Origin of the sequence: Pseudomonas sp. DCA-1, from assembly GCF_046523955.1 — a bacterium.
In the GTDB taxonomy this organism is placed as follows: domain Bacteria; phylum Pseudomonadota; class Gammaproteobacteria; order Pseudomonadales; family Pseudomonadaceae; genus Aquipseudomonas; species Aquipseudomonas putida_Y.
Genome location: NZ_CP169881.1, coordinates 744,943 through 860,285, shown reverse-complemented (window position 1 = coordinate 860,285; position 115,343 = coordinate 744,943). Strand labels below are relative to the sequence as shown.

Annotated in this window: 94 protein-coding genes, 1 tRNA gene and 2 pseudogenes (2 of these 97 only partly in view); 51 read left to right on the top strand and 46 right to left on the bottom strand. The window is 62.1% G+C overall.

Annotated elements, in window-relative coordinates:
- The 10 genes from surA to ACE4QZ_RS04125 all read left to right on the top strand — a co-directional run.
- A protein-coding gene (gene surA / locus ACE4QZ_RS04170; RefSeq protein WP_021782713.1) for a peptidylprolyl isomerase SurA crosses the window boundary here: on the top strand, window positions 1-1,275 show its 3' portion. 51 nt of this gene lie to the left of the window's left edge; only the last 1,275 of its 1,326 coding nucleotides appear in the window; its start codon lies off the left edge, out of view; the stop codon is at window positions 1,273-1,275.
- Complete coding sequence (gene pdxA / locus ACE4QZ_RS04165; RefSeq protein WP_003255557.1) at window positions 1,272-2,261, top strand: 4-hydroxythreonine-4-phosphate dehydrogenase PdxA; 990 nt, start codon at window positions 1,272-1,274, stop codon at window positions 2,259-2,261. The genes surA and pdxA overlap by 4 nt, the downstream gene beginning before the upstream one ends.
- Window positions 2,258-3,061 carry a 16S rRNA (adenine(1518)-N(6)/adenine(1519)-N(6))-dimethyltransferase RsmA gene (gene rsmA, locus ACE4QZ_RS04160; RefSeq protein ID WP_003255558.1) on the top strand — a complete coding sequence of 268 codons (804 nt, stop codon included), beginning with the start codon at window positions 2,258-2,260 and terminating at the stop codon, window positions 3,059-3,061. The genes pdxA and rsmA overlap by 4 nt, the downstream gene beginning before the upstream one ends.
- Before the next feature lie 140 nt (window positions 3,062-3,201).
- Complete coding sequence (apaG, locus tag ACE4QZ_RS04155; RefSeq protein WP_021782712.1) at window positions 3,202-3,582, top strand: Co2+/Mg2+ efflux protein ApaG; 381 nt, start codon at window positions 3,202-3,204, stop codon at window positions 3,580-3,582.
- A complete protein-coding gene (locus ACE4QZ_RS04150; protein WP_021782711.1) occupies window positions 3,582-4,448 on the top strand; it encodes a symmetrical bis(5'-nucleosyl)-tetraphosphatase in 867 nt (288 codons plus the stop codon). The genes apaG and ACE4QZ_RS04150 overlap by 1 nt, the downstream gene beginning before the upstream one ends.
- A 14-nt stretch (window positions 4,449-4,462) precedes the next feature.
- Window positions 4,463-4,795 (top strand): thiosulfate sulfurtransferase GlpE, encoded by a 333-nt coding sequence (glpE, locus tag ACE4QZ_RS04145; protein ID WP_010951742.1) that lies wholly within the window; start codon window positions 4,463-4,465, stop codon window positions 4,793-4,795.
- A gap of 282 nt (window positions 4,796-5,077) precedes the next feature.
- Window positions 5,078-7,000, top strand: coding sequence for a PrkA family serine protein kinase (locus ACE4QZ_RS04140; protein WP_021782710.1), 1,923 nt, complete (start codon window positions 5,078-5,080; stop codon window positions 6,998-7,000).
- Window positions 7,001-7,155: 155 nt separating this feature from the next.
- Entirely contained in the window at window positions 7,156-8,427 is a 1,272-nt protein-coding gene (locus tag ACE4QZ_RS04135) for a YeaH/YhbH family protein (RefSeq protein ID WP_021782709.1), read from the top strand.
- Window positions 8,424-9,992: a SpoVR family protein gene (locus ACE4QZ_RS04130; protein ID WP_010951740.1), complete on the top strand. Its 1,569-nt coding sequence runs from the start codon at window positions 8,424-8,426 to the stop codon at window positions 9,990-9,992. The genes ACE4QZ_RS04135 and ACE4QZ_RS04130 overlap by 4 nt, the downstream gene beginning before the upstream one ends.
- A gap of 55 nt (window positions 9,993-10,047) precedes the next feature.
- A complete protein-coding gene (locus ACE4QZ_RS04125) occupies window positions 10,048-11,154 on the top strand; it encodes a multifunctional CCA addition/repair protein (RefSeq protein ID WP_021782708.1) in 1,107 nt (368 codons plus the stop codon).
- Between the two features lie 208 nt (window positions 11,155-11,362).
- Here ACE4QZ_RS04125 and folK read toward each other — a convergent pair whose 3' ends face one another.
- Window positions 11,363-11,872 carry a 2-amino-4-hydroxy-6-hydroxymethyldihydropteridine diphosphokinase gene (gene folK, locus ACE4QZ_RS04120; RefSeq protein ID WP_021782707.1) on the bottom strand — a complete coding sequence of 170 codons (510 nt, stop codon included), beginning with the start codon at window positions 11,870-11,872 and terminating at the stop codon, window positions 11,363-11,365.
- A complete protein-coding gene (gene folB / locus ACE4QZ_RS04115; RefSeq protein WP_004576188.1) occupies window positions 11,863-12,219 on the bottom strand; it encodes a dihydroneopterin aldolase in 357 nt (118 codons plus the stop codon). Before folB ends, folK begins: the two co-directional genes overlap by 10 nt.
- Window positions 12,220-12,293: 74 nt before the next feature.
- Here folB and plsY point away from each other — a divergent pair, with 74 nt between their 5' ends.
- Window positions 12,294-12,863 carry a glycerol-3-phosphate 1-O-acyltransferase PlsY gene (gene plsY / locus ACE4QZ_RS04110; protein ID WP_021782706.1) on the top strand — a complete coding sequence of 190 codons (570 nt, stop codon included), beginning with the start codon at window positions 12,294-12,296 and terminating at the stop codon, window positions 12,861-12,863.
- Window positions 12,864-12,880: 17 nt separating this feature from the next.
- On the opposite strand, the gene tsaD is transcribed toward plsY, so the two are convergent.
- Window positions 12,881-13,906, bottom strand: coding sequence for a tRNA (adenosine(37)-N6)-threonylcarbamoyltransferase complex transferase subunit TsaD (tsaD, locus tag ACE4QZ_RS04105; RefSeq protein WP_021782705.1), 1,026 nt, complete (start codon window positions 13,904-13,906; stop codon window positions 12,881-12,883).
- A gap of 204 nt (window positions 13,907-14,110) precedes the next feature.
- Here tsaD and rpsU point away from each other — a divergent pair, with 204 nt between their 5' ends.
- From rpsU to ACE4QZ_RS04075, 6 genes and pseudogenes are all read left to right on the top strand, one after another.
- Window positions 14,111-14,326, top strand: a complete 216-nt coding sequence (gene rpsU / locus ACE4QZ_RS04100; protein WP_003255575.1) for a 30S ribosomal protein S21 — start codon at window positions 14,111-14,113, stop codon at window positions 14,324-14,326.
- Between the two features lie 301 nt (window positions 14,327-14,627).
- Complete coding sequence (dnaG, locus tag ACE4QZ_RS04095) at window positions 14,628-16,610, top strand: DNA primase (protein WP_021782704.1); 1,983 nt, start codon at window positions 14,628-14,630, stop codon at window positions 16,608-16,610.
- 67 nt (window positions 16,611-16,677) lie between these two features.
- Window positions 16,678-18,528 carry an RNA polymerase sigma factor RpoD gene (rpoD, locus tag ACE4QZ_RS04090; protein WP_021782703.1) on the top strand — a complete coding sequence of 617 codons (1,851 nt, stop codon included), beginning with the start codon at window positions 16,678-16,680 and terminating at the stop codon, window positions 18,526-18,528.
- Window positions 18,529-18,655: 127 nt separating this feature from the next.
- Entirely contained in the window at window positions 18,656-22,399 is a 3,744-nt protein-coding gene (locus ACE4QZ_RS04085) for a bifunctional diguanylate cyclase/phosphodiesterase (RefSeq protein ID WP_021782702.1), read from the top strand.
- A gap of 16 nt (window positions 22,400-22,415) precedes the next feature.
- Window positions 22,416-22,492, top strand: a tRNA-Ile gene (locus ACE4QZ_RS04080).
- A 48-nt stretch (window positions 22,493-22,540) separates the two neighbouring features.
- Window positions 22,541-22,659: pseudogene (locus tag ACE4QZ_RS04075) on the top strand (site-specific integrase); the annotation flags it as partial.
- Between the two features lie 396 nt (window positions 22,660-23,055).
- On the opposite strand, the gene ACE4QZ_RS04070 reads toward ACE4QZ_RS04075, so the two are convergent.
- Window positions 23,056-23,610, bottom strand: a complete 555-nt coding sequence (locus ACE4QZ_RS04070) for a serine acetyltransferase (RefSeq protein ID WP_021782701.1) — start codon at window positions 23,608-23,610, stop codon at window positions 23,056-23,058.
- Window positions 23,611-23,797: 187 nt separating this feature from the next.
- Here ACE4QZ_RS04070 and ACE4QZ_RS04065 point away from each other — a divergent pair, with 187 nt between their 5' ends.
- From ACE4QZ_RS04065 to ACE4QZ_RS04020, 10 genes are all read left to right on the top strand, one after another.
- Window positions 23,798-24,259: an Lrp/AsnC family transcriptional regulator gene (locus tag ACE4QZ_RS04065; protein WP_021782700.1), complete on the top strand. Its 462-nt coding sequence runs from the start codon at window positions 23,798-23,800 to the stop codon at window positions 24,257-24,259.
- Between the two features lie 842 nt (window positions 24,260-25,101).
- Window positions 25,102-26,784, top strand: a complete 1,683-nt coding sequence (locus ACE4QZ_RS04060) for a flavin monoamine oxidase family protein (RefSeq protein ID WP_003255585.1) — start codon at window positions 25,102-25,104, stop codon at window positions 26,782-26,784.
- Window positions 26,785-26,798: 14 nt separating this feature from the next.
- The gene (locus tag ACE4QZ_RS04055; protein WP_021782699.1) at window positions 26,799-27,593 is read left to right on the top strand and encodes a carbon-nitrogen hydrolase family protein; all 795 of its coding nucleotides are present in this window, start codon (window positions 26,799-26,801) and stop codon (window positions 27,591-27,593) included.
- Between the two features lie 141 nt (window positions 27,594-27,734).
- The gene (pqqF, locus tag ACE4QZ_RS04050) at window positions 27,735-30,035 is read left to right on the top strand and encodes a pyrroloquinoline quinone biosynthesis protein PqqF (protein ID WP_279934885.1); all 2,301 of its coding nucleotides are present in this window, start codon (window positions 27,735-27,737) and stop codon (window positions 30,033-30,035) included.
- Between the two features lie 159 nt (window positions 30,036-30,194).
- Window positions 30,195-30,266: a pyrroloquinoline quinone precursor peptide PqqA gene (gene pqqA / locus ACE4QZ_RS04045; RefSeq protein ID WP_003243383.1), complete on the top strand. Its 72-nt coding sequence runs from the start codon at window positions 30,195-30,197 to the stop codon at window positions 30,264-30,266.
- Between the two features lie 79 nt (window positions 30,267-30,345).
- The gene (gene pqqB / locus ACE4QZ_RS04040; RefSeq protein ID WP_021782697.1) at window positions 30,346-31,257 is read left to right on the top strand and encodes a pyrroloquinoline quinone biosynthesis protein PqqB; all 912 of its coding nucleotides are present in this window, start codon (window positions 30,346-30,348) and stop codon (window positions 31,255-31,257) included.
- 162 nt (window positions 31,258-31,419) lie between these two features.
- Window positions 31,420-32,175 (top strand): pyrroloquinoline-quinone synthase PqqC, encoded by a 756-nt coding sequence (gene pqqC / locus ACE4QZ_RS04035; protein ID WP_021782696.1) that lies wholly within the window; start codon window positions 31,420-31,422, stop codon window positions 32,173-32,175.
- Window positions 32,172-32,447: a pyrroloquinoline quinone biosynthesis peptide chaperone PqqD gene (gene pqqD / locus ACE4QZ_RS04030; protein WP_021782695.1), complete on the top strand. Its 276-nt coding sequence runs from the start codon at window positions 32,172-32,174 to the stop codon at window positions 32,445-32,447. Before pqqC ends, pqqD begins: the two co-directional genes overlap by 4 nt.
- Complete coding sequence (pqqE, locus tag ACE4QZ_RS04025) at window positions 32,419-33,579, top strand: pyrroloquinoline quinone biosynthesis protein PqqE (RefSeq protein ID WP_021782694.1); 1,161 nt, start codon at window positions 32,419-32,421, stop codon at window positions 33,577-33,579. The genes pqqD and pqqE overlap by 29 nt, the downstream gene beginning before the upstream one ends.
- The gene (locus ACE4QZ_RS04020; protein WP_021782693.1) at window positions 33,545-35,368 is read left to right on the top strand and encodes an alpha/beta hydrolase family protein; all 1,824 of its coding nucleotides are present in this window, start codon (window positions 33,545-33,547) and stop codon (window positions 35,366-35,368) included. Before pqqE ends, ACE4QZ_RS04020 begins: the two co-directional genes overlap by 35 nt.
- 61 nt (window positions 35,369-35,429) lie before the next feature.
- Here the strand turns inward: ACE4QZ_RS04020 and ACE4QZ_RS04015 are convergent, their stop codons facing one another.
- Together ACE4QZ_RS04015 and ACE4QZ_RS04010 are read right to left on the bottom strand one after the other, a co-directional pair.
- Window positions 35,430-35,588 (bottom strand): YqaE/Pmp3 family membrane protein, encoded by a 159-nt coding sequence (locus tag ACE4QZ_RS04015; RefSeq protein WP_009681539.1) that lies wholly within the window; start codon window positions 35,586-35,588, stop codon window positions 35,430-35,432.
- A gap of 146 nt (window positions 35,589-35,734) precedes the next feature.
- Window positions 35,735-37,015: an aspartate aminotransferase family protein gene (locus ACE4QZ_RS04010; protein ID WP_021782692.1), complete on the bottom strand. Its 1,281-nt coding sequence runs from the start codon at window positions 37,013-37,015 to the stop codon at window positions 35,735-35,737.
- Window positions 37,016-37,225: 210 nt separating this feature from the next.
- Here ACE4QZ_RS04010 and ACE4QZ_RS04005 point away from each other — a divergent pair, with 210 nt between their 5' ends.
- Window positions 37,226-38,149 carry a LysR family transcriptional regulator gene (locus tag ACE4QZ_RS04005; RefSeq protein ID WP_021782691.1) on the top strand — a complete coding sequence of 308 codons (924 nt, stop codon included), beginning with the start codon at window positions 37,226-37,228 and terminating at the stop codon, window positions 38,147-38,149.
- Window positions 38,150-38,424: 275 nt separating this feature from the next.
- Here ACE4QZ_RS04005 and ACE4QZ_RS04000 read toward each other — a convergent pair whose 3' ends face one another.
- From ACE4QZ_RS04000 to bioB, 9 genes are all read right to left on the bottom strand, one after another.
- Window positions 38,425-40,203, bottom strand: a complete 1,779-nt coding sequence (locus ACE4QZ_RS04000; protein ID WP_021782690.1) for an acyl-CoA dehydrogenase C-terminal domain-containing protein — start codon at window positions 40,201-40,203, stop codon at window positions 38,425-38,427.
- Between the two features lie 124 nt (window positions 40,204-40,327).
- A complete protein-coding gene (locus tag ACE4QZ_RS03995; RefSeq protein WP_279934884.1) occupies window positions 40,328-41,611 on the bottom strand; it encodes a sensor domain-containing diguanylate cyclase in 1,284 nt (427 codons plus the stop codon).
- Window positions 41,612-41,800: 189 nt separating this feature from the next.
- Window positions 41,801-43,606 carry a phenylacyl-CoA dehydrogenase gene (locus ACE4QZ_RS03990; RefSeq protein WP_010951720.1) on the bottom strand — a complete coding sequence of 602 codons (1,806 nt, stop codon included), beginning with the start codon at window positions 43,604-43,606 and terminating at the stop codon, window positions 41,801-41,803.
- A gap of 287 nt (window positions 43,607-43,893) precedes the next feature.
- Entirely contained in the window at window positions 43,894-44,190 is a 297-nt protein-coding gene (locus ACE4QZ_RS03985) for a pyrroloquinoline quinone biosynthesis protein PqqE (protein WP_103443372.1), read from the bottom strand.
- Between the two features lie 169 nt (window positions 44,191-44,359).
- Entirely contained in the window at window positions 44,360-45,040 is a 681-nt protein-coding gene (gene bioD / locus ACE4QZ_RS03980) for a dethiobiotin synthase (protein WP_003255605.1), read from the bottom strand.
- Window positions 45,041-45,050: 10 nt separating this feature from the next.
- Window positions 45,051-45,869: a malonyl-ACP O-methyltransferase BioC gene (gene bioC / locus ACE4QZ_RS03975; protein ID WP_021782687.1), complete on the bottom strand. Its 819-nt coding sequence runs from the start codon at window positions 45,867-45,869 to the stop codon at window positions 45,051-45,053.
- Window positions 45,862-46,593: an alpha/beta fold hydrolase gene (locus ACE4QZ_RS03970; RefSeq protein ID WP_021782686.1), complete on the bottom strand. Its 732-nt coding sequence runs from the start codon at window positions 46,591-46,593 to the stop codon at window positions 45,862-45,864. Before ACE4QZ_RS03970 ends, bioC begins: the two co-directional genes overlap by 8 nt.
- Complete coding sequence (gene bioF, locus ACE4QZ_RS03965; protein ID WP_021782685.1) at window positions 46,586-47,758, bottom strand: 8-amino-7-oxononanoate synthase; 1,173 nt, start codon at window positions 47,756-47,758, stop codon at window positions 46,586-46,588. The genes ACE4QZ_RS03970 and bioF overlap by 8 nt, the downstream gene beginning before the upstream one ends.
- A gap of 1 nt (window position 47,759) precedes the next feature.
- Window positions 47,760-48,818 (bottom strand): biotin synthase BioB, encoded by a 1,059-nt coding sequence (bioB, locus tag ACE4QZ_RS03960; protein WP_014589423.1) that lies wholly within the window; start codon window positions 48,816-48,818, stop codon window positions 47,760-47,762.
- A gap of 89 nt (window positions 48,819-48,907) precedes the next feature.
- Between bioB and ACE4QZ_RS03955 the strand changes: the two genes are divergently transcribed.
- The 4 genes from ACE4QZ_RS03955 (at window position 48,908) to rarD (ending at window position 52,481) form a co-directional block, all read left to right on the top strand.
- A complete protein-coding gene (locus ACE4QZ_RS03955; protein WP_021782684.1) occupies window positions 48,908-49,639 on the top strand; it encodes a ComF family protein in 732 nt (243 codons plus the stop codon).
- Window positions 49,640-49,688: 49 nt separating this feature from the next.
- On the top strand, window positions 49,689-50,453 hold the full coding sequence (locus ACE4QZ_RS03950; RefSeq protein ID WP_021782683.1) for a TOBE domain-containing protein: 765 nt from the start codon (window positions 49,689-49,691) through the stop codon (window positions 50,451-50,453).
- Between the two features lie 101 nt (window positions 50,454-50,554).
- The gene (locus tag ACE4QZ_RS03945; protein ID WP_021782682.1) at window positions 50,555-51,529 is read left to right on the top strand and encodes a serine/threonine protein kinase; all 975 of its coding nucleotides are present in this window, start codon (window positions 50,555-50,557) and stop codon (window positions 51,527-51,529) included.
- 64 nt (window positions 51,530-51,593) lie between these two features.
- Window positions 51,594-52,481 carry an EamA family transporter RarD gene (gene rarD, locus ACE4QZ_RS03940; RefSeq protein ID WP_021782681.1) on the top strand — a complete coding sequence of 296 codons (888 nt, stop codon included), beginning with the start codon at window positions 51,594-51,596 and terminating at the stop codon, window positions 52,479-52,481.
- A 224-nt stretch (window positions 52,482-52,705) separates the two neighbouring features.
- Here rarD and ACE4QZ_RS03935 read toward each other — a convergent pair whose 3' ends face one another.
- A complete protein-coding gene (locus ACE4QZ_RS03935) occupies window positions 52,706-53,224 on the bottom strand; it encodes a glycine cleavage system protein R (protein ID WP_021782680.1) in 519 nt (172 codons plus the stop codon).
- Window positions 53,225-53,664: 440 nt separating this feature from the next.
- Here ACE4QZ_RS03935 and ACE4QZ_RS03930 point away from each other — a divergent pair, with 440 nt between their 5' ends.
- Window positions 53,665-55,842, top strand: coding sequence for a malate synthase G (locus ACE4QZ_RS03930; RefSeq protein WP_021782679.1), 2,178 nt, complete (start codon window positions 53,665-53,667; stop codon window positions 55,840-55,842).
- A 45-nt stretch (window positions 55,843-55,887) separates the two neighbouring features.
- On the opposite strand, the gene ACE4QZ_RS03925 is transcribed toward ACE4QZ_RS03930, so the two are convergent.
- Window positions 55,888-56,433: a response regulator gene (locus ACE4QZ_RS03925; RefSeq protein WP_021782678.1), complete on the bottom strand. Its 546-nt coding sequence runs from the start codon at window positions 56,431-56,433 to the stop codon at window positions 55,888-55,890.
- A gap of 116 nt (window positions 56,434-56,549) precedes the next feature.
- On the opposite strand from ACE4QZ_RS03925, the gene ACE4QZ_RS03920 reads away from it, so the two are divergent.
- The 8 genes from ACE4QZ_RS03920 to ACE4QZ_RS03885 all read left to right on the top strand — a co-directional run bounded on the left by ACE4QZ_RS03920 (window position 56,550) and on the right by ACE4QZ_RS03885 (window position 67,923).
- Window positions 56,550-58,487: a putative nucleotidyltransferase substrate binding domain-containing protein gene (locus ACE4QZ_RS03920; RefSeq protein ID WP_021782677.1), complete on the top strand. Its 1,938-nt coding sequence runs from the start codon at window positions 56,550-56,552 to the stop codon at window positions 58,485-58,487.
- Window positions 58,484-59,194, top strand: coding sequence for a PolC-type DNA polymerase III (locus ACE4QZ_RS03915; RefSeq protein ID WP_021782676.1), 711 nt, complete (start codon window positions 58,484-58,486; stop codon window positions 59,192-59,194). Before ACE4QZ_RS03920 ends, ACE4QZ_RS03915 begins: the two co-directional genes overlap by 4 nt.
- Window positions 59,195-59,563: 369 nt before the next feature.
- Window positions 59,564-60,082 carry an RNA polymerase sigma factor gene (locus ACE4QZ_RS03910; RefSeq protein ID WP_010951704.1) on the top strand — a complete coding sequence of 173 codons (519 nt, stop codon included), beginning with the start codon at window positions 59,564-59,566 and terminating at the stop codon, window positions 60,080-60,082.
- Window positions 60,079-61,035 carry a FecR family protein gene (locus tag ACE4QZ_RS03905; protein ID WP_279934883.1) on the top strand — a complete coding sequence of 319 codons (957 nt, stop codon included), beginning with the start codon at window positions 60,079-60,081 and terminating at the stop codon, window positions 61,033-61,035. The genes ACE4QZ_RS03910 and ACE4QZ_RS03905 overlap by 4 nt, the downstream gene beginning before the upstream one ends.
- 251 nt (window positions 61,036-61,286) lie before the next feature.
- Complete coding sequence (locus ACE4QZ_RS03900; protein WP_103463391.1) at window positions 61,287-63,719, top strand: TonB-dependent siderophore receptor; 2,433 nt, start codon at window positions 61,287-61,289, stop codon at window positions 63,717-63,719.
- Window positions 63,720-63,775: 56 nt separating this feature from the next.
- A complete protein-coding gene (locus tag ACE4QZ_RS03895) occupies window positions 63,776-64,888 on the top strand; it encodes a PepSY-associated TM helix domain-containing protein (protein ID WP_103463392.1) in 1,113 nt (370 codons plus the stop codon).
- Window positions 64,885-65,070, top strand: a complete 186-nt coding sequence (locus ACE4QZ_RS03890; protein ID WP_011953272.1) for a hypothetical protein — start codon at window positions 64,885-64,887, stop codon at window positions 65,068-65,070. Before ACE4QZ_RS03895 ends, ACE4QZ_RS03890 begins: the two co-directional genes overlap by 4 nt.
- Window positions 65,071-65,136: 66 nt before the next feature.
- On the top strand, window positions 65,137-67,923 hold the full coding sequence (locus tag ACE4QZ_RS03885) for a dermonecrotic toxin domain-containing protein (protein WP_103443365.1): 2,787 nt from the start codon (window positions 65,137-65,139) through the stop codon (window positions 67,921-67,923).
- A gap of 18 nt (window positions 67,924-67,941) precedes the next feature.
- Here ACE4QZ_RS03885 and ACE4QZ_RS03880 read toward each other — a convergent pair whose 3' ends face one another.
- From ACE4QZ_RS03880 to glnE, 8 genes are all read right to left on the bottom strand, one after another.
- Window positions 67,942-69,384 (bottom strand): lipopolysaccharide kinase InaA family protein, encoded by a 1,443-nt coding sequence (locus ACE4QZ_RS03880; RefSeq protein ID WP_279934882.1) that lies wholly within the window; start codon window positions 69,382-69,384, stop codon window positions 67,942-67,944.
- Window positions 69,384-70,136, bottom strand: a complete 753-nt coding sequence (locus tag ACE4QZ_RS03875) for a lipopolysaccharide kinase InaA family protein (RefSeq protein ID WP_021782670.1) — start codon at window positions 70,134-70,136, stop codon at window positions 69,384-69,386. The genes ACE4QZ_RS03880 and ACE4QZ_RS03875 overlap by 1 nt, the downstream gene beginning before the upstream one ends.
- Entirely contained in the window at window positions 70,133-70,867 is a 735-nt protein-coding gene (locus ACE4QZ_RS03870; protein WP_021782669.1) for a lipopolysaccharide kinase InaA family protein, read from the bottom strand. The genes ACE4QZ_RS03875 and ACE4QZ_RS03870 overlap by 4 nt, the downstream gene beginning before the upstream one ends.
- The gene (gene rfaP / locus ACE4QZ_RS03865; RefSeq protein ID WP_279934881.1) at window positions 70,867-71,673 is read right to left on the bottom strand and encodes a lipopolysaccharide core heptose(I) kinase RfaP; all 807 of its coding nucleotides are present in this window, start codon (window positions 71,671-71,673) and stop codon (window positions 70,867-70,869) included. Before rfaP ends, ACE4QZ_RS03870 begins: the two co-directional genes overlap by 1 nt.
- Entirely contained in the window at window positions 71,670-72,794 is a 1,125-nt protein-coding gene (locus tag ACE4QZ_RS03860; protein ID WP_003255647.1) for a glycosyltransferase family 4 protein, read from the bottom strand. Before ACE4QZ_RS03860 ends, rfaP begins: the two co-directional genes overlap by 4 nt.
- Window positions 72,794-73,852, bottom strand: coding sequence for a lipopolysaccharide heptosyltransferase I (gene waaC / locus ACE4QZ_RS03855; protein WP_003255648.1), 1,059 nt, complete (start codon window positions 73,850-73,852; stop codon window positions 72,794-72,796). The genes ACE4QZ_RS03860 and waaC overlap by 1 nt, the downstream gene beginning before the upstream one ends.
- Entirely contained in the window at window positions 73,853-74,902 is a 1,050-nt protein-coding gene (gene waaF / locus ACE4QZ_RS03850; protein WP_410480399.1) for a lipopolysaccharide heptosyltransferase II, read from the bottom strand.
- Window positions 74,903-75,104: 202 nt separating this feature from the next.
- Entirely contained in the window at window positions 75,105-78,038 is a 2,934-nt protein-coding gene (gene glnE, locus ACE4QZ_RS03845) for a bifunctional [glutamate--ammonia ligase]-adenylyl-L-tyrosine phosphorylase/[glutamate--ammonia-ligase] adenylyltransferase (RefSeq protein ID WP_410480398.1), read from the bottom strand.
- 383 nt (window positions 78,039-78,421) lie between these two features.
- On the opposite strand from glnE, the gene aceE reads away from it, so the two are divergent.
- Window positions 78,422-81,067: a pyruvate dehydrogenase (acetyl-transferring), homodimeric type gene (aceE, locus tag ACE4QZ_RS03840; protein WP_003255651.1), complete on the top strand. Its 2,646-nt coding sequence runs from the start codon at window positions 78,422-78,424 to the stop codon at window positions 81,065-81,067.
- A 13-nt stretch (window positions 81,068-81,080) separates the two neighbouring features.
- A complete protein-coding gene (gene aceF / locus ACE4QZ_RS03835) occupies window positions 81,081-82,742 on the top strand; it encodes a dihydrolipoyllysine-residue acetyltransferase (protein WP_053870404.1) in 1,662 nt (553 codons plus the stop codon).
- Between the two features lie 170 nt (window positions 82,743-82,912).
- Here aceF and ACE4QZ_RS03830 read toward each other — a convergent pair whose 3' ends face one another.
- Window positions 82,913-83,350, bottom strand: a complete 438-nt coding sequence (locus ACE4QZ_RS03830) for a hypothetical protein (RefSeq protein ID WP_279934906.1) — start codon at window positions 83,348-83,350, stop codon at window positions 82,913-82,915.
- On the opposite strand from ACE4QZ_RS03830, the gene ACE4QZ_RS03825 reads away from it, so the two are divergent.
- The 3 genes from ACE4QZ_RS03825 (at window position 83,250) to ACE4QZ_RS03815 (ending at window position 87,404) form a co-directional block, all read left to right on the top strand.
- The gene (locus ACE4QZ_RS03825; RefSeq protein ID WP_021782664.1) at window positions 83,250-85,940 is read left to right on the top strand and encodes a putative bifunctional diguanylate cyclase/phosphodiesterase; all 2,691 of its coding nucleotides are present in this window, start codon (window positions 83,250-83,252) and stop codon (window positions 85,938-85,940) included. The two genes, ACE4QZ_RS03830 and ACE4QZ_RS03825, sit on opposite strands and share 101 nt — an antisense overlap.
- A 168-nt stretch (window positions 85,941-86,108) precedes the next feature.
- On the top strand, window positions 86,109-86,777 hold the full coding sequence (msrA, locus tag ACE4QZ_RS03820) for a peptide-methionine (S)-S-oxide reductase MsrA (protein WP_010951691.1): 669 nt from the start codon (window positions 86,109-86,111) through the stop codon (window positions 86,775-86,777).
- A gap of 3 nt (window positions 86,778-86,780) precedes the next feature.
- Window positions 86,781-87,404, top strand: a complete 624-nt coding sequence (locus ACE4QZ_RS03815; protein ID WP_279934878.1) for a glutathione S-transferase — start codon at window positions 86,781-86,783, stop codon at window positions 87,402-87,404.
- A 149-nt stretch (window positions 87,405-87,553) separates the two neighbouring features.
- Here ACE4QZ_RS03815 and creD read toward each other — a convergent pair whose 3' ends face one another.
- The 4 genes from creD to ACE4QZ_RS03795 all read right to left on the bottom strand — a co-directional run bounded on the left by creD (window position 87,554) and on the right by ACE4QZ_RS03795 (window position 91,754).
- A complete protein-coding gene (creD, locus tag ACE4QZ_RS03810) occupies window positions 87,554-88,882 on the bottom strand; it encodes a cell envelope integrity protein CreD (protein ID WP_084850412.1) in 1,329 nt (442 codons plus the stop codon).
- 107 nt (window positions 88,883-88,989) lie between these two features.
- Window positions 88,990-90,426, bottom strand: coding sequence for a two-component system sensor histidine kinase CreC (gene creC / locus ACE4QZ_RS03805; protein WP_028697314.1), 1,437 nt, complete (start codon window positions 90,424-90,426; stop codon window positions 88,990-88,992).
- On the bottom strand, window positions 90,426-91,106 hold the full coding sequence (gene creB / locus ACE4QZ_RS03800; RefSeq protein ID WP_011953261.1) for a two-component system response regulator CreB: 681 nt from the start codon (window positions 91,104-91,106) through the stop codon (window positions 90,426-90,428). The genes creC and creB overlap by 1 nt, the downstream gene beginning before the upstream one ends.
- Window positions 91,107-91,253: 147 nt before the next feature.
- Window positions 91,254-91,754: an ATP-dependent zinc protease gene (locus tag ACE4QZ_RS03795; protein ID WP_021782660.1), complete on the bottom strand. Its 501-nt coding sequence runs from the start codon at window positions 91,752-91,754 to the stop codon at window positions 91,254-91,256.
- A gap of 181 nt (window positions 91,755-91,935) precedes the next feature.
- Between ACE4QZ_RS03795 and ACE4QZ_RS03790 the strand changes: the two genes are divergently transcribed.
- Complete coding sequence (locus tag ACE4QZ_RS03790) at window positions 91,936-92,823, top strand: acyltransferase (RefSeq protein ID WP_028697315.1); 888 nt, start codon at window positions 91,936-91,938, stop codon at window positions 92,821-92,823.
- Window positions 92,824-92,908: 85 nt separating this feature from the next.
- Here the strand turns inward: ACE4QZ_RS03790 and ACE4QZ_RS03785 are convergent, their stop codons facing one another.
- Window positions 92,909-93,484: a DUF2780 domain-containing protein gene (locus ACE4QZ_RS03785; RefSeq protein WP_021782658.1), complete on the bottom strand. Its 576-nt coding sequence runs from the start codon at window positions 93,482-93,484 to the stop codon at window positions 92,909-92,911.
- A 343-nt stretch (window positions 93,485-93,827) separates the two neighbouring features.
- On the opposite strand from ACE4QZ_RS03785, the gene ACE4QZ_RS03780 reads away from it, so the two are divergent.
- Together ACE4QZ_RS03780 and ACE4QZ_RS03775 are read left to right on the top strand one after the other, a co-directional pair.
- Window positions 93,828-94,526 (top strand): RHS repeat-associated core domain-containing protein, encoded by a 699-nt coding sequence (locus ACE4QZ_RS03780; protein WP_084850413.1) that lies wholly within the window; start codon window positions 93,828-93,830, stop codon window positions 94,524-94,526.
- 156 nt (window positions 94,527-94,682) lie between these two features.
- Window positions 94,683-95,612 (top strand): RHS repeat-associated core domain-containing protein, encoded by a 930-nt coding sequence (locus ACE4QZ_RS03775; protein ID WP_080671095.1) that lies wholly within the window; start codon window positions 94,683-94,685, stop codon window positions 95,610-95,612.
- Between the two features lie 224 nt (window positions 95,613-95,836).
- On the opposite strand, the gene fdhA is transcribed toward ACE4QZ_RS03775, so the two are convergent.
- The 7 genes from fdhA to ACE4QZ_RS03740 form a co-directional block, all read right to left on the bottom strand.
- A complete protein-coding gene (gene fdhA / locus ACE4QZ_RS03770; RefSeq protein WP_011953256.1) occupies window positions 95,837-97,036 on the bottom strand; it encodes a formaldehyde dehydrogenase, glutathione-independent in 1,200 nt (399 codons plus the stop codon).
- Window positions 97,037-97,341: 305 nt separating this feature from the next.
- Complete coding sequence (gene purU / locus ACE4QZ_RS03765; RefSeq protein ID WP_003255675.1) at window positions 97,342-98,199, bottom strand: formyltetrahydrofolate deformylase; 858 nt, start codon at window positions 98,197-98,199, stop codon at window positions 97,342-97,344.
- Window positions 98,200-98,210: 11 nt separating this feature from the next.
- Window positions 98,211-98,843: a sarcosine oxidase subunit gamma gene (locus ACE4QZ_RS03760; protein ID WP_014589391.1), complete on the bottom strand. Its 633-nt coding sequence runs from the start codon at window positions 98,841-98,843 to the stop codon at window positions 98,211-98,213.
- Between the two features lie 170 nt (window positions 98,844-99,013).
- Window positions 99,014-102,028, bottom strand: a complete 3,015-nt coding sequence (locus ACE4QZ_RS03755; protein WP_021782656.1) for a sarcosine oxidase subunit alpha — start codon at window positions 102,026-102,028, stop codon at window positions 99,014-99,016.
- Window positions 102,025-102,360, bottom strand: a complete 336-nt coding sequence (locus ACE4QZ_RS03750) for a sarcosine oxidase subunit delta (protein WP_003255679.1) — start codon at window positions 102,358-102,360, stop codon at window positions 102,025-102,027. The genes ACE4QZ_RS03755 and ACE4QZ_RS03750 overlap by 4 nt, the downstream gene beginning before the upstream one ends.
- 14 nt (window positions 102,361-102,374) lie before the next feature.
- The gene (locus ACE4QZ_RS03745) at window positions 102,375-103,625 is read right to left on the bottom strand and encodes a sarcosine oxidase subunit beta family protein (protein ID WP_003255680.1); all 1,251 of its coding nucleotides are present in this window, start codon (window positions 103,623-103,625) and stop codon (window positions 102,375-102,377) included.
- Between the two features lie 15 nt (window positions 103,626-103,640).
- Window positions 103,641-104,894: a serine hydroxymethyltransferase gene (locus ACE4QZ_RS03740; protein WP_021782655.1), complete on the bottom strand. Its 1,254-nt coding sequence runs from the start codon at window positions 104,892-104,894 to the stop codon at window positions 103,641-103,643.
- Between the two features lie 338 nt (window positions 104,895-105,232).
- On the opposite strand from ACE4QZ_RS03740, the gene ACE4QZ_RS03735 reads away from it, so the two are divergent.
- Window positions 105,233-106,273, top strand: coding sequence for a low specificity L-threonine aldolase (locus ACE4QZ_RS03735; protein WP_021782654.1), 1,041 nt, complete (start codon window positions 105,233-105,235; stop codon window positions 106,271-106,273).
- 34 nt (window positions 106,274-106,307) lie between these two features.
- Here the strand turns inward: ACE4QZ_RS03735 and ACE4QZ_RS03730 are convergent, their stop codons facing one another.
- The 6 genes and pseudogenes from ACE4QZ_RS03730 to gbcB form a co-directional block, all read right to left on the bottom strand.
- Window positions 106,308-107,012, bottom strand: a complete 705-nt coding sequence (locus ACE4QZ_RS03730; RefSeq protein WP_370688745.1) for a methyl-accepting chemotaxis protein — start codon at window positions 107,010-107,012, stop codon at window positions 106,308-106,310.
- A 207-nt stretch (window positions 107,013-107,219) separates the two neighbouring features.
- Window positions 107,220-108,062 (bottom strand): annotated as a pseudogene (mcpH, locus tag ACE4QZ_RS03725) (methyl-accepting chemotaxis protein McpH); the annotation flags it as partial.
- A gap of 363 nt (window positions 108,063-108,425) precedes the next feature.
- Window positions 108,426-108,728 carry a cell division protein ZapA gene (locus tag ACE4QZ_RS03720; protein ID WP_003255684.1) on the bottom strand — a complete coding sequence of 101 codons (303 nt, stop codon included), beginning with the start codon at window positions 108,726-108,728 and terminating at the stop codon, window positions 108,426-108,428.
- The gene (locus tag ACE4QZ_RS03715) at window positions 108,725-108,955 is read right to left on the bottom strand and encodes a hypothetical protein (protein ID WP_003255686.1); all 231 of its coding nucleotides are present in this window, start codon (window positions 108,953-108,955) and stop codon (window positions 108,725-108,727) included. The genes ACE4QZ_RS03720 and ACE4QZ_RS03715 overlap by 4 nt, the downstream gene beginning before the upstream one ends.
- 143 nt (window positions 108,956-109,098) lie before the next feature.
- On the bottom strand, window positions 109,099-109,839 hold the full coding sequence (locus ACE4QZ_RS03710; protein WP_080671094.1) for an RHS repeat-associated core domain-containing protein: 741 nt from the start codon (window positions 109,837-109,839) through the stop codon (window positions 109,099-109,101).
- 116 nt (window positions 109,840-109,955) lie between these two features.
- On the bottom strand, window positions 109,956-111,056 hold the full coding sequence (gbcB, locus tag ACE4QZ_RS03705) for a glycine-betaine demethylase subunit GbcB (protein WP_021782652.1): 1,101 nt from the start codon (window positions 111,054-111,056) through the stop codon (window positions 109,956-109,958).
- Window positions 111,057-111,351: 295 nt separating this feature from the next.
- On the opposite strand from gbcB, the gene gbcA reads away from it, so the two are divergent.
- Window positions 111,352-112,644 (top strand): glycine-betaine demethylase subunit GbcA, encoded by a 1,293-nt coding sequence (gene gbcA / locus ACE4QZ_RS03700; protein ID WP_021782651.1) that lies wholly within the window; start codon window positions 111,352-111,354, stop codon window positions 112,642-112,644.
- Between the two features lie 1,241 nt (window positions 112,645-113,885).
- Here gbcA and ACE4QZ_RS03695 read toward each other — a convergent pair.
- Window positions 113,886-114,656: an electron transfer flavoprotein subunit beta gene (locus tag ACE4QZ_RS03695; protein ID WP_003255694.1), complete on the bottom strand. Its 771-nt coding sequence runs from the start codon at window positions 114,654-114,656 to the stop codon at window positions 113,886-113,888.
- A 10-nt stretch (window positions 114,657-114,666) separates the two neighbouring features.
- Window positions 114,667-115,343 carry the 3' portion of an electron transfer flavoprotein subunit alpha/FixB family protein gene (locus tag ACE4QZ_RS03690; protein WP_021782650.1) on the bottom strand. Its footprint extends 556 nt past the window's final position, so only the last 677 of its 1,233 coding nucleotides appear in the window; the start codon falls outside the window, past its right edge — the gene reads right to left on this strand; the stop codon is at window positions 114,667-114,669.

The following is a 115,343-nucleotide window of genomic DNA, read 5'->3' as shown; positions in this document are numbered from 1 at the left end:
GCCGCTTTGCTGAGTGGCGCGGTGCATGCCGCGGTGCAACCTCTTGATCGCGTGGTGGCTATCGTCGACAACGACGTGGTCATGCAAAGCCAGCTGGAACAGCGTGTCCATGAAGTCCAGCGAACAATAGCCAAGCGCGGCGGCGGCGTACCGCCGACCAGCGCCCTGGAACCGCAGGTACTGGAACGCCTGATCGTCGAGAACCTGCAGTTGCAGATCGGCGAGCGCTCCGGCATCCGCATCACCGACGAAGAGCTGAACCAGGCCATTGGTACCATTGCCCAGCGCAATGGTATGTCGCTGGACCAGTTCCGCGCGGCGCTGGCCCATGACGGCCTGTCGTTCGACGACGCTCGCGAGCAGGTCAAGCGCGAGATGATCATCAGCCGCGTGCGCCAACGCCGCGTTGCCGAACGCATTCAGGTGTCCGAGCAGGAAGTGAAGAACTTCCTGGCCTCGGATCTGGGCAAGATGCAGATGTCGGAAGAGTACCGCCTGGCCAACATCCTCATCCCGACCCCGGAAGCCGCCAACTCGGACGATATCCAGAAAGCGGCCCGCAAGGTCGGTGACGTGTACCAGCAACTGCGCCAGGGCGCGGACTTCGGCCAGATGGCGATTGCCAATTCCGCCAGCGAAAACGCACTGGAAGGCGGCGAGATGGGCTGGCGTAAAGCCGGTCAGCTGCCACCTGACTTCGCCAAGATGCTCAGCAGCATGCCAGTGGGCGAAATTACCCAGCCTATTCGCATCCCCAACGGCTTCATCATCCTCAAGCTCGAGGAGAAGCGCGGTGGCAGCGAGAACGTGCTGCGTGACGAAGTGCATGTACGCCACATCCTGATCAAGCCAAGCGAGATCCGCAGCGAGGCGGCCACCAAGCAGCTGGCCGAGCGCCTGTACGAGAGGATCAAGAGCGGCGAAGACTTCGGCGAACTGGCCAAGAGCTTCTCGGAAGACCCGGGTTCGGCACTCAACGGTGGCGACCTCAACTGGGTCGACCCGAACAGCCTGGTACCGGAGTTCCGTGAACAGATGGCCAATGCCCAGCAAGGCGTAGTGACCAAACCGTTCAAGACCCAGTACGGCTGGCACGTTCTGGAAGTGCTGGGCCGCCGCGCCACCGACAGCACCGAGCAGGCTCGCGAACAGCAGGCACTGAGCGTACTGCGCAATCGCAAGTACGACGAAGAGCTGCAAACCTGGCTGCGCCAGATCCGCGACGAAGCCTACGTTGAAATCAAGCTGCCTGGCGCTGACCAGGCCGCCCAGTGAAGCCCCTGCGCTTCGCCGTCACCCCCGGCGAGCCGGCCGGCATAGGTCCCGACCTGTGCCTGCTGCTCGCCGCAGACGCCCAGCCTCACCCCCTGATCGCCATCACCAGCCGTGACCTGCTCGCCGAGCGGGCCACGCAGCTGGGGCTGGCCGTCAGCCTGCTGCCGGTAGCCCCGGGCCAATGGCCTGACCTCCCGGCACCCGCAGGTAGCCTGTACGTCTGGGATACCCCCTTGGCGGCCCCGGTGGTGCCAGGCCAGCTCGACAAGGCCAACGCAGCGTTCGTGCTGGAAACCCTGACCCGCGCCGGGCAAGGCTGCCTGGACGGGCACTTCGCCGGGATGATCACGGCCCCGGTGCACAAGGGTGTGATCAACGAAAGCGGTATCGCCTTTTCCGGGCATACCGAATTCCTTGCCGAACTGACCCGCACCGCACAAGTGGTAATGATGCTGGCCACCCGCGGCCTGCGCGTGGCCCTGGTGACCACGCACCTGCCACTGCGTGATGTTGCCGACGCTATCACTGCAGAGCGCGTCGAACGTGTAACCCGTATCCTGCATGCCGACATGCGCGACAAGTTTGGCATTGCCAACCCGCGTATCCTCGTGTGCGGCCTCAACCCGCACGCGGGCGAGGGCGGCCACCTGGGCCGCGAAGAAATCGACATCATCGAGCCGACCCTGGCCCGCCTGCGCACCGAAGGCATGGACCTGCGCGGGCCGCTGCCGGCCGATACCCTGTTTACCCCCAAATATCTGGAGCACTGCGATGCGGTGCTGGCGATGTACCACGACCAGGGCCTTCCCGTACTCAAGTACAAAGGCTTCGGCGCTGCAGTGAACGTGACCCTGGGCCTGCCGATCATCCGCACGTCGGTTGACCACGGCACCGCCCTGGACCTGGCCGGCACAGGCAAAGTCGACACCGGCAGCCTGCGCGTCGCACTGGAAACCGCCTACCAGATGGCCGAGAACCGACCATGAACGAGCAATACCAACACCGGGCGCGCAAGCGCTTCGGCCAGAACTTCCTGCACGACGCCGGTATCATCGACCGCATCCTGCGCGCCATCAACGCCAAGGCCGGCGAACACCTGCTGGAAATCGGCCCGGGCCAGGGCGCCCTGACCGAAGGCCTGCTGGGCAGTGGCGCACAGCTGGACGTGGTGGAGCTGGACAAAGACCTGGTGCCGATCCTGCAGCACAAGTTCGCCGATCGCAGCAACTTCCGCCTGCATCAGGGCGACGCCCTGAAGTTCGACTTCAACCAACTGGGCGTGCCGCCGCGCAGCCTCAAGGTGGTTGGCAACCTGCCCTACAACATCTCCACCCCGCTGATCTTCCACCTGCTCAGCCATGCTGGGTTGATCCGCGACATGCACTTCATGCTGCAGAAGGAAGTGGTCGAGCGCATGGCCGCCGGCCCTGGCGGTGGTGACTGGGGGCGCCTGTCGATCATGGTGCAGTACCACTGCCGCGTGGAGCACCTGTTCAATGTCGGCCCTGGTGCCTTCAACCCGCCGCCGAAAGTGGATTCGGCGATCGTCCGCCTGGTGCCGCACGAAGTGCTGCCGTTCCCGGCCAAGGACCACCTGCTGCTGGAGCGCGTCGTTCGCGAAGCGTTCAACCAGCGCCGCAAGACCCTGCGCAACACCATGAAAGGCCTGCTGGACAGCGCCGCCATCGAGGCTGCCGGCGTTGATGGCAGCCTGCGCCCTGAACAGCTCGACCTGGCAGCCTTCGTGCGCCTGGCTGACCAACTGGCTGATCAGCAACAAGCCTGATTTAGCCTGTACCGGCCTTATCGCGGTTAAACCCGCGAAGGGGCCGGCATAGTCAACACCCCAAGCCCGATCACCGCTGGCCCTCCCCCCTCCCAATGGCCTAGACTGCATTATTGCGTCAGTTCGCCCAAGGCCCTTGCATGTCCGACCCCCGCTATCAAATCGACGTCAGCGTCGTGACCCGCTACCTGAAAGAACAATCCGACCCCGAAAACAGTCGTTTCGCTTTCGCCTACACCATTACCGTGCAGAACAATGGCTCGCTCACGGCCAAGCTGCTATCGCGCCACTGGCTGATCACCAACGGTGACGGCGAGGTTGAGGAAGTACGCGGTGCCGGTGTGGTTGGCCAGCAACCCAACATCGACCCTGGCCAGAGCCATACTTACAGCAGTGGTGCCGTCATCAGCACCCGCGTTGGCACCATGCAGGGCAGCTACCAGATGTTCGCCGAAGACGGTAAGCGCTTCGACGCCGAGATTGCCCCCTTCCGCCTGGCAGTGCCCGGGGCGCTGCACTGATGGCTACCTACGCCGTCGGTGACCTGCAGGGCTGCCTGCAGCCACTCAAATGCCTGCTCGATCGCGTCAGTTTCAACCCCGCCGTCGACCGCCTGTGGCTGGTGGGCGACCTGGTCAACCGCGGCCCCGAGTCACTGGAAACCCTGCGCTTCCTGTACTCGATCCGTCATTCACTGGTCTGCGTGCTGGGCAACCATGACCTGCACCTGCTGGCCGCCTGGCACAACGTCGAGCGCCTCAAGAAAAGCGACACACTGCGCGAGATCATTGAAGCGCCGGACGCCGACCAGCTGCTCGACTGGCTACGCCAGCAAAAGCTGCTGCATTACGACGAGCCCCGCGGCATCGCCCTGGTTCACGCCGGCATACCGCCACAATGGACCCTTGGCAAAGCCCTGGAACTCGCCGCCGAGGTCGAGGAAGTGCTGCGTGACGACACCCGCCTGCAGCTGTACCTCGAAGGCATGTATGGCAACGAGCCGAACAAGTGGCGCAAGAACCTCGCCGGCGTCGAACGCCTACGGGTCATCACCAACTACTTCACCCGCATGCGCTTTTGCACTGCCGATGGCAAACTCGACCTCAAGAGCAAGGAAGGCCTGGGTAGCGCGCCCAAAGGCTACAAAGCCTGGTACGCGCACAAAGACCGCCGCTCACGCCACGTGAAGATCATCTTTGGCCATTGGGCCGCTCTGCAGGGTGAGGTCACCCAGCCCGACGTCATCGCCCTGGACACTGGCTGTGTATGGGGTGGCGCCATGACCCTGTACAACGTTGACAGCGGTGAATACCACCGCTGCGACTGCGCCGACGACGGCACCCTGCGCCAACCGGCACAACCCACTACACTCAACGACCACACCTGAAGGAAGTAGTACCCATGAGCGAATTCAAGCGCATCCCTCCTGAGCAGGCCTTGGAGCTTCGCAAGAAAGAAGGTGCGGTCGTGGTCGACATTCGCGACCCGCAGGCCTTTGCCGCCGGCCACATCACCGGCGCCCGGCACCTGGACAACCACTCGGTCGCCGATTTCATCCGCAACGCCGACCTCGACGCGCCAACCCTGGTGGTCTGCTATCACGGCAATTCCAGCCAAAGCGCTGCCGCCTACCTGGTAGGCCAAGGTTTCTCCGACGTTTACAGCGTGGACGGCGGCTTCGAACTGTGGCGCGCGACCTACCCGGCCGAGACCGCTCAGGGCAACGCTGAATAATTTTTTATTTTCCCCTGCAGCCCGTGCCCCGCGCGGGCTTGCGGCTTATCTGACGAACGGTCGTTCGTAACTTCTGCCTTCCTCGCCCCTTGATCTTGCAGATAACCAACTACGCTTAAGCTCAGGCCATCCAAAAAGGGGAGAGCCGGTACACCGGCGTGCGGGTCATCGGTAGCGTTACAGGGTGTTCTGGGGGGTATACAGCAATCGGCCAACCCGGTTGCATGCCAGCATCAGCTGACTGATCCGGCGTCGTCTCCACGTATCGAGCGAGGTGACGTCATGAGTATTTTTAGCCACTTCCAACAACGTTTCGAGTCTACGCGCCAGGAAGAACTCTCGCTGCAGGAGTACCTCGAGCTGTGCAAAGAGGATCGCAGTGCCTACGCATCGGCGGCCGAACGGCTGTTGCTGGCCATCGGTGAGCCAGAGCTGATCGACACCTCTACCAACTCCAGGCTGTCGCGCATCTTCTCCAACAAGGTTATCCGCCGCTATCCGGCCTTTGCCGACTTCCATGGCATGGAAGAGTGCATCGACCAGATCGTGTCGTACTTCCGCCACGCCGCCCAAGGCCTGGAAGAGAAGAAACAGATCCTCTATCTGCTGGGCCCGGTGGGCGGCGGCAAGTCCTCGCTGGCGGAAAAACTCAAGCAGCTGATGGAAAAGGTGCCGTTCTACGCGATCAAGGGCTCGCCGGTCTTCGAGTCACCTCTGGGCTTGTTCAATGCCACTGAAGATGGGGCCATTCTCGAGGAAGAGTTCGGTATCCCACGGCGCTACCTCAACACCATCATGTCGCCTTGGGCCACCAAGCGCCTGCAGGAATTTGGCGGTGACATCTCCAAGTTCAAGGTGGTGAAGCTGTACCCGTCGATTCTTAACCAGATCGCCATTGCCAAGACCGAACCCGGCGATGAAAACAACCAGGACATTTCTGCCCTGGTCGGCAAGGTCGATATCCGCAAACTTGAGGAATACCCACAGAACGACGCCGATGCTTATAGCTACTCGGGCGCGCTGTGCCGGGCCAACCAGGGCCTGATGGAATTCGTCGAAATGTTCAAGGCGCCGATCAAGGTCCTGCACCCCTTGCTCACCGCCACTCAGGAAGGCAACTACAACAGTACCGAAGGCCTTGGGGCGATCCCCTATACCGGTATTCTGTTGGCGCACTCCAACGAATCGGAGTGGCACACCTTCCGCAACAACAAGAACAACGAAGCGTTCATCGACAGGATCTATATCGTCAAGGTGCCGTACTGCCTGCGGGTCAGCGATGAAATCAAGATCTACGACAAGTTGCTGATCAACAGCTCACTGTCCAAGGCCCACTGTGCGCCAGACACGCTCAAGATGTTGGCTCAGTTCACTGTGCTTTCGCGCCTGAAGGAGCCAGAGAACTCCAATATCTATTCCAAGATGCGCGTTTACGACGGGGAAAACCTCAAGGACACCGATCCAAAGGCCAAGTCGATTCAGGAATACCGGGACGCCGCGGGTGTCGACGAAGGCATGAACGGCCTATCGACTCGCTTCGCCTTCAAGATCCTGTCCAAGGTGTTCAACTTCGACCCACACGAAATTGCCGCCAACCCGGTGCACCTGCTGTATGTGCTCGAACAGCAGATCGAACAGGAACAGTTCCCGGCTGAAGTGCGCGAACGCTATCTGCGCTACCTGAAGGAATACCTGGCGCCGCGCTACATCGAGTTTATCGGCAAGGAAATCCAGACCGCCTACCTCGAGTCCTACAGCGAATACGGCCAGAACATCTTCGACCGCTACGTGCTGTACGCAGACTTCTGGATCCAGGATCAGGAATACCGCGACCCGGAAACCGGCGAAATTCTTAACCGCATTGCGCTCAACGAAGAACTGGAGAAGATCGAGAAACCGGCAGGTATCAGCAACCCGAAAGACTTCCGCAACGAGATCGTCAACTTCGTACTGCGCGCACGCGCCAACAACAATGGCAAGAATCCAAGCTGGCTGAGTTATGAAAAGCTGCGGGTCGTGATCGAGAAGAAAATGTTCTCCAACACCGAAGACCTGCTGCCCGTCATCAGCTTCAACGCCAAGGCCAGCAAAGAGGACCAGAAGAAACACAACGACTTCGTCACCCGGATGGTGGAGCGTGGCTATACCGACAAACAGGTGCGCCTGCTGTCGGAATGGTACCTGCGGGTCAGGAAATCGCAATAAAGCGGCAAGCTACGAGCCGCAAGCTGCAAGCTGCCTGGCGTTGGCATTGCCGCCCGCGTCACAGCTTGCAGCGGCGGTGGCTGCTCTTTCTTGCAGCTTGAAGCTTGTGGCTTGCAGCTTGTGGGTTGCAGCTGCATCCAGTCACCGGAGGGACCATGAGCTACGTTATAGACCGACGCCTGAACGGCAAGAACAAGAGCACGGTCAACCGCCAGCGCTTCCTGCGGCGGTACCGCGAACATATCAAGAAGGCCGTCGAAGAGGCGGTGAGCCGCCGCTCCATCATGGATATGGAACACGGCGAGCAGATCAGTATTCCCGGACGCGACATCGACGAACCGGTCTTGCATCATGGTCGTGGGGGCAAACAGACCATCGTGCACCCTGGCAACAAAGAATTCACGGCAGGTGAACACATCCCACGGCCGCAAGGCGGTGGAGGTGGTGGCGGTCGCGGCAAGGCCGGCAATTCCGGCGAGGGCATGGACGAGTTCGTCTTCCAGATCACCCAGGAAGAATTTCTCGAATTCATGTTCGAGGACCTTGAGCTACCCAACCTGGTCAAACGTCACCTGACTGGCGCCGACACCTTCAAGACCGTTCGGGCCGGCATCGCCAACGAAGGCAACCCGTCACGCATCAACATCGTGCGCACCCTGCGCTCGGCCCATGCCCGGCGTATCGCCCTGACCGGCAGCAGCCGCGCCCTGCTGCGCGAAGCACAAAAGGAACTCGACCGCCTGCGGGTCGAAGAGCCGGACAATTTCACCGATATCCAGGAAATCGAACAGGAAATCGAGCGCCTGAAAGCGCGTATCAACCGCCTGCCCTTCCTCGACACCTTCGACCTCAAGTACAACCTGCTGGTCAAGCAACCCAACCCAAGCTCGAAGGCGGTGATGTTCTGCCTGATGGACGTATCCGGCTCGATGACCCAGGCCACCAAGGACATCGCAAAGCGCTTCTTCATCCTGCTGTACCTGTTCCTCAAGCGTAACTATGAGCGCATCGAAGTCGTTTTCATTCGCCACCACACCAGCGCCCGGGAAGTCGATGAAGAAGAGTTCTTCTACTCGCGGGAAACCGGCGGCACCATCGTTTCCAGTGCCCTCAAGCTGATGCAGGAGATCATGGCCGAGCGCTACCCGGCCAGCGACTGGAATATTTATGCCGCGCAAGCTTCCGATGGCGACAACTGGAACGACGACTCGCCGATCTGCCGCGACATCCTCTCCAAACAGATCATGCCGCATGTGCAGTACTACACTTACGTTGAGATCACCCCCCGTGAACACCAGGCGCTGTGGTATGAGTACGAGCGTATCGGCGATGCTTTCCCCGACACGTTCGCCCAACAGCAGCTGGTATCGGCCGGCGACATCTACCCGGTCTTCCGTGAACTCTTCCAGCGCAGGTTAGCCACATGACCGCCAGAGCACAGAGACGCCAACCCATTTCCACTGGGTCCGAGTGGACGTTCGAGCTGATCCAGACCTACGACCGGGAAATCAGCCGTCTGGCCGAGCGTTACGCCCTGGACACCTACCCCAACCAGATCGAGGTAATCACTGCCGAACAGATGATGGACGCCTACGCATCTGTCGGCATGCCGCTGGGCTACCACCACTGGTCCTACGGCAAGCAGTTCCTCAGCACGGAAAAGTCCTACAGCCGGGGCCAGATGGGCCTGGCCTACGAGATCGTGATCAACTCCGACCCTTGTATCGCTTACCTGATGGAAGAAAACACCATGTGCATGCAGGCACTGGTGATTGCCCACGCTTGCTACGGCCATAACAGCTTTTTCAAGGGCAATTACCTGTTCCGCACCTGGACTGACGCCAGTTCGATCATCGACTACCTGGTGTTCGCCAAGCAGTACATCGCCCAGTGCGAAGAGCGCCACGGTATTGATGCAGTGGAGGACCTGATCGACTCCTGCCATGCCCTGATGAACTACGGTGTCGACCGCTACAAGCGGCCCTATCCTATTTCTGCCGAAGAAGAGCGGCGCCGGCAACAGGAGCGCGAAGAGCATCTTCAGCGTCAGATCAACGACCTTTGGCGGACAATTCCGAAGAACGCCGAAAAGGGCAACGACCGCGATGAGGGGCGCTTCCCCGCCGAACCGCAGGAAAACATCCTGTATTTCATCGAAAAAAACGCCCCGCTGCTTGAACCCTGGCAACGTGAGGTAGTGCGCATCGTGCGCAAGATCGCCCAGTACTTCTACCCCCAGCGCCAGACCCAGGTGATGAACGAAGGTTGGGCAACCTTCTGGCACTACACCCTGATGAACGACCTGTACGACGAGGGGCTGATTACCGAAGGCTTCATGATGGAGTTCTTGCAGTCGCACACCAGCGTGGTGTTCCAGCCCGGCTTCGACAGCCCGTACTACAGCGGCATCAACCCCTACGCGCTGGGCTTTGCGATGTACACCGACATCCGCCGCATGTGCGAAAACCCCACCGAAGAAGATCGCCACTGGTTCCCCGAAATTGCCGGCAGCGACTGGCTTTCTACCATCAAGTTCGCCATGAGCAGCTTCAAGGACGAGAGCTTCATCCTGCAGTACCTGTCGCCCAAGGTGATGCGCGACCTCAAGTTGTTCAGCATCCTCGATGACGACCAGCGCGACGACCTGCTGGTGCCTGCCATCCATGATGAGGCCGGCTACCGGGTGATTCGGGAGCAACTGGCAGCGCAGTACAACCTGGGCAACCGTGAACCGAACGTACAGATCTGGAGCGTCGACCGCCGCGGAGACCGCTCACTGACCCTGCGACACCAGCAACACAACCGCAAACCGCTGGGGGACTCGACCGACGAAGTGCTCAAGCACCTGCATCGCCTGTGGGGCTTCGATATCCACCTGGAGACCGTGCAAGGCGAGCAAGTGATGAGTACTCACCACATGCCGCCGCGCGGCGAGCATAGCGAAAGCGCCGACTACGGCCGCATGGACCTGGCCGTTATCCACCACCTCTGATGCAACTCCATGACCGCCGACGGGTTATCCTGTCGGCAGTTATGGAGAGCTGCACATGCACATCTACAAAGTTGGCGGCGCCGTGCGCGACCGCCTGCTCGGCCGCCCTGTCAGCGATATCGACTGGCTGGTGGTGGGCGCCACAGTCGAAGAAATGCTCGCCAAGGGCTATCGGCCGGTGGGCGCCGATTTCCCGGTGTTCCTGCACCCGAAAACCGGCGAGGAATACGCCCTGGCGCGCACCGAGCGCAAGAGTGGGCGAGGCTACGGCGGGTTCACTTTTCACGCCAGCCCCGACGTAACCCTGGAAGAGGACCTGATCCGTCGCGACCTGACCATAAATGCGATGGCCGAGGATGAAGCCGGCACGCTATACGACCCCTACCAAGGCAAGAAAGATCTGGATCAACGCCTGCTACGCCATGTTTCCCCGGCATTCGCCGAAGATCCTCTACGCGTGCTGCGTGTTGCCCGCTTTGCTGCCCGCTATGCGCCACTGGGTTTCCGGGTTGCCGATGAAACCTTGACGCTGATGCGCCAGATCAGCGCCTCGGGCGAACTGCAGGCACTCACTGCTGAGCGCAGCTGGAAGGAAATCGAGCGCGCGCTGATGGAAGTGCAACCACAGGTATTCTTCAAGGTGCTGAGCGCGTGCGGGGCCCTGCAGGAGCTGCTGCCTGAGCTCGATGACGGCTCCCGGACACTGTCGGCGCTGGAGCAGGCGGCGGCGCACGAACAACCGCTGCTCGTGCGCTGGGCCTGCCTGTTGCGCGGGCTGGCACCGACATCGATCAAAACCGTCAACCAGCGCCTGAAGGCACCGCGTGAATGCCAGGAACTGGCCATGCTGACAGGGGAGTGCCTGGCGCAGGGCAATCAGGCGCTCGAACTGCCGGCCACGGCACTGCTGGAGCTGTTGCAGAAGTTCGATGTCTACCGACGGCCGCAGCGGTTCGAGGATTTTGTGGTCGTTTGCGAGATGGCGGCGTTGGGCGATGGCGAGCGGGGTTACCCACAGGCCGATTACCTGCGAGGCGCAGCAGCGGCGGCGCGAGCGGTGGATGTGAAGCCGTTGGTGCAAGCCGGGCTGACGGGTCAGGCGCTGGGCGAAGCACTCAAAGGTGAACGGCTGAAAGCGCTCGAGGCTTACCAGCGCGGTTAGACCTCCCGGCCTCTTCGCGGCTGAAGCCGCTGTAGGAGCGGGTTCACCCGCGAAAGGGCCGGGCCTGCTGGCCAATTTCCGACCGCTGTTCACCGTCGCAGTCACCACCGTATTCGCGGGTAAACCCGCTCCTACAGGGGGCACACATCAGAGGTTGGGCACAGGCCGTTGTAGGGGCGGGTTTACCCGCGAAGAGGCCGATGCAGGCTTAAGCGGGCGTCAACTGCAACCCGCGCCACTCAAAGGCGACCGGAGCCAGCACCTGATCGATCTGCGCTTCCTGCCACAGCTGCGCCATGCGCTTGCCCACCCCCGGATGCACCAGGTCGGGCGCCAGCAACGAAAGCGGCCACAGCACAAAGGCGTTCTTCAGGATCTCGGCCCGGGGCAGTACCAGCCCATCGAAGGTACCGTGCAAATCGCCATACATCAGCACGTCGATATCCAGCGGCAACCCTTTGCGGTCCGGTGCATAGCGGCCATTGTCGGCCTCGATGAACTTCAGCCGGCGGTCCAGCTCGATCAACGGCAATGCGGTTTGCCCGGTCACCACGAAGTTGATGAACGGCCCGCTCTTGATACCCACCGCCTGGCTTTCGAAAGCCGGCGAACAGCGCATGTCGGTCAGGATGCCAGCCAACGCATCGAGCCCGGCGCACAAATGCGCCTCACGGTCGATATTGCTGCCCAGGCCCAGGTAAACCGTGTTCAAAGACATCCGCGCTCGATCTCCACGCCTACACCACCACGGGCCGCCGGCACCGCGCCCGGCTTGGTCAGCTTCAACCGCACCCAGGGGATGTGGAACTCGTCCATCAAGGTGGCCACCAGGCGCTCGGCAAATGTTTCAACCAGCTCGAAACGGGCCTGTTCGGCAAACGCCTGGATGCGCGCCGACACACTGGCATAGTCCAGCGCCAGGTTCAGGTCGTCTCCGGCGGCAGCCGGGCGGTTGTCCCAGGCAAAGCTCAGGTCCAGGCGCAAGCACTGGCGAATATCCCGCTCCCAGTCATAGGCACCGATGACGGTATCGACTTCCAGGCCTTCGATGAACACTCTGTCCAAGCACTTCTCTCCACAGCACGACAAGGGCGACTGGCGCCGTTAGAATCAGGGCGTCCTCGCCCGGAATAGTTAGCATGTTTTGGTTACTGGCGTTGCTCGCCTACCTGCTCGGCTCGCTGTCCTTCGCCATTGTTCTCAGCCGCCTTTCGGGCAGCCCGGACCCGCGTTCCAGCGGTTCAGGCAATGCCGGCGCCACCAACATGCTACGCCTGGCAGGCCGTAAACTGGCGATCCTGACCCTGCTTGGCGACCTGTGCAAGGGCCTTTTGCCGGTATTGCTCGCCCGCGCTGCCGGGCTGGACCTGCACGCGCAGGCCTGGGTGGGCATATGCGCGGTGCTGGGTCACCTGTTCCCCCTGTACTTCCGCTTCAAGGGCGGCAAGGGCGTGGCGACGGCTGCCGGCATGCTCATGGGCCTGTATTTCCCGGCCGCGCTGCTGGCCATCGGCGCCTGGCTGCTGACCTTCTACCTCACGCGCACCAGCTCACTGGCGGCACTGATTGCCACGCCACTCACCCTGCCATTGCTGGCCTGGCGCGAGCCCGAGGCCCTGCTGCCGATCAGCGTACTGACTTTGATGATCGTGTGGCGCCACCGCAACAACCTGCGCGACTTGTTTGCAGGGCGCGAACGGCACTTCTGAACCTTCGACGCCCTACCTTACAGCGGCGGCAACTGCTCCATCGGCCAGCGAGCCTGCACGCTGATCGCCAGGTCTTGCTGCTGCCCGGCCAACAGGCGCTGGCAACCGGCGTAGGCGATCATCGCACCATTGTCGGTACAGAATTGCGGGCGCGCGTAGTACACGTTGCCCTTGATGCTACCGAGCATGTCCTCCAGGGACGCGCGCAGGGCCTTGTTGGCACTCACGCCACCCGCGATGACCAGGCGCTTGAGGCCGGTCTGCTTGAGCGCCCGCTTGCACTTGATGGTCAAAGTCTCCACCACCGCCTGCTGGAATGCCAGAGACAGGTCGCAACGGGTTTGCTCACTGTCGTCGCCAGCATTCTTGCATTGCTGCCAGGTGTTCAGGGCGAAGGTCTTGAGACCACTGAAGCTGAATTCCAGGCCTGGCCGATCGGTCATTGGCCGCGGGAACACGAAGCGCCCGGCCACACCTTGTTCGGCCAGACGCGCAATTTCCGGACCGCCTGGGTAATTGAGGCCGATCAGCTTGGCGGTCTTGTCGAACGCTTCACCGGCAGCATCGTCCAGGCTCTCGCCCAACAGTTCGTACTGACCGATGCCATCGACCCGAACCAGCTGGGTATGGCCACCGGAAACCAACAAAGCGACGAACGGAAACTCGGGCGGGTTTTCTTCCAGCATGGGCGCCAGCAGGTGGCCTTCCATGTGGTGCACGCCGATCGCCGGGATGTCCCAGGCAAAGGCCAGCGCCTGGGCGCAGGAAGCGCCCACCAGCAAGGCGCCGACCAGGCCGGGGCCCGCGGTGTAGGCGATGGCGTCGATTTCGGTGGCAACGCAGCCTGCCTCGTCCAGCACCTGGCGGATGAGCGGCAGCATGCGCTTGACGTGATCACGCGAGGCAAGCTCGGGCACCACGCCACCGAAGACGCGGTGCAGGTCGATCTGGCTGAACAGTGCGTCGGCCAACAAACCCCGTTCACTGTCGTATAATGCGACGCCAGTTTCGTCGCAGGATGTTTCCAATCCCAGTACTAGCATGGGCTCGTCCCTTGTGGGGGCTGAATTCGAAGCCGCGCATGATAGTCCCCGTGTCGGGTGCCGACCAGCGGTTTTCGATCAGAGGCTTTGCATTCCGGCTTGCTAAGGGTTAACATCCGCAACCCTTGAAAACCGACGTTCTCCAGCACACCTTTGTTTTGCCAGGAGCACGTCTACCCCGGTAATGAATTAAGGTAGCCCTGGATGCCAGCCGTCAAAGTTAAAGAGAACGAACCCTTCGACGTAGCTCTGCGTCGTTTCAAGCGCTCCTGCGAAAAAGCCGGTGTACTGGCTGAAGTTCGTAGCCGCGAGTTTTACGAGAAGCCGACCGCAGAGCGTAAGCGCAAAGCAGCTGCTGCTGTTAAGCGTCACGCCAAGAAAGTTCAGCGCGAACAGCGCCGCGCCGTTCGTCTGTACTAATACAGGCGTTCAACGCAAAGCTTCTGCCCTGCCCGGCTAACCCCCGGGCGATGGCAGTGGTCGCTTCAAACTTGAGCAGCTAGCTCAAGGCCCTGCACAAGCTTCATGCGGACTGCACATGGGCAACCTGCCTGAAACGTCAGAGCTGGTCCTCCTTGCTGTATGACCAGACGTGCACGTCCGACTGACGAGCCCTTAGGGGCTGGCGACGAGCACATTCCCTCGCACTTCCCCAAGCAGCACTCGCCCCATTCGGCGCGTGAGCGATTAGACTTGCCAGTTGCCAGATTACGAGACTGCCATGGCCGGGCTGATTCCCCAGAGTTTCATTGACGACCTGATCAACCGCCTCGACATCGTCGACGTGGTGAGTTCGCGCGTCCAGCTGAAAAAAACCGGCAAGAACTACTCCGCCTGCTGCCCGTTCCACAAAGAAAAAACACCGTCCTTCACGGTCAGCCCCGACAAGCAGTTCTACTACTGCTTCGGCTGTGGCGCCGGTGGCAACGCCTTGGGCTTTGTCATGGACCACGACAACCTGGACTTCCCCCAGGCCGTCGAGGAACTGGCCCGCGCCGCCGGCATGGAAGTGCCCCGCGAGCAAGGCCGCCGCGACCAGAAGCCGCGCCAGCCAACTGACTCGCCACTGTACCCGCTACTGGACGCCGCCTCGGAGTTTTACCGCCAGGCTCTGCGCAGCCACCCGTCACGCAAGGCAGCGGTGGACTACCTCAAGGGCCGCGGCCTGTCCGGGGAAATTGCCCGCGACTTCGGCCTGGGCTTTGCCCCACCCGGCTGGGACAACCTGCTCAAGCACCTGGGTGCCGACACCCTGCAGCAGAAGGTGATGATCGATGCCGGCCTGCTGATCGAGAACGCCGAGAGCGGCAAGCGCTACGACCGCTTCCGCGACCGGGTAATGTTCCCGATACGTGACAGCCGCGGGCGCATCATCGCCTTCGGTGGCCGGGTGCTCGGCGACGACAAGCCCAAGTACCTGAACTCCCCGGAAACACCTGTGTTCCACAAGGGGCAGGAACTGTACGGGCTGTACGAGGCGCGCAAGCACAACCGCAACCTTGACGAGATCATCGTCGTCGAGGGCTACATGGACGTCATTGCCCTGGCCCAGCAAGGCCTGCGCAATGCCGTGGCCACCCTTGGCACCGCCACCAGCGAAGAGCACCTCAAGCGCCTGTTCCGCGTGGTGCCCAGCGTGCTGTTCTGTTTTGACGGCGACCAGGCCGGGCGCAAGGCGGCCTGGCGCGCACTGGAATCGACATTGTCGAACCTGCAGGACGGCCGTCGCGCGCGCTTCCTGTTCCTGCCCGAAGGCGAAGACCCGGACAGCCTGGTGCGCGCCGAAGGTACCGACGCTTTCATGGCCCGTATCAACCAGCACGCCCAACCGCTGGCCGACTACTTCTTCGAGCAACTTGGCGTCGAGGCCGACCCGCGCTCGCTGGAAGGCAAGGCGCATATGGCGACCTTGGCCGCACCGTTGATCGAAAAGATCCCCGGCGCCAACCTGCGTCAGCTGATGCGCAACCGCCTGAAGGAAATCACCGGCCTCGACCCTCAGCAGGTCGAGCAGCTGGCGCAACAAGCCCCGGCGGCCAGCAGCATGCCGGACTATGACCCTGGCTACGACTACGACGCCATGGCCAGCTACACCCCCGACTACGGCGACATGCCGCAGCACGATTTTGCCCCCGTTCATCAGGAGCAGGCGTGGAAACCCAGCAAGGGTGGCAGCAAGAAGCCGTGGAGCGACAAACCCTGGGACAAGAACCGCAAGGGCGGCAAGCCCTGGCAACAACGCGACGAAGCACCTCCGCGCGTGCCAGCACCGGTCGAGCCACCGACCCTGGCCGCCCTGCGCACCTTGCTGCACCACCCGCTGCTGGCCGGCAAGGTGGAAGATGCCAGCCACTTCGCCGACGAAGAGCACCTGTACAGCCAACTGCTGGTGGCGTTGATCGAAGCCGCGCAGAAAAATCCTGGGCTAAGCTCAATGCAGTTGATCGCACGTTGGCACGGCACCGAACAAGGCCGCCTGCTGCGGGCCCTGGCGGAAAAGGAATGGCTTATCGTAGCCGACAACCTTGAACAACAGTTTTTCGACACTATAACTAGCTTGTCCGCCCGCCAACGCGAGCGCAGCCTGGAACAACTGCTCAGGAAATCACGTCAAAGCGAATTGACCAGCGAGGAAAAAAACCAGCTCCTCGCCCTGCTGAGCCGAAATGTTCCCGCACAAACGCCGACCTCATCTGGCGCGTGAGGCCCATGCTCGGGTATAATCCTCGGCTTGTTTTTTGCCCGCCAAGACCTTCAGTGGATAGGGTGTTATGTCCGGAAAAGCGCAACAGCAGTCTCGTATCAAAGAGTTGATCACCCGCGGTCGTGAGCAGGGCTACCTGACTTACGCGGAGGTCAACGACCACCTGCCTGAGGATATTTCAGATCCGGAACAGGTGGAAGACATCATCCGCATGATCAACGACATGGGGATCAACGTATTCGAGAGTGCTCCGGATGCGGATGCCCTTCTGTTGGCGGAAGCCGACACCGATGAAGCCGCGGCCGAAGAAGCCGCTGCTGCGTTGGCGGCAGTTGAAACCGATATCGGCCGCACGACCGACCCGGTGCGCATGTATATGCGCGAAATGGGTACTGTCGAGCTGCTGACCCGCGAAGGCGAGATCGAAATCGCCAAGCGTATCGAGGAAGGCATTCGCGAAGTCATGGGCGCTATCGCCCACTTCCCGGGCACTGTCGACTACATTCTCGGCGAATATGACCGCGTCACCACCGAGGGTGGCCGCCTGTCGGACGTTCTCAGCGGTTACATCGACCCTGACGACAACATTGCCGCGCCAACCGAAGAAGTGCCGATCCCGGGCGCCAAGGCCGCTGCGGCGAAGGAAGAGTCCGACGACGACGAAGAAGAATCCGAAAGCGGTGACGACGAGGAAGAGGCCGAAAGCGGCCCGGACCCGGTAGTCGCGGCCCAGCGCTTCGGTGCGGTATCCGATCAGCTTCAGGTAACCTCCAAGGTCCTGAAGAAGAATGGTCGTAGCCACAAGGAAAGCATCGAGGCCCTGCAGGCCCTGGCCGACCTGTTCATGCCGATCAAGCTGGTACCGAAGCAGTTCGAGGTACTGGTCGAGCGTGTACGTGACGCCCTGAGCCGTCTGCGACAGCAAGAACGCGCCATCATGCAGTTGTGCGTACGTGACGCCCGCATGCCGCGAGCCGACTTCCTGCGCATGTTCCCAAGCAACGAAACCGACCAGACCTGGAGCGGTGACCTGGCCAAGCGCAACACCAAGTGGGCTGCCGCCCTGGGTGAAAAGAACGCTGCCATCGTCGCTTGCCAGCAGAAGCTGATCGACCTTGAGACCGAAACCGGCCTGACCGTTGCCGAGATCAAGGAAATCAACCGTCGCATGTCGATCGGTGAAGCCAAGGCCCGCCGCGCCAAGAAAGAAATGGTCGAGGCGAACCTGCGTCTGGTGATTTCCATCGCCAAGAAGTACACCAACCGTGGCCTGCAGTTCCTCGATCTGATCCAGGAAGGCAACATCGGCTTGATGAAAGCGGTGGACAAGTTCGAATACCGTCGCGGCTACAAGTTCTCGACCTATGCCACCTGGTGGATCCGTCAGGCGATCACCCGTTCGATCGCCGACCAGGCACGCACCATCCGGATTCCGGTGCACATGATCGAGACGATCAACAAGCTCAACCGTATTTCCCGCCAGATGCTGCAGGAAATGGGTCGTGAACCGACGCCGGAAGAGCTGGGCGAGCGCATGGAAATGCCTGAGGACAAGATCCGCAAGGTACTGAAGATCGCCAAAGAGCCGATCTCCATGGAAACCCCGATCGGTGACGACGAAGATTCGCACCTGGGCGACTTCATCGAGGACTCGACCATGCAGTCCCCGATCGACGTGGCCACAGTCGAAAGCCTCAAGGAAGCCACCCGTGACGTGCTCTCGGGCCTGACTGCACGCGAAGCCAAGGTGCTGCGCATGCGTTTCGGTATCGACATGAACACCGACCACACCCTCGAAGAGGTGGGCAAGCAGTTTGACGTAACGCGTGAGCGGATCCGTCAGATCGAAGCGAAGGCGTTGCGCAAACTGCGCCACCCGACCCGCAGCGAGCACCTGCGCTCCTTCCTCGACGAGTGATGACAAAACCCCGGCCCAGGCCGGGGTTTTTCTTTAGTGGCCCGCCACATAAAGCCCCCCTTCCGTTGCACGCCTGCAGCAATGCCCGTCTACACTCGACTTCAGACCACCTGAGTGCGAGGCTGCCATGTCCTTGAAGCCGGCCATTCTGTTGCTGATCCTGATTCTGTGGAACACAACGGCCGGCGCCCTGACCCTGACAGACGAGGAGAAAACCTGGCTGGCTGCCCACCCGCAGCTCAACCTGGGCGTAGACGCCTCTTGGCCACCGTTCGAGTTTCGCGACCAGGAGGGCCGTTACCAGGGATTGGCCGCCGACTACATTGCCATGATCCAGCAGCGCCTGGGTGTGACGTTCAAACCGGTCGAGCCCAGCAGTTGGACCGAGGTGCTGGCGCAGGCGCGGGAAAGCCGTATCGACCTGCTGCCCGGCATCATGTCCACTCCGGAACGCCAGGGCTTTCTGGCCTTCACTCGCCCGTACCTCGACTTCCCCATTGTCATCCTCGCGCACAAAGGCGGCGCACAACCGCGAAAGCTGGCTGACCTGTACGGCTTGAAAATCGCCGTAGTAGAAAACTACGCCCCGCACGAGTTGCTGCGTACCCACCACCCGGACCTCAACCTGGTTGCCCTGCCAAACGTCAGCTCCACGCTGCAAGCACTGGCCACCGACCAGGTGGATGCCGTGGTCGGTGACCTCGCTTCCAGTATCTGGAGCCTGCGCCAACTCAAGCTCGAAGGCCTCTACGTCAGCGGCGAAACGCCCTACCGTTATCAGCTGGCGATGGCCGTCCCCCGCGACAAGAGCGTGCTGGTCGGCATTCTCGATAAAGTGATGGCCGACATGAGCAGCAGCGAAATCAGCCAGATCCAGCAGCACTGGGTGGGCAATGTAGTCGACCAGCGGATGTTCTGGTCCGACCTGCTGGTGTATGGCCTGCCAGCGGTGCTGTTGCTGATGGCTGTGCTGGCAGTGGTCATTCGCATCAACCGCCGACTCAGCTCGGAAATATCCCGGCGCATCGCCCTGGAGCAAGAGCTGCGCAGCAGCGAATACCACTATCGCGGCCTGGTCGAGAGCCTGTCAGCCATCGCCTGGGAAGCCGATGCCAACGACTTCACCTACAGCTACGTTTCACCCCATGCCGAAGACCTGCTCGGCTACCCATTGAGTGACTGGCTCAGGCCCGGTTTCTGGCGCAGCATCCTGCATCCGGAGGACGCGCTCTGGGCACAGGCCTACTGCGACAGCGAGACCGCAGCGGGGCGCGACCACAGCCTGGACTACCGAGTGATCCGGGCTGATGGCCAGCCCCTCTGGGTACGCAACATCGTCAGCATGATCGAACACGGCCACCAGCCCGTGATGCGCGGGCTGATGATCGACATCAGCGAAACCAAGCGCACTGAGGACGCCCTGCGCCTGTCCGAACAGAAGTTCGCCTCGGTATTCCAGCAGTGTCCCGATATATTGCTGATCGCGCGCCACAGCGATGGCTGCCTGCTGGAGGTGAACGAGGCTTTCGAAGAGCAGATCGGCCTGCCGCCAGACCAGGTCATTGGCCGCACCGCCACCGACCTTGGCCTTTGGGGCGTAGAAGGCAGTGGCCCGCTCCTGCTTGAAAGGTTGCACCAAGGTGGTATCCGCAACCTGGAAATGAGCTTCCGCCGCAGCAACGGCCAACTGTTCACCGGCCTGACTTCGGCCGAAACCTTCGAACTGGACGGCACACCCGCGCTAGTTGTGGCAGTACGCGACATCAGCCAGCTGAAGGAGACCCAGCAGCAGCTGCAAACTTCAGAAGAAAAGTTCGCAAAGGCCTTCCACGCCTCGCCCGACGGCCTGCTGCTATCGCGCCAGAGCGACGGGTTGCTGCTGGAGGTGAACGAGGGCTTCTGTCGCCTCACCGGCTACGCCCTCAACCCAACCATCGACCAGACCTCGCTAGACCTGGGTATCTGGGTCGACCTCAACGAGCGCAAACACCTGGTTGACCAGCTCAACCGCGACGGCTTCGTGCGCGACTTCACCTGCCATATCCGTCGCAGCGACGGGCAGATCCGCCTTTGCGAGCTGTCCGCCCGCCCCCTGCCGATTACCGGCGTCGACTGCATGCTGACCATCGCCCGCGACATCACCGAGCGTCACCTGATGCAAGAAAAACTGCAGCTGGCCGCCACCGTGTTCGAGAACACCGCCGAAGGCGTGCTGATCACCGACATTGACCAGCGCATCAGTGCCGTCAACCGCGCCTTCAGCGAGATCACCGGCTACAGCGAGATCGAGGCCCTCGGCCAGACTCCGCGCCTGCTCGCCTCGGGCCAGCACGACAGCGCTTTCTATCTGGCCATGTGGCACCAGCTTACAGACGAGGGCCACTGGCAGGGCGAAATCTACAACAAGCGCAAGAACGGCGAGCTTTACCCAAGCTGGCTGACCATCAGCGCCGTGCGCAACAGCGACCGCGAGGTCACTCACTTCGTGGCGGTTTTTGCTGACATCTCCAGCATCAAGCACGCCCAGGCCAAACTCGACTATCAGGCCCACCACGACCCGCTGACCGGCCTGCCCAATCGCACCCTGTTCGAAAACCGGCTACAGGGTGTGCTCACCTGCGCGCAGGTGTCCAACCGCCAGGGCGCAGTGCTGTTCCTGGACCTCGACCGCTTCAAGCATATCAACGACAGCCTTGGCCACCCGGTCGGCGACCTGCTGCTCAAGGGCATCGCCCAGCGCCTGAAAGAACAGGTACGCGACGTTGACACCGTAGCCCGCCTGGGTGGCGACGAATTCATCATTCTGCTGCCCGGCCTGCACAAGCCCAGTGACGCCAGCACTATCGCCAACAAGCTATTGGCCTGCTTCAACGCACCGTTCCAGGCCGGCGAGCACGAGTTTTTCACCAGCGCCAGCATCGGCATCAGTCTTTACCCACAGGATGGCACTGACGTCTCCACACTGATCCGCAACGCCGACGCTGCCATGTACCGCTCCAAAGCCAAAGGCCGCAACCGCGTCGAAGCCTACACCCGCGACCTCACCGCCCAGGCCAGCGAGCGCATCGCCCTGGAGCATGAGCTGCGCCGGGCCGTCGAACGCAACGAAATGAGCCTGTGCTTCCAGCCCAAGCTCAGCCTGAAGACCCAGAGCCTGGTGGGTGCCGAAGCGCTGATCCGCTGGAGCCACCCGACCTTTGGTGAGGTACCGCCGGAACACTTCATCCACCTGGCGGAAGAGAACGGCACCATCCTGCAGCTCGGCGACTGGGTACTGGAGCAAGCCTGCCGGCAGATGCAGGCCTGGAAGCAGCACTATGAACCCTTCGGCCCGCTGTCGATCAACCTTGCCGGCGCCCAGCTGCGCCACCCACACCTGGCACGGCGCATCGAACAACTGCTCAAGCACTACCAGCTGAGGGCCGGTGACCTGCAGCTGGAAATCACCGAGAACTTCATCATGAGCCAGGCAGAAGAGGCCCTGGCCGTGCTGTACCAGTTGAAGAAACTCGGCGTACAGCTAGCCATCGACGATTTTGGCACCGGCTATTCGTCGCTGAGCTACCTGAAGCGCCTGCCGCTGGACATCCTCAAGATCGACAAGTCGTTCATCCGCGGCCTGCCCGACGACCCACACGACGCCGCCATCGCCCGGGCGATCATTGCCCTGGGCCGCAGCATGCAGTTGACCATCATTGCCGAAGGCGTGGAGAACCAGGCCCAGCAGCGTTTTCTGGCGGCCGAGGGCTGCGAGCAGATCCAGGGCTACATCGTCAGCCTCCCTCTACCGCCAGAGGAATTCGCGGCCGCGTTTCTTCGCATAGCACTATCGGATCTTTCAGATGGCACAGGTGCGAAACCCTCGTTATAATCCGCCCACTTACTGAGGGCCTATAGCTCAGTTGGTTAGAGCAGAGGACTCATAATCCTTTGGTCCACGGTTCGAGTCCGTGTGGGCCCACCAGCTTACAAGCCGCGCATTGCGCGGCTTTTTCATGCCCGCAAGAAATAAATGTTCGGGGGCGTGTACATCCAGCGCAGCGGCGCCGGCCGCATGACCTTGGAAGTAGCGCTGAAACGGTATCTCAGCGAAATCAGCCCACCAAGAAGCCGATCACCCAGCACGCCGATAATCGCGGAAAGGTGCCCTATCGATACTTCAAGCCAAACACCCTAGCTTGAGGATCAGACAATGAGCCGAATAGGCGCCATTATCAGCTCACAAAATGAGCCGAATATGCTCGCTAATCGGCTCACAGATGAGCAAGCCCATGAATGAACCTGGGCCTGCCCCGTGACAACGGACGCCAGGAAGCTGGCTACAGAGCCAACTGCCTCAAGCCTTTGCGTATTCGTTCGGTGCGCTCATCACTAGCGCGGCGCCTGGGCTAAACGAAGGAGGCCGCACCACTGCACGTTCCAGTCCATCGGGCGATGATGGCCATCAACCATGGGCAACCCCATAAGAACCCTCCCAGTCTGCTCCACCACCCCCTCTGCCAACGTCCGCAAATGTACCGCTGTCAGTTAACCCCCTCCAGGACGCATCTCGACCTGCCGTGGGTTGTAGAAGGTCATGCCAGGCGGAATATCCCGCGTAACCAACGACATCGCGCCAATCACCACGTCATCGCCAATGTCGATGCGATCAGCAACGATGCAACTGTTGGCCCCCATGCTCACGTTGTCGCCAATGCGCAGTGCGTACTCCTGCAACCCCAGGGTCTTGATGCCGATCGAGCAGTTCTGCCGGATGAAGAAGTTGCGCCCGATGCTTACATGCCGGGTAACCACCACCCCCGGCAGGTGCGCGATGCGCAGGCCGGGGGCGATCTGGGCGCCGATGTCGATGTCCACCCCATACTTGAGGTTGAGCCGCTGCTGCATGCGCCTGGCGTGGCGCCGGGCCAGGCCGCCGCGGGCGTCGAGGTACTGGGCCAAGCGATAGGCGAAAAGGAAACGCAGTTTGTTGTCCTTGCGTGCGCGGCGCAGCACGTTGAACAGCAGGCTGATAGGGCGTCCGGGTCTTTTCTTGTTGGAGACTTCCAGTCGCCAGCATTCGAGCAGGTGGTCGAGGTTCACGCTGAGATTTCCGTTGGACTAGCGCTTCATCATGCCGAATTAGTGCCGAAGACGCAGCCTTCGGACATGCACGGCCCTTCTCACCCAAAGTGCCAAGCCGACGCCGTCAACGGTGATCGACTGCACCTGGCCTTGCCCTGATTGGCACAGGCTGGCTAGGCTAGCGGGCCAACCGTAGAGACTCGCCATGTCGGATTCCCGCTCCATCACGCTGGATGAAATCGATCGCCAGCTGATCGCCCTGCTGCAGATCAACGCCCGCGAAAGCGTCGCCACCCTCGCCCGCCAGTTGGGTATCGCCCGCACCACCGTCAATTCGCGCCTGGAGCGGCTGGAGAAAAACAAGGTTATCTCCGGCTATGGCGTACGCCTGGGCCAGGGTGTGATAGGCGGTGGGCTGCAAGCGTACGTGGGGATCAAGGTGCAGCCACGCTCCGGCAAGGACGTGGTGCGGCGCCTGAGTGCCATGGGCCAGGTGCAGCAGTTGTGTGCGGTAAGCGGCGAGTTCGACTATGTGGCCTGGTTGCGTACGGACTCGCCTGAACAACTGGACCAATTACTCGACCAGATCGGCAGTGTCGACGGGGTGGAGAAGACCACCACGTCGATCATTCTCAGCAGCAAGGTGGACCGCGGTCAGCCGCTCTGATAATCAGGCCTCCTGCTCGTCGAAGGGCTTGTCTTGAGCTTTGGGGGGGCTGTGAGATCGAGCGCCGCCCGCGCGGCGCATCGCGAGCTGCGCTCGCTCCTACGTTTGTTTCGGGCCAGTGACGCCTGTGACAGCCGCGCGCGACCGCCTTGTTTGTACGACGCGATATCGCGCCATGCGCCAAGGGGATCGCGCGCAATTCCCCCAGGAATAACTGGCCCGAAACAAACGTAGGAGCGAGCGCAGCTCGCGATGCGCCGCGCGGGCGGCGCTCGATCTCACAGGCGACGCACCTCTACCGCCATACAGGCGGCGCTCGGTCTCCCAGGCGGCGCACCTCTACCGCCATACCCTTAAGGCTACACCGCCTGGCATGACGTTGCGCAATGGCCGGGTGTGTTTGCCTTGGGTTTTATGGTGTTGCAGAAATCGAGCGCCGCCCGCGCGGCGCATCGCGAGCTGCGCTCGCTCCTACGTTTGTTTCGGGCCAATTATTCCTGAGGGAATTGCGCGCGATCCCCTCGGTGCATGGCGCGATATCGCGTCGTACAAACAAGGCGGTCGCGCGCGCCTGTCACAGGCGTACCTGGCCCGAAACAAACGTAGGAGCGAGCGCAGCTCGCGATGCGCCGCGCGGGCGGCGCTCGATCTCACAGCCCCCCAAAGCCCAAGACAAGCACGTCGTCATAAACAACCTCACTATTATAATTTCGACGAAATAAACTACATTAAGACAACACTCTAAACCTTAATAACGAACACCCCACGCCCTAAAATGACCTCCAGGCATCTCCTATACTCAGGCTCCGCTCCTCGCGCAGCCTCTCTGGCAAGGTCATTTCATGAACAAGAAGAACCGCCACCCCGCCGACGGCAAGAAGCCGATCACCATTTTCGGCCCGGACTTCCCTTTTGCTTTCGACGACTGGCTGGAACACCCGGCAGGCCTGGGCAGCATTCCAGCTGAGCGCCATGGGGAAGAGGTAGCCATTGTCGGTGCCGGTATCGCCGGCCTGGTAGCGGCCTACGAGCTAATGAAGCTGGGCCTCAAGCCGGTGGTGTACGAGGCGTCCAAGCTAGGCGGCCGGCTGCGCTCGCAAGCCTTCAATGGCACTGACGGGATCGTTGCCGAGCTGGGTGGCATGCGCTTCCCGGTGTCGTCCACCGCCTTCTACCACTACGTCGACAAGCTGGGCCTGGAAACCAAGCCCTTCCCCAACCCGCTGACCCCGGCCTCGGGCAGCACAGTTATCGACCTGGAAGGCCAGACCTACTACGCCGAGAAACCCACCGACCTGCCACAACTGTTTCATGAGGTAGCCGACGCCTGGGCCGATGCGCTGGAGAGCGGCGCCCAGTTCGCCGATATCCAGCAGGCCATCCGCGACCGTGATGTACCGCGCCTGAAGGAACTCTGGAACAAGCTGGTGCCGCTGTGGGACGACCGCACCTTCTACGACTTCGTCGCCACCTCGCGCTCGTTCGCCAAGCTGAGCTTCCAGCACCGCGAAGTGTTCGGTCAGGTCGGTTTCGGCACCGGCGGTTGGGACTCGGACTTCCCCAACTCGATGCTGGAAATCTTCCGCGTGGTGATGACCAACTGCGACGACCATCAGCACCTGGTGGTCGGGGGCGTGGAACAAGTGCCACAAGGCATCTGGCGCCACGTACCGGAACGCTGCGTGCATTGGCCGGAGGGCACCAGCCTGAGCACGCTGCATGGCGGCGCACCACGTACCGGGGTCAAGCGCATTGCCCGCGCCGCCGATGGCCGCCTGGCGGTCACCGACAACTGGGGCGATACCCGCCACTACAGCGCAGTACTCGCCACCTGCCAGACCTGGTTGCTGACCACCCAGATCGACTGCGAGGAATCGCTGTTCTCGCAAAAGATGTGGATGGCCTTGGACCGTACCCGCTACATGCAGTCGTCGAAAACCTTCGTCATGGTCGACCGCCCGTTCTGGAAGGACAAGGACCCGGAAACCGGCCGTGACCTGTTGAGCATGACCCTCACCGACCGCCTCACCCGCGGCACTTACCTGTTCGACAACGGCAACGACAAGCCCGGGGTGATCTGCCTGTCGTACTCGTGGATGAGCGACGCGCTGAAGATGCTGCCGCACCCGGTGGAGAAGCGTGTACAACTGGCCCTGGATGCGCTGAAGAAGATCTACCCAAAGACCGATATCGCCGGCCATATCATCGGCGACCCGATCACGGTTTCCTGGGAGGCCGACCCGTACTTCCTCGGTGCCTTCAAAGGCGCGCTGCCGGGCCATTACCGCTACAACCAGCGCATGTATGCGCACTTCATGCAGCAGGACATGCCGGCGGAGCAGCGCGGTATCTTCATTGCCGGTGACGACGTGTCATGGACCCCCGCCTGGGTTGAAGGCGCGGTGCAGACGTCGCTGAATGCGGTGTGGGGTATCATGAACCACTTTGGTGGCCACACCCACCCCGACAACCCCGGCCCAGGCGATGTGTTCAACGAAATTGGCCCGATCGCCCTGGCGGATTGAGACAAGGAGGCACCATGCGCATCGCTCTGTACCAAGGTGCACCCAAGCCACTGGATGTGCCCGGCAACCTGCAACGGCTGCGTCACCAGGCGCAGTTGGCAGCCGAACGCGGCGCGCAGTTGCTGGTTTGCCCGGAGATGTTCCTGACCGGCTACAACATCGGCCTGGCCCAGGTCGAGCGCCTGGCCGAGGCCGCCGATGGCCCGGCAGCCATAACCGTGGTGGAGATCGCCCAGGCGCACCGCATCGCCATTGTCTATGGCTACCCTGAGCGCGGCGATGACGGGGCGATCTACAACAGCGTGCAGTTGATCGATGCGCATGGCCGCAGCCTGAGCAATTACCGCAAGACCCACCTGTTCGGTGAACTGGACCGTTCGATGTTCAGCCCAGGCGCCGACTATTTCCCGGTGGTGGAACTGGAAGGCTGGAAGGTTGGCCTGCTGATCTGCTACGACATCGAGTTCCCGGAGAACGCCCGGCGCCTGGCGCTGGATGGCGCCGAGCTGATCCTGGTGCCGACGGCGAACATGACACCGTACGACTTTACCTGCCAGGTGACTGTGAGAGCCCGGGCGCAGGAAAACCAGTGCTATCTGGTGTATGCCAACTACTGCGGTGCGGAAGACGAGATCCAGTATTGCGGGCAGAGCAGCATCATCGGCCCGGATGGCAGCTTGCTGGCCATGGCCGGGCGGGATGAGTGCCAGTTGTTGGCAGAGCTGGAACATGAGCGGGTGGTGCTGGGACGCACGGCGTTTCCCTACCTGACCGATTTGCGCCAGGAGCTGCACCTGCGTAAAGGCTGACAGGGGCCGCTATGCGGCCCATTCGCGGGCACGCCCGCTCCCACGGGATCTGCGCTGCCTTTCATACCGGCGCCATACCCCGCGAATAGGCCGAGCCTGCAAACAAATCGGTTAGCATGGAAAGCCGCCACCGGAGCCCCCATGTCTGACACCACTCGCCAACTCACCCTCGCCAACGGCCTGCAGTTGACCCTGCGCAACGCCCCGCGCCTCAAACGCTCGGCCGCCGCACTGCGGGTGCATGCGGGCAGCCACGACGCAGCTGCCAGATGGCCCGGTCTGGCGCACTTCCTCGAACACCTGTTCTTCCTCGGTACACCACGCTTCCCGCTGGAAGACGGCCTGATGCGCTACGTACAAGCCGTGGGCGGACAGGTCAACGCCAGCACCCGCGAACGCGCCACCGACTTTTTCTTCGAGGTGCCACCCAACGCGCTCGATGGCGGTCTCGAGCGCCTGTGCCAAATGCTGGCAGAACCGGATCTGGGTATCGAACGCCAACGCCGTGAACGCGAAGTGATCCACGCCGAATTCATCGCCTGGTCGCGCAATCCATCGGCCCAACAGCAGTTCGCCCTGCTGCAGTCAGTCTCAGACAAGCATCCACTGGGCGCTTTTCATGCTGGCAATCGATACACCCTGGCCTTGCACGACGCAGCTTTCCAGCAAGCGCTTGCGGGCTTTCATCAGCGCTTCTACCAAGGCGGCCAGATCTGCTTGAGCCTTTGCGGGCCACAGCCGCTGGATGAACTTGAACGCCTTGCCCGGCAGCACGCCGAACTGTTCGCCGCAGGTGAGCGCGTGCCGCGAGCGCTGCCGCCGCCACTGCCCGCACTGGCTAACGCTCTGACCTTCACTCACCAAGGCCTCCCCAGCGGGGCCGAGCACGCCTTGGAACTGCTGATTGCTTACCTGGAGGACAGCCGCCCAGGTACCTGGCTGGGCGCGCTTCGCGAGCGTGGCTGGCTACAAAGCTTCACGGCCGAAAAGCTGTACGCGTTTGCCGGTCAGCTGCTGTGGCACCTTGACCTGAAGCTAAGTGCCGACGCTTGCCCGGACGAAACCTGCGCCCTGCTGCAAGGTTGGTTCAGGTTCATCCGCCAGGCCGACCGAGACCAGTTGAACCACCAATTCGGCTTGCTGCAGTGCAGCCGTGCGCAAAGTGCCAGCGCACTCGAACTGGCCCGCCGGGACAGCACAGGCCAGCCGTTCGCCAAGCTGGATGCCCAGGGGTTGCAGGCGCTTGGCGCCCTGCTGGAAAGCCTGCCAGGTAGCGACCATGGCAATTGGCAGCGCTTGCCAGTCGACCCATTGCTGAAGGCTGACCTGCGCCATGCCAAGGCGCAGCCGCTGCCGGCAGCGCTGAAGATCAGTGACCAGCTCCCGCCGGCGCGCCAATACGCTGCGCTGTACCTGCGCTGGCATGTACCTTCGCCTTTGCGCCAGCAGCTACAGCGTGTGCTGGAACTGGCCCTGGTACCACTGCAGGAACGCTGTGACCGCGCCTCCGTGCAACTGCAGTACAGCAGCGCCGGAGAATACTGGCAGTTGCGCTGCGCCGGCCTGCCAGCAGCAGTGCTGCGGGCAGTGGAACAAGCCTTGGCATTGATGCTCAAGCCACCTGCCAGTTGCTGGCTGCCCTGCACGGCGCAGCCCCCTGCCCTGATCCCCATCAGGGCCCTGCTCAAGCAACTGCCAGACGCGGTACAGGGTAGCCTGCCCGCAGCGGTGCCCGCCGACACGCTGAACCAGCAGCAACTCGACAGCCTGTGGCTGCACACCGAGTGGCATGGCATGGCTACCGGCTTCGAGGATACCGCGCTAAACGCCTTGGGCACTGCGCTGCAGCAGTGCCCTGGGCAAGGCTCGCGGCCTGCCCCCCTGCCTACATGGGCAAACCACCGCTGGCAGCATGCCCAAGTGCCAGGCAGCGAACATGCCCTGCTGCTGTTCTACCCGTTGCCTGCGGCCAAAGAAGCCGCAGGCCGTCTGTTAGCCCAGTTGCTGCAAGGACCGGTGTACCAACGCCTGCGGGTAGAATTGCAACTCGGCTATGCGGTGTTCAGCGCCTTTCGTCAGGTCGAGGGTGTTGCTGGGCTGCTGTTCGGCGTGCAGTCTCCCCACACCGGTCCGGCACAGGTGCTTAACCACCTGCTCGGCCTGCTGCGCCATGGCGTCACCCTTGACCCGGCCGCTCGCCAGGCATTGGCTGGGCAATTCGACGAGCCCGCCATGGCCAATGCCGATGTCGCCGAATGGGCGTGGCAGACACACTTGGCCACACAACCCGATAAGCTGGATGTGCTGCGCAGGTCTATCCTGACTACGCGGCAGACGGATCTGGACCACCTGCTGAGCGACCTGCTCGACCCAGGTTTCGCTTGGCTATGTTTGGCCAACGCTGCCGCGCCAGACACTTCCTGGCAGGGTGAAAAACGATGATTATTACGCGAACTGCAACGGCGCTTCTCGAATAATTAACCTTCCGGTTCAAATTTTTCTTGTAAGATAGCGCAATCTCGGTTTCAGGGAACTGCCAGCGCATGGCGGTACCCAAGTAGTAGCTGAACAACCCAACCCTCATTCGGAAGGAGTAATTCCATGTGGACCAAACCTGCATACACTGACCTGCGTATCGGCTTCGAAGTTACCATGTACTTCGCTAACCGCTAAGCCAGGTTTAGGGTTTCACGCCTCGGCCTGCCGGGGCGTTTTCGTTTTTTCCGATCCGGTTTCTGCATAGAGAGTGGCCATGTACATCCAGGTTCTCGGCTCCGCCGCCGGTGGCGGGTTCCCGCAGTGGAACTGCAACTGCGTCAACTGCAAGGGCTACCGTGATGGCACCCTGCAAGCCACGGCGCGCACCCAGTCATCCATCGCCCTGTCCGACGACGGTGTGCACTGGATACTGTGCAATGCCTCGCCCGACATCCGCGCCCAACTGCAGGCCTTTGCGCCGATGCAGCCGGCCCGGGCCCTGCGCGACACCGGCATCAACGCCATCGTCCTGCTGGACAGCCAGATCGACCACACCACCGGCCTGCTCAGCCTGCGCGAAGGCTGCCCGCATCAGGTGTGGTGCACGGACATGGTCCACCAGGACCTGACCACCGGTTTCCCGCTGTTCAACATGCTCAGCCACTGGAACGGTGGCCTGCAGTGGAACCGTATCGAGCTGGAAGGCAGCTTCGTGATCGACGCCTGCCCCAACCTCAAGTTCACCCCCTTCCCCCTGCGCAGCGCCGCGCCGCCTTATTCGCCACACCGCTTCGACCCGCACCCGGGCGATAACCTTGGTTTGATGGTCGAAGACACCCGCACCGGCGGCAAGCTGTTCTACGCCCCGGGCCTGGGCCAGGTAGACGAAAAGCTGCTGGCGATGATGCACGGTGCCGACTGCCTGCTGGTCGACGGCACCCTGTGGGAAGACGACGAAATGCAGCGCCGCGGTGTCGGCACCCGCACCGGCCGCGAGATGGGCCACTTGGCGCAGAACGGCCCGGGCGGCATGCTCGAAGTGCTGGACGGTTTCCCGCGCCAGCGCAAAGTGCTTATCCACATCAACAACACCAACCCGATTCTCGATGAAAACTCCCCCGAGCGCGCCGAAGTCCTGCGCCGGGGCGTCGAAGTTGCCTTCGATGGCATGAGCATCGAGTTGTAAAACAGTCTGTGAGGCGAGACCAGACCCTGTGGGAGCGGGCACGCCCGCGAAAATGCCAACACGGTCTATGGCACCGGCTTCGCCGGTGTTCGCGGGCACGCCCGCTCCCACAAGGGAGAGAGATGTGCCAGGCCAGATAATCGTTCTACAGGAGCCAGCCGAATGAGCGACGCACTGCCAATGTCCCCTGCCGAGTTCGAGCAGGCCTTGCGCGCCAAGGGCGCCTATTATCACATCCATCACCCGTACCACGTGGCGATGTACCAAGGTCGCGCCACCCGCAAGCAGATCCAGGGCTGGGTGGCCAACCGCTTCTACTACCAGGTCAACATCCCGATGAAGGATGCTGCGATCCTGGCCAACTGCCCGGACCGCGAAGTGCGCCGCGAGTGGATCCAGCGCCTGCTCGACCACGATGGTGCGCCCGGCGAGGATGGCGGTATCGAAGCCTGGCTGCGCCTGGGCCAGGCTGTCGGGCTGGACCCGGACCAATTGCGCTCGCAAGAACTGGTATTGCCTGGCGTGCGCTTTGCCGTGGACGCCTACGTCAACTTCGCCCGCCGCGCCAGCTGGCAGGAAGCCGCCAGCAGCTCGCTGACCGAGCTGTTCGCCCCGCAAATCCACCAGTCACGTCTGGACAGCTGGCCACAGCACTACCCGTGGATCGACCCCGCCGGCTACGAGTATTTCCGTACCCGCCTGGGCCAGGCTCGACGCGATGTGGAACACGGCCTGGCGATTACCCTGCAGCACTACACCACCCGTGCGGGCCAGGAGCGTATGCTGGAGATACTGCAGTTCAAACTGGATATCCTGTGGAGCATGCTCGATGCCATGAGCATGGCCTACGAACTGAACCGCCCACCCTATCATTCCGTCACCCAGGAACGGGTGTGGCACAAGGGAATCACCCTATGAGTTTCGACCGTAACCAGGTACCGAACTGGCGCCCCGGCTATCGTTTCCAGTACGAGCCGGCGCAAAAGGGCCATGTGTTGCTGTACCCCGAAGGCATGATCAAGCTCAACGACAGCGCGAGCCTGATCGGTGGCCTGATCGACGGCCAGCGCGACGTGGCAGCAATTATCAGCGAACTCGAACAGCAATTCCCCGGTGTCCCGCAAGTGGCGGACGACATCGAGCAGTTCATGGAGGTGGCCCGTGCCGAACACTGGATCGTCCTCGCCTGAGTTGCCGCCTACCCCCGAGGTCGGCCTGCCGCTGTGGCTGCTGGCCGAACTCACCTACCGCTGCCCGCTGCAGTGCCCTTACTGCTCCAACCCGCTGGACTTCGCCGCCCAGGGCCAGGAGCTGAGCACCGAACAGTGGTTCAAGGTCATGGCTGAAGCGCGGGAAATGGGTGCCGCACAAATCGGCTTTTCCGGCGGTGAACCACTGGTACGCCAGGACCTTGCCCAGCTGATAGCAGAGGCCCGCCGCCTGGGTTACTACACCAACCTGATCACCTCGGGCATAGGCCTGACCGAGGCACGCATCGCCGAATTCAAGAAGGCTGGCCTGGACCATATCCAGATCAGCTTCCAGGCCAGCGACGAGCAGGTGAACAACCTGCTGGCTGGCTCGAAGAAGGCCTTTGCACAGAAGCTGGAAATGGCCCGCGCGGTGAAAGCCCATGGCTACCCGATGGTGCTCAACTTCGTCACTCATCGGCACAACATCGACAAGATCGACCGCATCATCGAGTTGTGCATTGCCCTGGAGGCCGACTTCGTCGAGCTCGCCACGTGCCAGTTCTATGGCTGGGCGCACCTCAACCGCCTGGGACTGCTGCCAACCCGCGCGCAGCTCGAGCGGGCCGAACGTATCACCAACGAATACAGGGACAAGCTCAAGGCCGAGGGCAACCCGTGCAAGCTTATTTTCGTTACCCCTGACTACTACGAAGAGCGTCCCAAGGCCTGTATGAACGGCTGGGGCAACCTGTTCCTCACCATCACCCCGGACGGCACCGCATTGCCCTGCCACGGCGCCCGCCAGCTGCCCGTGCAGTTCCCGAATGTACGCGACCACGACTTGCACCATATCTGGTATGAATCGTTCGGTTTCAACCGCTTCCGTGGCTATGAGTGGATGCGCGAACCTTGCCGCTCCTGCGACGAAAAAGAAAAGGACTTCGGCGGCTGTCGCTGCCAGGCCTTCATGCTCACCGGCGATGCCAGCAACGCCGACCCGGTGTGCGCCAAGTCGACCGAGCACGGCATCATTCTCAAGGCCCGCGAGGAGGCTGAAACCGCCCAGCTCGCGATCGAACAGATGACCTTCCGCAATGATCGAAACTCCCGTGTCATCGCCCGCGGCTGAATTCAGCGCGGCCCAGGCAGTTGCCGCCGGCACCGACTTTGCCGAACTCAAGGTCAGTGCCGACGGGCTGTTCTGGAACGAATTCCGCCCGGCCGACGGTGCTTGCCGTATCTGGCACTGGTTGCACTACCAAGCTCGCTGCCTGACCCCGGACGGCTTCAGCGTGCGCAGTCGGGTCTACGAATATGGTGGCGGCAGCTTCTGCCTGGGCGGCGACGGGCTGGTGTTCGTCAACGAAAAGGACCAGCAGGTCTACACCCAGCCGCTGGACGATCTGTTACCACGTGCACTGACCCAGGATGCCAGCTGCCGCTATGGCGATGTGCAGTGGCACGACGGCCAGGTGCTGGCCGTCGAAGAGCGCCATGCCGAACAGGTAGAGCATCGCCTGGTCGCTCTGGGTAACAGCAGCCGCGAAGTCCTCGCCGAGGGCGCCGACTTCTACGCCTCGCCTGCTGTCAGCGCCGATGGCCAGCGCCTGGCGTGGATCGAATGGGACCGCCCGGCACAGCCCTGGACCGTCACCCGGCTGATGTGCCGCGCGCGCGATGCCAGCGGCCACTGGGGGCCGGCGCAATGTGTAGCCGCCGCAGAAGAATCGTTGCAACAACCACGCTTCGATGCCCAAGGTCGGCTCTACTGCCTTTCCGACCGCAAGGGCTTCTGGCAACCCTGGGGTGAGGTCGATGGCCAATGGCAAGCGTTGCCCGCCGCATCGGCGGACCATGCTGCTGCGCCTTGGCAATTGGGGACCTGCACCTGGTTGCCACTGAGCCCGCAAAGCTACCTGGCCAGTTGGTTCGAAGACGGCTTCGGGCAATTGGGGCTGCGTGGTGAAGATGGCCGTATGGAACGTTTTGCCAGTGCCTACACACGCTTTCGCAGCCTGACCATGGACAGCGAACACCTGTATGCCATTGCAGCGTCGCCCATCAGCCCACCGGCAGTCATTGCCATTGACCGCAACAACCACGAAGTACGCGTGCTGGCCGGCGGTGCCGAAGTGCTGCCGGCAGGGAATATCAGCCTGCCGCAGCCGATCCACTACAACAGTGACGGCGAGCAGGCCCATGGTTTCTTCTACCCCCCAGCGCAGTCGCAAGGCGCCGCACCGCTGGTGGTATTCATCCACGGCGGGCCAACCTCAGCCTGCTATCCCGTGCTCGACCCGCGCATTCAGTATTGGACCCAGCGCGGCTTTGCCGTGGCCGACCTCAACTACCGGGGCAGCACCGGCTATGGCCGGGAGTACCGGCAGGCACTGCATCAGCGCTGGGGCAAAAGCGATGTGGCCGATGCCTGCGCGGTGGTCGAATACCTGGCGGCTCAGGGCTTGGTCGACAAACGCAAGGCATTCATCCGCGGCGGCAGCGCCGGGGGTTACACCACCCTGTGCGCCTTGGCGTTTCAAGACGTGTTCCGCGCCGGCGCCAGCCTGTACGGGGTCAGTGACCCGGTAGCCCTGGCCCGTGCCACCCACAAGTTCGAAGGCGATTACCTGGACTGGCTGATCGGCGACCCGCAGCGGGACGTTGAACGCTATCGCCAGCGCACGCCGTTGCTGCATGCAGAGCGAATCAAAGTACCGGTGATTTTCTTCCAGGGTGAACTGGATGCGGTGGTGGTGCCGGAGCAGACACGCTCCATGTTGGCTGCGTTGCAGGCCAACGGGATCGACGCTGAAGGGCATTTTTATGCGGAGGAGCGGCATGGGTTCCGCAAGGCGGAGAACCTGGCGCATGCCTTGGAAGAAGAGTGGAAATTCTATTGCCGGGTGTTGGTGCAGTAGTTACAGGCGCCCCTGCAGGAGCAACCTTTCGCTGCTCCTGCAGGCGCGGGCTCAGCCTGTGTCACCGCTTGGCGATGATGTACACCGCATGCACGATCCCCGGAATGTACCCCAGCAGGGTCAGCAGGATATTCAGCCAGAACGCCCCGCCAAACCCGACCTGAAGGAACACCCCCAGCGGCGGCAGGATAATGGCGATGATAATGCGGATAAAGTCCATGCGAGTTTCTCCTGAAGGGTTACATCAAAGACTAGCTGCCAGCCGAAGAGGTTCCACAGGCAAAAAAAACGCCCCGGGCCGAATGAAACAGGCCAGGGGCGATGCGCAGGAACGCCAGACGGTTCGTTGAATTCTTTGGCAGGCCGCTACGCCGGCACTTCGCGGCGGGCCTGCTGCTGGGCATGCAGGCGGGCGAAAGCGCGCGCCAGGCGCAGCAGCATTTCGTCGATGTTGCCTTTGCTCACAGTCAGCGCCGGAGAAAAGCGCACCACATCCGTTTGCGGCGCGTTGAGCAGCAGGCCCTCGTGCAGGGCCGCAGCCACCAGCTCGCGGGCCAGGTTTTCTTTCAGTTGAAGGGCCCATAGCAGCCCGTGACCGCGCACTTCACCCTGACCATAGCGCCCGGTCAGGCGGCTCAGGCCTTCACGCAGGTGACGACCGTTGTCCTGAACCTGGGCCAGAAAGCCAGGTTCCAGCACGCTGTCCAGCACCGCCAGGCCGGCGGCGCACATCAGCGCGTTGCCATGGTGGCTGCCGTCCAGCTCACCAGGCTCGGCGCAGCATGCCTTGCCCCTGGCCAGCAAGGCGGCCAGTGGCACGCCGCCTCCCAGGCCCTTGCCCAAGGTGATGATGTCGGCGCGCACGCCATAGAGCTCCTCGGCCAGCAGCGCACCACAGCGACCAATACCGGTCTGCACCTCATCAAGGATCAGCAGGATGCCCAGTTCGCGGCAGAGCGTTTCCACGCCCTTGAGGTATTCCTGAGTAGCGGGAATAACGCCCGCCTCACCCTGTATCGGCTCGAGCATGATCGCCACGGTGCGTGAATCCACCTCGGCGTGCAGCGCCGCCAGGTCGTTGAACGGCACCTTGCTGAAACCCGGCAGGCCAGGTTCGCAGCGATTGCATGGTAACGGGTCGGATGCGGACAGCGCGCCCAGGCTACGGCCATGGCAGGCTTGGCTGGCAGTAATGATGTGATAGGCGCCATTGCGGTGCAGCTGGCCCCACTTACGCGCCAGCTTGATCGCCCCTTCACAGGCCTCTGCACCGCTGTTGAGCAGGTAGGCCTGGTCACTGCCGGTACTCTGACACAGCCGATTGACCAGCCCCAGCAGGCCACGGTTGTGAAAGCCCGAGCCCGGGTTGATCAACGCCTGAGCCTGGGCTCCCAACGCTTTGACCAGCACGCTGGGGCTGTGGCCCAAGCTGTTGACCGCGCCGCCTTGGGTGAAGTCCAGGTAGGCATGCCCTTCGTTGTCCCACAACCAGGAGCCCTGGCCACGCACGAATACCTGCGCCGCACGTTCGGCGCCGGGCATCAGGCGATCAAGCGACAGCTCGGATGCTTGCGGCACGATCACCGGCGCACGCTTGGGCTCGGCGGCGGCGGCAGAAGCCGAGCGGCGCAGGTTGAACAGGTTCATCAGGGCTCCAACCAATCACGGTAAAGGGCAGCCACGGTGCGGTCTTGATGCCGGCACTCGATATTTTGCCTTGCCTATCAAAAGTGTTTTTCATCCATGGTAACAATCGACCGAATCATCGCTGTAACCCTTTGGAATACGGCGATAGACTAGGCTTCAACAGGGTTTTCGACCATTTCGTTTTTCCAGCATTTTCGATAAGTATTACTTATGGATTTCCGCCAACTGCGTTATTTCGTCGCGGTGTACGAAGAAGGCCACGTAGGCCGTGCCGCCGAACGCCTGTCGCTGTCACAGCCGGCGCTTTCCCAGCAGATCCGCCAATTGGAGCACAGCCTCGACCTGAGCCTGTTCGAGCGCAGCAACAAACGCTTGCTGCCGACCTTGGCCGCCCACACCTTGTACAACCATGCCCTGCCGTTGCTCGACGGCCTGCAGCGTGCCCACGAAGCTATGCGCAACTTCAAGGGCCAGTCGCTGCGCACCTTGGCTATCGGTGTATTGCAGACCGTGCGGCCAAGCCTGATACCGCAGCTGCTTGAACGGCTGCGCAAGGCTCAACCCCACCTGGTCGTGCAGATTTACGAGTTGTCGGGGTTGGAGATCGAACGGCGCCTGCTCAACGGCAGCCTGGACATCGGCATCAGCTACTTGCCGCCGCGCCAGCCAGGTCTGCATGGCCTGCTGTTGTACGAAGATGAGCTGCAACTGGTCATACCCGATACCCACCCGCTGAAGGACTTCAAGAAGGTGTCCATCCGCCAGGCCGCCGAGTTGCCCATGCTGATGCTGGGCGAGGAGTTCCAGATCCGCCAGATCTGGCAGGCGCAGTTGGCCAGCCAGGGTCGACGGCCGCAGGTGCAGGCAGAGATGAACAATATGGCAGGGATTCTCGATAGCCTCGCGCACACGGCGCTGGCTACCATTCTGCCGGGGCGCGCCAAGGAGGCCGCCGAAGATGATCAGGGGCTGCTGTGGAAACCGCTCAGCGAGCCGCGCGTGCCGCTGAAGGTTGGCCTGGTCTTCCGCGATGCCCAGCGCCAGCAGGCGTCCGTAGAGCTGCTGCGCACGTTGCTGGAGGAAGAGACGGACGCTCGTCTGTTGGGGGCATCACCGCTGGATGTGCTGGCCTGAAAAACACGCACGCAAAGAAAACCCCGCCGAAGCGGGGTTTTCCAGACTGTTTCCCTGTGACATCCGTATCGCCCCGCCATCCTGGCAGGTGTTCCTTCGTCGTCGTCCTTGATCTGTCCTTTGCGCTTCCTGCGCAACGTCCATGTGGTAAAGATTAACCGTGGATCCAATCTTAGAACAGTGGTGAAAAGTCACCACGTCGTGTAGGAAAAAGCTTACACGGGAGATTCATACCCAGATATCTGGGGAATCGGGCCACTGGGTAGCCCTCAATATCAGAACTGCTCGGCATCCAGCAGGTAAAGCGACTCACTCCCCGCCTTCACCGAAGCCACCAGCGAATCCACCCGTGGCAGCAACCGTGCAAAATAGAACCGCGCCGTACCCAGCTTGCCCGAATAGAACGCCGCATCCCCATCGCCCGCCTGCGCCGCCCGCGCCATCAGTGCCCACATATAGCCATAGGCAACATAGCCGAAGGCATGCAGGTACTCGACCGAAGCCGCGCCAATTTCATTCGGGTTGCCCTTGGCCTGCTGCAATACCCACTCGGTCAACCCATCGAGCTGATCGAGCGAAGCACGCAATGGCTTGGTGAATTCGTCCAGTTCGCTGCCTGCATGAGTAATGAACTGGCGAATCTCATCAGAGAACAGCTTGTAGTATGCCCCGCCGCTGGCCACCACTTTACGGCCCATCAGGTCGAGGGCCTGGATGCCATTGGTCCCCTCGTAGATTTGGGTAATGCGCACATCGCGCACCAACTGCTCCTGCCCCCACTCACGAATATAACCATGCCCGCCAAATACCTGCTGGCCATGCACTGCGCACTCCAGGCCCAGGTCGGTGAGGAAGGCCTTGGCCACCGGCGTCAGCAGTGCCACCAGCTCTTCGCTGCGTTTGCGCACGCTGGCGTCTTCGCTGTACTTGGCACTGTCCAGTTGCATGGCCACGTAAGTGGAGAACGCGCGGCCACCTTCGATCAGTGCCTTCATGGTCAACAGCATGCGACGCACGTCCGGGTGGACGATGATCGGATCGGCAGCCTTGTCCTTGGCTTGCGGGCCAGTCGGGGCACGGCTCTGCAGGCGATCGCGGGCGTACTCCACGGCGTTCTGATAGGAGCGCTCGGCTGACGCCAGGCCTTGAATGCCTACACCCAGGCGCTCGTAGTTCATCATGGTGAACATGGCCGCCAGGCCCTTGTTCGGCTCACCGACGATATAGCCGACTGCTTCGTCGAAGTTCATCACACAAGTAGCCGAGGCCTGGATGCCCATTTTGTGCTCGATCGAGCCGCAAGTGGCCGGGTTCCGCGCACCGAGGCTACCGTCTTCATTGACCAGGAACTTTGGCACCAGGAACAGCGAAATACCTTTCGGCCCCGCCGGTGCATCCGGCAACTTGGCCAGTACCAGATGGATGATGTTCTCGGTCAGGTCGTGTTCGCCACCGGTGATGAAGATCTTGGTGCCGCTGACCTTGTAGCTGCCGTCAGCCTGGGGCTCGGCCTTGGTGCGGATGATGCCCAGGTCGGTGCCGGCATGCGGCTCGGTCAGGCACATGGAGCCGGCCCAAACGCCGGCATACATGTTCGGAAGGTATTTTTCCTTCAAGGCCTCGCTGGCGTGGGCGTTGATCGACAGACAGGCGCCAGCGGTCAGCATCGGGTACAGGCCGAAGGCCAGGCTGGACGCGTTGACCATTTCCTCGACCTGGGCCGAGATGGCCTTGGGCATACCCATGCCGCCGAACAGCGGGTCACCGCCCACGCCCACCCAGCCGCCTTCGGCGTAGGTGTTGTAGGCCTCGATGAAACCGGCTGGGGTGCGTACTACGCCGTTGTCCCAGTGGCAGCCCTCTTCGTCGGCAGCGCGGCTGAGCGGCGCAATGGTCTTGGCGGTAACCTTGCCGGCTTCTTCCAGCACGGCCATGGCCGTGTCGGCATCGACGACCTCCGCCAGCCCGGGCAACTGCGTCCACTGCTCGGCCACGTTGAAGACTTCATTCAGTACGAAGCGCATGTCGCGCAGGGGCGCTTTATAGTCAGCCATGACAACCTCTCGCTAGTCGGGTCGGGGCGGTCTCGGGGAACCGCGACACTGGGGTTACTGGCAGTGTAACCGAACAACTTTTGCGAGACATAGGGTCATCAATCGACTATATAGTCTCGCACGGTCACGCTGTACGCACTGCCCCACGCGGCGATTGTCGCCCATGCACCATGACACAATTGCGCCCCGCACCTTTGGCGCTGTAAAGCGCCTGGTCGGCGGATTTCAGCACCGCCTCGGGGTTGCGATGATCCGCCTGGCGCTCGGCCACGCCGATACTGATGGTGACCGAAACCGTGCCGCCGCCGCTGCCAGCGCGGCGCTGGCGCCCGGCGGTATCGTCCTGCGGGCGGTTGTGCTGGTCGCGCAGGTGCATCACGTAATTAGCGATTACTTCACGCACGGCCTCCACATGCGGCACGCACTCCTCGGCGGTCTTGCCGGCGAACACCAAAGCGAACTCTTCCCCACCATAACGGTAAGCGCGACCACCGCCGGTGACCTTGGACAAGCGGCTGGCGACCAACCGCAACACCTGGTCACCGACATCGTGGCCGTGGGTGTCGTTGAATTTCTTGAAATGGTCGACATCGGTCATGGCGATGACATAGTTACGCCCCAGGCGCTGCATGCGCTCGTTCAGCGCACGGCGCCCCGGCAGGCCAGTCAGCTCGTCACGGAAAGCCATCTGATAAGCCTCGTGCGCCACTGCTGCGGCGATCATCAACATTACCTGGCTGCACATGATGTTCAGGGTAAACGGCAGGATGAAGGTTTGCGGCAGCATCCAGAAAATGCCCAGCAGGCCGATCAACTGCGCGGCGTGCAGCGGCCGGGGTGCACGCAGGTACTGCACCACCAGCAGAATGAACACACCAAGGAACAGTGGGTAGACCATCTGGATCAGGCTCATCCAGTGACCATGCAAAGCCGGCCAGCGGATCTCCGCCAACCAGGTCAGCAACGCCTCGGGGTAGCTTTGCTGGAGGGCCACCGCCACGCTGCCCACGGCAAACAGCACAGCACCGCGGGCGACCAGGTCCTGCAGCAGGTGCGTACGCTCCTGCCAGGCGCCATACAGCCCGAACAGCGCCGGCAGCAGCAGGCAGACCAGGTGGAAGATCACCGCCGCGTCCTCACGCACGCGGCCATGGTCACGATAGAAGTCGGTCTGGGTATCGAGCAGGAAGTAGGCGATGTACACCGTCAGCATCAGAAACAGCTCACGCTGGCGGCGGTAGACCGCGCAGTAGGCGCCGCCCAGCAGTAGAACCAAGGTAGGCAGGACATTGAACAGCGATGTGAAAAAGACGCTGAGGTCTCTCACATAGGCTGCGGCGAGCCCTGCCAGCAACAAGAACAGCGACGGCATGAAGTGGCTTGCGCGAACAGCGTTAAGACGAAACAAGGGTAATCTCCAACCCGGCAGATCAATAATGGCATTGTGCCCTCACTTCATCGGCAGTGCACTGGAACAGTTGAATTTGCGGTTGGATTTACCAGCTTCCGGTCTCCTGCAAGGGGCCGCGCTGAACCCGAAGACGTAAAAAACCCGCCTACCGGTCAGGGCAGGCGGGTTTTGAGTACAGCGCCAGTATCAGTACGACAGGCCGAAGTGCTCTTCGTCCATCGCCATCAGGTTGTTGGCACCCGACAACATGGTCGCCACATGGGTACGGGTACGCGGCAGAATACGCTGGAAGTAGAAGCGGGCAGTCTGCAACTTGGCGGTATAGAACGCCTCTTCGCTGGTGCCAGCTGCCAGTTTCTCAGCGGCCAGGCGGGCGATGTCGGCCCAGAAGTAGGCCAAGCAAGCATAGCCGGAGTACATCAGGTAATCGACCGAAGCCGCACCCACTTCTTCACGGTCCTTCATGGCAGCCATGCCCACTTTCATGGTCAGCTCGCCCCACTCCTTGTTGATGGCCGCCAGCGGTTCGACGAACTCCTTGACCGCTTCGTTACCTTCCTGCGCCTGGCAGAACTTATGCACGATCTTGGTGAAGCCCTTCAGTGCTTCGCCCTGAGTCATAAGCACTTTACGACCGAGCAAGTCGAGGGCCTGAATTCCGGTAGTGCCTTCGTACAGCATGGAGATGCGGCTGTCGCGCACGTTCTGCTCCATGCCCCATTCGGCGATGAAGCCATGGCCACCGTAGATCTGCACGCCGTGGTTGGCGGCTTCGAAACCGACTTCGGTCATGAATGCCTTGGCGATCGGGGTCAGGAACGCCAGCAGGGCATCGGCCTTCTTGCGCTCTTCTTCGTCCTGGCTGTACTTGACGATGTCCACCTGCTTGGCGGTGAAGTACACCATCGCGCGGTTGCCTTCGGCGAAGGCCTTCATGGTCAGCAGCATGCGACGCACGTCTGGGTGGACGATGATCGGGTCGGCAGCCTTGTCCGGCGCTTTCGGGCCGGTCAGGGAACGCATTTGCAGGCGCTCACGGGCGTACTTCAGGCCACCCTGGAACGCCACTTCGGCGTGGGCCAGGCCTTGCAGTGCGGTCCCCAGGCGCGCAGTGTTCATGAAGGTGAACATGCAGTTCAGGCCTTTGTTGGCCGGGCCGATCAGGTAGCCGGTGGCAGCATCGAAGTTCATGACGCAGGTAGCGTTACCGTGGATGCCCATCTTGTGTTCGATCGAGCCGCAGCTAACGCCGTTGCGCTCACCCACGCCACCCTCGGCGTTGGGCAGGAACTTCGGCACGATAAACAGCGAAATACCCTTGGTACCGGCCGGTGCGTCCGGCAGGCGGGCCAGAACGATATGGACGATGTTGTCGGCCATGTCGTGTTCGCCGGCCGAAATGAAGATTTTGGTGCCCGACACCTTGTAGCTGCCGTCGGCCTGTGGCTCGGCCTTGGTGCGCAGCATGCCCAGGTCGGTACCGCAGTGCGGTTCGGTCAGGCACATGGTACCGGTCCACTCGCCGGACACCAGCTTGGTCAGGTAGGTGTGCTGCTGCTCGGCAGTGCCATGCGCAGAAATAGTGTTCATCGCGCCATGCGACAGGCCTGGGTACATGCCCCACGACCAGTTCGAACCACCGACCATTTCGCTCAGGGCCAGGCCCAGCGACTCTGGCAGGCCTTGGCCGCCGTGCTCGACGTCATGTGCCAGGCTAGGCCAGCCGCCTTCGACGAACTGCTGGTAGGCTTCCTTGAAGCCGGTTGGGGTTTTCACCCCCGATTCGCTCCAGGTGCAGCCTTCCTGGTCACCCACGCGGTTCAGCGGCGACAACACCTGCTCACAGAACTTCGCGCCTTCTTCAAGAATCGCGTCGACCATGTCGGGCGTGGCGTCCTGGCAACCCGGCAGGCTCTGATAGTGCGCCTCATAGCCAAGCAGCTCGTCGCGAACGAAGCGGATATCACGCAAGGGGGCTTTGTAGTCAGGCATTGCGATGAACCTCTAGGTGAGTTCTGTGGGGTGACCCGCGCTTGGCGGAAGCCGATCAAACAGTTGTTTGAAACTTACGTTTAGCTCAGCTTTCTGTCAAGGATGGACTATGGTGCCATTTCCGCCACGAAAAATGGCAAATACGCCAACGCTCGGCAAAACACCTGTAGGAGCGGGCTCGCCCGCGAATGCTTCCAACCAAACCAAACTGTTGTCTGATCGGACGCATTCGCGGGCAAGCCCGCTCCTACAAGGGCAGGCGCTGAAATAGGGGATGACGCAAGTGTTCAGGCGTAGGTGTCGATGAACCGGCCAAGCATTTCGTCGGATGCCTTAGCGACCTTTGCGCCGAGTTCGACTTCGGTCTTGCCCACCGCCTGTTGCACGACACTGGTGGCCATGTCCATCTGCTGGCTGCGGTCGACCGCGCGCAGGCGTTCGGCCTGAAAATCGCTGGACTGGCTAGTGGCGGTGCGTTCGGCAGTGGTGTTGGCGATCTGGCTGGCGGCTTGATCGACGCGGTTCTGCCCGGTCTGGATTGCGCTCAGGCCCGCGTAGTAGGCGGAGCTACCGGTGATTTCCATGTCAGGACTCCATTGACGCTGGATGACGAACAGCCCCAATTAAAGCAGGCTGGGCGCGAAAAGGCCCGTTTAAATCCCTAATGGCTCAATGCCAGTTGATAGGCCTTGGGTATTCCTGCACTGGCCTCTTCGCGGGCAACCCCCGCAAGGAGGCCGGGCCGGCAACATACTAATCCAGCAAATCCAGCTGCAGATGCTCAGCCACCATGTCGGCACTGGCCTGCTTGAGCTTGGGCACCCGCCCCAGACATGGCGCCGGCAAGCGCTCTGCAAGGCTGGCCAGGTTCTCTTCCAGGCGCGAGGTACGCGGCTCGATGATGTTTGCCACCCAACCCGCCAACTGCAGCCCATCACGCTCGATCGCCTCGGCACTAAGCAAGGCATGGCTGATGCAACCCAAGCGCACGCCTACCACCAGAATCACCGGCAACCGCAGGGCAACGGCAAGGTCGGACAGGTTCTCCAGGCCCGACAGCGGTACGCGCCAGCCACCGGCTCCCTCAATCAGGGTGAAGTCGGCATTTTGTTGCAGCACATTGCGCATCGCCGCGAGCAGTTCTGGCACGGCCAGCGTCACCCCTGCCTCGCGCGCCGCCACATGCGGGGCAATAGCAGGCTCGAAGGCAAACGGATTGACCTGCTCATAGGGCAGCTTGACCGTGCTTTCGTCGATCAGCGCCAGGGCATCACTATTGCGCAAGCCTTTCGGCGTCATCGTACAGCCCGAGGCAACCGGCTTGGCACCCAGCGTGCTCATGCCCTGCAAACGTGCCGCATGCAACAGGCCGGCGGCAATGGTGGTCTTGCCGACATCGGTATCGGTACCAGCAATGAAAAAGGCCTGGCTCATCGTGCTCCCCTTACGCCTGTGGTTTGCGCAACACACCATAGACCACTTGATAGGTGGCTGGCAGCCCTGCGGGCTGGCGAAATGCCTCATAGGCCTGCAGCAGGCCCTGCATTCGCGCCCGGCCGGTGAGACCGGAAGGTCGCCCAGGGTTCAGATTGTGCGCCCCCAACGCCTTCAGTTCGTGGGTCAGGCTGCGCACATCCGGGTAGTGCAGCACATGCGGGCACCGCTCCAGCTCAAGCTGTTCAAAACCGCTGGCTGCGCACAGGCGCTGATAGTCCTCGAAACGGCGGAAGCGGTTTACATGCACCAGACCATCCACCGCCTGCCAGCTGGCGCGCAGTTCGTCGAGGGTGCCCACGCACAGGCTGCTGAAGGCCAGTACACCGCCTGGGCGCAGCACCCGCTGCGCCTCGGCCAGCACACTGGCGAACTGATCGCACCACTGCACCGCCAGGCTGGAAAACACCAGGTCGACGCTGCCATCGCGCAGCGGCAAACGCTCGGCGTCGCCAACCACGTGATACTGCGCCCCGCCCTTCACATGACGGGCGTGCAGCAACATGCCTTCGGCAATATCCACCGCCACGCCACAGGCCTGGGTGAAACGCTCGGCCAGCATGCGGCTGAAATGGCCGGTGCCGCTGCCCAGGTCCAGCCAGTGTGACGGCTGCAGGCCTGCCGGTAACTGCTCCAGCAGGCTCAGACCTACAGCGCGCTGAAGGGCCGCCACGCTGTCGTAGCTGGCCGCGGCGCGGGAGAACGAGGCCGCCACCTGGCGCTTGTCGGGCAATGCGCCGGGCAGGGTCGGACGGGAAAGGTCAGTCATCGCCACTCTCATGCAGGAAACTCTTGATGCCCGCCGCCAGCTCCTGCGGGTACTCCAGCAGGAACGCGTGGGAACTGTCTTCGACCAGGCCCACTTCCACATCGGGCAACAGCTCGCTCAAGGCCTTTGCCGCCTCTGCCGGCACTAGCGCATCGCTGCCGGCAAACAGGTGCAGCTGCGGGCCTCCATAGGCTTGCAAAGCTTCGCGGGTGTCCAGCTTGGCCAGCACTTCAAGGCCAGTGGCCAGGTACAACGGGTCGGTATCCGGCACGCCGACACCCAGTTGGCGCAACAGGGTACGCGGCTGCAGGGCGCCGTCGCTGCACAAGGTACGGAAGCGCTTGAGGGTGACCTGGGTATGGCTGCGGCAGCCGTCGAGGAAGGTGCCGAAGGTGTCTTCGGCCATGCCGTGCGGCCAGTCTGGCCGGGCCAGGAAGCTGGGGTTGCTGGCCAAGGTCAGCAGCCCGCAGCAGTGGTCGCCACGCTTGTGCGCCAGCGCGCTGGCCAACATGCCACCCAGTGACCAGCCACCCAGCCAGGCATTGCTGGGCAGCTTGCGGTCCAGATGGTCGATCCAGGCCTGCACATCGCTGTGGGGCAGTTCTGGCAGGGGCATCAGCTCTACCTGCAGGCGGGCGTCCTGGGCCCGCAGGCTAGCGGCCAGCGGCTCCAGCGCAGCAGTTCCCAAGCCCCAGCCAGGCAACAGAACAAGTCGATTACGCATCGGCGTTCTCCAACTGTGGATAACACTCGGCCAATGCATTCAACAATAGCTGCACCTGCGCCTCGCTGTGCGCGGCGCTCAAGGTCACCCGCAGGCGTGCGCTGCCAGCCGGCACGGTGGGTGGGCGGATGGCCGTCACCAGCAAGCCGCGCTCACGCAGCAGGCGTGACAGACGCAACGCCTTCGCACTGTCGCCGATCACGATAGGCTGGATTGGCGTCGGGCTGTCCATCAACTGCAGCCCCATCTGCTGCGCGCCTTTTCTGAACTGGCGAATCAAGGCTGCCAGATGCTCACGACGCCAGGTTTCACGGCGCAGCAGCTCCAGGCTCTTGAGTGTGGCGCAGGCCAGCGCCGGTGGCTGGCTGGTGGTGTAGATGTAGGGGCGGGCGAACTGCACCAGCGCCTCGATCAGCTCTTCGCTGCCAGCAACAAAGGCGCCCGCAGTGCCGCAAGCCTTGCCCAGCGTGCCGATCAGCACCGGTACGTCATCTACGCCCAGGCCAAAGTGTTCGACGATACCGCCGCCCTGTGCGCCCAAGGTACCCAGGCCATGGGCATCGTCAACCATCAACCATGCGCCGCGGGCACGGGCGACATCGGCCAGCGCCGGCAGGTCGGCCAGGTCACCGTCCATGCTGAACACGCCATCGGTCACCACCAGGGTATTGCCGACCGCCTTGTCCAGGCGGCTGGCCAGGCTGGCCGGGTCGTTGTGCAGGTAGCGGTTGAAGCGGGCACCACTGAGCAGCCCGCCATCCAGCAGCGACGCATGGTTCAGGCGGTCTTGCAGCACCGTGTCGCCCTGCCCCACCAGCGCGGTGATGGCGCCCAGATTGGCCATGTAGCCGGTGGAGAACAACAGCGCGCGCGGGCGCCCGGTGAGTTCAGCCAGTGCCTCTTCAACCTGATGGTGCGGTGCGCTGTGGCCAACCACCAGGTGCGAGGCACCACCCCCCACCCCCCAGCGCTCGGCGCCGGCCTGCCAGGCGGCGATCACTTCGGGGTGGTTGGCCAGGCCCAGGTAGTCATTGCTGCAGAAGGCCAGCAACCGCTGGCCGTCGACCACCACTTCCGGCCCCTGCGGGCTTTCCAGCAACGGCCGCTGCCGATACAGGTCTGCTGCGCGCCGTTCGGCCAGGCGCACAGCCAGATCGAAAGCCATGTCAGGCTGTCGCGGCGTCGTAGAACATCTCGCTGCTGCGCTGCTCGACCAGCGCTTGCTCGATGGCTGCCTGATGCACTTCGTCAGCGTGCTCTTCACGCGCTTCGGGCTTGATACCCAGGCGTGCGAACAGCTGCATGTCCTTGTCGGCCTGGGGGTTGGCGGTGGTCAGCAGTTTTTCGCCGTAGAAGATCGAGTTGGCGCCCGCCATGAAGGCCAGGGCCTGCATCTGCTCGTTCATCTGCTCGCGGCCGGCGGACAGACGCACGTGAGACTTGGGCATGAGGATACGGGCCACGGCCAGCATACGGATAAAGTCGAACGGGTCGACGTCCTCTTCCTCAGCCAGCGGCGTGCCGGCTACCTTGACCAGCATATTGATCGGCACCGACTCCGGGTGCTCCGGCAGGTTGGCCAGCTGGATCAGCAGGCCGGCACGGTCGTCCAGCGACTCACCCATGCCCAGAATGCCACCAGAGCAGATTTTCATCCCGGCATCGCGCACGTAGGCCAGGGTCTGCAGGCGCTCGCTGTAGGTACGCGTGGTGATGATGCTGCCGTAGAACTCTGGGGAGGTGTCGAGGTTGTGGTTGTAGTAGTCCAGGCCAGCCTGGGCCAGGGCTTTGGTCTGCTCCTGGTCGAGCTTGCCGAGGGTCATGCAGGTTTCCAGGCCCATGGCCTTGACGCCTTTGACCATCTCCAGCACGTAGGGCATGTCTTTGGCCGACGGGTGCTTCCACGCCGCCCCCATGCAGAAACGGGTAGAACCGATGGCTTTGGCGCGGGCAGCTTCTTCCAGCACCTTCTGCACTTCCATCAGCTTCTGTTTTTCCAGCCCGGTGTTGTAGTGGCCGGACTGCGGACAATATTTGCAATCTTCCGGGCAGGCACCGGTCTTGATCGACAGCAAGGTCGAAACCTGCACGCGGTTGGGGTCGAAATGCGCGCGGTGCACGGTCTGCGCCTGGAACAGCAAGTCATTGAACGGTTGCTGGAACAGCGCCTTGACCTCGGCCAGGGACCAGTCGTGACGTGTTGTTGCAGTTGTGCTGGCGCTCATCGGCGTTTCCTTGTTTAGGCTGTAGCTGGCGCCGGGACAGGAAAGCCCGCCAGCGCATCACGGATAGCTCGCATAGTCATGGAAGGCCTATGAACTGTCAACTGTACTGGAAGCGACTGGTTTACAAGTGCTCACTTATTGATCAGCAGTGTTTGTTATGCGATGAGCCTGCCGAGCAGCACTACCCGCTGTGCATCACCTGCGAACAGGCGCTGCCCTGGCTGGGTGATCAGTGCCGGCATTGCGCCCTGCCCTTGCCCATGGCCGGCCTGACCTGCGCCGTTTGCGGCCGCGGCTTGCCGGCCTTCGATCAGGTCATTGCCCTGTGGCAGTTCGGCTTTCCGGTGGACACGTTGATCAGCCGCTTCAAGCACAATCGCCAATGGCCTTTGGGGCGCCTGATGGCTGAGCTACTCGGGCAGGGGCTGCTGTATCGCTATGCCGAAGGGCTGCCCCGCCCTGACCTGCTGTTGCCTGTGCCTTTGGCCAGGCGTCGACTGCGCGAGCGGGGGTTCAACCAGGCGGGGATGCTTGGGCGGTGGTTGTCGTCGCACGTCGGGGTAACATGCAACGAGCGTTTGCTGGTGCGAACACGCGAGACACCGGCACAGCAACATCTGGGTGCCAGGGCACGACGGCGCAATTTGCGCCAGGCGTTCGCGGTAACGGGCGAGCTGGAAGGCAAGCATGTCGCCATCGTCGATGATGTGTTGACCACCGGTGCCACTGCGCAGGCTATTGCCCTGACACTGCGCAAGGCAGGTGCACGGCGGGTGGATGTGTATTGCCTGGCACGTACGCCAAAACCGGGGTATGTATGACCTGGCGCGACCTGCCCATTTGCAAAGCACCCTTGTATACGGAATACCCATGTCCCTACCCCCCCTTCTCACCCAGCACATCGCCCGCCGCCCACAGCGCATCGCGCTGCTGCAGCACATTGCCGAACAAGGCTCGATCACCCGCGCCGCCAAGGCAGCCGGTATCAGCTACAAGGCGGCCTGGGATGCCATCGACGAGCTCAACAATCTGGCCAGCCAGCCCTTGGTCAAGCGCAGCACCGGTGGCCGTGGCGGCGGCGGTGCGCACTTGTCGCCGGAAGGCGAGCGGGTGCTGCGCCTGTACCAACGGCTGCAGGCCCTGCAGGCACAAATCCTCGAAGCCGCCGAAGAATCCGGCGACCTCGACCTGCTCGGGCGCCTGATGCTGCGCACCAGTGCGCGCAACCAGTTGCAGGGCCAGGTCAGCGGCCTGCGCCCAGAAGGCCGGTATGACCGCGTCAGCCTAGCATTGAGCGGCGGGCTGGAGATCGATGCGCTGATCACCCACGACAGCACTGCGCGGCTGGAGCTGACAGCGGGAACGATGGTGGTGGCGCTGCTAAAGGCCGGGTGGGTGCGGTTGCTGGCGCAAGAGGAAGAAGCCGAGGAGGGCAGCAACTGTTTGAGCGCGACGGTGGAAGAAGTGCTGGCCGAGGAGGACGGCCCCAGCGAGGTCAGGCTGGCGCTGGGTAATGGGCAGACGTTGTGTGCCATTGCAGAGGCGCAGTGGTTGGCTGGGCAACAGGTGGCGGCCGGCAGTTCGGTGCGGGTGCAGTTCCATCCGTCCTATGTGCTGATCGGGATACCGGCTTAGCCTCGCCACGCGGTGGGCGGATTGCGGGCATGCCTGTGAAGAAGCCGGCACAGGCATAACGCGCTACCATGGCCCCACGCCGCTTACCCTCCGGAGCCACCATGTCCCACCCCTTCGACACCCTCACCCCCGACCTGGTCCTGGACGCAGTGGAAAGCTTGGGCTTTCTCAGCGATGCGCGGGTGCTGGCGCTGAACAGCTACGAAAACCGCGTGTACCAGGTGGGCATCGAAGACGCGCAGCCGCTGATTGCCAAGTTCTACCGCCCAGGCCGCTGGAGCGATGCAGCCATCCTTGAAGAACACGCCTTCACGGCCGAGCTCGCCGACTGCGAAGTCCCGGTGGTTGCGCCCATGCAGCACGATGACCGCACCTTGTTCGAGCACCAGGGCTTCCGCTTCACGCTGTTCCCCCGTCGCGGCGGCCACGCCCCCGAGCCTGGCAACCTCGACCAGTTGTATCGCCTGGGCCAACTGCTCGGTCGCATGCATGCCGTGGGCGCCAGCAAACCGTTCAAGCACCGCGAGGCACTGGCTGTGGACAACTTTGGCCACGCCTCACTGAATACCTTGCTGGAAGGTAATTTTGTCCCGCGTGAACTGTTGCCGGCGTTCGAGTCCGTGGCACGCGACCTGCTCAAGCGGGTGGAGGACATCTACGCTCGCACACCACACCAGCTCATCCGCCTGCACGGCGACCTGCACCCCGGCAACCTGATGCACCGTGACGAGGTGTACCACGTGGTGGACCTCGACGATTGCCGCATGGGCCCAGCGGTGCAAGACCTGTGGATGATGTTGGCCGGCAACCGCGAGGAGCGCCTGGGGCAACTGGCCGAGCTGATCGACGGCTACAACGAGTTCCACGACTTCGACCCGCGCGAGCTGGCCCTGATCGAGCCCCTGCGCGCCCTGCGCCAGCTGCACTATAGCGCCTGGCTGGCAAGGCGCTGGGACGACCCGGCGTTCCCGCCCAGCTTCCCTTGGTTCGGCCAGCCACGCTACTGGGGCGACCAGATTCTCGCCTTGCGCGAACAAATGGCTGCGCTGGATGAAGCACCGCTGAAATTGTTCTAGAAGCGCGCCCACCTCTGTCTACAATAGGCGTCGCTTTATTTAGCAACCTAAGCAAGGATTCTGCATGCACGCCGCAAACCCGCGCCGCGGGTACATACTGGGCTTGAGCGCCTACATCATCTGGGGCCTTTTCCCCATCTACTTCAAGGCAATCCAGAGCGTCCCGGCGGTGGAGATCATTGTCCACCGGGTGCTCTGGTCAGCACTGTTCGGCTCGCTACTGCTCCTGGTGTGGAAACACCCCGGCTGGTGGCGCGAACTGCGCAACAACCCGCGCCGGCTGGGCATCCTGGCACTGAGCGGGGCACTGATCGCCGGTAACTGGCTGACCTACGTGTGGTCGGTAAACAACGGTCGTATGCTCGAGGCCAGCCTGGGCTATTACATCAACCCGCTGATCAACGTACTGCTGGGCATGCTCATTCTTGGTGAGCGCCTGCGCCGCCTGCAATGGCTGGCGGTGGGCATGGCCGCCGTGGGTGTGGCGCAGCAGGTGTGGCAAGTGGGCAGCCTGCCATGGGTATCACTGGTGCTGGCGTTGAGCTTCGGCTTCTATGGGCTGATCCGTAAGCAGGCGCCGGTAGCAGCACTGCCGGGCCTGGTGGTGGAGACCTGGATGCTGGTACCGCTGGCCCTTGGCTGGCTGCTGCTGCACCCGTCAGCGATGAGTGCCCAGGGCGCGTTCTATACCAGCAGCGAGGCGCTGTGGCTGATGGCGGCGGGGCCGGTAACGCTGGTGCCGCTGGTATGCTTCAACGCCGCCGCGCGGCACCTGCCGTACACCACGCTGGGCTTCCTGCAGTACCTGGCACCGACTTTGGTGCTGTTGCAGGCCGTACTGCTGTTCGATGAGCATTTGTCGTCGAGCGCCTTGGTGGCCTTCATGTTCATCTGGGCAGGTTTGGCGATTTACAGCGTGGATGCATGGCTGAGCTTGCGCAAACGTAGCTGATCAGAAAACGATCAAAACTCTGCAGGCCATGTAGCTACTGGCCTGCAGAAACATCTCCATAGGTTATCCACACCCTCGTCCCCGTGCTTTGTGCACAAGCTGCTGATAATTGGGTGTTTTTTGAGCAAAGCTCTGCAGGGCACGTGATGCCTGGGCTGGAGAGGTACGCCCCCAGGTTATCCACAGGGCCTTCCCCGTGATATCGGGATAACCTCCGGCCAGGATCAATCCTCCGGCCGCAACTGCAACTCCACCATCAAATCATCCGCCAGACTCTCCAGCTTCTGCTGCAATTCATCCAGCGAAAGGGCCAGCGGCAACGCCAGCAACGCATCGGCATGAAACAACGGCTCACTGCTCATTGGCGCGGGCCGCACTTCGGTAGTGAACCGCTCCAGATTCACCCCAAGGTCCGCCAACAAACGGGTAATGTCCCGCACGATCCCCGGCCGGTCATTACCCACCAGCTCCATGGCAATTGGCTTCCAGGTGCACGAGGGCTCGATCCCGCTCTCGGCAATCAGCACGCGAATGTCATACCTGGCCAGCCCCTGCAACGAGGCCACAAGCTCGGCGTAATTCTCTGCCGGCACCGCCACCCGCAGAATGCCAGCAAACTGCCCGGCCATACGCGACATGCGGCTTTCCAGCCAGTTACCACTGTGGTCGGCGATGCACTGGGCAATACGTTCGACCTGGCCGGCCTTGTCAGGGGCAATTACAGTCAGTACAAGATGATCCACAAGCCCTTCCTCGTGTCGGACCGCGCCGGGCGGCAGAAAATCGGGGGATCGAATCAGTATAGGCAAGGCGCGGCAACCTGCCGCAGGGCAATCCGCACAGCTAATCGTGTACTGTTTCAAGATTTATCTGGAACAATCCACCTGTTTTTTGCGAACATACCCACTCCCAGCGTGACCATACGCGACCATCGGGTCGCATAACGGCGCTTTTAGTCTGATTTTGCCCCGCCTACTGCTTCATGTAGTATCCCGTGGCGCGGACTACAAAACGTCGTTTGGATGTCTGCCAAGGCGCCTGTGAAAATACGCACACTGTCTGCCAGCCTGTCTGGCCGGCCGCACCCAGCCGCCCCGAAGGGGCATGCACTGGTGCCGTGTTTAGAGAAGCGCTACAGGCTTAATACAGAAGAGCGAAATAGCTGAGCAGAGTGAGGCAAGCAATGACTGGATACGTTCAAGTCGGTGGCCTTCAGGTCGCCAAGGTCCTGTACGACTTCGTGAACAACGAAGCCATCCCCGGGACCGGCATCGTCGCCGAGCAGTTCTGGGCGGGTGCAGAGAAGATCATCAATGACCTCGCTCCAAAGAACAAAGCCCTGCTCGCCAAGCGCGACGAGCTGCAAGCCAAGATCGACGCCTGGCACCAGGCACGCAAAGGCCAGGCCCACGACGCCGTAGCCTACAAAGCATTCCTCCAGGAAATCGGCTACCTGCTGCCACAAGCCGACGATTTCCAGGCCACCACCCAGAACGTGGACGAAGAAATCGCCCACATGGCCGGCCCACAACTGGTCGTGCCGGTGATGAACGCCCGCTTCGCCCTGAACGCCGCCAACGCTCGCTGGGGTTCGCTGTACGACGCCCTGTACGGCACCGACGCCATCAGCGATGAAGGCGGTGCCGAAAAAGGCCAGGGTTACAACAAGGTGCGCGGCGACAAGGTCATCGCCTTCGCCCGCGCCTTCCTCGACGAAGCCGCGCCACTGGCAGCCGGCTCGCACGTTGACTCCACGGGCTACCGTATCGAAGGCGGCAAACTGGTTGTTGCCCTGAAAGGCGGCAGCAACACTGGCCTGCGCGACGATGCGCAACTTATCGGCTTCCACGGCGACGCCGCGGCACCCACTGCCGTGCTGCTCAAGCACAACGGCCTGCACTTCGAAATCCAGGTCGATGCCAGCACCCCGGTCGGCAGCACCGACGCCGCTGGTGTCAAAGACATCCTGATGGAATCGGCACTGACCACCATCATGGACTGCGAAGACTCGGTTGCAGCCGTAGACGCTGACGACAAGGTCATCGTCTACCGCAACTGGCTGGGCCTGATGAAAGGCGACCTGGCCGAAAGCGTGAGCAAGGGTGGCAAAACCTTCACCCGCACCATGAACCCGGACCGTGAGTACGCGGCGCCTAACGGCGGCAGCGTGACCCTGCACGGTCGTTCGTTGCTGTTCGTGCGCAACGTTGGCCACCTGATGACCAACCCGGCGATCCTCGATGCCCAAGGCAACGAAATCCCCGAAGGTATCCAGGACGGGCTGTTCACCAACCTGATCGCCCTGCACAACCTCAAAGGCAACACCACCCGCAAGAATACCCGCAGCGGCAGCGTGTACATCGTCAAGCCGAAGATGCACGGCCCTGAGGAAGTGGCCTTCGCCGCAGAGATCTTCAGCCAGGTCGAAGACTTGCTGGGCATGCCGCGCAACACCGTCAAGGTCGGCATCATGGACGAGGAGCGCCGTACCACGGTCAACCTCAAGTCCTGCATCAAGGCAGCCGCCGAGCGCGTGGCGTTCATCAACACCGGTTTCCTTGACCGCACTGGCGATGAAATCCACACCTCGATGGAAGCCGGCGCCGTGGTGCGCAAAGGTGCCATGAAGAACGAGAAGTGGATCGGCGCCTACGAAAACAACAACGTCGACGTTGGCCTGGCCACCGGCCTGCAAGGCCGGGCGCAGATCGGCAAAGGCATGTGGGCCATGCCTGACCTGATGGCAGCCATGCTCGAGCAGAAGATCGCCCACCCGCTGGCCGGTGCCAACACCGCCTGGGTGCCGTCGCCAACTGCCGCCACCCTGCACGCCCTGCACTACCACAAGGTGGACGTACAGGCGCGCCAGCGTGAACTGGCCTCACGTACCCCGGCGTCGGTGGACGACATTCTGGCCATTCCGCTGGCTGCGGACACCAACTGGTCGGCCGAAGAGATCCGCAACGAGCTGGACAACAACGCCCAGGGCATCCTCGGCTACGTGGTGCGCTGGATCGACCAGGGCGTGGGTTGCTCGAAGGTGCCGGACATCAACAACGTCGGCCTGATGGAAGACCGTGCCACCCTGCGCATCTCCGCCCAGCTGCTGGCCAACTGGCTGCGCCACGGCGTGGTCAGCCAGGAACAGGTGCTGGAAAGCCTCAAGCGCATGGCCGTGGTGGTCGATCAGCAGAACGCTGGCGACGCCCTGTACCGTCCGATGGCGCCGAACTTCGACGACAACGTGGCGTTCCAGGCGGCAGTGGAGCTGGTGGTGGAAGGTGGCAAGCAGCCGAACGGTTATACCGAGCCGGTACTGCACCGCCGTCGCCGCGAGTTCAAGGCACGTAACGGGTTGTAAGTTACATCTGCGCCAAGGGGGCCGTTTTGCGGCCCCCACTGCGCATCAATCCATTTTCAATTCTCTCTTCACCAGCTCCAACAGCTTGCCCAAATCCACCGGCTTGAGCAGGAAATCCACCACGCCCAGGTGCATCACATCCACTGCTTCTTCCACATCGGTGTCGCCCGACACCACAATGATCGACAACGCCGCCCGCTCCGACGCGCGAATTGTCCTGATCAAGTCCAGCCCACTTTCAGGCTGCATGCGCAAATCGGTAATCATCAACCCGATACGCTTCTGGTAGTGCAGGTACAACCTGGCTTCCTCGGCCCCATCCGCCCCAACCGCATCGATGCCCCGGCTTTTCAGGTACAGAATCAGCGCCTCCCGGTTAACCGCGTTGTCATCCACCACAAGCACCAACGGCCTGGCAGCCACAGGCGCACTCTGGTTTATCACGGCCAAGGCCTCGCGCTCGGCGTCGCTCAGGATGTCGGTGTGCTCGGGCATGCTTGTCTCGTCAAAATAATTCCGCTTCAGCATTAGGACCGCAGTACTTGCGTAACCCGTTTCTCCTTTCGTCGGGTCTCTGACAGGGGCGCTCATAGACTTACGTCCAATGGGCACCACCTCGCCGCAAGCCGACCATGGAGGCAGAGAACAACATGGCCGGTACCTATATATAGATATATATAGTTCGGCATAGCGATACGGTCAGTTTCATGAGTAAAAAGGACGCCTACAGCCAGGCGGGCAAGACGGCAGTACTGCAAAACATCCAGGGCACATTGCAGTTCCTGCAGCGCTTTCCGCCGTTCAACCAGATGGAGCACAGCCACCTGGCCTTCTTGGTCGAGCAGTGCCAGCTGCGCTTCTACGCCTGCGGTGAAAGCATCGTCAAACCTGCTGACGGGCCGGTCGAGCACTTCTACATCGTCAAGCAGGGCCGCGTGGTTGGCGAGCGCCAGCATCTGGCCAAACCGGGTGTCGAGACCACGTTCGAGATCACCAGCGGCGAGTGCTTCCCGCTGGCAGCCCTGCTGGGTGAGCGGGCAACCCGCACCGAGCACCTGGCCGGTGAAGACACCTTCTGCCTGCAACTGAACAAGGCCGCATTCATCCGCGTGTTCTCGATGTCTGAAGTGTTTCGGGATTTTGCCCTGCGCGGTGTCAGCAGCCTGCTTGATCAGGTCAATCAGCAAGTACGCCAGCGCGCTGTGGAAACCCTCGGTACCCAGTACTCGCTGAACACCCCCCTGGGTGAACTGGCCATGCGTCACCCGGTGGTGTGCAGCGCCGATACGCCCCTGCGCGAAGCCGTGCGGCTGATGCACGAGCAGCAGGTGGGCAGCATCGTGGTGGTCGACCCGCAACGCTACCCCATCGGTATTTTCACCTTGCGCGACCTGCGCCAGGTGGTGGCAGCAACAGATGCCGACCTGGGCGCCGCCATCGACCGGCACATGACAGCCAAACCGTTCTACCTCCCACCCCAGGCCAGTGCCTTCGATGCCGCCATGGCCATGACCGAGCGGCATATTGCCCATGTATGTCTGGTAGAAAACGGACGCCTGTGCGGGGTGGTATCCGAGCGCGACCTGTTCTCACTGCAACGGGTCGATCTGGTTCACCTGGCGCGCACCATACGCCATGCGCCACGCCTGGATACGCTGGTCTCGCTGCGCGGTGAAATCAGCCAGCTGGTGGAACGCATGCTGGCCCATGGCGCATCGTCGACGCAGATCACCCAGATCATTACCTTGCTCAACGACCATACCGTGTGCCGGGTCATCGAACTGGCCCTGGCCGAACGTGGCGACCCGGGCGTGCCATTCAGCTGGCTGTGCTTTGGCAGCGAGGGGCGACGCGAGCAGACCCTGCACACCGACCAGGACAACGGCATCCTCTTCGAAGCGGTCGACAGCGCCGAGGCCGACGCCATCCGCGCTCGCCTGTTGCCGCTGGCGCAATACATCAACCAGTGCCTGGCCCAGTGCGGTTTCACCCTGTGCATGGGTAACGTCATGGCCGGCAACCCCGAACTGTGCCTGTCGCGCAGCGAGTGGGCGCGGCGCTTTGCCGGGTTTGTTCGCGAAGCCAGCCCGGAGAACCTGCTGGGTTCGAGCATCTACTTCGACCTGCGGGTGGTGTGGGGTGACGAGCAAGGTTGCGAGCAACTGCGCCAAGGCCTGCTGGCACAGGTAGCCGACAACCGCATCTTCCAGCGCATGATGGCTGACAACGCCCTGCGCCAACGCCCTCCGGTGGGACGGTTGCGCGAGTTCGTGCTGACACGCCAGGGCAACGACAAGGCGGCGACCCTCGACCTCAAGGTCCAGGGGCTGACGCCCTTCGTCGATGGTGCCCGTTTGCTGGCCCTGGCCAATGGCATAGGTGCCTGCAATACCTTGGAGCGCCTGCGCCAACTGGTGGCCAAGGGCGTGATCGAGCCATTGGACGGCGCCGCCTATGAAGAGGCCTACCACTTCATCCAGCAAACCCGCATGCAGCAGCACCAGCGCCAGATACGCGACAACCTGCCCTATTCCAACCGGGTCGACCCGGACAGCCTCAACCACCTTGACCGCCGCATCCTGCGCGAGTCCCTGCGCCAGGCCCAACGCTTGCAAAGCAGCCTGGCCTTGCGGTACCAGTTGTGAGCCTGTTTACCTGGCTGCGCCCCAGCGCGCCCGAACTGGACCACACCACACGCCAGCGCCTGGCCCGATTGCCCAAGCCCGTGCCGCTGGGGGTATGTACCCTGCGCGAGCAGCGCTGGGTGGTGCTGGACCTGGAGACCAGCGGGCTCAACCCCAACCGTGATCAGGTGCTGTCGATCGGGGCGGTGGCCATCGAAGACGGTGCCATCGACTTTGCCCAGCAGTTCGAACGCACGCTGCACCGGCCTTTGCAGAAGACCAACGCCAGCGTACTGATCCACGGCTTGGGCCCTAGCGCCCTGGCTGCCGGTTGCGACCCGGCCGAGGCCCTGCTGGATTTGCTCGATTTCATTGGCGACAGCCCGGTGCTGGCGTTTCACGCGCCATTCGACCAGCGCATGCTGGCGCGTGCGCTGAAGGAGAGCCTGGGTTACCGCTTGCAGTCGCCGTTCCTCGATATTGCCGAACTGGCGCCGATGCTCAACCCCGACACAGTGCTGCGCGAGGCCGGGCTGGATGACTGGGTAGCGCGGTTTGGCTTGCAGGTTGAAGAGCGCCACCACGCCAGCGCCGATGCCCAGGTGACCGCAGAACTGGCGCTGATCCTGTTCAGCCAGGCCAGACGCCAGCAGTTGGACAGCCCGCTGCAGCTGGAGCAACGGTTGCGCGGGTGGCGACGGCGCAAGATGCAGAATCACGGTTTGTAGAGGCGGGATGTGCAGCGCCGCCCGCGCGGCGCGCATCGCGAGCTGCGCTCGCTCCTACGTTTGTTTCGGGCCAATCATTCCTGTGGGATCTGCACGCGAACGCTTTGGCGCATGGCTCGATATCGCGTCGTACGAACAAGGCGATCGCGCGCGCCTGGCACAGGCGTTACTGGCCCGAAACAAACGTAGGAGCGAGCGCAGCTCGCGATGCGCGCCGCGCGGGCGGCGCTGGATCTCACTGGCGCCACACAACTCAAACCAAGCCCCATGATGGCAATCCGATAAGCGTCCATTGCACCACCCTCTCCCCTCTGCCACAATCGCGAATAATTATCGTTAGTTAATGCATTCGTTCCGGGGGGACGCTGCTTGTCTTCTGCACAGAGCCCACACGCCGATCTGGTCGGTGCGCTGTACCGCGACCACCGCGGCTGGCTGCTCGCCTGGCTGCAACGCAGCATGGCCTGCCGCCAACGTGCTGAAGACCTGAGCCAGGACACCTTCGTGCGCCTGCTCGGTCGTGAGCAACTGGACACACCCCGCGAACCCCGCGCGTTTCTGGCCGCCGTGGCCAAAGGGCTGATGTTCGACCACTTCCGCCGCGCCGCGCTGGAACAAGCCTACCTGGCCGAGCTGGCATTGATCCCTGAAGCCGAACAGCCCTCGCCAGAAATGCAGCATCTGATCCTTGAAGATCTCAAAGCCATCGACCGCCTGCTCGGCAAGCTGTCGAGCAAGGCTCGCGCGGCGTTTCTGCACAGCCGTCTGGACGGCATGGGCCATGCCGAGATTGCCGAGCGCCTTGGTGTTTCGGTATCACGGGTGCGCCAGTACATCGCCCAAGGCATGCGCCAGTGCTACGTAGCCCTGTACGGGGAGCCGACGTGAGCAACGTCCCAGTTTCGTCTCGGGTTCTGGAAGCCGCGATTGCCTGGAAACTCAGCCTCGGCGACAGCAGCGGCACGCCTGATGAACGCAATGAATTCATGCGCTGGCATGCCGCCAGCGAAGAGCACGCGCGTGCCTGGCGCCAGCTCGGCGCCATGGAACAGCGCGTTAGCGCGGCGGCTGGCCCGGCACGCCAGGCGCTGCTGCAATCGCGCGCCAGCCTGCGGCGGCGCATTGGCAAGGTTGGCGGCGGGCTGGCCGGCACGTTTCTGCTCGGGGCGCTGCTGGCATGGGTCGGCGCGCCGTCACTGGCACCCAGCTACTGGCTGGCCGACCAGCGCACCGCCACGGGTGAATTGCGTACCTTGCGCCTGGAAGACGGCACACTGCTCAGCCTGAACACCCACACCGCCGTGGACATCGACTATGCCGGCGCACAACGGGTGATCGTGCTGCACCAGGGCGAAATCTCGGTCGAAACCGGCCACCAGGACCCACGCCCGCTGCTGGTCCGCACTGAAGACGGTCGCTTGCGGCCACTGGGCACGCGCTTCCTGGTGCGCCGCGAAGTCGGCGGTACGCGCCTGGAAGTGCTGCAAGCCTCGGTCGCCGCCATGCCGCATGACAGCGGCGACGAACAGGTGCTGCACGAAGGCCAGCAAGTGTTGATGAACGCCAACGGCCTCGGCCAGGTTGGCACGGTGCCCGCCGGTGCCGATGCCTGGACCCGCGGCATGCTGGTGGTCGACAACGTACGCCTGGCCGACCTGCTCGCCACATTGGGCCAGTACCGTAGCGGCTACCTCGGGGTGGATGCCAAGGTCGCCGACCTGCGCGTCACCGGTAGCTTCCCGCTGACCAACACCGACCTGGCGCTCGCCTCGCTGGTGCCGGCGTTGCCGGTGAAGATCGAGCGGCATACCCAGTGGTGGGTGAACGTCACTTCCAAATAGGCCGGGCCTGCTGGCCAATCTCCACCAGCCGTTCACCGCTGCCGCCGCCACCGTATTCGCGGGTAAACCCGCTCCTGCGCGGTGGTGGACACACATCGGGGTGGTCGTAGGAGCGGGTTCACCCGCGAAGTGGGCGGTGCTGGCAAAACCTCTTTTAAATAATTCTCAATATTTTTCAGATTCACCCTGTCACTTTTCAGATCTCGCTCGGCAAGGAAGCAGCAAGCACTTACCCGTCGAGGAACCGCCGCATGTCCCGTGCCGTTGATCATATCCTGCGCCCCAGCCTGGTGGCCCTGGCCATCGGCCTGGCTGCCCCGCTGACCAGCCCTGCCTTGTTCGCCGCCGAGCAATCCACGTCGCGCGCCTACAATCTGCCAAGCGCGCCACTGGCCACCACTCTCAACCAGATCGCCAGCCAGGCCAGCATTGCCTTGGCCATCGACCCGGCACTGGTCAGCGGCCGTACCTCGGCCCCGGTCAGCGGCCAATACGACGGCCTGGGCGCCCTGCAAGCCGCCCTGAGCGGTACCGGCCTGCAGTTGCAGCAAAGCAGTGCGGGCAGCTACAGCCTGGTGGCCGTGCCGGATGGCACCCTGGCCTTGCCGGAAACCACAGTCAATGCCACCAGCGCCAGCGAAAGCGCCTGGGGCCCGGTTGAAGGCTACGTGGCTTCACGCACCGCTGCTGGCACCAAGACTGACACGGCACTTGTGGAAGTCCCCCGCTCCATCTCTGTCGCCACCCGCGAGCAAATGAAAGACCGCGGTGTACACAGCCTGGATGATGCAGTGCGTTACATGCCAGGTATCGTCTCCGCCAGCTTCGGCAGCGATACGCGCTATGACTGGATGCGCGTGCGCGGCTTCGAGCCAACACAGTTCCTGGATGGGCTGCCGCTGCCACGCGGCGTGTATGCCAACCCGAAAGCCGAAACCTGGAACCTCGACCGCCTCGCCCTGCTGCGCGGCCCGGCCTCTTCGATCTACGGCCAGACCCCACCTGGTGGCCTGCTGGACATGGTCAGCCGCCGTCCGCAAGCCGAAAGCGCTCACGAAATCGAGCTTCAATACGGCAGCGACAACCATCGCCAGATCAACTTCGCCAGCACCGGCAAGATCGACGATGAAGGTCGCTTTCTCTATGGCGTCAGCGGCGTTATCCGTGACAGTGGCACCCAGATTGACCACATCGACAACAAGCGCTACAACATCGCCCCAAGCCTGACCTGGAACATTGACGAAGACACGACGCTGACCTTCCTCACCCAGTTCACCCGTGACGATACCGGTGCCACCAGCCAGTTCCGGCCCATCCAGGGCACCAAGATCGACATGCCATTCGGCAAGATCTCACACCACAAGAACCTGGGTGACCCGGATTACGAGTTCTACGACCGCACGTACTACGCGCTGGGTTACGCCTTCGAACACCGCATCAATGACGTCTGGCAGTTCCGCCAGAACCTGCGCTACACCAAGTCGGACCTGTCGTTCCAGACCATCACCCCTGGCAGTTACAACAAGAGCTCGCCGCCGGTGCAGGACGATGGCACTGTCAGCCGCATGTCCACCAACACTGATGAAGACATCAGCCAGTTTGCGGTGGACAACAACTTCCAGGCGGACTTCGCTACCGGGGACATCGACCACACGCTGTTGATCGGCCTGGACCACCAGCGCATCAACACCAACTACCTGTCGATCTTCGACTTCAACGTGCCGGACAGCAACGTCAACAACCCGGTCTACGGGCTGCCGATCACTCGCCCGGATCGCTCGACCGCGTTTTATGACTACAACCAGAAAACCCGTCAGACCGGCCTGTACGTGCAGGACCAGATGGCGCTTGGTAACTGGCGCCTGACCCTGGGCGGTCGTGAAGACTGGGTGCATACCGGCACCAAGTTCTTCAACCAGGGCGATGCCACCAATACCCAGCGGGACAAAAAGTTCAGCGGCAACGCAGCCATCAGCTACGTGTTCGACTCGGGCTTCGTGCCGTACCTGTCCTATGCCGAGTCTTTCCAGCCGTCCAGCAATGCCAGTGTGTCGGCCTCGGACTCGTTCAAGCCCACCGAAGGCAAACAGTGGGAGCTGGGCGTGAAGTATCAGCCGCCGGGGTCCAACACCCTGTTGTCGGCAGCCGTGTACGACCTGACTCAGAAAAATGTCTCGGTCACCAACACGGTCGGTGGTGTGACCATCACCAGCCAGACCGGTGAAGTGAAAGTCCGCGGCCTTGAGCTGGAAGCGGTTTCCGATGTGACCGACAACCTGAAGGTGATTGCCGCCTACACCCTGGCCAAGTCCGAGGTGCAGGATGGCGATTTCAAAGGTAACCGCCTGCAACTGATGCCTAACCAGCAAGCGTCCATCTGGGGCGACTATACCTGGCACTCGGGCGTGCTCGACGGCTTCGGCATCGGCCTGGGCGCGCGTTATACCGGTAATACCTACGGCGACCAAGGCAATACCTACCTGGGCAAGGCCAAGGCCTACACCGTCTTCGACGGGTCGGTGCATTACGACCTGGGTCGCCTGAACGGCAGCCTGAAGGGCGCGTCGGTAGCGGTCACCGCCACCAACCTGCTGAACAAGGATTACCTCTCTACTTGTGACGCGTACTACTGCTACTACGGCGATGAGCGCAGCGTTGTCGCCAGCGCCACTTACAAGTTCTGAGTGAGCTGGGGCCGCCTTGCGGCCCCGGGTTCCAACCGACAACAATCGGTACCGTGATGAAAAGCCCCACCATCCGCCGCTGGTCCTTGATCCACACCTGGAGCAGCCTGGTCTGTACCCTGTTTCTGCTGTTGCTGGCAGTCACCGGCCTGCCGCTGATCTTCCACCACGAACTCGAACACCTGCTAGGCGACGCCCCCGAACTGCGTGAAATGCCGGCAGGCACCCCGCACCTCGACCTGCAGCAACTGGTGCTCAAGGCCGAACAACATCGCCCCGGCGAGGTCATGCAGTACTTCGGCTACGATGAAGACGAACCCAACGGCGTGGTCGCCATTACCGCCGCCACCGCCGGCACCGACCCCAACCTGTCGCACACCTTCATGCTCGATGCTCGCACCGGCGAGGCGGTGGCCATGCCGGCCGCCAACGGCGGTTTCATGATGGTGATGCTGCGCCTGCATGTGGACATGTTCGCAGGCTTGCCGGGCAAGCTGCTGATGGCCTTCATGGGCGTATTGTTCATTGTCGCGATTGTCTCCGGCACCGTGCTCTATGCGCCATTCATGCGCCGCCTGGAATTCGGCACCGTACGCCACAAAAAATCCCGCCGCCTGCGCTGGCTCGACCTGCACAATCTGATCGGCGTGGTCACCCTGGCCTGGGCATTGACGGTGAGCGTGACCGGGGTAATCAGCGCCCTGTCCGACCTGGTCATCGCGGCCTGGCGCAACGACAGCCTGGCTGCGATGGTTGCCCCCTACCGCGACGCCCCGCCGCTCGTCGAGCGCGCCCCAGCCACTCGCCTGCTGGACATTGCCGAACAGGCCGCACCGGGCATGCGCCCGGACTTCATCGCGTTTCCTGGCACGCGTTTCTCCAGCGAGCACCACTATGCGGTGTTCATGAACGGTGCCACCCACCTGAGTTCGCACCTGTTCACGCCGGTACTGATCGATGCTCGCACCCTTGCAGTGACTGCGGTAGGCGACCGTCCCTGGTACATGGATGCCATGGGCCTGTCGCAGCCACTGCATTTCGGCGATTACGGCGGGCGACCGATGCAGATCCTCTGGGCGTTACTGGACGTGCTGACAATCATCGTGCTCGGTAGCGGCCTCTACCTGTGGTGGGGCAAGCTGCGCAAACCCAGGGAGGCGCGCGCATGAGCCACAGGTCGCAAGCCACTGCACGCCTCTTCGCCTGGCCAGCGTTGATTGCCCTGCTTGGCTTCCTGGGCCTGTTCGCTGCGCTGCTCGGCGACGGTGGCTGGGACGTTCTGGCATGGGCCGGCCTGGGCCTGCCGGCCCTGCTGAGCCTGCGCGGGCTGCTCTGGCGTCGGGGGCGCTAGCCCGCTACCACCACGCAACCGCAGCTATTGCCAAGCATGGGGTTTCCTCAACCAAGGATCCGCCCCATGCGCCCCCTCGAACAACTGGAACAGATCGACCGACAGATCGGTGACCTGCTCGACGGCTTCCCGACCCTCGACCTTCAACACCCCATCAACCCCGACACGCGCACCTGGCTGCACGGCGAACTGGCCAGCTTCTGGACCACGGCCGATGAGCAAGGCGAAACCCCCAGACAAAAACTGCTGGCACTGCGCAAGGCGCTGATGCTGGCCGAGGTTGAGTTGCGCCTGGGCGACCAGACCTTGGCCAACGGGTCGGCCGAGCAACTGCGGGCCTGCCTGGAACAACCGCTACCCTCGCAGCGCAGGCATCTTCCACTGGCCAGCAGGCCACAGGTGTATCGCGTGCTGCTGGAAGGCATAAGGCCCAACTGGCGCAGCTACCTGCCAGGCACACTGATCATCGTTGCCGGTACCACCGAAGGCCCTATGCTCACGCCTCAGGATGCCGCAGGCGCTGCCTTGCTGTGCAGCCTGTCACAAGGCATCGAGGCCTTCGACTCCCTTGCCGCACTGCACCTGGAGCTTTGCGAGCGTCTGGAAGACCCACTCCAGAGCAGACCGCTGCTGCATCTGTACACTGACACGCAGGCGGACCGCGCTCGCCGGTCGCAGCGCCTGCGCTATGACTGGTACGCCGACAGCCTGCTGGAGGCCCAGATCGACAGCGTTGTAGAAGCCCAACGCCAACGCCTGAGTGACACCGGCTTGTGGAGCAACGACTCACCCGACCAGCACACCCGAATACATAAAGCCCTGGCGCTATGGCACGAAGTCGGCGCCAAACCCATCCTGCAAACACGCTACTCCCAATTGCTTGAGAAGAACCTGCCCAACTGGCTGCGCAATACACCTGCGCAAGGCCTGAGCCATATGATGCAGGCAATGCAAACGCTGGTAGCAATCGCCGAGCAGGCTGCTGCCCCGGGAGTACTGAGCCTTAACGACTTCAAACAACGCAATAGCCTGCTGGCCTGGGCCAACGCACGCCTTCGCGAGCGCCTGAGCCATGACCTGGGGTACGACACAGATCCTCGCGAGATCAAAATCATCGTCGTGCGCGCCCGCCGCACGGGCGCCATCATGCATCCCTTCGCCCTCTCGTCCTATGTCACCTATGTAGGCATGCGACGCGTGGGCCACGAGATGGTGGAAATGGTCGAGGAAATCAACACGCTCGAAGAGATCGCCCTCAAGAACTTGCCGTGGTTCGACACCGACTACTGGCTGACTGCCCGGGTGATCCACGCCCACGACAAAGCCATGCCCGCCGGGCTCACGCCGCAGTATGTCAAGCACATGGTCCGGGAACTGAACGTGGGTGACAGCTACGCAAAGTACCTGCACACCCAACTGATCAGTTCCAGAGCGGGCAAATGGCGCCTGACTGCGCACAGCAAGGTCAACCGTGCACGCATGCACGCTGAAGCAGTCAAGGCGCGCTACGCCGGGCACTTTGGCGAAGACCCTTTCGAACATGGTTACAACTGGGTGCGCGCAGTGCTGGACCAACCACACAATGCCTTGCGCGCGCCGGTAGCAGGCTACCCGGTCACTGTTCGGCAGCTGAACATCATGGGTCATACCTTGCAGGGCGTGCTTCTGCTCAACAGCATCCCTTACAAGTCTCCGGCATGCGTGCTGTACACCCCGGATGCCCCGGACCGCAGGGCCTGGCGCCGGTTTCGCACGACCCGCGAACTGCTTCGCACATTGCGCCAACAGCCCACGTTGAGAGCATACGTAGCCCAGCGCCTGCCATTGCTGCCTGCCGCCACGGTGCAGCGGTTGCTGGACAAGGGGCGCCTGAGCACGCATTTGACCACGCCCGAGGTCAAAGACGACCTTTTCTTCGACTACTACATGGCCGAGGCCCGGGCGCTGATCGCCCAGGCCGATGCCGACAGCATGACGACCAGCGAAGTGAATGCGGAGTCGGTCATGGCGTTGAGCTGGCGCTTGCTGGACTTCATCAGCCTGCTGCTGCCGAACCGTGCGCTGCTGGTGCTGTCGATCGGCCGCATGGCAATCGATATCTGGGACGGCGCCGAGGCCTTCAAGCAAGAGGATGTCGAAGGGGTGATGCGGCATGCCTATCAGGCGCTTAGCCACCTCAACGATGCCGGTACCAGCTTTCTGGGTTCCAGAGTGCTACGCCGATCCCTGCGCGGGATCCCCAAACAACCGCCACTGCCGCTGCCCGCACGCCTCCAGGTACAACCGGGCAGCAGCAGCCTGCGCTATCGCATAGACGGTATCTACGGTGAAGGTGTCTACGAGCAAAGCTCGGCGTTTGGTGGGCAATCGCTGTACTTCGTCAAGGACAACGACAACCGCTATTACCGGGTCAGCTTCGACGGCTACCGCTGGCGAGCCATTGACCCTGACCAGCCAGATGCCTATCTGCAGCAACCGCTCAAGCGCAAAGCCGACGGGCAGTGGGTCATCGACTCACCGGTGCTCTGGTACGACGGGCTGCCCGACCTGAAGCAATTACTGCAGGACTGCTATCTACAAACGCCTGTGGCCGGCCTGCCGGTAAACACCGAACAAGGGCTTTTTCAGGCTGACGATCAGCTGTACCTTGCGCTCAAGGACGGGCAGTTGCCTGTGCGCCGCCACTTGCTGCCGGATCATTACCACTTGCAGATTGCCGTTGCCAGCAACGCCGGTGTGGTGCCGTGGGCGGTGCTGCGCCACGAAAACGGCCAGTGGCTGATACGCGTTCGCCAGGCAGGGCGCAGCAGTGACTGGCTGACACTGCCAGATCAACCACCGCCGGCCCACTGACAGCCGGAACCGGCGGCCTCAGTCGACCAGTTTTGGCAACAGCCGGTCCAGCCGCTGATGCAAGGCACTGCCATTGGGCCAGTTGCGCAGCAGCCGCGCCCGGTCACGGGCATAGGCCGGGGCGAAGCTGAGCTGGGTGGCGTGCTGGCACATGGCATCGAGGTCGATCAGCGACCACTGGCCGTTGTGCCAGAACAGGTTATGGCCTTTGAAGTCGCCGTGGCTGATGCGCTCGCGAATCAGTTGCTGCATCACGTGCACCAAGGCATACACCTGCTCCTCGGGCGCATCGCCGCTTTCGACGTAGGGCGCGAAGCATGCCGTCAGGTCCGGGCCGTCGACATACTCGGTGACCAGGTAGGCACGGCTGCGCAGGCCCAGCACCCGCTGTTCCAGCACCGCGAGGGGGCGTGGCGTGGCGATGTCGAGGAACTCCAGGCGGTGGCCTTCAATCCAGGAATGCCAGGCCCGGCTCGGGCGCCAGAAGCGCTTGAACCAATGCGCGGTGTTCTTGATGTTGTAGCGCTTGATCACCAACTGGCGACCATTGACCTCGATGCGCGCCACGCTGGCAGCGCCACCGGTCTTGTACAAATGGCCCTTGTCGATCAGCGTATCGGCCTGCTCCAGTACAGGCTGCATGGCCTCGACCTCACTGCGGCGGATCGCTTGCAAGCCCGAGAGGGTGCGCTGGACGCTGAACAGGCTGCACTCGCGGCCAGCCTTGTCCAGATAGTCCTTCTGCCGCCAGTTGCGCACCTTGTCCACCTGCTTCTGCAGGGCTTCCAGCGGCAACGCATGCTCGGCGTTGGCCAACAGATAATGCACCAGCAGCTCTTCTATGAACGGCTCCAGGCGCTTGGGCAACTGGGCGAAGAATACCCCGAGGTTTTCCAGCACGCGTGGACGCGACAACTGCTGACCGGGTGTTTCCGCCCTTATGCCCGCACCATCGATCAGATACAGCTTGCCGGCATGGCGCAGCAGGTTGTCCAGGTGCAGGTCTTCCTGCCAAAGGCCTTGGGCGTGCATGTGCGCCACAGCCGTGAGCGCTTCGCCCAGTACCAGGTGCTGCTCGTCCGCCAACACTGGCAGGTTTTCCACTGCGGCCCAGGCATCGGCCAGGCCTTGGGCACCGTCAAGGAACTCGAACAGCAGCCAGCCGCCCTCGCCTTCCTTGAGGCCGTCGGCCAGTAGCTTCGGCGTGGTCAGGCCTTGTTCGGCCAGCAATTTCACACCCTGCAGTTCGCGCTGGAAATGCCGTGCGGCGTTACCACCGACCAGCAACTTTGCCAGCACCGGTGTACCACGCCAGACACCAGCGCCCACATAACGCTGGCCCGGCAACACGCGCAGCAGGCTGAGCAATTGCAAGTCGGCGCTGCCGGCGGCATCAACCAACGTGATGCTCAGGGGCAGCGATGGGCTGCGCCCGGCATCCTTCAATTCAGACAAACGCATCAGCGGGCCTCTTTTTCACGACGGCGTTGCGTCAACCGTTGCAGCCAGGTATCGACCAGCGCGCCGTCGGCGGGCTGCCCCAGGTAGGTAGCCAGCAAAGTACGTACATCCTGCACGCTCCACGCCTGGGCGCGGCGCAGCAGTGGCTCCAGGTCCTTGAGACGGTCACGCATGCCGAGCAACAGGGGACGGGTCTTTTCCAGGTCGATCAGTTGCGCATCCCAGCCGTCGCGCCGTTGGCGCAAGAAAATGTGCTTGGGGTAGAAGCAGCCATGCACCTGCCCGGCACTGTGCAGGGTACGCGCCAGCTGGCCGCAGGCCTGCAGGATGCCGGTGCGCTCGGCCTCACCCAACCGCGGCCATTGCGCCAGCAGGCTTTCGAGGTCGGCCCATTCGTCCAGAGCGCGGGTCATCAGGATGGCCCGGTGCTTGCCACCCTGCTTGCGCTCGCCATAGAACACCGCCTGCAATGCCGGAATGCGCAGCTTCTGGTAGCGACTGATGTTGCGGAATTCGCGGGCGAAGGTGGGCTCGCCGAACGGCCGGTGCAAGGTCCGGGTCAGGTAGTCGCTCTGGCGCTTGAGGTAGTAGCCCTTGCCTTCGAGTTCCAGACGGAAGACGCTGCTCCAGCCACCGCGACCGGTGTTGGGTTCGTCCACTGCATCAAGTTGCAGCGCCCACAGCGCCTCGAAATCGTCCAGGCCATGGCGCTTGAGCAGCGCGAGGTCCGCGCTGGCCAGGTAATCGGTCATTCCCTTCCCTCGAAAAAGCCCAGTACCCGACGAATGCGCTTCTTGTCACGCACATTCAGCCGGTCACGGCCACGGTATTGCAGGTAGAAGCGCAGGCGCTGGGTAGCTGACAGGTGGTATTTGGCCACTTTGTCCAGGCATGCCAGGTCTTTGATCATCCGGTGGCGCCACATGAATCCGCGCCAGAAGTCACCGGTGGGGCAGTCGATGAAGAATAGCGTGCCCTGGTCATCGACCAGCAGGTTGCGCCACTTCAAATCGTTATGGGCGAAGCGGTGCTCGTGCATGACCCGGGTATGGCGCGCCAGTTGACGGCTGATATGGTCGACCCAGGTGCGGTCGGCCAAGCGCGGATCGTTTTGTTCGGCCAGGGCCGACAGGTCTTCGGTGCGCGGCAGTTCACGGGTGATCATCGCGCCACGGCCAAAGGCCAGGCCGTTGCGCTCCAGGCCCCAGGCCACTACTTCGGCGGTGGGGATACCCCATTTTGCGAATTGCTTGAGGTTTTGCCATTCGGCCTTGATGCGTGGCCGCCCCAGGTACCGTCGCATGTGCTTGCCGGCCCCGGTGTAGCGCTTGACGTAGTAGTTGATCCCGTCACGTTCGATGCGTACCACCTCACTGAGCGGGTCGCGGGTCAGGCGTTCGCCCTGGAGGGCAAATACCGCATCAAGGCTGCCGAAGTCCGCCGCCAGGTGTTCGTAACCCGGCGCCAGTGTCCAACTCGCCATCAGAGTGCATCCCCATAGCGTTGCTTGCGATCGTAGAGTTTCTGAGCCTTGCGCTCCAGCCAGGCGAGCAGCGCAGCTTCGTCCTTCAGCACCTGCCGCAGGGGACGCTGGAAGTAACCGCGCAGGAAGCGCAGCTTGTCGCGCTGGGTCAGGCCGATGTCCAAGGCCGAAAAGTACAGCGCAGCCAGGTCCTTGTCGCGCCAGCGGCGGCTGATTCTGGCACGGGTTTGCGCCCGGTGCAGGTCGATCACCGACAGCTTGAAGTCATCCGCCGTCACCGGTCGATCGGTGTGCATCAGGAAATGGCAGATGTAGCAATCGCGGTGGTTGACCCCGGCGCGGTGCATGCCACCGGTCATCTTCGCCACCTCGGCGATAAGTGCACGCTTAAGACGCGGCTCGGGCGGCTGCTTGACCCAGTCGATACTGAAGTCTTCCAGGCTGATGGTCGGCGCCAGTTCTTCAGTGATGATGAATGAGTGCTGCGTGGCCGGGTTGCTGCCACGCTCGCCATAGGCGACAGCGGTCATGGTAGGCACACCCACCTCATGCAGGCGCTGGATGGCCTTCCACTCCTGGCCGGCACCGAGCACCGGCAGCTTGGCGGTGAGCAGGTTCTTGAAGATCTCGCCCCAGCCGATGCCACGGTGGATCTTGACGAAAAAGCCCTCGCCAGCCACTTCGGTGCGCAGTGTGCGGCGCCCTTCCAGCTCGCGATAGACCTCGCCTTGCAACGCCTCCACGGCGTCGAAGGCATCACGCCCGGCCCACAGGCGTTTGAAGGGTTCGGCCAATATCAGCTTCATGCGGTTTTTTGCCCCAGGATCACGTCGGCAGCATGCTGCGGCATGCTGTACAGATCGGCGCTATCGGCAAATGCCAGGCCATTGCGCGACCAGCTGGCACGCGCCTGCGGGTCTTCGAGCATGCGCTGCAGATAGCCGTTGAGCTGATCTTGTTCGAACGGCTCGTCCAGCACCAGGCCGCTGTCGGCCTCGGCAATGTAGTGGGCATAACCGCACACCTTGGACACCAACACCGGCAAGCCGGCGACCAACGCTTCGAGCAGCACCGTACCGGTATTCTCGTTGTAAGCCGGGTGAATCAGCAGGTCGGCGCCCAACAGGAAGCGCGGGATATCGCTGCGGCCCTTGAGGAACTGCACCTGGTCGCCCAGACCCAGGGTAGCGCTTTGCAGCTGGAATACCTTGGGGTCGTCCTGGCCGATCACCATCAGCCTGGTACGTTTGCGCAGGGCTGACGGCAGCGCGGCCAGTGCCTTGAGGCTGCGGTCCACGCCTTTGGTCTTGAAGCCTGAGCCAATCTGCACCAGCAGCAGGTCGTCATCCCCCAGGTTGAATTCCTTGCGGAACTCGGCGCGGATCTCGGCGGCATTGGCCGGCGCACGGCGATCCTGGGAAATGCCTGGCGGCAGCAGGTGGAAGCGTTCTACCGGGGTGCCGTAATGCTTGATGAACAGCGGCTGCTGCACTTCGGAAATCATCAGCACTTCGGTATGGGCGTCCTTGGCGAACACCGCACGCTCGTACTCGGCAAAGTGCCGGTAGCGGCCCCAGCGGCGGTACAGGCCACCGCGCAGGGTCTGCGCCTTGTCCTCGAAGCAGCCGTCGGCGGCGTAGTACACGTCCAGCCCCGGCATCTTGTTGAAGCCGATCAGGCGGTCGACCGGGCGCTTGGCCAGGTCGGCGGCCATCCAGGCACTGAGCTTCTCGTTGCGGCGGTGATTGAAGATCGCCTTCACCGGCGCCACCAGCACTTCGAAACCCGGTGGAATGTCACCCTCCCAGATCAGCGTGTACACGCGGATCTGGTGGCCCCGCTTCTGGCATTCCAGGGCAATGCGCATGAAATCGCGCTGCAGCCCGCCGAAGGGGAAATATTTGTAAAGCACGAAAGCCAGTTGCATCAACGGACATCCTCAGCCAGCAGCAACGCGCTCAAGCGGCTCGCCACATGCTCGGGATTCAGGCGAGTGAAGCACAGTGGCCACTCGCGTTTCAGATCGAACCGGGCCAGGTCATCGGCGCTCGGTTTGTAGGTGCACTTCTTCTGCAGGCAGGGAGCGCAAGGCCAGTCACTGGCCTGGTGAATCTGGGTCCGTCCGTAGGCGCCGGTCAGGCCCGGGTTGGTAGGGCCAAACAGCGAAAGGGTAGGCACATCGAGTGCCGCCGCCAGGTGGCCAAGGCCGGTGTCGACCGCAACGCAGGCCTTTGCCGCCGCCAGTACACGAGCGACGCCGGCAAGGTTCAATTTGGGGAGCACCTGGCAGTTGTTCAAGCCTTGGGCAATTCGCTCGGCCCGCGCCTTCTCGGCCGGATTACCCCAGGGCAGGCGCACTTCCAGCTTGCGCCGGCCCATGCGCTCGGCCAGTTCGCGCCAGTAGGCTTCGGGCCAATGCTTGGTCGCCCAGGTGGTGCCATGCAGGAACACCACATAGGGCGCAGCCGGCGGCAGTTGCAGGCGGTCGAGGTCCAGGCCGTAGTTGCCGATGCCTTCTGGCAGGTCATAGGCCAGGGCCATGGCAAACAGTTGGCGTACCCGCTCCACCGCGTGCTGGCCGGTAGCAACCGACAGAGGCCGGTCGTAGAAGCGGCTGGCCCAGCCTTCGCGCGCCGAGTAGCGGTCCAGGCCGGCGACGGGTGCCTTCACGTAACGGGTCAACCAGGCCGACTTGACCAGGCCCTGGGCGTCGATCACAAGGTCGTACTTGCGCTCGCGCACGCGCTGCTTGAACGCCTTCCACTCGCCACTCTTGATGGTTTGCCAGAGGTTCTTGCGCCAGCGACGGATCGCCACCGGGATGACCTGGTCGACCGCGGGGTGCCAACTGGGGATTTCGGCGAAGCCTTCCTCCACCACCCAATCGAAACGGATGCCGGGAATGGCATGGGCGGCATCGGTAAGCGCCGGCAGGGTGTGGATGACATCCCCCAGCGACGAGGTCTTGATGATCAGTACCCGCACTTAGTCGACCTCGGCCACGGTATCGATCAGGTCCGGTCCGCTGAGGCTGTGCAGGGCGGCAATCACTTTGCCCGGTTCCAGCAGACGCAGGCAATTGTAATGGCCGAAGCGACAGGTGCGGTCAAAGCACGGGCTGCACTCGATACCGGTGCGCACCACTTCCACCTGTTCGGCCAGCGGTGGGGTGAAGCCGGGTGAAGTCGAGCCGTACACCGCCACCAACGGACGGTTCAGCGCAGCGGCCACGTGCATCAGGCCGGAATCGTTGGACACCACGGCATGGGCGCAGGACATCAGGTCGATGGCCTCGGCCAGCGAGGTCTCACCGGCCAGGTTGGACGACTCTTCACGGAACCCCGGAATCAGCCGGTCGCGGATCTGCTCACCGACCGGGTGATCGTTCTTCGAGCCGAACAGCCACACTTGCCAGCCTTGGCGAATCATCGCATCGGCCACAGCGGCATAGTGCTCTGCCGGCCAGCGCTTGGCTTCGCCAAACTCGGCGCCAGGGCACAGCGCCAGTACCGGACGGTCCAGTTCCAGGCCGAACTTGGCCAGGGCGGCGTCACGGCTTTGCGCTTCGATCTGCAGGTTGGGGCGCGGGTATGGCTGCGGCAGCTCGGTGCCGGGTGCGTAAGCCAAGGCCATGAAGCGCTCGATCATCAGCGGATAGCGGGCCTTGTCCAGCTTGCGCACATCGTTCAGCAGGCCGAAGCGCATTTCACCGCGCCAGCCGGTGCGTTTGGGAATGCCGGCAAAAAAGGGCACCAGCGCCGACTTGAGCGAGTTGGGCAGCAGGATAGCCTGGTCGTACTGGCCGGCCAGGGACTTGCCGATGCGCCGACGTGTGGCCAGCTCCAGCGCGCCGTGGCCGAGCGGGAAGCTCAAGGCCTGACGCACTTCAGGCATGCGTTCGAGGATCGGCCGGCTCCACTCAGGGGCCAGCACGTCGATCACGCAGTCGGGGTGCTGCTGTTTCAGGCACTGGAACAGGGTTTGCGCCATCACCATGTCGCCGACCCAGCTGGGGCCAATGATCAGTATTCTCATGCTTAGTCCAGAAACGCTCGGGGAGGCTACAGGCTGCGGTACAGCCTGGCCTCCCCTCTTTATATTCAGGCTATGTGGCGGACAGTGTACCACTCACATGGCCTATTCGCGGGCAAGCCCGCTGCCACAGGGATTGCACACTGCTCAGGGCCTGCGCAGTACCTGTGGGTGCGGGCTTGCCCACGAATAAGCCAACACGGTATCAGCTTAAACCCAACTCACCCCAGATCCGCCGCACTTCACGGCGTTCATCGGCAAACTGCGCCGCATCGATCACCCCGGCCTGCTTCTGCAAGGCCTGGCGGTGGGAGGCCGAGCGGAACGCCTTGTACACTTCACGCAACAGCACCGCGTCACTGGCCGGCATCAAGTTCGCCTGCTCCAGCTCTTCCAGAATGCGGATGTTATCGGTCCATCGCAGTAGGGCCGGATGGTCATGGGACCAGGCCAAAGCGGCGTATTGCACCATAAATTCGATATCGACGATACCGCCGGCATCCTGCTTGATATCGAAGGGTACACCGGCGTCGAAGGCGTTCGCCGCAGTACCGGCAGCCGTCGCCTTGGTACCGAGGTTGTCACGCATCTTGGCGCGCATTTCACTCACCTCGTCGCGCAGTTTTTCCAGGTCGCGCGCCTGGCCCAGAACCTTGGCGCGCACACCTTCGAACGCCGCACCCACCTGCTTGCAACCCACCAGCACGCGGGCTCGCACCAGCGCCTGGTGTTCCCAGGTCCAGGCTTCGTTCTGCTGGTAGCGCTCGAAGGCGCCCAGCGAGCTGACCAGCAGGCCCGAGGCGCCGGACGGGCGCAGGCGCATATCCACGTCGTACAGTTGGCCCGAGTTGGTCTGGGTGGTCAGCAAGTGGATGATGCGCTGCCCCAGACGCGTGAAGAACTGCGCACTGTCGATAGGCTTCGCACCGTCGGTTTCCGCCTGCGGATCGCCATCATGGATGAAGACCAGGTCCAGGTCCGAACCGTGGCCTAGCTCCAGGCCGCCCATCTTGCCGTAACCGATGATGATGAAACCTGGGTCGCACAGGCTGTCGTCGCTGCGCTTGGGTTGGCCGTGGCGGGCCACGGTCTGGCGCCAGGCCAGGGCCAGCACCTGGTCGAGGATGGCTTCAGCCAGCCAGGTCAGGTAATCGCTGACTTTCATCAACGGCAGGTTGCCGCTGATTTCCGAGGCAGCCACGCGCAGGCTGTGGGCCAGCTTGAAATGGCGCAGCGCCTCCATCTGCTGCTCCAGGTCGTCCTCGGGGATGCGCGTCAGGCGCTCGCGCAGCTCGCTGGCCAGTTCTGGCGCCAAGGGCGGGCTGAACAAGCGGCCCTCATTGAGCAGTTCGTCGAGCAGCAACGGGTAAAGGGCAATCTGCTCGGCAATCCACGGGCTGGCGGCGCACAGCGTCAGCAAACGGCGCAAGGCACCGGGGTTTTCGGTCAGCAGTACCAGGTAGGCAGAACGCCTTGCCACAGCCTCGACCAATGGCAGCACCCGCTCAAGCACCAGGTCAGGGTTGTCATGCTCCACCGCCTGGGCCAGCAGCCGTGGGATGAATGCGTCAAGTCGCTCACGGCCGATGCGCTGCATCGAGCGCAACTGCGGGCTGGAACGCAGCCCGGCCAGGCGCCTCAAGGCTTCGGCGGGTTGCTTGAAGCCAGCCTCTTGCAATTGCCGGCCAGCGGCTTCTTCATCCTGCGCCTGCTCCCACAACGGCGACCACTCGCCACCCACCACCAGTTCGCCTTCACCGTCTTCATCATCCGGGTCGGCAATGACCTGGCGGAAATGCCAGTCTATGCGGCCACGCCAGTACATCAACTGGTCATGGAAGCTCTGCCAGTCGGCAAAGCCGAGCATGTAGGCCACTCGTGCCTGATCGGTTTCACCTTCCGGCAACATTTGCGTCTGGCGGTCGGCGATGGCCTGGATGGCGTGCTCGGTATAGCGCAGGAACTCATAGCCCTCGCGCAGCTCGGCCACCACCGCCGGCGGCAGGTAGCCTTGGCCTTCCAGGGTGGCCAGCACCTTGAGCAACGGCCGCTGCTGCAGGCTGAGGTCACGCCCGCCGTGGATCAGCTGGAAGGCCTGGGCGATGAACTCCACTTCGCGAATACCACCGGCACCCAGCTTGATGTTCTCGGCCATGCCCTTGCGCCGCACTTCCTGTTGGATCAGCTGCTTCATGGTGCGCAACGCTTCGATTGCGGAAAAGTCCAGGTAGCGGCGGTACACGAACGGGCGCAGCATTTCCTGCAACTGCGCGCCGGCCGCCTGATCGCCGGCCACCACTCGCGCCTTGATCATCGCGTAACGTTCCCAGTCGCGGCCCTGGTCCTGGTAGTACTGCTCCAGTGCATTGAAGCTGAGCACCAGGGCACCCGCCGAACCATAGGGACGCAGGCGCATGTCAACGCGGAACACAAAGCCGTCGACAGTAACCGGGTCCAGCGCCTTGATCAGCCTTTGGCCCAGGCGCGTGAAGAACTCCTGGTTGTCCAGCGAGCGCTTCACCCCTTCGGTTTCACCGCCCTCGGGGAAACCGAAGATCAGGTCGATGTCCGACGACAGGTTAAGCTCTACCGCTCCCAGTTTGCCCATGCCCAGCACCACCATGTGCTGCGGCTGGCCGCTGCGGTTGCCGATGGGCGTCCCGAATTGCTGGCAATGGCGCGGGTACAGCCATTGGTAGGCTTCGTCGATGGCCGCATCGGCAAGGTCCGACAGGTCCCGGCAGGTTTCGCCAAGTTCCGCCTGACGGGTAATGTCGCGCCAGATAATGCGCAACTGCTGGCGGTTGCGCGCGCGGCGCAGATTGCGCGCCAGTTCGTCCTCGCTCTGTGCTGCCTGGGCCGTTGCGGCGATTTGCCTGCGCAGCTCACCCGGGGCGTAACGCCGCTCCAGCTCGCCACTGGCCAGCAGGGCAAACAGCATGGCGGGCTCGCGCTGGGCCAGGCTGAGCACGAATTCACTGGCAGCAGCCACTTGGTCGAACTGCTGCCGGTGCAGCGGGCTCCAGGCCTGCAGGTCGAGTTCGGGGTGGCCGGCCACGGCATCGCTGATGAACTGCTGGTTGCGAGTGACCAGCGGCTGCAAGGTGGCAGGCAGATCGGAGGGCAAAGGTAGGCGCATGGTCTATCCTTGATCGGCGTGAAATAGAGGGGAGAAAGCGGCCAAGGGGAAGCCGGACCACGGTTGGACTGTCGTACAAAAGTTGGAAATAGCTGAAAAAAACGAAAACTTGGCAACAAACATCAAGAACCACCCGTTCGCGACACAATGCCAACCAACATGAACGTTTTTCCTCACAAGCCAAGGTGCGACCAAACGTCGCACAAATGTAGTTTTACTACTACTCGTGTCGTGTAAAAGCATGAAATGCGAAAGCAAATGTAGTAAAACTACAACGCGCCGGAAGACACCCCGGTAATCCAAGAATTCACGACGTCTGCCCATAAGGCCAGTCGCAATCTCAGGCAATCGATTCTGGTTGCCTTTCCGCCCTGGAGCAAGCCATGCAAGACCTCGATCCAATCGAAACCCAGGAATGGCTGGATGCCCTGGAGTCGGTCCTCGACAAAGAAGGCGAAGACCGCGCTCATTACCTGATGACCCGTATGGGCGAGCTGGCCACCCGTAGTGGCTCCCAGCTGCCGTATGCGATCACCACGCCATACCGCAACACCATCCCTGTCACCCACGAAGCACGCATGCCTGGCGACCTGTTCATGGAACGCCGCATTCGCTCGATGGTGCGTTGGAACGCGCTGGCCATGGTCATGCGTACCAACCTGAAAGACTCGGACCTGGGCGGACACATCTCTAGCTTCGCCTCCAGTGCCACTCTGTACGACATCGGCTTCAACTACTTCTTCCAGGCCCCTACCGAAGAACACGGCGGCGACCTGGTCTTCTTCCAGGGCCACGCTTCGCCAGGCGTCTACGCCCGTGCCTTCATGGAAGGCCGTATCAGCGAAGACCAGATGAACAACTTCCGTCAGGAAGTGGACGGCAACGGCCTGTCTTCGTACCCGCACCCATGGTTGATGCCTGACTTCTGGCAGTTCCCGACCGTTTCGATGGGTCTGGGCCCAATCCAGGCGATCTACCAGGCACGCTTCATGAAGTACCTGGAAGCCCGTGGCTTCATCCCGGCCGGCAAGCAGAAGGTCTGGTGCTTCATGGGCGACGGTGAGTGCGACGAGCCGGAATCCCTGGGTGCAATCGCCCTGGCCGGCCGCGAGAAGCTGGACAACCTGATCTTCGTCATCAACTGCAACCTGCAGCGCCTCGACGGCCCGGTTCGCGGCAACGGCAAGATCATCCAGGAACTCGAAGGCGTGTTCCGTGGCGGTGGCTGGAACGTCAACAAAGTCGTCTGGGGCCGTTTCTGGGACCCACTGCTGGCCAAGGACACCAACGGTGCCCTGCAGCGCCGCATGGACGAAGTCATCGACGGCGAATACCAGAACTACAAAGCCAAAGACGGCGCGTACGTTCGCGAGCACTTCTTCAACACCCCGGAACTCAAGGCCATGGTCGAAGACCTGTCCGACGAAGAGATCTGGAAGCTCAACCGTGGCGGTCACGACCCGTACAAGGTCTACGCGGCGTATCACCAGGCTGTGAACCACAAAGAGCAGCCGACCGTCATCCTGGCCAAGACCATCAAGGGTTACGGCACCGGTGCTGGCGAAGCCAAGAACACCGCGCACAACACCAAGAAGGTCGACGTCGACAGCCTGCGTCACTTCCGTGACCGCTTCGACATCCCGGTCAAGGATGCCGACCTGGAGAACCTGCCGTTCTTCAAGCCGGAAGAAGGTTCTGCCGAAGCCAAGTACCTGGCCGAGCGCCGCGCAGCCCTGGGTGGCTTCGTACCGCAGCGCCGTGCCAAGAGCTTCAGCGTGCCGACCCCGCCACTGGAAACGCTGAAAGCGATCCTGGACGGCTCGGGCGACCGCGAAATCTCCACCACCATGGCCTTCGTGCGTATTCTGGCGCAGCTGGTCAAGGACAAGGACATCGGCCAGCGCATCGTCCCGATCATCCCGGACGAAGCCCGTACCTTCGGTATGGAAGGCATGTTCCGCCAGTTGGGCATCTACTCGTCGGTCGGCCAGCTGTACGAGCCAGTCGATAAAGACCAGGTGATGTTCTACCGCGAAGACAAGAAGGGCCAGATCCTCGAGGAAGGCATCAACGAAGCCGGCGCCATGTCGTCGTTCATCGCTGCCGGTACCTCGTACAGCTGCCACAACCAGCCGATGCTGCCGTTCTACATCTTCTACTCGATGTTCGGTTTCCAGCGTATTGGCGACCTGGCCTGGGCCGCTGGCGACAGCCGCACCCGTGGTTTCCTGATCGGCGGTACCGCCGGCCGTACCACCCTCAACGGTGAAGGCCTGCAGCACGAAGACGGTCACAGCCACATGATGGCGGGCACCATCCCGAACTGCCGCACCTACGATCCGACCTACGGCTACGAGCTGGCGGTGATCATCCAGGACGGCATGAAGAAGATGACCGAAGAGCAACAGGACATCTTCTACTACATCACCGTGATGAACGAATCCTACCAGCAGCCAGCCATGCCGGCCGGTGTCGAGGAAGGCATCATCAAGGGCATGTACCTGCTGGAAGAGGACACCCGCGAAGCCGCACACCACGTACAGCTGATGGGCTCCGGCACCATCCTGCGCGAAGTCCGCGAAGCCGCGAAGATCCTGCGTGAAGAGTTCAACGTCGGTGCCGACGTGTGGAGCGTCACCAGCTTCAACGAACTGCGTCGCGACGGCCTGGCCGTGGAACGCGCCAACCGCCTGAAGCCTGGCCAGAAGCCACAGCAGACCTACGTCGAGCAGTGCCTGAACGGTCGCAAAGGCCCGGTCATCGCCTCTACCGACTACATGAAGCTGTTCGCCGAGCAGATTCGTCAGTGGGTACCAAGCAAAGAGTTCAAAGTCCTGGGTACCGACGGTTACGGTCGCAGCGACAGCCGCAAGAAGCTGCGTCACTTCTTCGAAGTCGACCGCCACTTCGTGGTGCTGGCTGCCCTGGAAGCCCTGGCTGACCGTGGCGAGATCGAACCCAAGGTTGTTGCAGACGCTATCGTCAAGTTCGGTATCGACCCGGACAAGCGCAACCCACTGGACTGCTGAGGAGTATTTTTAAGTGAGCGAACTCATTCGCGTACCTGACATCGGCAGCGGTGAAGGTGAAATCATCGAGCTGTTCGTCAAGGTCGGTGACCGTATCGAGGCTGACCAGAGCCTGCTGACCCTGGAGTCCGACAAGGCCTCCATGGAAATCCCGGCGCCCAAGGCCGGCGTCATCAAGGAGCTGAAGGTCAAGCTGGGCGACCGCCTGAAAGAAGGCGACGAGCTGCTGGTCCTGGAAGCCGAGGGCGCCGCTGCTGCGGCCCCTGAGGCGCCGGCTGCTGCCGCTCCTGCTCAGGCAGCTGCGCCGGCTCCGGCCGCCGAAGCCGCCCCTGCTCCGGCTGCAGCTCCGGCTGCAGCTCCGGCTGCTGCCAGCGTGCAGGACATCCACGTGCCGGACATCGGTTCGTCGGGCAAAGCCAAGATCATCGAAGTGCTGGTCAAAGTCGGCGACACCGTCGAAGCTGACCAGTCGCTGATTACCCTGGAGTCCGACAAGGCCTCCATGGAAATCCCGTCGCCGGCTGCTGGCGTGGTTGAAGAAGTTCTGTGCAAGCTGGAAGACGAAGTCGGCACTGGCGACCTGATCTTCAAGCTCAAGGTTGCTGGCGCTGCGCCTGCTGCAGCGGCTCCAGCTGCTGCTGCCCCGGCCAAGGCTGAGGCTGAGGCTGCTCCGGCTGCCGCACCTGCTCCTGCTGCTGCTGCTGCCCCGGCCGCTGCCGCTGCACCGGTTGCTACCGCACCGGCCGCTGGCAGCAATGCCAAGGTTCATGCTGGCCCGGCGGTTCGCCAGCTGGCCCGTGAGTTTGGTGTCGACCTGGGCGCTGTTGCCGCCACCGGCCCGCATGGCCGCATCCTGAAAGAAGACGTGCAGGTGTACGTCAAGGCGATGATGCAGAAGGCCAAGGAAGCACCGGCAGCCGCTGGCGCAACCGGCGGCGCCGGCATCCCGCCGATCCCTGCCGTGGACTTCAGCAAGTTCGGTGAAGTGGAAGAAGTGGCCCTGACCCGCCTGATGCAGGTCGGTGCTGCCAACCTGCACCGCAGCTGGCTCAACGTGCCGCACGTGACTCAGTTCGACTCCGCCGACATCACCGAGCTGGAAGCCTTCCGCGTTGCGCAGAAGGCCGTGGCCGAGAAGGCTGGGGTGAAGCTGACCGTGCTGCCTCTGCTGCTCAAGGCCTGCGCCTTCCTGCTGAAGGAACTGCCGGACTTCAACAGCTCGCTGGCGCCAAGCGGCAAGGCCATCATCCGCAAGAAGTACGTGCACATCGGCTTCGCCGTGGACACCCCGGACGGCCTGCTGGTCCCTGTGATCAAGAACGTCGACCAGAAGAGCCTGCTGCAACTGGCTGCCGAAGCCGCTGCACTGGCTGAGAAGGCGCGCACCAAGAAGCTGTCGGCCGACGAGATGCAAGGCGCTTGCTTCACCATCTCCAGCCTCGGCCACATTGGCGGCACCGGCTTCACGCCGATCGTCAATGCGCCGGAGGTGGCTATCCTGGGCGTCTCCAAGGCGACCATGCAGCCAGTCTGGGATGGCAAGGCTTTCCAGCCAAAGCTGATGCTGCCGCTGTCGCTGTCCTACGATCACCGTGTGATCAACGGCGCTGCCGCCGCGCGCTTCACCAAGCGCCTGGGCGACGTGCTGGGCGATATCCGCACCATGCTGCTGTAAGGCAGCACACTGCCCCTCCTTGCGAGGGGCAGTTCCCTTTTCGAGCTGCCACGCTCGTACCTCAACCCCGTCGATTGGCGGGGCTTTTTTTGTCCGCCGATAGGGTTTTGCCGCCTGGGAGACCGAGCGCCGCCCGCGCGGCGCATCGCGAGCTACGCTCGCTCCTACGTTTATTTCGGGCCAATTTTCCTGTGGGACTTGCGCGCGATCGCCTTGATACATGGCGCGATATAGCGTCGTACTAACACGGCGGTCGCGTGCGCCTGCCACAGGCTGTACTGGCCCGAAACAAACGTAGGAGCGAGCGTAGCTCGCGATGCGCCGCGCGGGCGGCGCTCGATCTCCCAGGCGGCAAAAACCCCAAGGCGATCTAAGTTTTCCGCCCCACCCGCCGATAACCTGTCCACAGCATCAAGCATGGCCGCTTGCCAGCCCTCGGGACATGATGCAACCTTGCCAAATCCGCCGCAGCCAAAAGGCAGCGTTCCCTCTTCAAGCGAGTCTTCGATGAAAAGCCAACCCGATGCCGCCAGCCGTGTGGCGGCCGAGGTCGTGACGCAATTACCCGTGCCCTCGCGGCTCGGCATGTTGCGTTTCGAACGGCTCAACGAAGCCACCTGGGCCATGCTCTACCTTGACCCGGCCTGTGAGCGCCAGTTCGGCATGCAACCCGGCGAGCTGTGCGCCCTGATTGACGCGCCCTACGCCAGCCTGATGGAACCCGAAGCACGCTACCGGCTGCACGACGAAATCCAGTTGCAACTGGCCCAGCGCGGCTACTACCGCGTGCGCTACACCCTGCACACGCCGAACACCTCGCTGCGCCTGCTGGAGGCGGGTGAAGCCTACAAGCAACACAACCGCCAACTGTTGCGCGGCTACCTGAGCGTGCTCGACGATCAGCAGGAAGATAGCGGCGAACTTGGCGCCAGCGACCTGGAGTCACGCAACAACCGCCTGCAGCTGGCCCTGCAACAGAACCAGCGTACGCAGCAAGAACAGCTGGAGCACCTGGAGCGCGTACGCGGCCAGCAGGACCTTATCCTGCGCCTTGCCCGCCAGCGTTACAGCGCGGGCAACTCGCTATTCGAAGCGGCCCAGCTGATTACCCAGAGCGCCTGCGAAATCTACAAGGTCGACAGCGCCAGCATCTGGCACCTGGAAGACCAACGCCTGGAACCGATAATCGCCTGGTACCGCGACGCGCAAGAGCACCGCCAGCCCGAAGCTATCGATGCCAGCCGCTTCCCGGACTACCTGGATGCACTGCACGCAAGCCGCGCCATCGACGCTCACAACGCCGGCCACGACCCGCGCACCCGCGCCCTGGCGCAAAGCATGCGCCCGGAAAACAAGGCCATGCTCGACGCCAGCATCCGCGTCGATGGCCAGGTGATCGGCGTGTTGTGCCTGGAGCAAACCGGCCAGCCACGGGCCTGGCAGTCGGACGAGATTGCCTTTGCCGGCGAGCTGGCCGACCAGTTTGCCCAAGTGATCACAAACCACAAACGGCGTGCCGCGGCCAGCGCCCTGCACCTGTTCCAGCGTGCGGTCGAGCAAAGCGCCAGTGCCTTCCTGCTGGTGAATCGCGACGGCCGGGTGGAGTACGTCAACCCCAGCTTCACCGCCATCACCCAGTACAGTACCGACGAAGTGCAGGGCCGCCAGTTGGGCGAGCTACCGGCACTGGAGAACCTCAGCGAACTGCTGTTCGACTCGCCGTCGAGCCTGGCCATGGGCAACAGTTGGCAGGGCGAGTTCAAGAGCCGGCGCAAGAACCTGGAGCCGTACTGGGGCCAGTTGTCGATCTCCAAGGTATACGGTGACAACCGTGAGCTGACCCACTACATCGGCATCTACGAAGACGTCACCCAGACCAAGCTGGCCCAGCAACGCATCGAACGCCTGGCTTACACCGACAACCTCACCAACCTGGGCAACCGCCCGGCGTTCATCCGCAGCCTGGACGAGCGCTTCGCCCGCGATGGCGAAAGCTCGATGTGCCTGCTGCTGGTGGACATCGACAACTTCAAGCGCATCAACGACAGCCTTGGCCACCAGACCGGCGATAAGCTGCTGATCAGCCTGGCCAGGCGTCTACGCAACAGCCTGCACAGCGGTGGCATCCTGGCGCGCTTTGCCAGTAACGAGTTCGCCGTGCTGCTCGACGACACCAGCCTTGAAGATGGCCAAGGCGTTGCCCAGCAGTTGCTGTGTACCCTCGACAAGCCGATGTTCGTCGACAACCAGCTGATCAACGTCACCGCCTCGGTAGGCCTGGCCTGTGCACCGTTGCACGGCGTCGACCCAGCCAGCCTGATGAAGAATGCCGGCCTTGCATTGCACAAGGCCAAGGCCAACGGTAAACACCAGGTACAGGTGTTTACCGAAGTGCTCAATGCCGAAGCCAGCTACAAGCTGTTCGTCGAGAACAACCTGCGCCGTGCCCTGACCCAGAACGAACTGGAAGTGTTCTACCAGCCCAAGCTGTGCCTGCGCAGCGGTCGCCTGCTGGGCCTGGAAGCGCTGCTGCGCTGGAACCACCCCGAACGCGGCATGATCCGCCCGGACCAGTTCATCAGCGTGGCCGAGGAAACCGGCCTGATCATCCCTATCGGCAAATGGGTGGTGCGCCAGGCGTGCTGCATGAGCCAGCAACTGCGCAAGGCCGGCCTGGGCAACCTGCATGTAGCCATCAACCTGTCGCCCAAACAGTTCTCCGACCCGGACCTGGTAGCGTCGATCAGCACCATCCTCAAGGAAGAAGCCCTGCCCCCGCACCTGCTCGAGCTGGAGTTGACCGAAGGCCTGCTGCTGGAAGCCAGCGAAGACACCCACCGCCAGCTCGACGAGCTGAAGGCCCTGGGCCTGACCTTGGCCATGGACGACTTCGGCACCGGTTACTCGTCGCTGAGCTACCTGAAGAAGTTTCCGATCGACATCCTCAAGATCGATCGCAGCTTCATCAACGAGATCCCCGACAACCAGGACGACATGGAAATCACCTCGGCGGTGGTGGCCATGGCCCACAACCTGAAGCTGAAGGTGGTGGCCGAAGGGATCGAGACGCCGGAGCAACTGGCGTTCCTGCGCCGCCACCGCTGCGACGTGGGCCAGGGCTACCTGTTCGACCGACCGATTCCCGGGCGCGAACTGGCCGAGCGGCTGAAGCGCTATCCGCGTGGCCCGGTGGCCTGACAGCTGCGTAATCCTCGGGCACTATAGAAGCCATTCGGGCCCTTTCGCGGGCATGCCCGCTCCCACAGAAACACCACAACCTTTGAAACCTGTGCTGTACCTGTGGGAGCGGGCATGCCCGAGAAGGCCCAAACCCCTACCCCACTGAATAAACACAGAGGAACGGCCATGGTCCTGCGTTCGGAAATCCTGGTGAACAAAAACGTCATGCCAACTGCGGAACAGGCCCTGCCTGGCCGCGACACGCCAATGAGCCTGCCCGAGTTCCACTATGTCTTCAAAGACACCCCGCTGCTCGGCCCGTTCTTCGAAGGCGCAATCGACTTCGCCATCTTCGGCCTGGGTTGCTTCTGGGGCGCGGAGCGCCGCTTCTGGCAGCGTGAAGGTGTGGTCAGCACCGTGGTCGGCTACGCCGGCGGCTTCACCCCGCACCCTACCTACGAAGAAGTCTGCTCGGGCCTGACTGGCCACACCGAAGTGGTGCTGGTGGTGTTCGACAAGGACAAGGTCAGCTACCGCGAACTGCTGGCAATGTTCTGGGAGCTGCACAACCCCACCCAAGGCATGCGCCAGGGCAACGACATCGGCACCCAGTACCGCTCGGCCATCTACTGCACCAGCCCGGAACAGCTGGAACAGGCCAAGGCCAGCCGCGATGCCTTCCAGGCCGAGCTGAGCAAGGCCGGCTTCGGTGAGATCACCACCGAAATCGACCAGGCACCGACCGTCTATTTCGCCGAGGCCTACCACCAGCAGTACCTGGCCAAGAACCCGGACGGCTACTGCGGCATCGGCGGCACCGGCGTGTGCCTGCCACCTAGCCTGCAAGGTAACTGACGCATGAGCACGATGACCCTGTTCCACTCGCCGTTGTCGCCTTTCGTGCGCAAGGTCATGGTGGTGTTGCACGAGACCGGCCAGCTTGAGCGTGTGCAGTTGCAGCCGGTGAACATCAGCCCGGTGAGCGGCGACCCGCAGCTCAACCTGGACAACCCGATCGGCAAGATCCCGGCCCTGCGCCTGGAAGACGGCACCGTGCTGCACGACAGCCGGGTGATCTGCGAGTACCTCGACCTGCAGCACGTTGGCCTGCCGCTGCTGCCGCGTGAAGGTTCGGCGCGCTGGCGGCGCATGACCTTGGTGTCGCAGGCCGATGCGATCATGGATGCGGCGGTGTCGAGCCGTTATGAGAGCTTCCTGCGGCCAGAAGACAAGCGCTGGGAGGGCTGGCTGCAGGCGCAGGGTGACAAGATCCGCCGGAACCTGGCCAACCTGGAGCAGGAGCACTTGCCGGAGCTGATGTCCGGCTTCGACCTGGCGGCGATTGGCGTGGCCTGTGCGCTGGGCTATCTGGATCTGCGTCAGCCCGGGTTTGGCTGGCGTGAGCGCCAGCCTGGGTTGGCGGCGTGGTATGCCGAGGTGGTCAAGCGGCCGTCGATGGTCGCTACAGCGCCAGTGGCCTGACAGGGCCCCTTCGCGGGCAAGCCCGCTCCACAGGTAGTGTGCGCCGTACCTGTGGGAGCGGGCTTGCCCGCGAAAGCTTCACCTAGGTATCACAGGAAACAACAGCTCGATCCTGAGCGCCAACCAGCGCCCGATCTCTCTATCCTCCCTCATGCTGCCCTCCCCACACGCGCCCAGTCCAGCCGCCGGGTCAGCACCATGAACACCCCAAGCAAGCCGAAACACAACAGCGACCCCATCAGCAGGGCATAGTCTTCGGCACTCAGCAGCCCGAAGAGCAGCGCGTACAACGCCGCCAAACCCGCTGCAAAACCCACCCCTCGCCACAGGCTGCGTAAAACATGGCTCAGGTAGAAGCCGATCAGCAGCACACAGCCCGAAGCCGACAGCCCATACGCCAGACCAAAGCCAATGTGCTCGGACAACGACAGCAGCAGCAGATAGAAGAACGCCAGCGCCACACCCACCAGGATGTACTGCACCGGGTGCACACTCAGGTTCTTCATTACCTCGAACAGGAAGAAGCCAGCAAAGGTCAGGGCAATGAACAACAACGCGTATTTGATCGCCCGCTCGCTTTTCAGGTACTGGTCCACCGGGTCTATAAAACTCACGCCAAAGCTGCGCTCACTGAAATCCGTACACTGCCCGGCGATAGCGCACTGGCGTATGGCATCCTCAAGGTTGGTGGCAAAGAACGAGGTTTGCCAATGGGCACTGAAGCCTTGAGCATCGATTTCGCGGCGGTTGGGCAAGTAGTTGCCGACGAAGCTCGGGTGCGGCCAGTTGGCGCGCATGTCCACGCTGCTGGTACGGCCCACGGGGACCACGTGCAACTGGCCGGTACCTTGCAGCGCCAGGTCAAAGCCATAGCTGAACGCTCGCGCCTGTAGCCCGTCCAGCCCCGGCAGGCTGGCGTGCACGCCGCCGCGCATCCAGTCGAGCTGGGTGCCGGCCTCGAACGGCACTTTTTGCTCATCCATGCTCAGCTCCAGACCACTATCGATACCACGGATATCACTGATGCCCACCACCAGGAACGGCGTGTCGAAGCGGTAGTCGTCAAAGTCCTTGTCGATCCCCCAATGCGCCGGGAGCTTGAAGCGGCCGCTGATACGGCCTTTGGCGTGGAACAGGCGCGCCTGGTAGATGCCGCGGGCGCGCAGTTCGGTGTCCACACCCAGGTCGGCGTCGAAGGTTTCCGGCAGGAAGTACAGGTGGCCGGCGATGGTGCTGGTTTCCTGGGTACGCTCACCGTCCTTTTCGATCCAGCGGCGCTGGTACTTTCGGTACGGCACCACCAATAGCGGGCCGCTGAGTTGCTGGTCGAAGCTGGTGCTCTGGGCAATATCGCGCAACACGCCGTCGCGCATGGCCTGGCGTTCGTCGATCAGGCCGTTGATCAGCAGTAGCGGGATGAGCAACAGCAACATCAGCATGGCGATCATGCCGAGTTTGAAACCGAGGGTCTTGTTCATGTGGCCTCCTGTGGCAGTGGGCGCAGTGTCTGCGCCTTGCGTGGAGGCTTTGTGGAGAGACTGTGTGATTTGAGTGTATTTGGGGCTGCTGTGCAGCCCCGGCTGTCTCAGCTGATGCGCCGAACCGGCAGCCACAACCGCACGCGCACCCCGCCATCGACGTTGTCCACCGCCAATGCCCCGCCATGCAACTGCATCACCTCGGCCACGAAGTTCAGCCCCAGCCCGGTGCTCTTGCGCCCGCTCCCGGGTCGCGGCAGCGAGTAGAACCGCTCGCTGACCCGCCCGATGGCGTAGGCCGGTATCGCTTGCCCCTGGTTGAACAAGCTCAACGCCACCCGTTCGCCATCGCGCTCTAGGTCGAACAGCAGCGTGCCCCCTTCCGGGGTGAAGTCCAGTGCGTTGTCGAGCAGGTTGGCCAACGCCTGGCGCATCAGAAACGGATCGCAGAGCAAGCGCAAAGTGGCAGGCACCCGCTGACGTACCTGCAAACGGGCGCCTTCGATACGCGCTGCATGGGCCAGCAGCAACTCATCGACCAACGCCGCCAGCGCCACCTGCTGCTCGTCCTCCAGCGCCTGCATCTGCTCGACCCTGGCCAGGTTGAGCAGCCGCTCGATCATCTGCTGCAAACGCTCGCTCTCGCGCTCGATATTGCCGGCAAAGCGCGCCCGCTGATCAGCGGGCATGTCCTCGCCCTGCAACAGCTCGGAAGCACCACGGATGGCCGCCAGCGGGCTTTTCAGCTCGTGAGTCAGGGTGTGCACGTAGCGCTCGACATAGGCCTTGCCTTCCAGTTGGGTGCGCATGCGCTCCACTGCCTGTGCCAGGTTCGCCAGCTCGCCGCCCTTGTAATGCGGAAGCTCCGCACGTTCCCCTTCGCTGACCGCCTGCGCATAACCTGCCAACTTGCGCAGCGAGCGCGCAAGCCACCACGACAGAGCCGCACCGATCAGCAAGCCCAGGCCGATCAGCCCTAGCCCCAGGCTGAGCAGGCGCCGCTCGGAGCGGTCGATGTAGGGTTGCAATGAGCTATTGGGCTTGGCGACGGTGACAACGCCGATGATCTTGCCGTTGTCGATGATCGGCGCGCCAACGTGCATCACCGAGGTGCTTTCGTCGTTGGGGTCGCTGCGGGTGGAGCGGGCGCCATACTGGCCACGCAGGGTCAGCAGCACGTCATTCCACTGCGAGTAATCCTTGCCCAGGGCCTCGCCACTGGAGTCCAGCAACACGATGCCCTTGGCGTCAGTGACATAGATGCGGTGGCTGACCTGGTTCTTGGCCAGCCCCCAGATCTGTGCGCCCGGGCTGCGCGAGCCGTAGGCCTCGAGCACCTCGGGCAAGCGGCCCTGGTTCAGGGTGCCGGCCTTGACGTCATCCCGCAGGATTTCTGCCAGCAGGTTGGCAGTGTCTACCAATGTTTCTTCGGAGGATTGGCGCACTACCGGTCGAATCTGTTCGCGTACGGTATTGAGCAAGAAGTAACCGGCCAAACCGACGAACAGGAAGTACACCAGGAAGATGCGAATACCCAAGCGCATCAGGCGTGCTCCGGGCTATAGCTGTAACCGAGGCCACGATGGGTCTGGATCGGCTCGGCATCACCCGCTACCTGGCGCAGCTTGGCGCGCAGGCTCTTGATATGGCTGTCGATGGTGCGCTCATAGCCCACATCTGAGGCCACGCCCAAAGCGTCGAGCAGCTGTTCGCGGCTGAACACCCGTTGCGGTTGTTCGAGCAGGCATTGCAGCAAGCGGAACTCATGCCGGGTCAGCGTGAGCGGCTGGCTGCGGTAGGTGATCTGCATGCGCAAGGTGTCGAGGTGGAACAAGGTGGTTTCGCCGACAACCTCGGCCCTCGGGGCCATGCGTTTGAGGATCGCCCGAACGCGCGCTGCCACTTCACGAGGGCTGAAAGGTTTTACTACGTAGTCGTCGGCGCCGATTTCCAGGCCCACTACGCGGTCGATTTCACCGTCCCGCGCGCTGAGAAACATCACCGGCACCTCGGTGAACCGGCGCAGCTGGCGACAGGTTTCGAAGCCACTGATGTCGGGCAGGCCGATGTCGAGGATGACCAGGTCGGCCGGGCGCTGGCGCTGCTGGTCGAGGGCGGCACTGCCCAGGGTTACCCATTCGGTGCTGTGACCGTCGGCCTGCAGGGCGTAGACCAGGGTGTCGGCGATGGCGGCTTCGTCTTCGACGATGAGGATATGAGGCATGGCGTCCGGCCTTGCGGTTTTGAAGGTTGGCACATCTCAGTGTAGGAGCGGGCTTGCCCGCGAACACCGGCGAAGCCGGTGCCTGACACCACATTATGTGTGTTCGCGGGCAAGCCCGCTCCTACATTGTATGGCGCACGCTTCAGATCAACAGCCTGGCTTGCCAGCAGTGAACTTCTTCGCCGGGTTTACCGCCGCCTTGAACTCGCGCAGTGCCTTGGAACCGACCAGCAGCGGGTAGTTGAAGTTGCTGCGGTCCACCAGATTCACCTCCACGGTACGCTTCACATCCCCCAGGCACAGCTCCAGGTCGACCACCGGGCGCTTGGAGACCTCTGGCGCATCCCCTTCGTCCTCTTCATCGGCACGGCCCTTGATCTTGCTGATGCGCGAGACCTTGTGCTCGTAAACCTTGCCGTCCGAGTCCTTGGTCGCCAGGCGGAAGCGCACCCACTCGTCGCCATCGCGGGTGAACAGCTCGATATCCTTGGCCGACAGCGACGCGGTGAAGGCGCCGGTGTCCATCTTGGCTTTCAGGGTTTCGCCCAGTTCAGGCAGGGCAATGTTCTCGTAACGGCCGTATATAGTGGGTTCGGCTGCCATTACCGGCAGCGCCAACAACGACAACAGGGCAAGCAGTGGTTTCACAGGCAGGCTTCCTTGAAAGGGTCAGTGCTTAGACTGCACTGGCAAGAGAGGTTCGCTTACACAAGACTAAACAACATAACGTGAAACATTTGTTCCCGCCGCCGGGCATTGGACATTTGGCGTAGGCCACCGCCCTGCTTATCATTGCCAACCGTTTATCTCCCACAACAAGAGTCTCTTTATGCGTCGCCTGCTGACCGGCATTCTCACTACCACCCTGCTGCTGCTCAATACCGTGGTATTGATCTGCCCGCTGCTGGTCTTCGCCCTGCTCAAGCTGGTGTTGCCAGGCCGTGGCCGCGACTACGCGTCGTGGGCGGTGATGTGGGTGGCCGAAACCTGGTCGGAAATCGACAAAGCCATCTTCGCCCTGTGCATCCCTACCCAGTGGGACATCCGCGGTGTGGAAAACCTGCGCAAGGACACCTCGTACCTGGCCGTGAGCAACCACCAGACCTGGGTCGACATCCCGGCGCTGATCGAAAGCCTCAACCGCCGTACACCGTTCTTCAAGTTCTTCCTGAAAAAGGAGCTGATCTGGGTGCCGTTGCTGGGCCTGGCCTGGTGGGGGCTGGATTACCCGTTCATGAAGCGCTACAGCAAGGCGTTTCTGGAAAAGCACCCAGAGCTCAAGGGCAAGGACCTGGAAATCACCAAGGCGGCCTGCGAGCTGTTCAAGCGCCAGCCAGTGACCGTGGTCAACTACCTGGAAGGCACCCGGTTTACTGAAGCCAAGCGCCAGGAGCAGCAGTCGCCGTATCGCTACCTGCTCAAGCCCAAGGCAGGTGGTGTGGCGTTTGTGCTCGCGGCATTGGGCGAGCAGTTAGATGCCCTGCTGGATGTGACCATCGTGTACCCCGGCAACAAGGCGCCGGGGTTTTGGGAATTGCTCAATGGCAGCATCAGCCGGGTGATTATCGACATTCAGGTGCGGGAGCTGGACCCGGCGTTGTGGGCGGGGGATTACGAGAATGATCCCGAGTTTCGGCAGATGGTGCAGGCCTGGGTCAACCAGTTGTGGGTGGCCAAGGATCAGCGGATCGAGCAGCTACGGCAGGAAATGAGCTGATAATTTTCAAGTGTCTGCCCGGGCCTCTTCGCGGGCACCCTGCGAAGAGGCCCGGGCAGACTGCGCAAGAATCCTCACCCGACCTTCAGACCGAGGGCTGAGCCAATGGCGCCGGTGTGGTCCACAAACTCCCCAGATTCTGCAACAACGCCCCGGCAACCCCCTGCTGCCCCAGATACTGCAGCAGCAACGGCGCAAACTGCCCGATCATCCCGGTATCCATGCCTAGCGCCTTGAACGCATTGTCCAGGTCGCTACGGTTTTCCACGTTGTTGCCCAGTGCGTTGCTCAACGCCGACTGGCTCTCGCTGCTCTTGCCCAGCAAATCACCCAACCCACTTAACCCGCCCAGCGCATTTGCACCGGCCAGCAGGTCCAGCCCTGGCACCGCCTTGGTCAGTTGCCCATAGTCATCGCTGCTAAGGTTGTTGCGTGCCAGCCCCAGCATGGCTCCTGCTCCGCCTACCGCCTGTTCGGGGGTGATGTTCAGCTGGCTGCCCAGGGTGTTGAGCAGATTGGCCTGCGCTTCCGGTGCCTGTACCTGGCCTTGCTGTTGCTGGTTCTGCATGGCGGACACGGCGTTGGCGGCGTCGCTGAGGTTGAAGGCGAACACCGGGCTTGCGGCCAGGGTCATCAGGGTTGCCAGGGTGAAAGCTTTCATTGGAAGAAGACCTCATAGGCCGGGATGGCCCGCGAAAGTAAACTTTAGACCCGACGTTCGAGACTTGGTTCCAGCGGGCGATACCTGACAAAATTGCTAGTTGTCACTGCCTTTAGGGAAGAGCACAGTAACAGCACATTATCCAAATACCAGGATATCGCAAGTGCCCTCTCTTTTCGAATGAATACGTTACTAGAACTAAGCAGTCGTAGGCGAGACGTCGCCACTGATGTCCCACGCCAGTTAAACGTTTCCTGTAACATGCCCATAATAAACGTTCATCGCCCTTACCACCCTAGCCCACTCAGGGAACGCGAGATTTCAGATCGACGAGGCCAACTCAATGAGAAGAATTAGAGCATTTACTTATTCCCCCTACGGCCAGTCTGCGACGTTAATATCGGGGCGACCATCGATCGGCTTCAACGGCGAGTTCTTTGACGCTGTGACCACCACCTATCCGCTAGGCAATGGACATCGCTTGTACAGCCCAAAGCTTATGCGATTCCTTTCACCAGACGAGTTAAGCCCATTCTCAGAGGGTGGTATCAACACATACATGTACTGTAACGGCGACCCCATAGGGAAAATTGATCCTTCAGGGCGAATTCCTATCCTCATTATCATCAAGCCACTTAATAGCCTATACAAAGGCATTAAGAATCGATTTTTTGGCCGCACACCAAAATCTAAACGCCCCCCACAACCCCCTCGAGGAACGCCAACTAAAAGCAAAAACATACAGGACGAAAACTCCAACAACAATCCGTTCATTCGTGCATACGAACAAAAGCAAGCCAGCAGTGACAGATGGTGGCTATACAATGAGCATTTATCTGACATTGAAAAAGCCAAAAACACTGACCTAACCAAAGTTCCCCAAGATGTACTTGATCGCGCGATTAATAACTTCAATCACAGACAAGCAGAGATCGATAGGCTCACCCGAGAGTATAATCTACCACCTTTCCGACAGCACGCTCCTCATTCTTCCCCAGACCTGTCGAGCAATGCCGTCGCCCCCATTCGAAGTAGGCCGTAACATACCGCAAGCAGTTGCTACCCATCAAAATGGAGCGGGTGAGGCTGTGGAAGATTTTGGTCGCACTCATCGAGCCACACTATCCAAAGCGATCGCCCGAACTATACATTGACCTGAAACTTATAAGCAAAATACCCCAGAATGGATAATGTATAAATGAGAGAATATTTTTACCAAAATCGACAGCTACACACCCTAAAATCAGCTCTCGATATCCGTAGCATCTTTCGTGCTGCCGGCCTGTCACTTGCGGAGCATAGTGACAAGGCCGCTAACCTGCTAGAGACGGATAAGAGCGGAACCGTGATGGGAGCTTTGAGCTTATCCGACCAAAGCGTATACGCATATATGAGCTATGGACACTGCCTCAAGATACCTTCCGACCATTCGATGGTCGGTTTCGACGGCCAGTTAATCGACCCCGTCTTACGGGCCTATCTTTTGGGTAACGGATATCGTGCATTCTCTCCCATTTTTATGCGTTTCTCTTCTCCCGACTCACATAGTCCATTTGGAACTGGCGGCATTAATAGCTACTGTTATTGTCTAGACGACCCCATTAATAGAACCGATACCTCGGGACACGCCTCAACGAAATTTGCCATGCTACCAAGATCCATAAACAAGGCATGGCGCAAGGCTAGAGAAAACGGTTGGGAAAGTATATTAACTAACCCAAACATCATTTCAAAGATTCAACCCACCCTACCCAGCAAAGATGTTGTAAGCCTCGCGCACGCATCAAAAAAAATACACACCGCCGTCAGCATAGAATCTAACAAAATAGCCAACAGCAAAATCTCGATTGATAATGTACTACAAACTAGAGATATGCAATTCGAAGGCACACTACCGAGTTCAGTATCGACGCGACGAAATGATGTTATCCTGCACGCAATCAACCAAACTGAAACCTTGCAAGACAATTTTTTGAGATTGAATGAAGCGCCCACAGACTTGGGTACCGGACGTAGGCATGCAATCGTAGTCCGCCCTGGCCGGCGCAGGCCAACTTTGTCTAGCCATAGCAGCACCGACAGCATTTTTGATGAAAACGGGGATATTCGCGGCAACCCTAGAAACTAACTTAGCTATGTGCATTACTACAAACCATTTTCTGCAGTAAGGTAGCCCCTGCGACTATACAGAATGGATAGCAGCGCACCTCTTTCACCCATCGCACGTAACCTCACCCACCGGAACAACGGAACTTGCTCGGCTCTAGGTTGGAGCTTCGTGGGCTTTGAGATCAGTTATTCAGCCTTGAAAAAGCCCCTCAAATTGAGGGGCTCTTGTCAGGCAACTGCTTTTTACGCCGCGCCCCACATCTTGTGCGGGTCGATCACAAACTTCTTAGGCACACCCGCATCAAACTCGCCATACCCTTCCGGCGCCTGATCCAGGTTGATCACCTGCACACCCACCACTTCAGCAATGTTGATGCGGTCCCACATGATCGCCTGCATCAGCTGGCGGTTGTACTTCATGGTCGGGGTCTGGCCGGTGTGGAAGCTGTGCGATTTCGCCCAGCCCAGGCCGAAGCGGATGCTCAGTGCCCCGATCTTGGCAGCGGCATCGACCGCGCCCGGGTCCTCGGTCACGTACAGGCCCGGGATACCGATGTTGCCGGCCACGCGGGTCACTTGCATCAGCGAGTTCAGCACGGTGGCCGGGGCCTCGTGCTTGGCACCTTCATGGCCGTGGCCACGGGCCTCGAAGCCTACGGCGTCGACAGCGCAGTCCACTTCCGGCTCGCCGAGGATGTCGACGATCTGCTCGTGCAGCGGGGTGTCCTTGGACAGGTCGACCACTTCGAAGCCCTGCGACTTGGCGTGGGCCAGGCGGGCCGGGTTAAGGTCACCGACGATTACGCAGGCCGCGCCCAGCAAGCGCGCCGAGGCAGCGGCGGCCAGGCCGACCGGGCCAGCACCGGCAACGTAGACAGTGCTGCCTGGGCCTACGCCAGCAGTCACGGCACCGTGGTAGCCGGTGGGCAGGATGTCGGACAGGCAAGTCAGGTCACGGATCTTTTCCATGGCCTTGTCGCGCTCAGGCAGCTTCAGCAGGTTGAAGTCGGCGTATGGCACCAGCACGTATTCGGCCTGGCCACCGGTCCAGTCGCCCATGTCGACGTAGCCGTAAGCACCGCCGGCGCGCGCCGGGTTGACGGTGAGGCAGACACCGGTGTGCATCTCTTTGCAGGAGCGGCAGCGACCGCAGGCGACGTTGAACGGGACCGATACCAGGTCGCCGATCTGCATGCGCTCGACATCGCGGCCCTTCTCGACGATTTCACCGGTGATTTCGTGGCCCAGGACCAGGCCGACCTGGGCAGTGGTGCGGCCACGGACCATGTGCTGGTCAGAACCGCAGATGTTGGTGGAGACCACCTTCAGGATGACGCCGTGTTCGATTTTCTTGCCGCGCGGGTCCTGCATTTTCGGGTAGTCGATGTGTTGCACTTCGACCTTGCCGGCGCCGAGATATACCACTCCACGATTGCCAGACATTGCTTGTACCTCGCTTGATTATTATTTATGCAGCGTTGGTTGAAGCGCCGCCATCCGTGGGCGGCATGTACTACTGGAATGCAGGGAATTGTGGGCCGGATGGGGCCGGACGCACTGACTGGAAGCGACAGGGAGATGCCTTTTCGCGGCAGGGCTGTCGTCGGAGGATATGAGGGAGATACCGAGGCGCATAACTGCACTGGCCTCTTCGTGGACAAGCCCGCTCCCACAAGGACTGTGCTGGGCCCGAAGGCGGCGCAGTACCTGTGGGAGCGGGCTTGCCCGCGAAGAGGCCAGAACAGGTGTTAGAGAACCACAGTCCGGTTGGCGTTGAGGAACACCCGTCGCTCGATGTGATAACCCACCGCTCGCGCCAATGTCAGGCATTCGATATCCCGCCCTTTGGCAATCAGGTCTTCGGGATAGTGACTGTGATCCACCACCTCGACACCCTGGGCAATGATCGGCCCTTCATCCAGGTCGTTGTTGATGTAGTGCGCCGTGGCACCGACCATTTTCACACCCTTGTTGTAGGCCTGGTGATAAGGCTTGGCGCCTTTGAAGCCCGGCAACAGCGAGTGGTGAATATTGATCGCCCAACCATCCAGACGGCGGCAAAGCTCGGGCGACAGTACCTGCATGTAGCGGGCAAGAATAACCAGCTCAGCACCGGTCTCCTCGATCACCTGCAGCACCTTGCGCTCTTGCCCGGGCTTGTCCTTGGGGTCGAGTGCGAAGTGGTAATAAGGAATCTTGTGCCAATGCGCCAAGGGTTCGAGGTCCGGATGGTTCGACACCACGGCCACCACATCCATACCCAATTGGCCAATGCGCTGGCGATACAGCAGGTCATTCAGGCAATGGTCAGCCTTGGACACCATGATCACCACCTTGGGGCGGTGGTTGGGCGCGGTCAGCTCGAAGGCCATGCCGAACGCTTCGCTGCGCTCGGCGAGGCCGGCCCGGAAGCCCGCCTCGTCAAAATCGTCCGGCTGACGGAACTCGACGCGAATGAAGAAGCGTCCCGACTGCCGGTCATCGAAGGAGTGGTGCTCCGTCACGTAGCAGCGCTGCTCGAAGAGGTAACGCGTCACCACGTCGACGGTGCCGAGCATGCTCGGGCAGTCGGCGGTGAGAATCCAGGTATCCGGTGCCCGACTCATGTTCTTGCTCCTTAGGCTTCGATGCTCAGGCCGTATTCGGCAGAAGCGTCCTGCAGCCACAGCCACCAGTAATCGGCGAAGCTGCGGCGAATCACCAGCTCCCAGGTGTCTTCTGCAGTGCGGCGGATCACCAGTTGCGACTTGGCGAACACGGTGCCCACGGCCTTGCCCACCGGGAAGTTGTTCGGGTGAACATCATAGCTGGTGGACTTCATCAGCACGTCGCGCACGTTCGGGCCGCGCAGTTCCAGCAGGCTTTGCCCGCCACTGACATTGACGACCTGAATATGCTGGCCTTCAAGGGCCGCGCGCAGCTTTTGCTCGACTGCCAGCTCCTGACCGCCGGGCACGATCAGCAGCCACTCATCTGGGCCGACCCATTGCAGCGACATGTCCTTGTTGGCGACCACGGTCAGCGCCACGGGCAGCTCCAGGCCAAGGGCCTTGTGCACGCCGGCGGCGAATTCCGGGTTGTGGCCATCACCGCGCAGGGTGAGGTGACCGAGGAACTTGCGTTCACGCAGGGTCACGCCTGCGTTCTTGCGGCCTTTGCCTACCAGGCTGGCCAGGTCGGCATGGTGCAGTGGCGACTGGGCTTTGGCCTCGGCGCCGGGGTTTTGCTGGAAGACGTTGATAGCGCTCATTTCTTACCTGCCTTGAATTCTGGATTCGACCACGATGCCTGCGGGAGACGGCCATCCTGTGGGAGCGGGCATGCCCGCGAATGCGATGTTGAATTCACCGCCCTCTTCGCGGGCACGCCCGCTCCCACAGAGTCCTCATTCCACGCCTGGCACCGGTTGGACCGGGGGCCTTAGACGTTCTGCCGCTCACCCTTCGGATCGAAGAACACCGAAGACACGATTTCCGCCTCGATCACGCTGCCATCCGCCTGCGGCGAGTAGACACGCTCGCCCATGCGCTTGAGGCCGCCTTTGACCACACCCATGGCGAACGAGTAGCCCAGGGAGTTGGACGCGTAGCTGGAGGTGACGTGGCCGACCATGTCCATCGGGATTGGCTGTTTCGGGTCGAACACCAGTTGGGCGCCTTCCGGCAGCCACTTGGTCGGGTCGACCGGCTTCAGGCCCACCAGCTGCTTGCGGTTCTCACGTACGCAGTCTTCGCGGTTCATGCCACGCAGGCCGATCCACGAGAACGGCTTGTTGCGGCCAACGCACCAGCTCATGTTCAGGTCGTCCGGGTTCATCGAACCATCGGTGTCCTGGCCAACGATGATGAAGCCCTTCTCTGCACGCAGTACGTGCATGGTCTCGGTGCCGTACGGGGTCAGGTTGTACTTCTTGCCGGCCTCGATGATCTGTTCCAGCACGCCCATCGCGTAGTTGGCCTGCACGTTCACTTCGTACGACAGCTCGCCGGTGAACGAGATACGGAACACGCGGGCCGGCACGCCACCGACGTTGCCTTCCTTCCAGGTCATGAACGGGAAGGCTTCCTTGTCCATGTCGATGTCGGTCAGCTCGCTCAGCAGCTTGCGGCTGTTAGGGCCGGACAGGGTCATGGTGGCCCAGTGGTCAGTGACCGAAGTGAAATACACCTTCAGCTCTGGCCATTCGGTCTGGTGATACAGCTCCATCCACTGCAGCACGCGGGCAGCGCCGCCGGTGGTGGTGGTCATGATGAAGTGGTTGTCGCCGACGCAGGCGGTTACGCCGTCGTCGAAGACCATGCCGTCTTCCTTGCACATCAGGCCGTAGCGGGCCTTGCCCACGTCGAGCTTGGTCCAGGCGTTGGTGTAGATGCGGTTGAGGAATTCGCGCGCGTCCGGGCCCTGGATGTCGATCTTGCCCAGGGTCGAGGCGTCCAGCAGGCCCACGCTGTCGCGCACGGCCTTGCATTCGCGAGTCACGGCAGCATGGATGTCTTCACCGGCTTTCGGGAAGTACCACGGGCGCTTCCACTGGCCGACGTCTTCGAACTCGGCGCCGTTCTTCACGTGCCAGGCATGCAGGGCAGTGAAGCGCACGGGCTCGAACAGGTGACCACAGTGACGGCCCGCTACCGCGCCGAAAGTGACCGGCGTGTAGTTGGGGCGGAACATGGTGGTACCCATTTCCGGGATGGTGATGCCGATCGAACGGGCCGCGATGGCCAGGCCGTTGATGTTGCCCAGTTTGCCCTGGTCGGTACCGAAGCCCAGCGCGGTGTAGCGCTTGACGTGCTCGACCGACTCGAAGCCTTCACGGGTGGCCAGTTCGATACCGGCTGCGGTCACGTCGTTCTGCTGGTCGACGAACTGCTTCGGCCCCTTGGTGCCTTTGTCGTGCGGCACCAGGAACAGTGCCACAGTGGCCTCTTCCTTGCGTGCCACGGTTTTTGGCAGGGTGCCGACAGTGGCCTTGAAACCGGCCTCAGTGGCTGCGCGGACGCCGCCTTCGAAGCCATCGGCAATCACATCGCCCAAGGCATACACGCCGTTGATACCACCGACGCACTCACGCTTCTGCGGCGCATCGCCCGGCACAAAGCCAAGGATATCGTCACGCCATACCGGGCGACCGCCCAGGTGCGAAGCCAGGTGCACGATCGGGCTGTAACCGCCCGAGGACGCGATCAGGTCGCACTCGAGGACTTCGCCTGGGCTGGTGACTTTGTGCGCCTGCACATCGATGGCCGCCACACGGGCACCGGTGACGTGCTTGCTGCCTTTGGCCTCGACCACGGCGCTGGAGGTGAGGATGCGAATGCCTTTGGCACGCGCTTCTTCAACCAGCGAACCACGCGGGTTGTGGCGGGCGTCGGCAATGGCGACCACTTGCAGGCCTGCGTCGTGCCAGTCCAGCGCGGCGCGATAGGCGTGGTCGTTGTTGGTCGACAGTACCAGCTTGCGACCCGGGGCCACGCCATAGCGGCGAACATAGGTGGAAACAGCACCGGCCAGCATGTTGCCCGGCACGTCGTTGTTGCCGTACACCAGCGGGCGCTCGTGGGCGCCGGCAGCCAGTACCACACGCTTGGCGCGAACGCGGTGCACGCGGTGGCGAACCTGGCCGATCGGGGCGCGATCGCCGAGGTGGTCGGTGAGGCGCTCGTGAATGGTCAGGAAGTTATGGTCGTGGTAGCCGTTGACCGTGGCACGTGGCAGCAGGGTCACTTCTGGCAGGCTTTCCAGCTCTTTGACCACTGCGTTGACCCAGTCGGCGGCAGGCTTGCCGTCGAGGGTTTCGCGGGTGTCGAGCAGGCTGCCGCCGAACTCTTCCTGCTCGTCAGCCAGGATCACGCGGGCACCGCTGCGCGCAGCGGCCAATGCCGCAGCCAGGCCAGCAGGGCCGGCGCCGACGATCAGCACGTCGCAGTGCCGGTTCATGTAGTCGTAGCTGTCAGGATCGTTCTGCAGCGGTGCACGGCCCAGGCCGGCGGCTTTACGGATGTACTTCTCGTAAGTCATCCAGAACGATTTGGGGTACATGAAGGTTTTGTAGTAGAAGCCCGGCGGCATCATGCTGCCGCCAACCTTGCCGAGGATGCCCATGACGTCGTTGTTGACGTTCGGCCAGCCGTTGGTGCTGGTGGCGACAAGACCTGCGTACAGCGCCTGCTGGGTGGCACGCACGTTGGGGATCTGGGTAGCTTCGCTGGAGCCGATCTGCAGGATGGCGTTCGGCTCTTCGGTACCGGCGGCGATGATGCCGCGCGGGCGCGAGTACTTGAAGCTACGGCCGACAATGTCGACGCCGTTGGCCAGCAACGCGGCGGCCAGGCTGTCACCGGCATACCCCTGGTAGGTCTTGCCGTTGAAGGTGAAGTTCAGGACCTTGCTGCGGTCGATACGGCCGCCGCTGGCGAGGCGATAGGTCTGGCTCATACTTTTTCCCCTTGGCCTTTGACGGTCGACGTGGCGCTGGCGGCTTTGCCATTGGCGGTCACTTGCGGCTTCTCGCCAATCTTGTAGGTTTCCAGAATTTCGTAGGTCACGGTGTCACGGGTGACGTTGAAGTACTGGCGGCAGCCGGCAACGTGGTCCCACAGTTCATGGTGAATACCGCGTGGGTTGTCACGGTAGAACATGTAGGTACCCCACTCCTCGTCGGAGCAGGCGTTAGGGTCCAGCGGGCGGGCGATGTGTGCCTGGCCAGAGGCGTGGAACTCTTCTTCGGAGCGCAGCTCGCCGCAGTGGGGACAGAAAATATGCAACATGACGGTGTCTCCGGTTAGTGGGCGACGGCGGCGGCGCCGTGTTCGTCGATCAGTGCGCCGTTGTAGAAACGGTCCATGGAGAACGGCGCGGCCAGTGGGTGCATTTCGCCCTTGGCCAGGCTCGCGGCGAAGACGTTGCCCGAACCGGGGGTCGCCTTGAAGCCGCCAGTACCCCAACCGCAGTTGAAGAACATGTTCTTGACCGGGGTTTTGGTGATGATCGGGCAGGCGTCCGGCGAGGTGTCTACGATGCCGCCCCACTGGCGGTTCATGCGAACACGCGAAAGGTTGGGGAACATCTCGACGATGGCCTGCAGGGTGTGCTCGATCACCGGGTACGAACCGCGCTGGCCGTAGCCGACCCAGCCGTCGATACCGGCACCGATCACCAGGTCGCCTTTGTCGGACTGGCTGATGTAGCCGTGCACGGCGTTGGACATGATCACGCTGTCGATGATCGGCTTGATCGGCTCGGATACCAGCGCTTGGAGCGGGTGCGATTCCAGCGGCAGGCGGAAGCCGGCCAGCTTGGCCATGTGCCCGGAGTTACCGGCGGTGACCACGCCGACGCGCTTGGCGCCGATGAAGCCTTTGTTGGTTTCCACACCGATGACCGCGCCGTTTTCCTTGCGGAAGCCGATCACTTCGGTTTGCTGGATCAGGTCGACACCCAAGGCGTCGGCAGCGCGGGCGAAGCCCCAGGCCACGGCATCGTGACGGGCAACGCCGCCACGGCGCTGTACGGTGGCGCCGAGGATCGGGTAGCGGGTGTTCTTGGAGCAGTCCAGGTACGGGATTTCGGCCGCAACCTGGGCAGTATTCAGCAGCTCGCCATCCACGCCGTTGAGGCGGTTGGCGCTGACCCGACGCTCGGAGTCACGCATGTCCTGCAGGGTGTGACACAGGTTGTAAACACCGCGCTGGGAGAACATCACGTTGTAGTTGAGGTCCTGGGACAGGCCCTCCCACAGCTTCATGGCGTGCTCGTACAGGTGCGCCGACTCGTCCCACAGGTAGTTGGAACGCACGATGGTGGTGTTACGGGCGGTGTTGCCGCCGCCCAGGTAGCCCTTCTCGATCACGGCAACGTTGGTGATGCCGTGCTCTTTGGCCAGGTAGTAGGCCGTGGCCAGGCCATGGCCGCCACCACCGACAATAACCACGTCGTAAACCTTTTTAGGGGTTGGCGTGCGCCACATCCGCTGCCAGTTTTCGTGGTGGCTGAGGGAGTGCTTGAAAAGGCCGAAGCCCGAGTAACGTTGCATGGTGTGTGACTCCACTCAGCGGTAGACAGGGAAATCTGCGCACAGGGCCGCGACGTTCTTCGCCACATCGGCTTCGACGTCTGCGTCACCGAGGTTGTCGAGGATGTCGCAAATCCAGCCAGCCAATGCCACACACTGAGCGACCTTGAAGCCGCGGGTGGTGACGGCCGGGGTGCCGATACGCAGACCCGAAGTGACGAACGGCGACTGCGGGTCGTTCGGCACGGCGTTCTTGTTGACGGTGATATGCGCACGACCCAGGGCGGCGTCGGCATCTTTGCCAGTCAGGCCCTGACGGATCAGGCTGACCAGGAACAGGTGGTTGTCGGTACCACCGGAAACCACATCGTAGCCACGGTCGATGAACACCTTGGCCATGGCCTGGGCGTTTTCGATCACTTGCTGCTGGTAGGCCTTGAATTCAGGCTCCAGCGCTTCCTTGAAGCACACCGCCTTGGCAGCGATCACGTGCATCAGCGGGCCACCCTGGGCGCCCGGGAATACAGCGGCGTTCAGCTTTTTCTCGATCTCTTCGTTCGACTTGGCCAGGATCAGGCCGCCACGTGGACCGCGCAGGGTCTTGTGGGTAGTGGTGGTGACCACGTCGGCGAACGGGATCGGGTTCGGGTACAGGCCAGCGGCAACCAGGCCGGCAACGTGGGCCATGTCGACGAACAGCAGTGCGCCCACTTTGTCGGCGATGGCGCGGAAGCGTGGGAAGTCGAGGGTCTTGGAGTAGGCCGAGAAACCGGCAACGATCATTTTCGGCTTGTGCTCGACCGCCAGGCGCTCGACTTCATCATAGTCGATCAGGCCGGTGTTGGTGTCGATGCCGTACTGGACAGCGTTGTACAGTTTGCCCGAGGAGGACACTTTGGCGCCGTGGGTCAGGTGACCACCGTGGGCCAGGCTCATGCCCAGGATGGTGTCACCGGCTTGCAGCAGGGCCAGGTAGACCGCGCCGTTGGCCGACGAGCCGGAGTGCGGCTGGACGTTTGCGTAGTCGGCACCGAACAGCTGCTTGGCGCGCTCGATAGCCAGGGCCTCTACCTTGTCTACGTGCTCGCAGCCACCGTAGTAACGCTTGCCCGGGTAGCCTTCGGCGTACTTGTTGGTCAGGCCGCTGCCTTGGGCCTGCATGACGCGCTTGCTGGTGTAGTTCTCCGAGGCGATCAGCTCGATGTGATCTTCCTGGCGCTGTTCTTCGGCATTCATCGCCGCCAGCAGTGCATCGTCGTAACCCTGGATCTGGTCTTGCTTGCTGAACATTGTGTATCTCCCGGCAGCGATCATTTTTTGTCGTGGGGCACTGTGGCCCTTTGTGGCGATGTTATGACTGGCGGGGTCGGGTCAGATGCCTGCGCACGCCTTGCAATGGCGCGTTTACGACATTCGCTGTTGTGCTGTTTGTGCTGGCCCTTTCGCGGGTGAACCCGCTCCCACAGGTACGGTCGCGCTCTGAAGGCTTGCGGCGCCCTGTGGGAGCGGGTTCACCCGCGAAAGGGCCAGCCCGGACAACACAGAAATCAGCCGATGCACGGGTTGTATAGGCAAGTGCTGAATCGATGGTTTAGAGTGCTGTTCTGCGTCGTTCACAGGACCGTGCCATGACAGACAAGAGCCAACAATTCGCCAGCGACAACTATTCCGGCATCTGCCCCGAAGCCTGGGCGGCGATGGAAAAAGCCAACCGCGGCCACGACCGCGCCTACGGCGACGACCAGTGGACCGAGCGTGCATCGGAGTACTTCCGCAATCTGTTCGAAACCGACTGCGAAGTGTTCTTCGCTTTCAACGGTACCGCGGCCAACTCCCTGGCCCTGGCGTCGCTGTGCCAGAGCTACCACAGCGTGATCTGCTCCGAGACCGCCCACGTCGAAACCGACGAATGCGGTGCGCCGGAGTTTTTCTCCAACGGCTCCAAGCTGCTGACAGCGGCCAGCGTCAACGGCAAGCTGACGCCACAGTCGATCCGCGAAGTGGCGCTCAAACGCCAGGATATCCATTACCCCAAGCCGCGCGTGGTGACCATTACCCAGGCCACGGAAGTGGGCACGGTGTACCGCCCAGACGAGCTGAAGGCGATCAGCGCCACCTGCAAGGAGCTGGGCCTGAACCTGCACATGGACGGCGCACGCTTTACCAACGCCTGTGCTTTCCTGGGCTGCAGCCCGGCCGAACTGACCTGGAAGGCCGGTGTGGATGTGCTGTGCTTTGGCGGCACCAAGAACGGCATGGCGGTGGGCGAGGCGATTCTGTTCTTCAACCGCCAGTTGGCCGAAGACTTCGATTATCGCTGCAAGCAAGCCGGGCAACTGGCGTCGAAAATGCGCTTCTTGTCGGCGCCATGGGTCGGGCTGCTGGAAGATGGCGCCTGGTTACGCCATGGAAACCACGCCAATCATTGCGCGCAGCTGCTGGCATCGTTGGTCAGTGGCCTGCCGGGGGTAGAGCTGATGTTCCCGGTGGAGGCCAACGGGGTGTTCCTGCAGATGCCGGAGCACGCCATCGAGGCGCTGCGGGGCAAGGGCTGGCGCTTCTATACCTTTATCGGCAGCGGTGGCGCGCGCTTCATGTGCTCGTGGGATACCGAAGAAGCGCGGGTGCGTGAGCTGGCCGCGGATATCCGCACGATCATTGGTGGCTGAGCGAGTGCTGGGGCCGCCTTGCGGCCCCGGCGATCTAAAGCCTGAACCCACCCATCTGCCGCGCCAGGTCATCAGCCAACCCACGCAACGCCTGGCACTCCTCGCGGCACCCTTGCACCTCCGCCGCCGTTTCACGCGCCAAATCGGAGATCCCCTGCACAGTACGGTTGATTTCTTCGGTCACCGCCGACTGCTCCTCGGTAGCCGTGGCCACCTGGTGGTTCATGTCACTGATGTGCTCTACCTGGTCGGTAATCGCGCTCAGCGATGCCCCGGTGCGCTGGCTCGATTCCACGCCGCTGCCGGTAGCCTGCTGCCCTGCCTGCATTGAACTCACCGCCGAACCTGCCCCCAGCTTCAGGCGCTGGATCATCTGCTGCACTTCATCGGTGGACAGCTGTGTGCGCCGGGCCAGCGTACGTACTTCATCGGCCACCACAGCGAACCCGCGCCCCATCTCCCCTGCCCGCGCGGCCTCGATGGCAGCGTTCAGCGCGAGCAGGTTGGTCTGCTCGGAAATGCTGCGGATTACCGCGAGCACTTCATCGACCGAGGCGACTTCGTCAGCCAGTTGGCTGACCGCATCGGCCGCCTTGCCGATGTCACCCGACATGCCCTCGATGCCACGAATGGATCGTTGCACCACCTCGCGCGCCTGCAACGCCTCGTCTCGTGCCGACTGCGACGCCTGGGCCGCATCGCCGGCATTACGGGCGATGTCCTGCACGGTCAGGCCCATCTCGTGTACAGCAGTGGCGACCATTTCGGTCATCTCCTGCTGGCGCCCGGAGCGCTCGGCAGTGTTGTCCACCACCTGGGTTACCTGCTCCACGGCCCGCCGCAGCCGCTCGGAGGTACTCAACACCTCGCCGATCAGGCTGCGCTGGCTGTCCAGAAAGCGGTTGAAACCACGGGCCAGGTCACCCAGCTCATCCTGGCGCGAATCGTCCAGACGGTGGCTGAGATCCCCCGCTCCACCGCCAATCTGAACCAATGCAGCGGTAACGCGGCGGATCGGCCGCACCAAGCCACGCGCCAGCAGTACCACCAACAGCAGCGACACCAAGGCTACGGCGCCACCGATCAGGCTGGTCAGCCAGACGGCCTGATGCATTTGCGCGTAAATTTCCGACTCTGGCACTTCGGCCACAAGGGTCCAGTTGAGGTCGCGCAAGGGCAAGCCCAGCGCCAGGTAGCGCTCACCGTCACGGCTGAAGCGGCTGCTACGCAGGCTCGCGCCTCCGGTCATGACACCTTTGGCTGCGTCCGCGCCAAGCTGCTCGGCAAGCTGGCGCTTGCCACTGAAGGCACCATCGGGATGCACCTGGATCAAACCATCGTTGCGCACCAGAAACACTTTGCCGTGCTCGCCAAAGCTGAAATCGTGGATCAGCTTCGACAACTCGGTCATGCGCAGGCCCATGCCGGCCACACCCACCAGCTTGCCTTCCTTTTCCACACGATAATCGATGAACAGTGCCAGCTCGCCGGTGGCACCATCGATGTCGATGTTGATGAACCGCTCGGCGCCGCTGTCGATGTAACCGTAAAACCAATTGTCCTTGGGGTTGCTGCGGCTGAGGGTACGGTCCAGGCCCTTCTCGCTGTAGTAGTGGCCGGTTTCGGTCGAGGCGAACAGCGCAGTAAAAGCGTGGTTGCGCTGTTTGGCGGCGGCCAGGTATTCGATGAATTGGGGTGCCTGCGCGGGATCTTCACCGGCAGCAAGCCAGTCGCGCAGCAGAGTATTACCGGCAATGTCCGCGGCAGCGACCAACGGTTGCCCCAGCATGCGCTCGATGTCGTTGCGGATGGCCTCGACGCTGGCGGGCAGGGCAGTGTCGACCAGGTAGCGGTCGGTGAGACGGTTGAGCGCCACGGTGAAGATAATGACCACCACCAGGATGCTCGCCAGCAAGGCAGCGCCCATGCTGGTGATCAATTGCAACTGGATGCTCTTACGCCAGATACGCATGCCCCTACTCCCCGCACATTATTGTTCTGCGGAAAGTGTATACACTTGCGTATCCAGTTAATCCAGTGATCTGAAGCAATCAGATGCACCCCGCAGGAGCGGATTTACCCGCGAACGCGATGTTGAAGCCACTGACGCATTCGCGGGTAAACCCGCTCCTAGAGGGGAAAGTGTGCGGTCTTATTGCTCTGCAATGGTCCGCACGATGGCATCCACCGTGGCGTCGATTTGCGCTTGAGTACGCGCAAGGGTCTGCTGATGCTCTTTCTGCAGTTCAACCTGTTTGGAGCACAGGTTAAGGGCAGCCAGCACCAGCAGTTTGTCACCGATCAAGGTCGGGTACTGACGCTTGGTCTCGTTAAGGGCTTTGTTGAGCATCCGTACCGCCTGGGCCAGGGTTTCTTCCTGGCCTTCGGGCGCCTTGATCGAATAGTCGATGCCGAGAATCGACACGACATTGATCGGCTGCTCCTGCAGTCTCATGCGCCAACAACGCCCGCGCTGGCACGCTCGACCAAGGCCTGAATGCGTGCTGCGGTAGCGCCGTTCTTCTCTTCCTGCTCCATCAGCGACAGTTGCAGGGTTTCGTTCTCTTCCTTGGCCTGGGCCAGTTCCTGGCCAAGGGCGGTGTTCTGCTCGATGAGTTGAGCGTTTTTCTGCATCAGGTCGCTGACCAGTTGCTCGATTTGATTCAGGGAAGCTTCCAGCATGGGTCTATCTCAGGTTGTTGCGAGGGGCACACACGATAAAGAAAAGTGCGCCCTATCGCCATTAAATATCGGATTCATAAGGTGTCGAACCCGCAGATTGACAGGATAACCGGCACCTTGTTCCGACTTGAGTCAACCGCCGGTCAGGAAAAAGATAGCTGCCTCACAAACTTCGCCCGAGGTACGGGCATGGGGCGGGGGGGCATTGCTGAGGAACTGAAGCCGCTTTGCAGCCCCACCGGTCCGACCGACTTACTGGCTTGCGAGTCAATTTGAGGATTACCGGCAAATGGGCCAACAAACGGCGAAAATTCGGCACCAGCCAGATCCATCACATAAGGTCCTGAGGCAGGGATCAAATGATCAACATGCTTCTTCAGAGCCTTACCGACCGAAACGACTTTAACGCTGAACCTCACGACGCTGCCAACAGCAGCCAACTCTTTGGCACCGGGTACTCCGTAAGAGGCCATGGCGCCGCCGATGCCGGCCAACCATGTAGCGCCCTCGCCCAACGTCTTCAACCGATCGCGGCCAGAAAAAAATGCTTTGATTCGCGATCCAAACCATACAACTCGTTTAGCCAGCACCCAGAGGCTGGACGTTCCACTTGGATCATGCCTGTTGAGCGGGTCTCCCAGGCAGTAGGCATAAGCGTTGATGCCACCTTTGGAAAACGGGCTTAGTTGGTCTGCAGACAAAAATCGCCTCAAGGTTGGGCTATATGCTCTTCTGCCATTGCCAAGCAGATAATTGCCAGTGGGGGCGTCGCGCAGCTCTCCATTGAATGCGAGTAGAGAAGCATGATTGCCAAATTGCGCGCCGTAGGGATCATATGGCGCTGAGCGGCACATACTCACGGCAAGCGAATTGCTTTGGTTCATACAGTCATCCAGAGTGGTTTCAGGCAACCTTACTCGGCCACCAGGCACTCTGAAACTGGCAAAAATGCCAGTCCTGCAATAGAACAGGGCTGCGCAAGCAGCCCCGATATCTCGAATCAGTAATCGATCCGCACATCCCCTTTCGGCACGCTGCAGCACGACAGGATGTAGCCCTCGGCTTCGTCTTCTTCGGTAATCCCGCCGTTGTGCTCCATCTCCACCTCGCCGCCCAGCTTGAGCACCTTGCAGGTGCCGCAGATACCCATGCCGCAGGCTTTCGGAATCATCAGACCAACCTTGGCTGCCGCCGCGTGCACGGTCTCGCCCGGGGCGATGCGGATGCTCTTTTCGCTACCGATGAACTCCACCAGATTAAGGTCGGACGCATCCAGCTCCGGTGCATCGGCCGCCTGCTCGGCGTGCTCCACGGCATCGGCCTTGGCTTCTGCCGGCGTCGCGCCGAACGATTCCTCATGGTAATTCGCCATGTCGAAACCGACCGCTTCGAGCAGGCGCTTGACCGCTGTCATGTACGGCGTCGGGCCGCAGCAGAACACCACGCGCTCCATGTAGTCCGGCGCGATCAGCTCCATCAGCCGCTGGTTCAGGTAACCGCGGTACCCCGCCCACGGCTCGCCCAGGCCATGCTTTTCGCAAATGATGTGCAGGCTGAAGTTGGGGATGCGCGAAGCCATCTGCTCCAGCTCGCGGTGGTAGATGATGTCCTTCGGCGAACGGGCGCTGTGCACGAACACCATGTCGACATTGGCGTTGGTGTCGTAGAACCAGCGCGCCATGGACATCACCGGAGTAATGCCCACACCGCCCGACAGGTACAGCACCTTGCCCGACGGGAAGTCGATGGCATTGAACAGGCCCACAGGGCCGTGCACCGGCAGCTCGAGGCCTTCGTGCATGGTGTCGTGCAGGAAGTTGGACACCAGGCCGCCCGGCACGCGCTTGACGGTGATCGAGAAGCTGTAGGGCACTGACGGCGAACTGGAGATAGTGTAGGACCGCATCACGGGCTTGCCTTCGATCTCCAGCTCCAGGGTGACGAACTGCCCCGGCTTGAAGAAGAACATGATCGGCTGGTCGGCCATGAAGCAGAAGGTGCGCACGTCCCAGGTCTCCTGGATGACCTTGACGCAGCGCACAATGTGGCGGCCGTTGGCCCAGGTCTGGGTAGTGACCGGATTGAGGAAGGTATCGGACATGTTCTTCTCCAGCGGCCGACTATGGCCCTTTTCATGGCTGCGATAATGCGCAAGCTGAAGACGACGTACATTCCTGCCTGCGACATCGACGTGCTTATCGCGACCAGCCCCGTGGCACAAGGGCTGGCGCGTCGTTATTCAAATCGGCCATGTCGCCCATGGATACGGTTCGCGGCGTCTTCGGACGCACACTCCACGGCAAAAGAACTAGCTGTTTTATCTGAAGCAGCCTTGCGGCACCACAACAACGATTAGCCACCTTTTGCCGGCCGCATACGGCCCCGAGGAATACACGATGGACGTCACCGCAACCCTGAGCCTGGGCGATCCACTTGAACCTGCACGCAAGGCCACCGCCGAGATGTTGCAGACCCGCGAGCGCACCTACTCGCTACCCCAGCCTTTCTACACCGACGAGCGTCTGTTCCAGATCGACATGCAGGAAATCTTCCATAAAGAATGGTTGATCGCCGGCATGACCTGCGAGATCCCGGCCAAGGGCAACTACATCACCCTGCAGATCGGCAAGAACCCGATCATTGTGGTGCGCGGTGCCGAAGGCAAGGTACATGCGTTCCACAACGTCTGCCGCCACCGCGGTTCGCGCCTGTGCGTCAGCGAGAAAGGCAAGGTGGCCAAACTGGTGTGCCCATATCACCAGTGGACTTACGAGCTGGACGGCCGCCTGCTGTTCGCCGGCACCGAGATGGGTGCTGACTTCGATATGAACCAGTATGGCCTCAAGCCGGTGAACGTGAAGGTTGCCGGGGGCTACATCTTCATCAGCCTGGCGGAAAACCCGCCTGCCATCGACGAGTTCCTGGCCACCCTGGACCATTACATGGAACCGTACGACATGGAGAACACCAAGGTGGCGGTGCAAACCACCTTGATGGAAAAGGCAAACTGGAAGCTGGTGCTGGAAAACAACCGCGAGTGCTACCACTGCAACGGTTCGCACCCGGAATTGCTGCAAACCCTGCTGGAGTGGGACGACACCAACGACCCGCGCGCCAGCCAGGAATTCAAGGACCACGTGGCCGCCTCCGCTGCAGCCTGGGAAGCCGAGAAGATCCCTTACCTGCACAAGAGCCACGGCCTGCGTAACCGTATCGTGCGCATGCCGCTGCTCAAGGGCACCGTGTCGATGACCATGGACGGCAAGCAGGCCTGCCAGAAGCTGATGGGTCGCATCAAGAACCCGGACCTTGGCTCGATGCGCATCCTGCACCTGCCGCACTCGTGGAACCACTGCATGGGCGACCACATGATCGTGTTCACCGTGTGGCCGATCAGCGCCCAGGAAACCATGGTCACCACCAAGTGGCTGGTGCACAAGGATGCCGTGGAAGGCGTGGACTACAACCCAGAGAACATGCGCAAGGTGTGGGACGCCACCAACGACCAGGACCGTCGTCTGGCCGAAGAGAACCAGCGTGGAATCAACTCCACCGCGTACCAGCCTGGCCCGTATTCGAAGACTTACGAGTTTGGTGTGGTGAACTTCATTGACTGGTACAGCGGGCGGATGCTGAACAACCTGGGAGCAGAGCCGGCGGCTTATCTGAAAGAAGTGCAGGCGCAATAAGCGACTGCACTGAGGTGTGGAGGGGCTGAAACATGGCCCCTCCAATTCACCTCGAAGGTCGTCTTTGTCTAAGCATTATCGTATCGTTCTGAAAAGCCCATGAATCCGAAGCCCTCTCTAAGGGGCTTGCTCGGCCCACTTCATGAGCAGGACGGTTGACTACAGATTGCCGCACCGGCAGACCACGCTGAAGTGAGCTCTGTACGCCTTCCAAAGCAATTTCCGGAGCAACCTCAGCCGGAACTCCGCCTGTCAATAAATCGAAATTTTTCCCGACCTGCCTTAGAGGACTGCTTCTTGGGTCAAGTGCAGCGTTGATAGCGCGTGCGCCAGTGCCGTCAGGCTTATCATCGCCCCGGCGTTCGCCCCCAAAATTGCACCCTCCACTCCTGCAAATTGCGCCGCAGCGCTTCCCAAGCTCAAGAGTGAACCGAATGTACTCATTCACGCAGCGTTAAGCCCCAGACGATCGGTAGGCGAAGGCCCCAGGAAGTTGTACCCCAAGGTCGGCCCATTTGACGCCATCCCCAAGCCTCGTGAAGTTACTGGATCCCGATACTGTCCACAAAAAGCCAGCCCAGGAGCCAGAGCTGCGTGATAACGCCGTAAGGCTTATAAGCACGGGGGTCGCAAACTGACGCCATGAGTTACCCACAAACATGAAGCCCTGTGGACACGATAATGGCTGGCTGGAGTTTTGCGGACTGGCAACAATGCCAGGCAGGGCGCTGATCATTATTTGATCATATTAGCCAAGCCCTCATTAGCACTGGGCTACAGCCGGGTTCATACACCTTGTCCACAGAGACACCAACAGACTTTGTGAGCAACCGATGAATTGTGTGGAACCGGGTTGTGGATAAGCGGTTCAAAGAGCTGATTATCAGGGATCGAGCAAGATTCAAACGGGATTGATCATTTTTTGAACAAACCTATCAACACCTTTAACTACGCAGCCTGCAGCCGTAACCGAACAGATTATCCACAGACCGGCCAACAGGGATTGTGGGCAAAATCAGGAAAATGCTGAGATACACGCATGCAAAGACTGGAAGAGTGCCTGAACGTTTTTTGATCAAAAACCTGGAGAGCACGTCACAAAAGGCCTGTAGACATGCACAAACACTTTATCCACACCTTGGCGAACAGTTTTGGTGGGCAAAAGCGCTCGGTCAATGCTGAGTATTGAATGAGGGAGCGGCCTTGCCGGGACGCTCCCATAAAGAGACCTCTAGCCCTGCTCAGCGCAGGACACCCTCTTCCACCAGCAGCTTGAGGATGGCCTCAGCGCCTTCCTGCGGCGAAACGTCCTTCAGCACCTTGCCACCACCGCCGCTGGCCTTGGCGGTTGCCGCCTTCATGCGATCGGCGCCACTCTTGGCCTTGATCACCTTCAAGCGCTTGGGCCGTGGGCGGGCCGGTTGCAACTCGGCTTCAGCCAACAGCTCATCTTCGACAATGGCCACGTTACGCGCCGCCAATACCCCCCGGCGCGCAGGTCCAAAAGCGCTCTGGCGCGGCTTGGGCGCAGCGTTATCCACAGTCGCCAGCAATGGCAGACGTACCTTCAGCCGACGCCGCTGACCTCGCGGCAAAGCCTGCAACACCTGCGCGGTGCCGTTGTCGATCGACTCCACCTCAGCCAACCCGACAATCAGCGGCCAGCCGAGCTTTTCGGCCAGCAGGAACGGCAACATACCCGAACCCTCGCCAGTCTCGGCCTGGCTGCCGGTCAGCACCAGCTGGGCACCGGCGTCGCGCAGATAATCACCCAGCACGCCCAGCACATCGGCACCGGCCGGTTGCTCCAGCACGTCGAGGTGGTCCAGGCCCATGCCCAGGTAAGCGCGCAAGGCCTCTTCCTGTGGATCGCCCGCATGCACCACCTGCAAGTTATCCCCAGCCAGCTGCAAACCCAGCTCCACGGCGCGGGCATCCTGCTCGGCGCGGCGGGCGCGGCCGGAGCTGGGGTGGGCACCAATGGAAACTAGGCTGATCACTTTCGTACTCATGCTCGTGCCCTTATGCCGCGTCGCGCTGGCCGCCGCTGCGGAAGTTTTCCACAGCCTCGATCAACGCCTTGAGAATCGCCGAGCTGTCGCCAATCACCGACAGGTCAGCCCGTTTGATCATGTCGCAGCCCGGATCCATGTTGATCGCCACCACCTTGTCGCAGGCACCGATACCCTGCAGGTGCTGGATCGCGCCCGAGATACCCACAGCCACGTAGACACGCGCGGTAACCCAGGTGCCGGTGGCCCCCACTTGGCGGTTGCGCGGCATGAAGCCGTCGTCCACTGCCACCCGCGAGGCACCTTCGGTAGCGCCGAGGGCTGCAGTGGCCTTGTGGTACAGGTCCCAGTCCTTGACACCGTTGCCGCCCGAGACGATGAACTCGGCTTCGGCCATGGCAATGGTGGCCGGGTCGACGGCCACCGAGCCAAGGTCTTCGATGCGCGGCAGGCTGCGCACCACACTTGTGGACAACTCCACCGGCAGCGCTTCGTGACGAGTCTCGCTGACCGGCTCGGCGCACTCGGCTGCCGCCAGGATCAGGCGCGGCACGGCGCGTTGCAGGTCTTGCTGGCCGGCACCGGCGCGGCCGATGCACTGGCCGTCCTTGACCTGCCATACCCGCGTTGCCGGGCGCTCGCCCAGCGCTGCGCCCAGGCGCCGACCCAGTTCACCGCCACCGGTGC

Excerpts from the sequence above, each read along its gene's own strand:
- bioF (WP_021782685.1), bottom strand. The coding sequence starts at position 47,758 with ATGGCTTTCGATCTGGCTGTGCGCCTGGCCGAACGGCGCGCAGCAGAC.
- ACE4QZ_RS03990 (WP_010951720.1), bottom strand. The coding sequence starts at position 43,606 with ATGCCTGACTACAAAGCCCCCTTGCGTGATATCCGCTTCGTTCGCGAC.
- apaG (WP_021782712.1), top strand. The coding sequence starts at position 3,202 with ATGTCCGACCCCCGCTATCAAATCGACGTCAGCGTCGTGACCCGCTAC.
- ACE4QZ_RS04060 (WP_003255585.1), top strand. The coding sequence starts at position 25,102 with ATGAACAAGAAGAACCGCCACCCCGCCGACGGCAAGAAGCCGATCACC.
- ACE4QZ_RS04140 (WP_021782710.1), top strand. The coding sequence starts at position 5,078 with ATGAGTATTTTTAGCCACTTCCAACAACGTTTCGAGTCTACGCGCCAG.
- ACE4QZ_RS04130 (WP_010951740.1), top strand. The coding sequence starts at position 8,424 with ATGACCGCCAGAGCACAGAGACGCCAACCCATTTCCACTGGGTCCGAG.
- ACE4QZ_RS04005 (WP_021782691.1), top strand. The coding sequence starts at position 37,226 with ATGGATTTCCGCCAACTGCGTTATTTCGTCGCGGTGTACGAAGAAGGC.
- ACE4QZ_RS03710 (WP_080671094.1), bottom strand. The coding sequence starts at position 109,839 with ATGAACCAAAGCAATTCGCTTGCCGTGAGTATGTGCCGCTCAGCGCCA.
- ACE4QZ_RS03825 (WP_021782664.1), top strand. The coding sequence starts at position 83,250 with ATGAAAAGCCAACCCGATGCCGCCAGCCGTGTGGCGGCCGAGGTCGTG.
- rfaP (WP_279934881.1), bottom strand. The coding sequence starts at position 71,673 with ATGAAGCTGATATTGGCCGAACCCTTCAAACGCCTGTGGGCCGGGCGT.
- ACE4QZ_RS04135 (WP_021782709.1), top strand. The coding sequence starts at position 7,156 with ATGAGCTACGTTATAGACCGACGCCTGAACGGCAAGAACAAGAGCACG.
- rpoD (WP_021782703.1), top strand. The coding sequence starts at position 16,678 with ATGTCCGGAAAAGCGCAACAGCAGTCTCGTATCAAAGAGTTGATCACC.
- ACE4QZ_RS03925 (WP_021782678.1), bottom strand. The coding sequence starts at position 56,433 with ATGAGCGCCCCTGTCAGAGACCCGACGAAAGGAGAAACGGGTTACGCA.
- ACE4QZ_RS04000 (WP_021782690.1), bottom strand. The coding sequence starts at position 40,203 with ATGGCTGACTATAAAGCGCCCCTGCGCGACATGCGCTTCGTACTGAAT.
- ACE4QZ_RS03970 (WP_021782686.1), bottom strand. The coding sequence starts at position 46,593 with ATGCGTAATCGACTTGTTCTGTTGCCTGGCTGGGGCTTGGGAACTGCT.
- creD (WP_084850412.1), bottom strand. The coding sequence starts at position 88,882 with ATGAACAAGACCCTCGGTTTCAAACTCGGCATGATCGCCATGCTGATG.
- ACE4QZ_RS03760 (WP_014589391.1), bottom strand. The coding sequence starts at position 98,843 with ATGAGCGCTATCAACGTCTTCCAGCAAAACCCCGGCGCCGAGGCCAAA.
- glnE (WP_410480398.1), bottom strand. The coding sequence starts at position 78,038 with ATGCGCCTACCTTTGCCCTCCGATCTGCCTGCCACCTTGCAGCCGCTG.
- pqqD (WP_021782695.1), top strand. The coding sequence starts at position 32,172 with ATGAGTTTCGACCGTAACCAGGTACCGAACTGGCGCCCCGGCTATCGT.
- plsY (WP_021782706.1), top strand. The coding sequence starts at position 12,294 with ATGTTTTGGTTACTGGCGTTGCTCGCCTACCTGCTCGGCTCGCTGTCC.
- ACE4QZ_RS03895 (WP_103463392.1), top strand. The coding sequence starts at position 63,776 with ATGAAAAGCCCCACCATCCGCCGCTGGTCCTTGATCCACACCTGGAGC.
- ACE4QZ_RS03920 (WP_021782677.1), top strand. The coding sequence starts at position 56,550 with ATGAGTAAAAAGGACGCCTACAGCCAGGCGGGCAAGACGGCAGTACTG.
- ACE4QZ_RS03885 (WP_103443365.1), top strand. The coding sequence starts at position 65,137 with ATGCGCCCCCTCGAACAACTGGAACAGATCGACCGACAGATCGGTGAC.
- ACE4QZ_RS03870 (WP_021782669.1), bottom strand. The coding sequence starts at position 70,867 with ATGGCGAGTTGGACACTGGCGCCGGGTTACGAACACCTGGCGGCGGAC.
- dnaG (WP_021782704.1), top strand. The coding sequence starts at position 14,628 with ATGGCCGGGCTGATTCCCCAGAGTTTCATTGACGACCTGATCAACCGC.
- ACE4QZ_RS03775 (WP_080671095.1), top strand. The coding sequence starts at position 94,683 with ATGAGAGAATATTTTTACCAAAATCGACAGCTACACACCCTAAAATCA.
- pqqF (WP_279934885.1), top strand. The coding sequence starts at position 27,735 with ATGTCTGACACCACTCGCCAACTCACCCTCGCCAACGGCCTGCAGTTG.
- aceE (WP_003255651.1), top strand. The coding sequence starts at position 78,422 with ATGCAAGACCTCGATCCAATCGAAACCCAGGAATGGCTGGATGCCCTG.
- ACE4QZ_RS03950 (WP_021782683.1), top strand. The coding sequence starts at position 49,689 with ATGTCCCTACCCCCCCTTCTCACCCAGCACATCGCCCGCCGCCCACAG.
- bioC (WP_021782687.1), bottom strand. The coding sequence starts at position 45,869 with ATGACTGACCTTTCCCGTCCGACCCTGCCCGGCGCATTGCCCGACAAG.
- ACE4QZ_RS03900 (WP_103463391.1), top strand. The coding sequence starts at position 61,287 with ATGTCCCGTGCCGTTGATCATATCCTGCGCCCCAGCCTGGTGGCCCTG.
- bioD (WP_003255605.1), bottom strand. The coding sequence starts at position 45,040 with ATGAGCCAGGCCTTTTTCATTGCTGGTACCGATACCGATGTCGGCAAG.
- ACE4QZ_RS03735 (WP_021782654.1), top strand. The coding sequence starts at position 105,233 with ATGACAGACAAGAGCCAACAATTCGCCAGCGACAACTATTCCGGCATC.
- ACE4QZ_RS04010 (WP_021782692.1), bottom strand. The coding sequence starts at position 37,015 with ATGAACCTGTTCAACCTGCGCCGCTCGGCTTCTGCCGCCGCCGCCGAG.
- ACE4QZ_RS03740 (WP_021782655.1), bottom strand. The coding sequence starts at position 104,894 with ATGTTCAGCAAGCAAGACCAGATCCAGGGTTACGACGATGCACTGCTG.
- ACE4QZ_RS03750 (WP_003255679.1), bottom strand. The coding sequence starts at position 102,360 with ATGTTGCATATTTTCTGTCCCCACTGCGGCGAGCTGCGCTCCGAAGAA.
- fdhA (WP_011953256.1), bottom strand. The coding sequence starts at position 97,036 with ATGTCTGGCAATCGTGGAGTGGTATATCTCGGCGCCGGCAAGGTCGAA.
- ACE4QZ_RS04015 (WP_009681539.1), bottom strand. The coding sequence starts at position 35,588 with ATGGACTTTATCCGCATTATCATCGCCATTATCCTGCCGCCGCTGGGG.
- ACE4QZ_RS03755 (WP_021782656.1), bottom strand. The coding sequence starts at position 102,028 with ATGAGCCAGACCTATCGCCTCGCCAGCGGCGGCCGTATCGACCGCAGC.
- ACE4QZ_RS04085 (WP_021782702.1), top strand. The coding sequence starts at position 18,656 with ATGTCCTTGAAGCCGGCCATTCTGTTGCTGATCCTGATTCTGTGGAAC.
- ACE4QZ_RS03695 (WP_003255694.1), bottom strand. The coding sequence starts at position 114,656 with ATGAGTACGAAAGTGATCAGCCTAGTTTCCATTGGTGCCCACCCCAGC.
- rpsU (WP_003255575.1), top strand. The coding sequence starts at position 14,111 with ATGCCAGCCGTCAAAGTTAAAGAGAACGAACCCTTCGACGTAGCTCTG.
- ACE4QZ_RS03815 (WP_279934878.1), top strand. The coding sequence starts at position 86,781 with ATGAGCACGATGACCCTGTTCCACTCGCCGTTGTCGCCTTTCGTGCGC.
- ACE4QZ_RS03930 (WP_021782679.1), top strand. The coding sequence starts at position 53,665 with ATGACTGGATACGTTCAAGTCGGTGGCCTTCAGGTCGCCAAGGTCCTG.
- ACE4QZ_RS03985 (WP_103443372.1), bottom strand. The coding sequence starts at position 44,190 with ATGGAAATCACCGGTAGCTCCGCCTACTACGCGGGCCTGAGCGCAATC.
- ACE4QZ_RS03790 (WP_028697315.1), top strand. The coding sequence starts at position 91,936 with ATGCGTCGCCTGCTGACCGGCATTCTCACTACCACCCTGCTGCTGCTC.
- creB (WP_011953261.1), bottom strand. The coding sequence starts at position 91,106 with ATGCCTCATATCCTCATCGTCGAAGACGAAGCCGCCATCGCCGACACC.
- purU (WP_003255675.1), bottom strand. The coding sequence starts at position 98,199 with ATGAGTCGGGCACCGGATACCTGGATTCTCACCGCCGACTGCCCGAGC.
- ACE4QZ_RS04055 (WP_021782699.1), top strand. The coding sequence starts at position 26,799 with ATGCGCATCGCTCTGTACCAAGGTGCACCCAAGCCACTGGATGTGCCC.
- gbcA (WP_021782651.1), top strand. The coding sequence starts at position 111,352 with ATGGACGTCACCGCAACCCTGAGCCTGGGCGATCCACTTGAACCTGCA.
- pqqB (WP_021782697.1), top strand. The coding sequence starts at position 30,346 with ATGTACATCCAGGTTCTCGGCTCCGCCGCCGGTGGCGGGTTCCCGCAG.
- ACE4QZ_RS03730 (WP_370688745.1), bottom strand. The coding sequence starts at position 107,012 with ATGGGCCTGACCGTGCAGGACATCGCCCGTAATGCCGGCGATGCGGCC.
- ACE4QZ_RS03890 (WP_011953272.1), top strand. The coding sequence starts at position 64,885 with ATGAGCCACAGGTCGCAAGCCACTGCACGCCTCTTCGCCTGGCCAGCG.
- ACE4QZ_RS03785 (WP_021782658.1), bottom strand. The coding sequence starts at position 93,484 with ATGAAAGCTTTCACCCTGGCAACCCTGATGACCCTGGCCGCAAGCCCG.
- gbcB (WP_021782652.1), bottom strand. The coding sequence starts at position 111,056 with ATGTCCGATACCTTCCTCAATCCGGTCACTACCCAGACCTGGGCCAAC.
- waaF (WP_410480399.1), bottom strand. The coding sequence starts at position 74,902 with ATGAGAATACTGATCATTGGCCCCAGCTGGGTCGGCGACATGGTGATG.
- ACE4QZ_RS03860 (WP_003255647.1), bottom strand. The coding sequence starts at position 72,794 with ATGCAACTGGCTTTCGTGCTTTACAAATATTTCCCCTTCGGCGGGCTG.
- pqqC (WP_021782696.1), top strand. The coding sequence starts at position 31,420 with ATGAGCGACGCACTGCCAATGTCCCCTGCCGAGTTCGAGCAGGCCTTG.
- ACE4QZ_RS03780 (WP_084850413.1), top strand. The coding sequence starts at position 93,828 with ATGAGAAGAATTAGAGCATTTACTTATTCCCCCTACGGCCAGTCTGCG.
- ACE4QZ_RS04020 (WP_021782693.1), top strand. The coding sequence starts at position 33,545 with ATGATCGAAACTCCCGTGTCATCGCCCGCGGCTGAATTCAGCGCGGCC.
- ACE4QZ_RS03880 (WP_279934882.1), bottom strand. The coding sequence starts at position 69,384 with ATGCGTTTGTCTGAATTGAAGGATGCCGGGCGCAGCCCATCGCTGCCC.
- ACE4QZ_RS03945 (WP_021782682.1), top strand. The coding sequence starts at position 50,555 with ATGTCCCACCCCTTCGACACCCTCACCCCCGACCTGGTCCTGGACGCA.
- ACE4QZ_RS04150 (WP_021782711.1), top strand. The coding sequence starts at position 3,582 with ATGGCTACCTACGCCGTCGGTGACCTGCAGGGCTGCCTGCAGCCACTC.
- msrA (WP_010951691.1), top strand. The coding sequence starts at position 86,109 with ATGGTCCTGCGTTCGGAAATCCTGGTGAACAAAAACGTCATGCCAACT.
- glpE (WP_010951742.1), top strand. The coding sequence starts at position 4,463 with ATGAGCGAATTCAAGCGCATCCCTCCTGAGCAGGCCTTGGAGCTTCGC.
- ACE4QZ_RS03955 (WP_021782684.1), top strand. The coding sequence starts at position 48,908 with ATGAACTGTCAACTGTACTGGAAGCGACTGGTTTACAAGTGCTCACTT.
- ACE4QZ_RS03720 (WP_003255684.1), bottom strand. The coding sequence starts at position 108,728 with ATGAGACTGCAGGAGCAGCCGATCAATGTCGTGTCGATTCTCGGCATC.
- bioB (WP_014589423.1), bottom strand. The coding sequence starts at position 48,818 with ATGAGCGCCAGCACAACTGCAACAACACGTCACGACTGGTCCCTGGCC.
- ACE4QZ_RS03745 (WP_003255680.1), bottom strand. The coding sequence starts at position 103,625 with ATGCAACGTTACTCGGGCTTCGGCCTTTTCAAGCACTCCCTCAGCCAC.
- ACE4QZ_RS03875 (WP_021782670.1), bottom strand. The coding sequence starts at position 70,136 with ATGACCGATTACCTGGCCAGCGCGGACCTCGCGCTGCTCAAGCGCCAT.
- creC (WP_028697314.1), bottom strand. The coding sequence starts at position 90,426 with ATGCGCTTGGGTATTCGCATCTTCCTGGTGTACTTCCTGTTCGTCGGT.
- ACE4QZ_RS03715 (WP_003255686.1), bottom strand. The coding sequence starts at position 108,955 with ATGCTGGAAGCTTCCCTGAATCAAATCGAGCAACTGGTCAGCGACCTG.
- tsaD (WP_021782705.1), bottom strand. The coding sequence starts at position 13,906 with ATGCTAGTACTGGGATTGGAAACATCCTGCGACGAAACTGGCGTCGCA.
- ACE4QZ_RS04125 (WP_021782708.1), top strand. The coding sequence starts at position 10,048 with ATGCACATCTACAAAGTTGGCGGCGCCGTGCGCGACCGCCTGCTCGGC.
- ACE4QZ_RS04065 (WP_021782700.1), top strand. The coding sequence starts at position 23,798 with ATGTCGGATTCCCGCTCCATCACGCTGGATGAAATCGATCGCCAGCTG.
- rarD (WP_021782681.1), top strand. The coding sequence starts at position 51,594 with ATGCACGCCGCAAACCCGCGCCGCGGGTACATACTGGGCTTGAGCGCC.
- rsmA (WP_003255558.1), top strand. The coding sequence starts at position 2,258 with ATGAACGAGCAATACCAACACCGGGCGCGCAAGCGCTTCGGCCAGAAC.
- folK (WP_021782707.1), bottom strand. The coding sequence starts at position 11,872 with ATGTCTTTGAACACGGTTTACCTGGGCCTGGGCAGCAATATCGACCGT.